Here is a 113,127-nt window from a genome sequence, read left to right on the forward strand (position 1 = left end):
GAACGCCTCACCAGGGCACTCGACATCAACGCCGAGTTCCTCGGCTCCGGCCTCAAGAACACCCTCAACGACATCACCACCAAACTCGGCCTGGGAGCCGTCCTCCCGGTCACCCGCACCACCGACACCCCGCCCCCCGGCACATCCGGTACGCAGGCCCCGACATCGGCCCCATCGACACGTGACACCAGCGGAACCCGCCCCACCGTCCTGCCCTCCCCGCACACCACCACACCGGGGACCACCTGGAACAACACCCTGGGCAGCGCCCTGGACAACGCGGGGAACATCAACTGGAACACCACCTGGGCCACCCCCTCTGACACCACCTGGGCCACCCCCCAGGACCTCACCCTGGAGTCCCGCCCCTTCACCGTCCCCGGCCTCAGGGACCTCCCGGACTTCGCCGACCTCACAGCGTCACCCACCCCCGCGCCCACCCCCGAACCCGCCCCCAACCCCACCCGCGAACCCACTCCCAACCCCGACTCCACCCCCGAACCCAGCCCCCACGCCACCGCCAGCCCGATCCCTATCCCCACCCCCAGCCCGATCCCCACTTCCAGCCTCACCCCCACCCCCATATCCGCCCCCATATCCACCCCCATATCCGCCCCCATTCCTACCCCCACCCCCACCCCCGACCCCGACCTAGCCGCCGCCCGTCAGGACCAGAAGCTGCACACCGCCGTCCGGGAAGCCGCCGCCGACGCCCGCGCGGAGTACCTCGCGGCACACCGGCTCCCGCCCGGCACCCCCGTACCCCTCACCTGGATCAACTGTGTGATCCTGCTCCAGAACTTCACCCAGCGCCTCTACGCCGAGGCCGGTCTTGAGGCCGTTCTCGCGGCCGGTCTCCCCCTGTCCCTGTCCCTGCCCCTGTCCCCCGACCGCGTACCCGGCGGCAGCGGGATCCGGCCCGCCGTCACCCAGGACGACATCCAGATCGGCAGCGGTCGGGCCGCCCAGCGGCTGGCCCTCGGCCCCGGCTGGACCACCATCACCTCCTGGAAGACCGTCGAGGACGCCCTGACCGAGGCAGGACCCGGCTCCACCGCGCTGATCCTCACCCAGAGCCGGATCCCGGACCAGGAGGGCCACGCCCAGGCGGCCCATCGCGTCGGCACCAGCACCAGCTGGATCGAGATGCAGGGCGACGGCGAACCCCGGATCGACCCGCGCCCGCCCGCCCACCAGCCCACCGACACCCAGGCCGTCATCGTCGGCGCCGACGGCCAGGTCCGGCCCCACGCCCTCACGGAGCCCGCCCCGGACGCCCCCGACCCCGTCGTCACCGACGCGCTGACCGACCCGCTCCCCACCACCCCCTACGGCGCCCTCGGCTTCGAGGCCGAGCTGATGTACGAACTCGTCTCGGACCGGCCGCTGGCCCTCAAGCAGATACTGGCCGAGCACCTCACCGCGCGGTCGCTGATCGTCGTGGAGAAGGCGCCGTTCTTCCGGGGCGGCGACAACCGGCTGTACTCGTCGCACCAGGCGGCGGCAGCGGCGCTGCCCCACCGGGAGCCCCGGGCCGAGGAGTTCATGGTCCCCGAGCTGGTCAGCGCGCCGCTGGCGGTGCTGCCGGACGAGGGAGGGCGGCCCCTGGAGGACGGTCTGCGCACCCATCTGCGCACTCGGCGGCTGCTGGAGGGCGCCGACCTGGCGGGCACCGATGTCAGTCTGGTGGCGCTGCTGGCCGACGACCCGGACTGGCGGGTGCTGCCCGAGGCCGGGTCCGTCCTGCTGCGGCCCTCCCCGGTGGGCGCCCACCACGCCACGTCCGACCAGTTCACCATAGGGGTGCCGCCCGCCGGGCTGACTCCCGTCCTGGACGTCGTACGGGACCGGCTGGCGGATCCCCGGCTGCGGGTGCTGCTCGCGGAGGGGCGGGCGTTCGCCGATGTGGTCACCGCGCGGTTCGCCCGGGAGGCGCTCCGGCAGGAGCTGGCCTGGCCCTACTACCCCTTCCTGCCGTATCTGCCGGGGCTGGCCGAGGTGCACGGCCATGCCTGGCTGCTGTTCAACCATGTCGCCGCGCCGACGCTGGCCGAGCGGTACTTCGTCGGGCGGCTGCGCAAGAATCTGCTCCCGGCCGCGTCCCGGAACTCCTTCGCCGATCTGCACGCCGCCCTGAGCCCCGAGGTGCGGCACTTCCTGCGGGACAACCGGGCCTCGATCATCAGCCAGTTCGAGGGCAGACTGCGCACCCTGGTACGGAACCTCAGCAACCGTCCGGACGCCCGTGACCTCGATCTCCGCGGTCTGCTGGACGAGCGGCACGGCACCGACGAGAGGCACCCCGCCAGCACCCGGGACTATCTGCTGACGGCCCTGCTGGGCGCCTCGCAGTCCGGTGCCCCGGTCAGTCAGTGGGAGATGGTCGGCATGGAGGACCAGCCCATGGACACCGTCAACCGGCACTTCCCCTACCCGCTCGCCCTGCTGGAACTGCGCCACTACTGGGCCCGCGGTGATCTCCGCGACCCCCTCACCCCCGACCTGCACTCGGACCTGGCCCTGGAGAACTCCCTCCGGGAACTCGGCGACGCCGCCCGCCACGCCCATCAGCAGGCCGGCCGGCATGCCCGGGTGCCGCTCCCCGCCCACACCGGGACCTGGACCCGGCTGCTGTCCGACCCGCTCGTGACCCGGCTCGCGCGGTTCTTCGAGTCCGTGGAGGGCCTGGCCGAACCGATGGGCGGGGGGCGGGCGCGGCCCGTCCTCTCCCTGGGCGACCGCACCGCGCTGGCCTCGGCCGTGTCCACCGCCCGGTCCGGGGGCGCCCCGCTCTCACCCGAGGTGACCGACCGGCTCCTCACCATCACCGGGGACCTCCAGCGGGCGGCGTCCTTCGGCCTGCCCGGCGCCGACCAGGCCCTACGGGACGCCCACGGGGTGCTGGAGACCCTCGGGCGCGGCGGCCCGGCCCAACGCCTCCGCGGCGGCTCGGCCCTGCACGCCGACGAGAGCGAGAGCGACGGCGATGGCGATGGCGACTCCGGCACCGGCATGGACACCGGCACCGACATGCACGTCGACGTCGATGTCGACATGGACATGGACATGGACACCGGATCCGACCGCCACAGCATGGCGGCCATGGCCATAGCCATGGACGTGGACACCGACCCGCAGGACACCACCGGTACGCCACCCCCCGGCACCCCCGCCTTCGACGACCGCCGCCTGCGCGAAGCCGTACGGGACGCCTCCGCCGCCGCCGACGAGGAGTTCCCCCCGGACACCAGGACCGCGCCCGACGGCACGCTCACCCCCGTCAACTGCGTGATCCTGCTCCGCCGGTTCACCCACCACCTCTACCTCGGCGACACCCCCGGCGACACCCCCGGCGTCTTCCCCCGCACCGGACCCACCCGGGCCCGCGACGACCTCGCCCTCGGGACCTCCCGCGCCGACTGGCTGCTGGCCCCGGACGCCCACTGGCGCCCCGTCGGCTCCTGGCGCGACCTGACCGACGCCGTCCGCGACGGGGCCCCCGGCACCACCGCCCTCGTCCTCACCCTGCGCACCACCCGGATCGGCCACGCCTACGCCGTCACCCGGACCGCCGAGGGACTGCGCTGGATCGAGATGCAGGCCACCGGCGACAGCCGGATCACCGACCGGCCCCCCGCCGGGCTCCCCCACCTGCCCGGCCCGGAGTCCTTCGGCACCGACCCCCTGGACATCCGCCCCCTGCACACCCGGGCCGTCGTCCTCGGCCCCGGGGGCCGGGTCGTCCCCGACGCGCTGCCCGCCTCCTCCGCGCACCGTCTGGTGGACGCCCTCACCGACCCGCCCGCGCGGCGCGACTACGGCGGGACGGGTGCCGAGGCCGAGTTCCCGCTCCCCCTCGGCAACCTCCCGGCGGACGCCGACTTCGGGACCGTCCTCGCCACCCACACCTCCGGCGCCACGCTCGTCGTCGACCAGGGCAAGTACCACAGGGCCGGGCGCAAGCTCTACGAGGACCGGCGGCAGGCGCGCCAGGCCGGGCACGGCCGCTTCGAGGAGGTGCTGCTGCCCATCCCGGAACTCGTCACCCCGGCGCTCGCGGTGCTGGACCGGGAACGGGAGGCGGGCCGGCTCTCCGCCGAGGAGGGCATCGCCCTCTACACCCGCACCCGCGCGGCCCTGCGGCAGGTCACCGGGGCCCCCGAACCGGTCCGGCTGACCCGTCTGCTGACGAGGGACGAGGGCTGGACGGTGAAGCCCGCGGCCCGCCAGGTCGTGGTGAGCCCGCCCCCGGTCGGTCTCGACGACCTGGACTACCTCCAGTTCACCGCCGGTGTCCCCACCGAGGCCCTGACCTCGCTGCTCGACCTCGCGCTCGACCACACCGGCAGCGACCGCCACCACGAGATCCTCAGCGCGGGACGGGACTTCGCGGACGACCTCGCCGTCCGCTACGCGAGCGCGTTCACCGGGCTCACCGTGCGCGCGGCCCAACTGCCCTTCCTGACCGGCCTCCCCGGGCTCTCGGCGCTGCACGGCTACGCCTGGCTGGGCTTCACCCAGGTCGCCGTCCTCCCCGTGCAGTCCCGGCTCTACCCCGGCACCCTGCTCAAGGGGCATCTGCCCGCCGCGTCCCGGGTGCCCTTCGCGGACCTGCTCACCACCCTGGACCCGATCGTCCGTACGTTCCTCAGCGGCGACCGGGGCTTCATCACCGCCCGGTTCGAGGCACGGGCGTCCCGGCTGCTGCTGGATCTGCGGGGCCCGGGGTCCGGCCGTCCCGGCGACGGGTTCGCCGACGACCCTCTCCGGGACAGGAACGACGAAGGCGTCACCGCGCGGGCCTATCTGGACACCATGCTGCTCGGCCGGGCCCGGCCGGACGGCCCGGTCGGCCAGAACGCGGCCCTCGGCGTCAAGGACCGTGCCCTCGACACCCTCGGCGGGGTCTTCGAACCCGGCCTGCCCCTGGTCGAGCTGCGGTACTTCGCCCCCGATCCGGAACTGCGCGCGCATCACCGTCCCTGGCGGATGACGGAGAACGCCGCCGCCGTCTCGTTCCGGCAGGTCCAGCGGACCGCGGCCGACGCCCATGGACTCGCCCTGCGGGTGCGGGACCCGGCCTCGGTGCTCACCCCGGACACGGCCCGGGACCTGCTGGAGGGGAACGCGCTGGTCCGGCGGCTGGAGCGGGTCTTCCACCGGCTGGAGGGGCTCCAGGCGCCGGGCGACGGGGAGATCGTGCCGCTGCTGCCGACGCGGGACCGCGACCTGCTGGCCCGGACCGCCGTGGACCACGCGCTGGGCGCCCCCCTGTCCCCGGACGCGACCGCCACCCTGCGCCGCCTCCACACCGCCACCCGGGCCGCCCTCGCCCGGATCCCGTCCGGCGACACCCCGGCGCTGAACTCCGCGCGCACCGAGTACCGGAAGGCGACGGAGGCCCTCCGGGTGGCCGTCGACACCGCGCGCCTGCTCCGCACGCCGCCCACCACCGACCCGACCGACCGGAACACCACGGCACCCGCCCGCCCCGACGCCCCCACCCCCCGACGCGTCCGCTTCGCCCCGGACCCCACCCCTGCCCCCACCCATGCCCCTGCCCCCAACCCCGACCCGCAGCCCCAGGCCCAGTCCCAGTCCCAGTCCCGTCGTCCCGAGCCGGACCCGCAGCCCCAGCCCCAGCCCCAGCCCCGTCGTCCCGAGCCGGACCCCCAACCCCAGCCCGACCCCAGCCCCACCCCCACCCTCACCCCCTACCCCCCCGTGGACACCACCCTCCTCCCCCGCTGGCAGTCCCGGCTCCAGGCGGCGCGGACCTGGCTCGGGCATCTGCTGCCCGACACCGGGCGGAGCTGGACCGCGCGGGCGCTGGAGGTGATGGCCGGGACCCATCGGCCGCCCCCGCCCGACCGCGCCGACGGCCAGACCCCCGACGAAGAGGCGTACCGGACCCTGTACGACGGTTTCGCCGCCCTCGTCGCCCATGAGCTGTACCAGTCCCCCTACGACCCGCGTCCGCCCCTGGTACGCGCCCAGGAACTGTCCCTGCGGCTGCGCGAGGAGTTCCGGACCGGCACGAGCGCGTACCCCGACGAGGGCGACACCCACGGCACCCCCGCCCCCGATCCCGATCCCGATCCCCGGCCGTTCAGCCCGGAGGCGCTGTCGCGGTCGGTGGCGCGGGCCGCGGAGACCGCCGTACGGGAGGCGGGCCGTGAGGTCCGTACGACGGTCGAGGTGAACTGTGTGGTGCTGGTGCGGCATCTGCTGCGCCAGCTCTACCCCGCCCCGCCCGGCACCCCGCTGCCCGGCGGGGCCCGCGCCGGAGTCGTCCGCGACGACCTCGCCCTCGGCACCGCCGGGCCGGAGCAGGAGCTGGCGCCCGGCCCCGGCTGGGCGGCCGTCACCTCCTGGCGGTCGCTGGCCGAGCGGCTGGAGCGGGCCGAGCCCGGCACCACCGCGGTCGTGCTCACCCGCCGCACCACCGAGGTCGGGCACGCCTACGCCGCCCAGTGGACCACCGGGGGGCTGCGCTGGGTCGAGATGCAGGCCGGTGCGGACAGCAGGGTCACCGAGGCGCCGCCGGTCGGCCGGCCCCACCGCCCCGACCCCGCGCTGATCGGTGTCGACGCGCTCGATGTCCGACCCCTCGACACCCGGGCCGTCCTGATCGATCCGCGCGGCAGGGTGATCCTCCCGGACAGCGACGGCGACAGGGACGGCGACGGCGGCCGGGGGACCGCCGTCGGCTACGCCGACGCCCTGGTGGACCCGCCCGTCCGGCACGACTACGCCGCGACCTCCTGGGAGGCCGAACTGCGCTTCCCGCTCTACCGGCTCCCGGCGGACGCGAGCTACAAGATGACCGTCGCCGTGCACGACACCGGGGTCAAGATCACCCTCGACAAGGAGAGCTACTACCGGGTCGGGAACGACCACTACGAGAGCAGGGAGGCGGCCCGGGAGGCGGCGGGCCGGCAGGGGGCCATCGGCAAGGAGACCGTCTGGATCCCGGAGCTGGTGATGCCGCCGATGGCCACCCTGCCCGGCGACGACGGCCGGATGGCCCCCGGCACGGGACTGGCGCTGCACCGGCACGCCCGGATGCGGCTGTCGCTGGTGGGTCAGCACCACCATCCGGTGACCCTGACCAGTCTCCTGACCCGGCGGGACGGCTGGACGGTGCTGGAGAAGTTCCAGGACACCACCGTGGGCAAACCACCCCGGGACAACACCGACGCCTCCTATGTCCAGTTCACGGTCGGGGCGCCCACCGCCGCGCTCACCCAGGTGCTCGATCTGACCCTGCTGCACCACCACAACGAGTTCGACCCCGAGCTGTTCGCCGCCGGACGCGCCTTCGCCGACCGGATCACCGCCTGGTACGCCTCGACCCTGGTCGCCCGCACGGTGGAGCCCGCGTTCCTGCCGTATCTGCGCACCCTGCCCGGGGTGGCCGCGCTGCACGGCTATCTGTGGCTGGCCCACTCGCATCTGATCGCCTACCCGATGAACGACGTGTTCTTCGACCGGCTGACCAAGAACCGGCTGCCCGCCGCGTCCCGGGTGTCCTTCGCCGACCTCCTCGGCACGCTCCCCCTGGCGGCCCAGGACTTCCTGGACGCCAACCGGCACGACATCGCGACCCGCTTCAAGAGCGATCTGAAGCGCATCGCCTCCGACTACGCCCACAAGATCGGCCAGCACCGGGTGCGCACCGAACGGCTGCTGCGGGCCACCACCGCCCAGGGGGTCACCCCGGACATGTATCTGAGGACCGTACTGCTCGGGAGCCTGCGCAGGGGCGGCCCGGTCACCCAGGACCAGGCGGTCGGTATGCGCGACTACCCCCTCGACACCCATGGCGGGCGGCACGCCCCCGGTCTGGCCCTGCTCGAACTGCGCTACTACGACGTGGATCCGGAGCTGCGCCATCCCGGCGGCGACGCGATGATGACGGACCGGGCGCTGGAGGTCTCGTTCCACCAGATCAACGCGGTCGCCAGAAGCGGGTACGCATGGGCCCGGAGCCTCGACGACCCGGCGACGGCGCTCCCGGTCCCGGCGGCCCGCGCGATCCTCGACGACGCGTTCGCGGACCAGATCGCGTCGGTCCTGGACCGTACCGACACCCTGACCGCGGAGCGGCCGGACGGCGGCCGTCGGCTGATGCTGGCCGAGGACGACCGGGCCGCGCTGGTGCGGCGGGTGGCCGCGCACGCCACCGGTGCCGCCCTCGATCCGGCGGTGCCGACGGCGCTCAGGGAGCTGCGGGAGCGGCTGACGGGGGCCGACCGGTCCCGGGCGAAGGGGTTCCGGCGCGGGATGCCCACCGACCGGGCGGCCTTCCGGCGGGCGGCCGACGCCGTGGCCGTCGCCCTGCGGACCCTCGACGCCCGCGCCCACCGGCCCGCGCCCGCCCCGGCGCCCGCACCGGGCCCGGTCTCCGTCCGGGAGACCACCGAGGCGCTCGCCCGGCTCACCGTCGATCCCCGGTCCCGCCCAGGGCCGTCCGTACCGGCGCAGCCGTCCCGGCATCCGGCGGCCACCGCCCGGGACCGGGCGATCGAGCGGCGGGAGCCCGACTTCGCGCGGGCCCGGGACTTCCTGGGCGCGATGCGGCCGGACGACGCCGCGCTCTGGCGCGGCCTCGCCCTGCGGACGATGAACGGCCCCCACCCGCTCCCCCAGCCCGGCCGGGCCGCTCCGGGCTCCCCGGCGGCCCGGTACCAGCGGCTCCACGCCGATCTGGTGGACCTGGTCGCGCACCGCGTCGCCGCCGCCTACCACCGCTATCTGGAACTGGCCCCGCAGAAGGGCCACGACCCCCGCGACCACCGGACGCGGAAGGCCGCCAAGGAATGGGGCCTGGCCCAGGGGCGGGAGCTGTCCGACCGGCTGGCCGCCGAACTGCGCCCGCCCGCCCCCGATCCCGGCGTCCAGTCCGATGTGTCCAGACGGGTACAGGCCACGCTCACCGGCGGGGAGCCTTCCCCCACCGCGCTGTTGTTCGCACAAGACCCCACATCGAGGACCGACTGACCCGTCCAGGCCGTATCCTGCACAACAACCCACCTACACCTGACCGATCCCGACCACCAGCCGAGCATCGGCCGACCACCCCCCGACAACACATCGGCGCAGCACCCAGAATTGAGGAGGACGGGCCCGTGGCACGCCAGCTTCTGACCGTAGGCCAGGACGGCGCGGGCGAGTTCCGGACGATCGGAGACGCACTGAACCGGGCCCAGTCCGGTGCGGTGATCAGCATCCAGCCCGGGAGTTACGCCGAGGCGCTGACCGTTCGTACCAGGGTGACCCTCGTCGCGGAGGGGCCGCGTGGCTCGGTGCGGGTGGAACCCGTGCGGGGCAGCGCGGTCACCCTCGCCGCGGACGCCGTGATGCTGACCGATCTGGTGCTGCGGGCGGGCGAGAGCGATCTGCCGGTGGTGGACGCGGTCCGCGGCCAGGTCGCCCTCGACGGCTGCGAGGTGATCGGCGGCGGCTGGGCGGCGGTGCTGAGCCGGGGCACCGGATCGCTCGCCATGCGCAACTGCCGGGTGACCAACCCGATCGGCGCGGGCATCGTGGAGACCGGACCGACCGGCTCGATCATCGAGGACTGCCTGGTGGAGCATCTGGGCACCTCGGCCGTGGTGATCGGCGAGCAGGGCCGGGCCACCGTGCGCGGCTGCACCCTGCGCGACGCGCGCGGCAACGGGCTGCTGGCCAACGGCAACTCCCGGGGCTCGGTGGAGGACTGCGAGATCTCCGCGACGGACAAGCCGGCCATCGCCCTGGAGGGCGCCACCTCGGTGTCGGTGACCCGCACCGAGGTGCACGGCGGGGCGGTGGGCGCGTATCTCGCCTCCTCCAGCCGGGTCACGCTCCAGGACGTACGGATCACCAAGACCACCGGGCACGGCTTCGTCGTGGCGGCCGGCTCCGATCCGCAACTGCGGACCTGCGGCACGGCCCGCACCGGCGGCAGCGGTCTGATCGTCACCGAGCGCTCCCGGGGCACCTACACCGACTGCGAGTTCACCGGGGCCGCCCAGCCCGCCATCCATGTCGACGAGAACAGCGCGCCGACCCTGACCGGGGCGCGGGTAGCCGACAGCGAGGGCATCGGCATCCAGCTCGTCAATGAGTCGGCGGCGGAGTTCGACCGGCTGACGGTGGCCGACACCGGCGGCATCGGGGTGTCCATCCGCTCCGGGGCCAACCCCCTGCTGCGGCGGGCCCTGATCACCGGCGCCAAGGGACCCGGCATCCAGGTCGCCGAGGACGGCCGGGGCCGCATCGAGGACTGCACGATCGAGTCGGCCACCGGTCACGGCCTGCGCACCGAGGGCCACGGCAACCCGCAGATCGGCAACTCGGTGATCCGGGGCGCCGGCAAGTCGGGGGTGTCGGTGGGCCCGCGCGGACTGGGCCAGCTCCGCGACAGCGAGATAACCGGCGCCACGGAGACCGGGGTGATCGTGGAGGACGGCGGCGAGCTGACCCTCGTCCGGCTGCGGGTCTCCGGGTCGGGCAAGCACGGGGTGCTGATCGCGGGCGGCGGCCGGGCCACCCTCAGCGGCTGTGAGAGCGCCGAGAACGGCGGCGACGGCATCCGCATCGACAGCGCCGAGCAGGTGTCGGTGACCGGCTGCGCCACCCGGGGCAACAAGGGCGCGGGGCTGCGCGCGGGCAAGCCGGGACCCCGGCTGACGGTGTCCGACCTGACCAGCGCCGACAATCACGCCCCGGACGTCTGGCCCGGCGCCGACCCGGCCGCGCAGACCACGGCCCCCGGGGTGACCGGTGAGGACGGCGCCCCGGCCGAGCCGCAGGGCCCGTTCGCCGATCTGGAGGCGCTGGTCGGGCTGGCCGGGGTCAAGCACCAGGTGAGCACGCTGGTCAATCTGGCCCGGCTCTCCCAGCGCCGCGCCCAGCTGGGCATCCCGGCCCCGCCGATGAGCCGCCATCTGGTCTTCGCGGGCCCGCCCGGCACCGGTAAGACCACGGTGGCCCGGCTCTACGGCAGCATCCTCGCCGACCTCGGCATGCTGTCCTCCGGCCATATCGTGGAGGTGTCCCGCTCCGATCTGGTCGCCCAGGTCATCGGTGGTACGGCGATCAAGACCACCGAGGTCTTCGAACGGGCGCTGGGCGGGGTGCTGTTCGTGGACGAGGCGTACACGCTGCTGTCGGACAGCAAGGGCTCCGGCGCGGACTTCGGCCGGGAGGCCATCGACACCCTGGTGAAGCTGGTGGAGGACTACCGCGACGAGGTCGTGGTGATCGTGGCCGGCTACTCCCAGGAGATGCAGAACTTCCTGGCCGCCAACCCGGGGCTCGCCTCCCGCTTCACCCGGACCATCGAGTTCACCAACTACTCGGTGGACGAGCTGGTCACCATCACCGAGAACATGTGCGCCGCGCACAGCTATGTCCTGGACCCGCTCGCCGTGCAGGCGCTCCATGTGCATTTCACGGCGATGCCCCGGGACGCCACCTTCGGCAACGGGCGGGCGGCCCGCCGGGTGTTCGAGGAGATGGTGGACCGGCAGTCGTTCCGGCTGGCGTCGGTGCCCGACCCGGACGAGGCGGATCTGCTGCTGATCCTGCCGGAGGACGTGGGTGAGGCGGAGGCGGCCGAGGTGCGCGGCGAGGGTTCGTCCGTGCCGGGTGACTCGGATGTGCTGGCCCGGCTCAACGGGATGATCGGGCTGGGCGCGGTCAAGCGCGAGGTACGGGGCATCCTGGATCTGCTGACCACCACCCAGCAGCGGCAGGCGGTGGGGCTGCCCACCCCGAAGGTCAGTCACCATCTGGTCTTCTCCGGCCCGCCCGGTACCGGTAAGACCACGGTGGCCCGGCTCTACGCGGATCTGCTGCGCTCGTTCGGCATCCTCCAGCGCGGCCAGCTGATCGAGGTGGCCCGCGCGGATCTGGTGGGCCGGTACATCGGGCACACCGCGCAGCTGACCTCGGAGGCGTTCGAGCGGGCCAAGGGCGGGGTGCTGTTCATCGACGAGGCGTACACCCTCACCCCGGAGAACTCCCCGCAGGACTTCGGCCGGGAGGCCGTCGACACCCTGCTGAAGCTGATGGAGGACCACCGCGACGAGACCATCGTCATCGTCGCCGGGTACACCGCCGAGATGGGCCGTTTCCTGGAGTCCAACCCGGGTCTGGCGTCCCGCTTCACCCGGCATGTGGCCTTCGAGGACTACAGCACGGACGAGCTGGTCGCCATCGTCGAGGAGATGACGTCCGGCGCGGGTTACAAGTGCGCCCCGGACACCCTGGCGACCCTGCACGCCCATCTGGCGGCCATTCCGCGCACCCGCTCCTTCGGCAACGCGCGGCTGGCCCGGCAGTTGGTGGAGACGATGATGACCCGCCAGGCGGGCCGTCTGGGTCAGGTCGCCAGCCCCGATCTGGAGGCCCTGACCCTGCTCCTCCCGGCGGACCTCCCGCACACGGAGGCCGCCCGGCAGGTGTCATAGGGCTCAGCACCGGAGTGGGTCACCGGGGCTGCCGGTCCGTGTCATGGCACGGACGGGCAGCCCCGGTTCCCTTTCGCGCCGACCACCGGCCGAATCGTCGTCGCCCGATCGCGCTGCTGTCATGGTCTGGGGTATCTGCCGGCTGAGTCCGCAGCCCCCGCTGCGCCGCCACCTACCGGGAGCAGCCATGAAGGTGACCCAGACACCCGACGCACCGGACGCCGGGCTGCCCTCGGTGTTCCCGCCGCGCCCCTCCCGCCCGGCCCCGCTCCCCCGGGTGCAGCCGGTGCCGCCCGCCGTGGCCGGTACGGCGCCCCGGGGCGCGGGCGGACTGGCCCGGGACCGGATGCGGCTGTGGAGTCAGTACGGCGCCCGGTACCGCTCCGCGATGGCCGAGGCCGCCGCGGTGCTGTCCGGCGCCGGGCGGGCCGTGGAGCGCCCTTCCGGGCTCGATGAGCGGGTGGGCGCCCGCGCCGACCTGGCCGCCCTGCGGCTGTACCTGGCCGAGGAGTGGGCCTGGGCCGAACCGGCGCTGCTGGACGGCGGCCTGGGCGCCCATCTCCCGCTGACCCGTTGTGCCGCCGCCGGTGTGCGCAGGCTGCCGCCCCACCGGGGTGCGGCGATCGTCCGCACCGAGGTGCCGGAGCGGGTGGCCGACTGGTTCATGGACCGGGCGGTCGTGGTGGACCACGGTCTGTGGAGCGCCATGGTGTCCACGGCCGCGCTGGGCGCGGGTGGGCCGGGGTACGCGGTGTGGTCGCTGACCGGCCGGCTCATGGGTGACATCGATCCGTACACACCCGATCGGCTGGTCTTCCGGCCGGGCACCCGGTTCAAGGTGCTCGATGTGCGCGGCGGGCTCCAGCCGCTGGTGCTGCTGCGGGAGATGTCCCCGGGGGAGCCGGATCGGCCCGGTGCCGGGGGTGACACCCATGGTGAGTGGCTGGACACGACGACGATGGCGGAGCTGCGTACGGCACTGGAACAGTCGTCCGCACTGACTCCGACCGGCTTCCAGGGCCCAAGAGCCCGTCCGCCGGGGCTCATTGAGGGACTGAGTCAGTAACTGACCCTTAGCACAGCGCCTTCTAGGGTGACCTGTGAACAGGACCCTGATGTCAGTCGGGGCATGGGTTCCGTACTATCGGGTCAACCACTGTGTCAGGAAGGTTGTGAACACTATGTCCGAACCCACCACGTCCGTGCCCGGGGTGACATCGCAGTACGCAGCGAAGGTCTCCGAGGATCTGGAACACAACCTCAAGGAGCAGGAGCAGGTCAGTTCCGACATCGCCGCACTTCAGGAGCGGTTGACCGGGCTCCAGGGCGACCAGGTGGTGCTGACCAGCCTCCAGGAGGCACTGGGTGTTCCCGCGGAGCGGGGTGAGTCCGCCGCGGCGGGTGGGTCAGTCACCTCCGCCGAGCCGGTGACCCCGTCGGCGCCGGCCGAACCGGCCGCCGCCGAAGCCGCCCCGGCCGAGGCCCCGGCGGTGGTGCCCGCACCGCGCAAGAAGCCGGCCAAGGCCCCGGCGAAGACGGCCGAGAAGGCGACGGCGGGCAAGTCGGCCGCCACCAAGTCGTCGACGGCCAAGCCGGCCACGGCCAAGGCGACCGCCACCAAGACGGCCACCGCCACCAAGCAGGCCGCCACCAAGACGGCCGAGAAGGCCACCGAGAAGGCCGCAGAGAAGGCCACGGAGAAGCCGGTCGAGAAGGCCGCCGAGAAGGCGCCCGAGAAGACAGCGGACAAGACAGCCGAGAAGGCGGGTGCCACCAAGTCGGCACCCGCCAAGAAGCCGGCCGCCGCCAAGAAGGCCGCGCCCGCGAAGAAGGCCGCCCCGGCCAAGAAGGCGGCCCCGGCGGCCAAGTCCGCACCGGCCGCATCGGCCGCCAAGACCGCCAAGGCGGCCAAGAACGGCGCCGAGTCACCCGCCGCGGCGCCGAAGGACGCCGCCACCGACCCGGCGACGGGTCAGCCCACCCTGGTGCAGCTCATCCGGGAGCACCTGTCGGGTCAGCAGGAGCCGCGTTCGGCGGCCGAGATCACCGGTGCGCTCAGCGAGCAGCACCCGGACCGCACGGTGAAGATCACCGTCGTGCGGACCACCTTGGAAGGACTGGTGGCCCGCAGCCAGGCGCAGCGGTCCAAGCAGGGTTCGTCGGTGTTCTACACCGGACCGGCCGAGGACGGGGCGCGGGCTTCCGCCTGAGCATCGCCCCACCACACCGTCGACCCGCCCCGGGAACGCATTCATGTGGAGAAGATCTCTCCAGTTCCTGGTCAGGGAGATCCCCGGGACATGAAGAACACGGGCGGGTCGACGAGAAGGCGCGGGGGGTCAGCCCCGTCCGCGAGTCAGCACAGTCCGCGGGTCAGCGCAGTCTGCGGGTGACCAGGACGACACTGAGCAGACTGAGCAGGGTGACTCCGACGAGATAGAGCGTGATCGGGGTCGAGGACGACCACTGGCTGTAGAGGGCGGTGGCGACGGTCGGGGCGATACCGCCGCCCAGGATCGACCCCAGCTGATAGCCCAGCGAGGCCCCGCTGTAGCGGACCTCGGCCTTGAAGAGGCCGGAGAACAGCTCCGCGATCGGCCCGTAGACGACACCCATGAAGAACGCCGTCACCAGCAGCGCGGTCAGGACCAGCGCGGGCTCCCCGGTGTCGACCACCGGGAAGAGCAGGGCCGCGCAGCCGACCAGGCCGATCGAGCCGGTCAGCAGCACCGGGCGCCTGCCGTGCCGGTCGGTGAGGGCGGCGGCCCAGGGGATGACCGCGAGCCACACCACCGAGGCGATCAGTGTGAAGGTGAGGATCAGATTGCGGCTCAGCTCCAGCACCGTGGTGGTGTACGCCAGCAGATAGGCCATGAAGACATAGCCGAGGGCGTTGATCCCGATGAACGCCCCGGCGGACAGGCAGACTTCGCGCCAGTGCTCGCGCAGCACGGTCACGAACGGCATCCGCAGCTCCGCCTTCTCCCGCTTCACCCGCTCGAAGTCCGGGCTCTCGGTGACGGTCAGCCGGATCACCAGCCCCGCGATCACCATCACCGCGCTGGCCAGGAACGGCACCCGCCAGCCCCAGGACAGGAACGCCTCGCTGCTCAGATTGGTGGTGAGGGCGAGGAACACCAGGTTGGCGAGGATGAGTCCGCCCGGCACCCCCATCTGCGGGAAGCTGCCGTAGAACGACTTGCGGCGTTCGGGGGCGTGCTCGACGGCCATCAGGACCGCGCCGCCCCACTCACCGCCGACCCCGATGCCCTGCACGAAGCGCAGCACGACCAGCAGCACCGGGGCCCAGACGCCGATGGTGGCGTAGGTGGGCAGCAGCCCGATGCCGACGGTGGCCACGCCCATGGTGAGCAGCGAGATCACCAGCATGGACTTGCGGCCGACCCGGTCGCCGAAGTGGCCCATGACGATGCCGCCGACCGGGCGGGCGAGAAAGCCGACCGAGTAGGTGGCGAAGGAGGCGAGGGTGCCGGCCGCCGGGGAGACCGACGGGAAGAACAGCGGGCCGAAGACGATCGCGGCGGCCAGTCCGTAGATGAAGTAGTCGTACCACTCGATGGCGGTACCGATGAAGCTGGCGGTGGCCACCCGCAGCGGGCGGACCCGCGCGGGGGTGACGGCCTGGGACACAGGCTGGTCGACGGTCATGGGTGTGCCTCCTGGCAGGGGGAGGAGCCGGTCCGCCGCAGCGGTCGCGGGAACACGGCAGGGAGCGGACCCGCCCGGTCGCGGCCGGACGGGCACGGTGGTGCGCGTACGGACCGGGCGCGCGGTCGCGTGAAGGGAGCGGGCACGGTCGGTGCCCGGTCCGCCCTCCGGCGACGGGGAAGGACGAGGGGACGTTCCCGGCCGGGTGGGCCGGGAGGTGGGGGAAGATCTACCGACCGAACGATTGGTCGTCTGATTGTCCGGTAAGTAAAGGCAGGGCCACCACCGCTGTCAAGACATCCGGCAGACCCACTCCGGGGCCTCCCTAGAATTGCCCCTATGGACGAAGTCGCTGCCCCGACGGACGACGGTGCGGCCGAACCGTTGCTGCGCCTCCCACCGGTCACTCTCAACCAGAAACTCCCCCTCTGGTACCAGGCGTCCCAGCATCTGCGCGCCTGTATCGCCGCCCGCCGCCCCGGCGACCCCCGGCGGCTGCCCGCCGAGGAGAGACTCGCCGAGCACTACGGGATCAGCGTGATGACCATGCGGCAGGCGCTCAAGGAGCTGGAGGACGAGGGCCTGATCACCCGTCACCGCCGCCGGGGCACCTACGCCGAGGAGCCGGTACGGCGTCCGCCGCTGAAGCTGCTCGGCTCGGTGGACGCGGTGGTCTCCCAGCAGGCCGGCACCGACGTGGAGGTACTGGCACCGGAGCCGGGCCCGCCGCCGCCCGAGTTCGCCGCCCTCTTCCCGGACACCCCCGAGGTCGTCCGGTTCCGGCGGCTGCGCCGGGAGGGCGGGGACGTGACCAGCTTCGCGGAGAACTTCGTCCTGCCCTCCGTCGCCGCCCGGATCGATGTCGCCGATCTGGCGCGGATGCCGATGACCGCCGTCCTGCGGGACCGGCTCGGGATCCGGATCGGGCTGATCGAGGACAGCGCGGCGGCCCGGCTGCCCTCCCCCAAGATCGCCGCCCGGCTGGACATCGCGCTGACCGCGCCGGTGCTGTACTGCGTGGGCATCACCCGGGACCTGGCGGACCGGGTGGTCGATGTGGCGTCGATCCACTACCGGGGCGACCGCTTCACTTTCGCGATCACCTTCGACACCAGGTGAACGACGGCGCGCTCCGGCCCCGGGCCGGGGCCCCGGACCTCGGCGTTAGCATGAGGGCATGACGGAGATGTCCCGAGACGCCGGATCCAGTGACGGCGGTCGTCCCCTGCGCCGGGACGCCGCACTCAACCGGGAGAAGATCCTCCAGGCCGCCCGGGAGATCTTCGGCGAACGCGGACTGAAGGTCACCCTGGACGACGTGGCCCGGCACGCGGGGGTCGGCGTCGGTACCGTCTACCGCCGCTTCCCCACCAAGGAAGCCCTGGTGCGGGCCCTGTTCGAGCATGACCTCCGGCTGCGCCAGGAGAGCGCCGAGAAGGCCCTCGCCCACCCCGACCCCTGGCAGGGCCTGGTCGACTTCCTGGTGCTGATGGCGGGCGACCTCGCGGACAACCGGGGGCTGCACGAGGTCATCATGATGGGCAGCCACAGCTCGGCGCCCATCGAGCGGGCGCGCGGCGGACTGCGGCCCTATCTCGCGGATCTGATCCGGCGCGCGCAGGAGAGCGGGGACCTGCGGCCGGAGGTGACCCCGTCCGACTTCCCGGTGATCGTGCACATGCTGGCCGGGACCACGCGCTTCACCCAGGGCATGCGCCCCGACATCTGGCGCCGCTATCTGGAGATCCTGCTGAACGGGCTGCGGCAGCGCCCCGACGACCCGCCGCTGACCACGCCGAGCCTGAGCGACGACATCGTGGAGCAGGTGATGGGCTTCCGCAGGCCCGACGGGCCCCGACCGGGCTGACCGGCCGGTCAGCTGTCGAAGTCGACCGTCAGCGTCTGGGACACCGGGTACGACTGGCAGGTGAGCACATACCCGGCGTCCACCTCGGCCGGTTCCAGCGCGTAGTTGCGCCGCATGTCCGCCTCGCCGTCGGTGATCCTGGCCCGGCAGGTCCCGCAGACGCCGCCCTTGCAGGCGAACGGCACATCGGAGCGGACGCGGGCGGCGGAGTCCAGCAGACTGCGGTCCCGGGGCAGCGCGGCGGTGGTGGAGCGGCCGTCGAGGGTGAGGGTCACCTCGCTGACCGGGCCGTCCGCCTTGGGCTCGGTGCGGCGCAGCGGGGCGGGCGGTTCGGCGTCGTCGGCGAAGAACAGCTCCTGATGCACCCGTTCACGCGGCACACCCAGCCCGCCGAGCACATCCCGGGCGTCCTTGACCATCCCGTGCGGCCCGCACAGCCACCAGTGGTCCGCGCCGGGTACGTCGATCAGCGCCCCGACGAGCGCGGCGAGCCGGTCGCCGTCCAGCCGCCCGGAGAGCAGCTCGGCCTCCCGGGGCTCGCGCGAGAGCACATGGGCGAGCTGGAACCGCGTACGGTACGCGTCCTTCAGGTCGGCCAGTTCGTCGGCGAACATCACGGTGTCGCTGCGGCGGTTGCCGTAGAAGAGGGTGACCTGGGAGCGGTCGTCGGCGGCGAGGACCGACTCGGCGATGGAGAGCATCGGGGTGATGCCGGACCCGGCGGCGATCAGCACATGGTGCCCGGGGACGGTGAGGTCCGGGGTGAACAGCCCGGTCGGCACCATCACCTCGACCTCGTCACCCGGCCGCGCCTCGCGCACCAGCCAGGACGAGAAGAGCCCGCCGGGCACCTCGCGCACCCCGATCCGGGGCGCGGCCCCGACCGGTGAGCAGATCGAGTACGACCGCCGCTCGTCGCGTCCGTCGACCCGGCGCCGCAGGGTGAGCGACTGCCCGGCCCGGAACGCGTACGCGGCGGTGAGCCCCTCGGGCACGGCGAAGGCCACGGCCACCGCGTCCTCACAGAGCCGCTCGACGGAGGCGATCCGCAGGGTGTGAAAGACGGGCCGGGTACGTCGGCGGGCGGCGGCGGTGGCGGTGTCAACGGTCCCGGCGGTGGCCGTCGGGCCGGTGGCGCGGGTGCCGGGTGGTGCCGTCAGCTCGGCCATCAGATCTCCTTGACGTACTCGAACGGCTCGTGACAGGCGCGGCAGCGCCACAGGGCCTTGCACGAGGTGGCGGCGAAGCGGGAGGTCTCCTCGGTGTCGGCGGAGCCGCACAGCGGGCAGGGGACGGTGTGCCGGGTCGGGGAGAGGAGCAGGGGTACGGGGCCCGCGGGGTGGCGGGGGGCGGGGCCGGGCGGGGCGATGCCGTGCTCGGTGAGCTTGCGGCGCCCGGTCTCGGTGATCCAGTCAGTGGTCCAGGGCGGATCCAGCACCGTACGGATCTCGACCCGCTCGAACCCGGCCGCGTGCAGCCGGGCGGCGACATCGGCGCGCATCTCGGCCATCGCCGGGCAGCCCGAGTAGGTGGGGGTGAGGGAGGCGACCACCGTGCCGTCCTCGCCGACCCCGACGTCCCGCAGGACGCCCAGGTCGGCGAGGGTGAGCATGGGCAGCTCGGGGTCCGGCACGCGCTCGGCGACATACCGGGCGCGGCGGGCGGCGGTCAGCTCGGTCACCATGTCGCCTCCGGGTGGGCGCGGGCCAGGCCCTGCAACTCGCCGAGCAGCGGGGCGAGATGCTCGGTGTGCGCGCCGAGCCGTCCGTCACCGGCGAGCGGGGCGGGCTCGGGCAGCTCCAGCCCGGCGGCGGTGAGCACCTGACCCAGATCGCCGAGGACGGCGTCACGGGCGTCGTGGGCGCGGAACAGTTCGGCGAGGTAGGGGGTGAGGGCGGTCAGCGCGGCGGTCATCCGGGCGCGGGACTCGTCGGTGCCGTCGCCGAGGCGGACGGTCCACTCGGCGGCGTACTGCCGGTGGTAGGTCAGCTCCTTGACACCCTTGGCGGCGATGGCGGCGAGCACCGGGTCCGGGGAGCCGGACAGCTCGGTGAACTGAGCGAGCCGCCAGCTGGCGAAGACGAGCAGTCGCCCGACCGAGAACGCGAAGTCCCCGTTGGGCACTTCGACCAGCCGAACACTGCGGAACTCCTCCGGCCCACGGAAGTAGGCGTAGGCGTCCTCCCCGCGTCCGGTGCCGTCGGCCTGTCCGGCGCGGGAGTACAGCAGCCGGGTCTGGCCGAGCAGATCGAGGCCGATATTGGCGAGGGCGACCTCCTCCTCCAGCTCGGGTGCCAGGGTGACCCACTCGGCGAGCCGCTGGGCCAGCACCAGGGAGTCATCGCCGAGCGCGAGACAGGTCGCGGCGAGCGCGACGCCGTCGACCCCGTCGGGGACGGTGGTGTCCACCCCGTGCAGCGGGTCCTCGAAGCCGGTGCCGAAGGCCCAGCGGGCGTCGCTGTCGTCATGCCCCTCGGCGAGACTGAGATAGACATGGTCGTCGCTCATCGCCGGGCCCCCTCTCGTCGTGTCCGGTCCGTCATCCGGCTCTCCTAGATGTGCGGGACGTCCTCGGGGATGTCGTAGAACGTCGGATGGCGGTAGACCTTGTCGGCGCTGGGCGAGAAGAACGGGTCCTTCTCGTCGCGGGTGGTGGCGGCGATGTGCTCGGAGCGCACGACCCAGATGCTGACGCCCTCGTTGCGGCGGGTGTAGAGGTCGCGGGCGTGGGTGAGGGCCATCTCGTCATCGGCGGCGTGCAGCGACCCCACATGCACATGGTTGAGCCCGCGCTTGCCGCGCACAAACACCTCGTACAAAGGCCACCCGTCCTTCACCGTCCCACCACTCCCACCACTCCCACCACTGCTCTGACTCATGCCACGGCCTCCGCGCGGGCTCGGGCCGCCTGCTTGGCGGCATGGGCGGTGGCGGCCTCGCGGACCCAGGCACCGTCCTCATGGGCCTGGGTACGGCGCCGCATCCGCTCGTCATTGCAGGGCCCGTCCCCGCTGATGACCCGCTTCAGCTCGCTGTAGTCGGGGGTCCCGAAGTCATGGTGACCGCGCTCCTCGTCCCAGCGCAGCTCGGGATCGGGCAGGGTGACTCCCAGCTTCTCGGCCTGCGGCACGGTCATGTCGACGAACTTCTGACGCAGTTCGTCATTGCTGTGCCGCTTGATCTTCCAGGCCATGGACTGCGCGGAGTTGGGCGAGTCGTCGTCGGGCGGGCCGAACATCATCAGCGACGGCCACCACCAGCGGTCCACCGCGTCCTGCACCATGGCCCGCTGGGCGTCGGTGCCGCGCATCATGGTCATCAGCATTTCGTATCCCTGCCGCTGGTGGAAGGACTCCTCCTTGCACACCCGGACCATGGCCCGCGCGTACGGCCCGTAGGAGCTGCGGCACAGCGGCACCTGGTTGCAGATCGCCGCGCCGTCCACGAACCACCCGATGACCCCGACATCGGCAAAGGTCGGGGTCGGATAATTGAAGATGGACGAGTACTTCTGACGCCCCTCGATCAGCCGCTGGGTGAGATCGGCGCGGTCGGCGCCGAGGGTCTCGGCGGCGGAGTACAGATACAGCCCGTGCCCGGCCTCGTCCTGGACCTTGGCGAACAGGATCGCCTTGCGGCGCAGCGAGGGCGCCCGCGTGATCCACTCGCCCTCGGGCTGCATACCGATGATCTCCGAGTGGGCATGCTGGGCGATCTGGCGGACAAGGGTCTTGCGGTAGCCGTCCGGCATCCAGTCACGCGGCTCGATGCGCTGGTCGCGGGCGATCGTCGCCTCGAAGTAGGACGCGAGTCCCTCCGGGTCCGTCGTGGCCATCCCCTCCGCCTTCCCTGAGCTTCCTGAGCGTGCCTGGGCTTTCCTGGATCTCCCCAGACTTCCCAACCGACCATTCGTTCGGTTCACTATAACGGTGCGCCCCTGGGTACGCGCAAGGGCTGGGGCGTGGTGAGGATGGGGGGCGGTCGCGGAGGGTCACGCCCGCCGTAGATCCGGCCACCGAGAGTCACCACACCCGTGACCGACGGCGGCCGGTGTCTCATTCCGGCTACGCGCCGGGACGGGGTTTGCGGTGCCGGCTACGCGCCGGGACGGGGTTTGCGATGCCGGCTACGCGCCGGGACGGGGCTTGCGATGCCAGCTACGCCTCAGGACGGGGCTTGCGATGCCTGCCGCGCCCGGCCCTGAGCGGCGGGGACGAGGGCTGCTCCGGCGCCGGCGGCTGCTCGTCGGGTGGGTGGAGGATCCTCCGCGCCTCAGCGAGGTCCACGGCGAAGCCGTGCGGTTCCCAGCAGTAGCCGTTCCACCGCTGGATGACGCGGGGGGCGTCGGGGTGCAGATGCGAGCCCTGGGGTGCGTCGCCGGGCACGAGCGGGACGGCCCGCAGCCGCCCGATACTCCCGTCCCGGCGCCGCGCCCAATCCGACAGGGGTTCGTCGTGGTCCATGGCTTCCTGGGGGTTCTGGGGATGCTGAGGGGGCCCTTTTGGGCTCTGACAGTTCTGAGGGTTCTTGTGGGGCAGCGTAGTGGCACGGGGCGCTGCCGCTGGCGGGATCCGGCCCACCGTCACAGGAGAGGGTGCTGCCGGCGAAGAGCGGGGTGGCCCTCGATCCAGTAGATGCGCGTCTGGCTGGTGACGCGGAGCCGTACGGTGGCGATGTCCGGGCTGCCTGCGTCCCGCCATGCGGTGAGCGTCTGTTCGATGGTGTCCCACAGCGGCAACGGGCCGCCCTGCCGGACCGTCCATCCGGGCCCTGCTCGCCACCCGCGCGTGGTTGCCGCTCGCGGACCCCGCTCTGACGGACACCCTGCGCACCCACACCACCAGGCTGCTCGACCACGACTGGATTTCCCCGCGATCACGGCGGGAACTCACCACCGTGCACTACGTTCTACGCGAGCACCGCACATGACGCATGGGAGGACATACCACACATGCCGGACACAGAGCAGCCGGAGCACGCCAAGGGCACGACCGGCTTCCTGATGGAAATGGGGATGCTCAAGCGCGCCAAGCGCACCGGGTGGTGGATCGCCGGGGTCAAGGACCCCGAGACCATCGCCGAACACAGCTTCAGAGTCGCCCTCATCGGCTCCGTCCTCGCCATGATGGAGGGCGCGGACCCTGCCAGGACCGCCCTCCTCGGACTCTGGCACGACACCCAGGAAACCCGCGTCGGCGACATCCCCCACATCGGCCGCCGCTATCTCACCGCCGCCACCAACGAGGACGTCACCGCCGACCAGCTCTCCGCCGCGCACCCCGCCGTCCGCGCCGGCGCGCAGGAGATCGTCCACGAGTACGAGAACGGCGACTCCCTCGAAGTGATCTGCGCCCATGACGCCGACAAACTCGAATGCCTCCTCCAGGCCGTCGAGTACCGCGAGCAGGGCTGCGCGAACGTCCAGCCCTGGATCGACAGCAGCGTCGCCAAGCTGAAGACAGCCGCGGCCCAGTCCCTGGCCGAGGCCGCGCTCAGCATGACGTCCATCGAATGGCAGAAGACTTATCTGCGGTGAGTGTGTTGCCCTGCGCGGTCGGGGCAACGGGCTCAGGTCCGCGTGATCTAGTCGACCTCGAACGCGCTGTGCTCAGTGCCCCGTGCCCACACCGACTGGAACGCGGACGAGCACAGGGCGGCGACGGCGGGGGCCTCGGTCACCTCGGGGCCGCCTGAGCCGCCCTCTCCGGTGAAGTGGTTGAACCTGACCACTCGCCCATCGAACAACCAGAAGTCGTTGCCCGGCAGGGCGAGGTCCGACGCCTGCCGTCGCGAGAGCCAGCGCACCTGTTCGCCCGCCTCGACATTCAGGTGGGTGCCTTCGTGGGAAAACTTGATGTACTGCGAGGTCGGCAGGGAGACGACACGGGCTCGGCGCATCACGACGCCACGGGCGGTGGCCTCCCTCACGAGGTCGAGCCACACCTTGCGACGCCCGGTGCGGTCGTGCCGACTGCTGTCGTCCCCGGCGAGCCACGCCTGGAAGTCCGTGGACTCCGAGGCGATGCCGTACGAGTCACGCATCTCCAAGTGCACCGCGGATGCGTGACAGTCCGCCAGCATCTCGGCGAAGCTCGGCGGCTGTCCGTCGTTCTGTTGCATCACACGCCCTTCTGATCTGGTCCACCATGCCAGTGATGCTCGCCCCGTCGACGGGTGTCGACCGCGACCGGTCGGATCAGCATGACGGGTTCGTCGTCCGGTTCCTCCCCCGATGCGTGGAGCCTCGTGAAGGCCGTACTGGCCAGGTGCCACCGGCCACCGACCAGTGCCAGCGCGTAGTACGGATCATCGGGGTCGACACCCGCGAGGGACGGCTCGGCGCCGCACAGCACGTCCGCGCCGAACCGCTCCGCGATGTGCTCAGCGAGGCGCAGGTCCGGGTACGGTCCGAGGTCGAACGCGTCCGTGTGCACGACGAGGCCGAGCGGCCACGCCGGATCCCGTGTGGGCTCCAGAGTCACCCACACGCCTCGTATGTCGTCCGGGACCTCGGCCCCGGGAGGCTGCACCAGCAATCGCAGACCCGGCGGGGCCAGCGCCGCGAGCAGGGCGACCACGTCGGCGACGCTGAGGGGCCGGGACAGGGTGAGACTGAACATGGCCGCCACATAAGCATGCCTGGGGTGATGCTTGTCAGCGGAGGTTGATCACCTCTACGTTCGGGCTGGCGGAGGGTGAGCGACCGCAGGAACGGGGGCACGGCGGTGGACGAGGACGAGTGGCTGTTGCGTCATGGTCTGCGACCTGATGAGCGGGGCCTTGACGAGGTCCGCGCGCTTCTGAGGGAACACATCGGCCTCGAACGCCAGAGTCAGGGCGACGGCGACACGATCCTGATGAAGCTGTGCTGCGTGCAGTTGTTCCAGGCCGCGCGCCTTGATGACGTGCTGTTGATCTGGAGCGCGAAGATGGCCAGTTGGGAAGCTGGCTTCTCCATCGACATCCAGCTTCTGTGCGGCGCGGGGCTGGAGCGGACCAAGGCGTACCTTGCCGAGCAGTCGTCGCCGGAGAGCGAGGCGGCGCTGAAGCGCCTGCGGTACTGCGAGGACGCGGGGGACTTCGACGGGTTCTCCCCAGCAGAGCGGTTCGCGTACTACGCCGCGTACTACGAGTGAATCGGTGAGGGTCCGCTGTCGCGGGACGGCCCGCCTTCCCTCACGGGAGGCGGGCCTACGCACGGTGAGTGGGGCGAGACTCAGGCGCCGTGCTGTGAGGCGAACTTGAGGAAGGTGGCGAACTGGCTGGGGGCGAAGGTAAGGGCGGCGGCTTCGGGGGTCTTTGAGTCCCGGACATGGACGGCGCCCGTCGTCTCGGCGATCTCCACGCACTGCCCTTCGCTGCTGCCGCTGTAGGACGACTTCCGCCAGGTCAGGGTGGTCTTCTCGCCACGGTGGCCGTTACTGATCATGAAGGCCTCTCTTTCAGCTGGGTGCTGATGGGCTGGTCATGGCCTAGATCGCCGCTGCGAAACAATGGAACACAGAAGAGTCGAGGAACAGGACGGGGCCGTGCTCATTCTTCGAGTCCCGGACAGCTATGCCGATGTGAGCCGCAGATGAGATTTCGGCGACCTCCACACACTGTCCCTCTGAGCCGCCACTGTGGGAGGACCTCCGCCAGTCGGCGCCCGCGACTACTTCAGCCGGGAGGGCCCGTTTTATCGTGGTCACTGCTTCGTCCTTCCAGATTCGGTTTCGTGAATCCGTGATGGCGCTCGGACAGGGTGCCGCAGGCACAGCGGGTCGCGGAAGGGGTGGTGTCCACGATTGGGCCAGATCCAGCCCTGATCCACTACTCAAACAGGAAGACCCGCCTCCTCCCACGCACCTGACATGGAGGAAACGGGTCTTCTTTGAGTGGTTAGCGCGACACCCTGGCACCCAACTGTGCAGCGAACTCGGCGAAGGCAGCGAACTGTCCGGAGGCAAAGGTCAACGCAGCACCTCCGAGGTTCTTGGAGTCCCGGACATGGACGAAGCCCGCCATCTCGGCGACCTCTACGCACTGCCCCTGCTCACCACCGCTGTATGAGGACTTTCTCCAGGTCAGGCTGGCCTCATCGTCGCGGTAGCTGTAACCGATCATCAGGACTTCCCCTCCAAGTGGGTGTTGATTAGTTCCCGCGAATCGTCTGCGGAAAGTGCAAGATCTGCGATCTTGTCGAATACGAGCGAGAGGGCACCCACATCGGCCGGCGCTTCCAAGAGGTTGCCGCCCAGGGAGTTGTCGATGGAGATCACCGTGGGCCAGGGGTGCCGGAAGGTCATGATGGTCATGGCCTGGTTCGCCGCCGCGTAGGCGGGCGCGGTCGCAGGGACTATCTGAATGGTGATGTTGGGACGCTCGGCGTCGTCGGCCAGCTTGCGCAGTTGTTCCTTCATCACGCCCGGCGCGCTGGGGAAGCGATGCAGGAGCGCCGCCTCTGAGATCAGTGCGTGGAGATGAACCGGGTTTCCGGGCCGGTGGAGCACTTCCTGCCGCGCCATACGGATGGCACTGAGCATGTCCGCCTTATCGCGGTTGTCCGAGGTAAGCGGACTGTTGAAGATCTCTCGGACATATCCCGGCGCTTGCAGCAGCCCCGGAATGATCGCCGGGTGCTGCATCTTGATCTCCTTCGACTTCGATTCGAGCGTGATGAAGTCGAGCAGCGCGTCCGAGATGTGCCCCGCGTAGGAGGCCCACCAGCCGGATCGCGGAGGTTCGTTGGAGGCTGCGGCCAACTCGCGCACCGCCTCCTCGTCGCCATGAATGCCGTACGTCTCAAGCATGTTGCGGATGTCGTCGGCGGTGACCCGGTAGACACCCCGCTCGATGCGCCCTTGTCGCGTGGAGTCCCAGCCGAGTCGCTTGGCGGCTACCCCTGGGGCGAGGTCCGCCGCTTCACGGTAATCGCGCAGCAGGCTACCAACGCGACGCCTCATGACCGGCGGAGGGAGCTTCTTTTGCGTCATGGGGAGCATTCTGACAGTCGAGAGGAGCACTGGCGATACGACGCATGCTCGATCGATACGACAGGGCAGTGCTCGATATTGCGCCTCGACGCTCGATGGGAGCAGACTAGCTCGCGGCAGGAAGTAGCCGTGCCTCAACCCACGGTGACGAACCCTGCCCTGCGCAACTCCCCTGCGGCAGCAGCCCCCACCGAAAAGCCGAGGCCCCCATGAGCCAGAGCACCTCCGCCGAACCCGAAGCACCCAGCGGTACCCACCACCCCCTCACCCCCACCCCCCACCACGTACACGACGACCTCACCCTCCTCCTCCACCGCACCACCCCGGGTCTCGGACCCTTTCTCCCCGCGTCCGAAGGCCGCTGGGTCCGTCACGTCCGCCATGTCTGCGCCGCCCGGCTCCACCACCGGGGCCTGCCCCCGCAGCTCATCGACGACGTAGAACTCCTCGTCACCGAACTCACCACCAACGCGTTGCAGCACACCCGCAGCGACACCGTCTCCGTCCAACTCCTCGTCTCCCACCACCTCATCGTGATCGAGGTCTTCGACGGCTCCCCCAGCCACGCCGGGACGGCCACCGCCGGGCCGGAGGACGAGAACGGCCGAGGCATGACGATCGTCGCCGGCTGCGCCGACGCCTGGGGCGTGAGCCCGGACGGTACGAGGACCTGGTGCGCGCTCTTCAGGGCGGGCCGGTGACGACGACCCCGCGGGCCACCGGCCGCCCCGTGCTGGAGCGATTACGCGAGGCCCTCCGCGATCGTCTCGCGCTGGAACTGGACCTGGCCTACGGCGACTTCCGCGCGCGCCACACCCATGTCACCCACGACCCTTTCGGCCTGGTCCACAACGACCTGGACCGTGCCTTCGGCGACGCACCCCTGACACCGGACGACATCGCCCGCCTCACCCACCGCCTCCGCCGCACCCTGCGACAGCTCATCACCGACCTCACGCACCCGAGTGAGTCCGAGGCCGCCCTGATCCATCGCGCCCGCAGGGTTCTCGCGGAGCCTCAGCCGCAGCCGACGCCCTTCCCGGTCCAGCCCCGCTGGGCACCCGCACCCGTACTCCAGCTGCGCAGGCTCGCCCTGGTCACCCTCGACCTCATCGACCATCTGACAGCCGACGACGACGTATGACGTATGACGGCCACGACCGTCCGGGACAGGAAGCAGGAGCCACCCGCCCATGACCCACCTCGCACCGACCCTCACCCTCATGTCCTTCAACCTCGACCACGACGGAGGTGAGCCGGAAGACGACGGCACCCCGCCGGAGGCATGGCGTGCCGCGCACGAGGAGATCGCCCGGCACCGCCCCGACGTCCTCGCCCGGCAGGAGCTGACCCACTCCCAGAGCCGCCCCGGAGACTCCCCCCACGCCGTGGCCGCCGCCGATCAGCGGTTCTCCGCGACCCAGCGCGTCCTGGGCATGAAGGGCTTCCGCGCCCCCATGGGCCTCGGCAGGAACCCCACCGGCGCGTTCGTCCGCGAAGAGACCCTCACCGCCACCCACGTACCCCACCGCCTCCACTGGCGGACCCCACCGACCACCCTCACCCTCACCCTCCCCGAACTCCCCCACATCCCGATCACCCTCTGGTCGGTGCACCTCGCCTTCAACTCCCGTCACCAGCGCTATCTGGAGGCGGACAACGCGAGCACGCTGGTCGACAGGCTCAAGCTGCACCACGACCGCCCGCCCACCGGCGCCGCATGGATCGTGGGCGACATGAACTCCTACCCCGTCCCGGACGGCGAGACCGTCCCGCCCATCGACTGGTCGACCGTGTCCGACCGGGCCCACCGCCACCACCGCGCGGCCCAGCCGGACGACGGCACCTGGGAGTCATGCACGCACATGGACCGGACGATGCACGACATGGGAATGCAGGACGCCGCACGGTGGGTGGCCCACCGCCTCGGCACCCCCTCCGCGCTCTCCCCGACGGCGGGGCGGCCGGACCAGGGCGGCCCGGCCCGTATCGACCGCGCCTATCTGGACCCCTGGACGGTCCAGGCCGTCGAACACGTCGAGGTCATCGACATGACCGGCATCAGCGACCACCACGCCGTCCTCGTCACCCTCTCCCGCGACAAGCTGATCGAGACCCTGCACCGCAGGACCACCCACCCCGCACACCTCACCCCGGGCGAACCGATCAGCCGACCCCGTCACCAGGTGTAGAAACCCTGGCCCGACTTCTGGCCCAGCTCCCCCTTCGCCACCATCTGCCGCAGCAGCTCCGGCGGCGCGAACCGCTCGCCCAGCGTGCTGTGCAGATACTCCGCGATGGCCAGCCGCACATCCAGCCCGACCAGGTCGGTCAGCCGCAGCGGCCCCATCGGATGGCGGTAGCCCAGCCGCATCGCGTCGTCGATCGCCTCCGGTGCGGCCACCCCCTCCTCGACCATCCGGATCGCCTCCAACCCCAGCGCCAGCCCCAGCCGGCTGCTGGCGAACCCGGGCGAGTCCTTGACCACGACCTCCTGCTTGCCCAGCGCCCGGGTCCACTCCAGCGCCGACCGCACGACCCCCTCCGCGCTCTCCGGCGCGACCACGATCTCGATCAGCGCCGACGCCGGTACGGGGTTGAAGAAGTGCATCCCGAGGAACCGCTCCGGCCGCCGCAGCGCCGCCGCCAGGTCGGTCACGGACAGCGAGCTGGTGTTGGTGGCGAGCACGGTCGCGTCCCCCACCGCCGCCTCCACCCGCGTCAGCAGCCCCGCCTTCAGCCCGGCGTCCTCGAACACCGCCTCCACGACAAGCTCGGTGTCCGGGTCGAGCCCCTCGGGGCCGTCGACCGCGCGCACCCGCCCCAGCACCGCGTCCGCGGACTCGGACAGGTGCCCCCGCCCCTCCGCCCGCCGCAGGCTCGCGCCGATCCGTTCCAGCGCCGCCTCGGCGGCCTCCTCGCCGTTCTCGACCACCGTCACCGCCGATCCGGCGGTGGCGAAGGACTGGGCGATGCCCGCCCCCATCCGGCCGCCCCCGACGACCCCGACCGTCCTGGGTGCCGTACTCATACCCCGCTCCTCTGCTCGTCCCGCTTCTCCAGGAAGCGGGTCATCCGCTCCCGCTTGTCCTGCCCCTCGAACAGCACGGCCTGCGCCAGGTCGTCCGCCACCGGGTGGGAACCCGGCGCGTCCACGACCAGCTTCGTCAGCCGCAGGGCGAGCGCCGAGGACCGGGCCATCCGGTCCAGCACCGCATGCGCCCGCTCCAGCAGCTCCGCCGCCGGTACGACGTCCATGACCAGGCCCACGGCCAGAGCCCGCGCCGCGTCCAGATTCCGCCCGGCGAGCAGGATCTGCTTGGCGACCGACTCACCGACCAGCTCCGGCAGCCGCCAGCACGCCCCCGCCGCGGCGATGATGCCGAGGCCCGGCTCGGGGTTGCCGAACACCGCGTCCGGCCCGGCGATCCGCAGATCGCAGGCGTACGCCAGCTCCGCCCCGCCGCCCAGCGCCCAGCCGTCGACGGCGGCCAGGGTCGGCATCGGCAGCCGCCGCACCCGCTCGAAGAGCCGGCTGTTGATGCCCTGAAGGGCCTGGTCCCGGCCGCGTTCGCGCAGTTCGGCGATGTCGGCGCCGCCCGCGAAGACCCCGCCGTGCCCGGTGAGCAGCAGCAGCCGGGGCTCGCGCTCCAGCAGATCGCACACCTGGTGGAGTTCCGTGATCATCCGCCCGCTGATGGCGTTACGGGCCTCGGGCCGATGGAGAGTGACAACCACCCGGTCGTCCCCTACCTCCACCCGCAGGGTCTCGTACGACGCCGTAGCCGTGCCGTCCTGGCCGTCGCTCATACCCGCTCCACCACCCGCAGGGCCCCGTCCGCCGTCGTCGCTCATACCCGCTCCACCAGCAGCGCCATCCCCTGGCCCACCCCCACGCACAGCGTGGCCAGGCCCCGGTGGCCCCCCTCCCGCTCCAGGCGGCCCAGCAGGGTCAGCAGGATGCGGGCGCCGGAGCAGCCGAGGGGGTGGCCCAGGGCGATGGCCCCGCCGTCGGCGTTCACCTTCGCCTCGTCCAGCTTGAGGCGGCGGATCACCGCGAGGGCCTGCGCGGCGAACGCCTCGTTCAGTTCCACGGCGTCCAGGTCGCCGGTGCCCCAGCCGGCCCGTGCGAGGGCCTTCTCGGAGGCGGGGACGGGGCCGAGGCCCATGACGTTCGGCTGGACCCCGGCGGACGCGGAGGCCACGATCCGGGCGCGGGGCGTGAGCCCGTACCGCTCGACCGCCGCCGCGCTCGCCACCACCAGCGCCGCGGCGCCGTCGGAGAGCGGGGAGGCGGAACCGGCGGTCACGATGCCGTTCGCGCGGAACACCGTGCGCAGGGTGCCCAGCTTCTCCAGGGTGGTGCCGGGGCGGGGGCCCTCGTCCCGGGTGACCTCGCCGTCCTTGACGGGCACCGGCACGATCTCCCGGTCGAAGCGTCCGGCCTCCTGCGCGGCGATCGCCCGCTGGTGGCTGCGCAGGGCGAAGGCGTCGGACTCGGCGCGGGTGATGCCGTCGAGGGCGGCGACCTCCTCGGCGGTCTCGCCCATGGAGAGGGTGTACTTGAGGGTCTGGGGACCGGCGCCGGACGGCACCTCGCGGTCGGCGGCGGTGAAGCGCGGGTTGGTGAAGCGCCAGCCGAGGGCCGTGTCATGCGTCTGGCCGGGCTTGGCCCAGGGCGTGCCGGGCTTCTCCATCACCCAGGGCGCCCGGGTCATGGACTCCACTCCCCCGGCGACCACCAGCTCCGCCTCACCCGCGCGGATCGTCTGGGCGGCCGAGGCGACCGCGGTGAGGCCGGACGCGCACAGCCGGTTCACGGTGTACCCGGGCACGGTGTACGGCAGCCCGGCGAGCAGCACGGCCATCCGTGCCACGTCCCGGTTGTCCTCCCCGGCCTGGTTCGCGGCGCCGAGGATCACCTCGTCCACCGCGTCCCCGGGCACCCCGGCCCGGCGGACGGCCTCCCCGACCACCAGAGCGGCGAGATCGTCGGGGCGTACGGCGGCCAGGGCACCGCCGTAGCGGCCCTGCGGGGTACGGGCCCCGTCGACCAGATAGACCTCGGACATCGCGGACATCGGCAGGCTCCTCCGCTGCGACGCGCACCTTGACAGTCAGGCGGCTTGCTGGATTACTTGACCACGCCGCACGCTAACCGAATGTTCGGTCGGTTCACAAGACAACAGTCGGTTCACAAGACAGTCCTTCGTTCCACAAGGTGGTGGAGCACGAGGTGGTGGAAATGACACCCCAGACACCCGGCGCGACCCGGACGTCCGGCGTCCCCCGGACCTCCGACGCGACCCAGGCATCCGGCGCGACCCGGCCCCCGCAGGGCCCCGTCGAGACGATGTTCGCCGACGACCAGGCGTCCCGCCTGCTGGGCATCGAGCTGCTGGACCACGGGGACGGCACGGCCGTGGCCCGGATGAAGGTGACCGCCGCCCAGGTGAACGGGCACCGGATCGCGCACGGCGGCTATGTCTTTCTGCTCGCCGACACCGCGTTCGCCTGCGCCTGCAACAGCGACGGCCCGGTGACGGTCGCCGCCGGCGCCGACATCGACTTCGTCGCCCCCGCCTTCGAGGGCGACATCCTGGTGGCCACCGCGCGCGAACGCACCCGCTTCGGACGGAGCGGTATCTACGACGTGACGGTGACACGAGGGGACGAGGTGATCGCGGAGTTCCGGGGCCGCAGCCGGACTCTGCGCACAACGCAGCAGGAGGAGCCGCGATGAACAGCGAAGTGACCGCACGGGAGCCACAGACGCGGAAGAACGGGCCCCGCCTCGGCGACCCCGTCCCGCCCGAGTTGCTGGACGACACCGAGCGGATGTCCCGCGAGGAGGTCCGGGCCCTCCAGCTCACCCGGCTGCGCGCCACCCTGCGGCACGCCTACGACAACGTCGAGCTGTACCGGAAGAAGTTCGACGCGGCCGGGGTCGGCCCCGACGACTGCCGGAGCCTGGACGACCTGGCCCGCTTCCCCTTCACCACCAAGGCCGATCTGCGGGACACCTACCCCTTCGGCATGTTCGCGGTGCCCATGGACCAGGTGCGCCGGGTGCACGCCTCCAGCGGCACCACCGGCCGCCCCACGGTCGTCGGCTACACCGAGCGCGATGTGTCGATGTGGGCGGATGTGGTCGCCCGCTCGATCCGCGCGGCCGGGGGCCGCCCGGGTCACAAGGTGCATGTGTCGTACGGCTACGGCCTGTTCACCGGCGGCCTGGGCGCGCACTACGGGGCCGAACGGGCGGGCTGTACGGTGATCCCCGCCTCGGGCGGGATGACCGCGCGCCAGGTGCAGATCATCCAGGACTTCCGCCCCGAGATCATCATGGTCACCCCCTCCTACATGCTCACCCTGCTCGACGAGTTCGAGCGCCAGGGCATCGATCCGCGGACCTCCTCCCTCAAGGTGGGCATCTTCGGCGCCGAGCCATGGACCGAGGAGATGCGCCGGGAGATGGAGGACCGCCTCGACATCCACGCGGTGGACATCTACGGGCTGTCCGAGGTGATCGGCCCGGGGGTGGCGCAGGAGTGCGTGGACACCAAGGACGGGCTGCATGTGTGGGAGGACCACTTCTATCCGGAGGTGGTGGACCCGTTCACCGACGAGGTGATGGCCGAGGGCGAGAGCGGTGAACTGGTGTTCACCTCGCTCACCAAGGAGGCGCTGCCCATCGTCCGCTACCGGACCCGGGATCTGACCCGGCTGCTGCCGGGCACCGCCCGGCCGGGCTTCCGCCGGATCGAGAAGATCACCGGCCGCTGCGACGACATGATCATTCTGCGCGGGGTGAATGTGTTCCCCAGCCAGATCGAGGAGATCGTGCTGCGGGTGCCCGCCGTGGCCCCGCACTTCCAGATCCGGCTGAGCCGCCGGGGCCGGATGGACCATATGACGCTCCGGGTCGAGTCCCGCCCCACCAGCGACCCCGCCCAGCGGGAGGCCGCCGCCCGGGACATCGCCCGGGGTGTGAAGGACGCCGTCGGGGTGAGCGTCGAGGTGGAGATCGTCGACCCGGAGACCCTGGAGCGGTCGGTGGGCAAGCTGCAACGTGTGAAGGATCTGCGCGGCAAGGACCAGGGCTGAGGACAAGTACCGAAGGCAGGCAGCGAGGGCAAGGGTTGAGGACAAGGGCTGACGGCGGGCCCGCCCGACCCCGGCTGTGAGCGAGGTCACGCCGCCGGGAGCGAACTCGGCGGCGTCCGGCCCGTCTTGTGGGCGTCCAGCGCCCCTCACCCGGAGATCCGACCTCATGCCCAAGTCCCCCCTCACCACCCTGGCCGCCCTGGGCGCCGGGGTCCTCGTCCTCACCGGCTGCGGCGGCGACGGCTCCTCCGACGCCGCCCCCGCCCACACCCCGACCGCGACGGGCACCCCGGCCGCCGAGACACCCGCCCTCGATCTGGACGGCGGCTGGCTCGGCGAGTCGGATGTCGACCAGGTGGCGATGATCGTGGAGGGCGGGACCGTACGGCTGGCGTCCCAGGGCCCGGACGGCGGGCAGCGGCAGGCGTGCGAGGGCCTGCTGAAGGCCGAGTCGCTGCTGCTCCAGTGCACCGACCGGAAGAACACCACCCGCACCCGGGGCACGGTGGAGATCAGCGACGGGGACCAGATCGCGGTGGCCTGGGAGTCCGGCCGCAAGGATCTGCTCACCAAGAGCGCCGATGGCCAGATCGATCTGTCCCAGTGGGGCCTGTAGCGGCGGCGGCGGACACGGTTGACTGATCGCAGTACACGGTTGACTGACCCCGGTACCTGGCCCGCTCCCCCTCACACCCTGGAACGACACCACCCATGCACACCGCACCTCACCGCTATCTCGCCCCCGTCGTGCTGCCCGCCGACCCCTCCGATCCCGCCCGCTCCGTCCTGCGGGACGCGGCGGTCGATGTCGGCGCGGACGGCCGCATCACCTACTGCGGCCCCGCCGCCGACGCCCCCGGCCTCCCCCGGGACACCCCCCGCACCCGGCTGACCGGCATCCTCGTCCCCGGACTGGTCAACGCCCACGCCCACTCCCCGATGACCCTGCTGCGCGGAGTCGGCGGCGATCTGCCGCTGCTGCGCTGGCTCCAGGAGGCGATCTGGCCCGCCGAGGCCCGGATGACCCCGGCCGACGCGGGCGCCGGCATGCTGCTGGGCTGCGTCGAGATGCTCCGCTACGGGATCACCACCAGCGCCGAGATGTACGCCCACGCCGAGCAGGTGGCCGGGGCCGCGCTGCGGGCGGGCAGCCGGGTCCTGCTCGCGCCGGCCTACTTCGACCGGCCCGGCGGCGACTGGCACGGGGACATCGACGCGGTGAGCCGCTGGATCGACGCCGACGGTCTGCGCTTCGGCCCCGGCGAGCGGATCGAGCTGTGCTACGGCCCGCACTCCACCTACACCCTGCCGCCCGACGCCCTGCGGACCACCGCGGAGGAGGCCGCGCGGCGCGGCGCGCTGGTGCACATCCATGTCGCCGAGACCCTCGCCGAGGACACCGCCACCCGTGAGCGGTACGGCTCGGTCCCCCAGCTCCTCAAGCAGACGGGACTGCTCGACGGACGGCTGCTGGCGGCGCACGCGGTGCATCTGTCCGACGACGACATCGCGACGCTGGCGGCAGCCGGTACGGGGGTCGCGCACTGCCCCGGCTCCAACGCCAAGCTGGCCTCGGGCACGGCCCGGCTGACCGCGCTGCGCGCCGCCGGGGTGCCGGTGGGGCTGGGCACGGACGGCCCGGCCAGCAACGACGACCTGGATCTGTGGGAAGAGGCGAGGCTGGCGATGATGTTCGCCCGGCTGGCGGCGGCCGACCCGGTGGCCCTGCGCGCCGAGGAGGCGTTCCTGCTGGCCACGTCGGCGGGCGCGGCGGCCCTGGGCCGCACCGACATCGGCACCCTGCGCGAGGGCGCGTGGGCGGACCTCGTCCATGTCTCGGTGGACGGCCCGCACTTCACAGCGGGCCTGGACGTCCCGGACCCCCACCTCTTCGCCAACCTCATGTGGGCAGCGGGCGCGGGCGCGGTCACGGACGTATGGGTGGCGGGCGAGCAGGTGGTGGCAGCCGGCGAACCGACGAAGGTCGACCGCCAAGAGACCCAGAAGGCAGCGGCAGAGGCTACGGCTCGCATCATCTGAGAGGGGGAGGGGGCAAGGCTTTCAGGGGCGCGGGGAACTGCGCGACCAGCCCCCACCGACCCGCACCCGACAACGCACCCTCACTCCCCCGCAGACGCCGCCGCCTGCTTCACCAGGTCCACGACAGCATCCGGCTGAGAAACATAGATCGCATGGCTCCCCGGCGCCTCCGCCACCGTCGCCCCCGCCCGCTCCGCCATCGCCCGCTGGGCGAGCGGCGGAATCATCCGGTCGTCCGCGGCGACGAGATACCACGTCGGCTTCCGCAGCCACGCCGGTTCCCCCACCGGCCCGTTGAGCGCCTCCAGCCCCCACGGCACCTGGGAGTCGGCCATGAACCGGGCCCGCGCCGGCGGCAGATCGTCGGCGAAGGACTCCCGGAACCGCTCCCGGTCGAGAAAGAGGAACCCGTTCTGTGGCGGCAGGAGCGGCGCGGCGGGCGCGCCGGGCGGCGGGTCGGCGATCAGGGAGTTGACGGACTCGCCCTCCTTGGGGGCGAACGCGGCGATGTAGACGAGGGCGGTGACCTTGGGGTGGCGTCCGGCCTCGGTGATGACGACCCCGCCGTAGGAGTGGCCGACGAGGATCACCGGACCGTTCTGCTGGGCGATCACCCGTAACGTCGCGGCGACGTCGTCGGTCAGCGACTGCGTGGGGTTCTGCACGATGCTGACGTGGTACCCGTCATTCACCAGCCGCTCGTGCACCCCCCACCATCCCGACCCGTCCACGAACCCTCCGTGCACGAGGACGATGTTCTTCACGGTGCTCATGTGCCGGCTCCCCCTGTCGTCGGTGAGTCCTGCCAGCCGGAGTACACACTAGATCTCGCCGACCGCCGCGGCTTCGCTCAAATGACCTAAGCGGACAAGCGAAGAGGTAGGCGCATAACGACGGTTAACAGCACCTAGTGAACGCAGGATGAATTCCGGCCGACATCAGGACGCCCGAGCCAGCTCTCGCCGCTCTCGCCGCTCATACCGCTCACGCCGCCCGGAGAGCTCGCGCCGCCCCGGCCGCGCCGCGGGCTCCAGCCGTGCCGCGGGTTCCGCGTGCGCCGCCGGCTCCACCCGTCCCGCCGGTCCCCCGGACGACCGCTGCCGGGCCGCCGCCAGCATCCGCCGGGCCTCGTCGCGACTCGCCAGAACCCGCTGCTCGGCGTCCCCGTGCGGGGCGTCGGCGGTGGCGGCGAGCGCGTCGGCGAGCTTGGCGCGACCCTGGTTGAGCCGGCTGCGCACGGTCCCGACGGGCACCCCGCAGGCGTAGGCGATCTGTTCGTAGGAGGTGACCGAGGTGGTGAAGTGCCGCAGGACCAGCGGCATCCGCAGCACCGGCGAGAGTTCCTCCAGCGCCTCCCAGACCCAGTCCCGCAGGGCGTTGCGTTCCAGCCACTGCTCGGGGCCGATGTCGGTGGACGGCAGGTGCACCTCGTCCACCGGCAGCGGGCGCAGCGCCACCGACTCGCGCAGCACGGACCGGGCGGCGTTGCGCACGATCATCCGCAGCCAGGCGCCGACGGCCGCCGGTTCGCGGACGTCGCCGATCCGGCGCAGCGCGGTCAGGGCCGCGTCCTGCATCACATCGTCCACATCGGCGCCGGGGCCCAGGATGCTCAGCGCGACCGCCCGCATCCCGGCCCGGTGCCGCTCCAGCAGCAGTCCGAGCGCGGTGACCTCGCCGTCCCGGGCGGCCCGGGTCAGGGCCGCGTCGTCGAGGGGCGCGGATCCGGCGGACCCAGCGGATCCGGCGGACTGGGCGGACCCGGCGGACCGGGCCGTCTCACGCATCGTCATCAGTGTTCCTTCCAGCACCTGGCTGTCCTGGCTCGGCGCCGTGGGCGCCAGGGCTCCGGGGAGGTACCGGCTTCGCTCACCGCTCATGGTCGTGAGCGGTGGAGGGGGTGTCTTTCCGCTGCGCGCGTGAACCTTGCGCGGGCGGGAACGGCCCCGGGGCGCGAGCCGGCCGGTCAGTGGTCCGGCAGCCAGCTGCCGTGGAACCCGGCCGGGACCCGGCGGGGCAGGTGCACGGTGGCCACCGGGTCGGCGGAGAGCCCGTCGGCGTCGAGGATCACCAGGTCGCTGCGGTCGGTGGCGGCGTCGTAGACGAAGGCCAGCAGCCAGCCGGGGCCGCCGGGGCAGTCGTCGGCGGGCACGAACACGGCCTCGCCGGCCTCGCGTCCCGGGGCGAACCAGTGGCTGCTGACACTGGTCTTGCGCAGGTCGTAGCGGTGGATCGCGGACCGGGACCCGGTGGGCCCCTCGGGGGCGAGTCCCGGGAGCGGGGTGGCGGTGACATGGCCGAAGTCGGCGGCGAGACCGGCCAGCCGGTCGTCGATGCGCGGGAACTCGCCGGGACGGTCGTCGAGCTGCTCCTCGCGGACCGTGCCGGTGGTGAGGTCGACGGTCCAGCACCACAGATGGGCGGGAGCGCCGACGACGGCGCCGTCCTCCAGCTTCGGGTAGCGCATCCCGAACAGCACCAGCCGCCGGCCCTCGTCCTCCTCATGGGCGTTGAGGGAGTGGAAGACATAGCAGGGGTCGATGTCGAACCAGCGGATCGCGCCGTGCGGGTCGTCCCGGCGCAGCACACCGAGGCGGGCGCCATAGGTGTCGGACCAGACGAAGGGCATGCCCCCCTTCGGGTCGACGGCCCGTTCCCTGCTGAAGACGACCGGGAGGTCCATGAAGATCACATGGTTCTGGGTGAGATGGAAGTCGTGCATCATCGTGTGCCCGGGGACGTCGACCGGCCGGGACACGGTCAGTTCACCGGTGGCGTCGGCGCGGTGGTAGGTCAGATAGGGCGCCGCGAGGCCGCCGTAGCCGAAGAAGTGCAGTTCGCCGCTCACCGGGCAGGTCTTGGGGTGGGCGGTCATCGGGGTGCGCAGCCGGCCGCCGAAGTCATAGACCGCGATGGTGTCGAGTTCGCTCCCGGCCTCGTGGCTCAGCTCGTAGGGGTAGCAGGTCTCCATCAGGGCCAGGGTGCGTCCGGCGTGCCGGATCACATGGGTGTTGGCCCGGCCGTTGGCGAGGTTGACGGAGCCGTCGGGGCCGTAGACGGTGGCACCGGTCTCGAAGGTCGGGGTGCGCACCCAGCGGTTGCGGTACGAGACGGCCCGGCCGCCGTCGAGGCGGATGCCGTGCACCATGCCGTCGCCGGTGAACCAGTGCGCGGAGTCGGCCTCCTGGGGGTTGGGCCCGTTGCGCAGGTACCAGCCGGACAGCTCGGGCGGCACGGCCCCGGTGACCGGCAGTTCGGTGACGGTGGCCTCGTCCAGGACGGGCGCGAAGTTCCCGGCGAGGTGCGAGGGTGCGGTGTGCTCGGTGGTCATGGCGTTGTGCTCCCTGGTGGGCCGGGGGGTCAGGCGTCCGTCGCCTGGGTCTGGAGGGCGGCCATCCGGGCCTGGACACGGGCCGGGTAGATCCGGGTGAAGACCGCGGGGGCGACCAGACCCGAGATCCGGGCCGTCCAGGCGATCCACTCGGGGGCGCCGGCCAGCTCACAGATGCCCAGCGCGACGAGGATGAAGGTGAAACCGGCCGCCCAGACCGCGGTGATGACGTTGTTGACGGCGACGAAGCCGGGGTGGGTCCAGTACTCCTCGGGCGTCTGGCGGCGGGCGATGCCGAGGGTGAAGGGGCTGCGCAGGGCGAGGCTGCCCCAGGCGGTACCGGCCAGCCAGACGAAGGAGAGCACTCCGTTCCAGCGCTCGGCCGGGGAGTCGGGGTCGGCGAACGCGTAGGCGCCGATGACGACGAAGAACACGATGCTGCTGGCCTCCAGGACCAGGGCGTCGGCCGCCACCCCGCGCCGCCGGTCCTGGAGGAACAGGAACAGCCCGGTGACGAACCCCGCCACCGCGCCCCAGCGCCAGTCCCAGGCGGAGACGCCACCGGAGACGACCCAGGGAATGAACCCGCGTATGTAACCCACGATGCTTGTCCTCAGCTCTCAACTCCCCGGGCACCGCTCACCCTTGGCCCCGAGGTTCCAACTTTGACAGGTGGAAACTAGAAGCTCCGGAAGCAACATGTCAAGATAGGAATGTCATCCATGGAACCTCCACACGGAACCCACGCTTCCACGATCAGTAATTCTCGACCTGTCAACATTGGAGTGACCCGCGTTATGGTGGGGCCATGAGCCTTCGCCACGCCCTCCTCGGGCTCCTCGTCTACCGCCCCGGCAGCGGCTACGACCTGCTGAAGATCTTCGACACCTCCCTGGGCAACGTCTGGCCCGCCAAGCAGAGCCAGATCTACGGCGAGCTGACCAAGCTGGACGCGGCCGGTCTGATCAAGGTCACCGACGAGGGCCCACGCGGGCGCAAACAGTACGAACTCACCCCCGAGGGCCACGCGGAGGTGCGCCGCTGGGTCGCCGAGACCGAGGCCCCGCGCGCCCAGCGCAACCCGATGCTGCTCCAGACGTTCTTCCTGGGCCTGCTGCCCCGCGAGGACGCCGCCCAGCGACTGCTCCACCACGCCGACACCATGGCCAAGGAGTACGAGACCCTGCTCGCCCTGCGGGACCGGGTGGACTGGGACCGGGACGAACTGAGCCTGTTCGGGGGATTCGTCATCGAGCACGGCCTGCGCCAGCGCAAACTGGAGCAGGAGTGGGCCCGCTGGGCCGCCGACCGCTTGCTGAACAGCCCCGAGCCGTCATCCGCGACCATCTGAAACCCCGCTAACTGGAGATTTAATCTCCATTTCAAGCTACCACCGCATCCGCGCTCCGCGCCCGTGGAAACCGGAGAGACCGGTGGACACTTTTCCCGTTCTGCACAGCCACCACGGCCCACCTGGGGATGCGACAGCGGATCGACAGGGGATCGACAGGGGCGACAGCGGACCGACAGGTGGGGCGGGTGCCCGGCGACACACCTGCACGCCCGCACGGCTTCACGGCTTCACGGCACGCAGGGTGGGCGGCGGATCCAGTCGCACCCCGCCGCCCACCCCGGCCCGCTGTGCCCTCCTCAGGTCACCCGGGCCCGCGCCCCCCTCCTCAGGTCACCCCACCGCCGAGACGAACCCCGTCACCGCCCGCACGAACTCCTTCGGCTCCTCCAGGTGCCCGAAGTGCCCGCTGTGCTCCAGCACGGCCAGCTCCGCGCCCGGGATCAGCCGGTGCAGCTCATCGGCCCAGCGCACCCCGCAGATGAAGTCGTACCGCCCGACCACCACCAGCACCGGGACCGTGAGCCCGCCCAGCGCGGCGGTGTCGTCGATGACCTCCGGTACGCCGTCCTCGTCCACCGCCGACACGAACCAGCCGCTCACGGCGTCCCGGAACGGGGCGAACTCCGCCTCGCGCCCCCAGTAGTCGGCGAAGTACACCGGCACCAGGGCGCGCAGCACCTCGGTGAACGCCGGGTCGTCAACGGCGTCCGGGACCGCCGCGAACCCGGCCATCACCTCCGCCACCTCCGGACGCCCGGCGTTGCGCGCGGCGAACTCCCCGGCCAGCCGGGCCGTCTCGGCACCGTGCTCGTCCCCGGTGCGCGGCACGCTCTCGTAGAGGATCACCCCGGCGATCCGCTCGGGGTGGCGCAGGGCGTGGTACTGGGCGACGAACCCGCCGTGCGAGTGCCCCAGCAGGAACACCCGCTCCTGCCCCAGGTGCTCGATCAGCCCGGCGAGGAAGCGGCTGTAGCGGGCGCGGGTGTAGCCGCGCGGATGGGCGGGCAGCCGCCCGGAGTCACCGGTGCCGACCGGCTCCGGGTAGACGACGGTGAGGTGCTCCTCCAGCGCGGGCATCCGCAGATACCGCCAGTCGATCCCGGGCCCGCCGGAGTGCGCGACGCACACCGGCCCTTCCCCGTGGACGTGGTAGCGCAGGGTGATGCCATCGATCTCGATGGTGTGGGTACCGGGCGCCAGGGGCGCGGTGCGGTGGCCGGACATATCGGCTCAGCTCCAGACGGGTCTCGATGCGAACAGCGGCAAGACCCGGGGCGGCGACGGAAGTTCACCACCCTCCCTATGACCTGGGCCACACTCACCACGGGCGGAGTCGCCTACAGTCGGTCCTCCCTTCCGCACCCCCGTCCGTTCCAGGGAGACACCCCGTGCGTCTGCGCTGCGCCCTGCTCGACGACTTCCAGGGCATCGCCACCGAGGTGGCCGACTGGTCGGCGCTGGCCGACCGGGTGGAGACCGTGACGTTCCGCGAGCACTTCACCGACCCGGACGCCCTGGTCGCGGCGCTGGCGGACATGGACATCGTGGTCACCCTGCGCGAACGCGTCGCGTTCCCCGCCGAGGTCCTCTCCCGGCTGCCCCGGCTGAAGCTGCTGATCGCCTCCGGCATGCGCAACTCCGTCATCGACTACGCCGCCGCCGAACGGCAGGGGGTGACGGTGTGCGGGACGGCGAGTTCCTCGACGCCGCCGGTCGAACTGACCTGGGCACTGCTGCTGGGCCTGGCCCGGGGCCTGACCACCGAGTACACGGCGCTGCGCGAGGGCGGGCCCTGGCAGTCCACGGTGGGCGCCGATCTGCACGGCCGCCGGCTGGGGCTGCTGGGCCTCGGCAAGATCGGCACCCGGGTCGCGCACATCGGCCTGGCCTTCGGGATGCGGGTGAGCGCCTGGAGCCGGAACCTCACCCGGGAGCGGGCGGACGAGCACGGCGTCGACCTCGCCCCGGCCAAGGAGGCCCTGCTCGCGGAAAGCGACTTCGTCTCGGTCCATCTGGCCCTCGGCGACCGCACCCGGGGCCTGCTGGGCCCGGCCGAACTCGCCCTGCTCAAGCCGACCGCGTATCTCATCAACACCTCGCGCGCCGCGATCGTCGACCAGGACGCGCTGCTCACCGCGCTCCACGAGGGCCGGATCGCGGGCGCGGGCCTCGACGTCTTCGACCTGGAACCCCTCCCCGCCGACCACCCCGTACGCACGGCCCCCCGCCTGCTGGCCACCCCGCACCTGGGCTATGTGTCCCGCGCGAACTATGAGACGTACTACGGCCAGGCGGTGGAGAACATCGAGGCGTACCTGAAGGGCGAGCCCCTGCGCCGCCTGCCCTGAGAATCCCGGCAGGGTCTACGCCGCTTCCTTAGGGGCGCGAGGAACTGCGCGACCAGCCACCCCCCACCCGCACCGGACCGACTACCCCACAACCCCACAACCCCCCACCTCCCTTCAAAACGGGTGATCCACCCCATCCCTCCCGTGACCCGCCCTCTCCCCCCGCCGTTGAAGGTGAGCACGGCGGCGCGTCCTGCCGCCGTGCTCACCCAGTCAGTTAAGGAGAACGTGATGTCTCGCATCGCGAAGGTCGCCGGGGTCGCTCTCGGCGCGGGCGCCGTGGTTCTGAGCGGCACCAGCATGGCCATGGCGGACGCGGGCGCGGAGGGCGCGGCCGTCGGCTCGCCCGGCGTGCTGTCCGGCAACCTGATCCAGGTCCCGGTGAACGTGCCGATCAACCTGTGCGGCAACACCATCGACGTCATCGGCCTGCTGAACCCGGCCTTCGGCAACACCTGCGCCAACGTCAGTGACCACCGCGGCGGCCACCGCAACGGCGGCGGCTACGGCGAGGGCGGCTACGGCCGCTGACCCCGCCCCCGCACCCCGCGGACGGCCCCCGAGAGCCCCGGCACCTCCGAGCGCCGGGGCTCTCCCCTTGTCCTCTGCTGCCCCTGTCCTCTGCTTGTCCTCTGCGGGGCCGGGACGGCTACCCGTAGCGATAGACCCCGCCGGTGTCCTCCAGCTGATCCGGGGTCAGGTCCCACGGCGGCAGCTTCTCGTGGCGGGCGACCACCCGGCCGTGCTGGGCGGTGCCGGGCGCGGGCGGCTTGTCGGGCAGATAGCGGTGCTGCTTGTGCCGCTGCTGCCAGCGCAGCCACAGCAGATCGACAAAGGCGTGGTGCAGCCAGAACACCGGATCGTTGACGGACGCCCCGCCGAGCATCGCCCCGCCGACCCAGCGGTGCACCCGGTTGTGGTTGCGCCAGGAGACGGAGCCCCGCCCGCTCCCCCACCCCTCCAGCTTGTTGCGGAAGCCGCCGCCGGAGGTGGAGTTCCAGGGCGAGACGTCATACGTCCCGTCCTTCATCGCCCACTCCACATCGTCCTTGGTGGGCAGGTCGATCGGGTCCTTGGAGCGGCCGAGGTCACGGGTGAGGTACTCGGCGTCGGTGACCCCTTCGCGCAGGGTCCAGTTCCCCTCCCGGTGGGCGAACGGTCCCTCGGTGACCTGCCGGTCGCCGGACCGCCCGTTCCCGCCGAGCAGGTCCTTGCTCCAGGGCAGGGACTTCGCGCTGCGCTCCCGGGTCCAGTCCCAGTACGGCACGCTCACCGAGGGGTCGAGCCGGCGCAGGGCGTCCTCCAGGTCCAGCAGGAACCGGCGGTGCCAGGGCAGGAACGAGGGGGCCATATGGGCGGTGCGCAGCCCGTCCTCGCCGTCGGAGACATAGAAGTCGATGTGCATCCGGACGAATTCGTCGTACTCGCCGCGCCGCTTCAGCTCCAGCAGCGCCGACACGAACCGCCGCTTCTCGGCGGCGGTGAGGGTACTGACGTCCTTACGCGTGTACGCCATGGTGGCCGCCCCCTCCGTGGGCCGGGGCGGCCGTCCGCAGCCGCTCGCCCGGACCGAGTTCGTCGACGGCGGCACGGGCCGCTTCCAGCGGGGTGGGGTAGGAACGGTAGTGGTCGATGACGCTGATCCAGGTGCCGTCGGCCCGGCGCATCAGGTGCAGCGGACGGCCGTCGACGGTGACGTGCCAGGAACCGGCACCGGCACCCGTATCCGCACCGGCGGCGGCAGCAGCCGTACCGGCGTCGGTGGTGCGGACGCCGCGGATCCGGCGGCCCCGGTGGATCTCGTCGAAGGCCGTGTCCTCCGGCGGCGGTGCGGCCGGGCGGGCGGGCCGGGAGGCGGCGACCAGCGGGGCGACGGCGAGGGCGGCGGCCGAGGCGAGCAGCCCGCGCAGCACCTCCCGCCGTCCGCCGCGTGCCCGTCCCGCTCTTGTCGCGGTGGCCCCGACCGGTGCCCCGCCGACGCTGACGACCATGTGTGTGCTCCTCGCCCGATTGGTTCGCTGGGTGCCGACAGCGCCCTGAGCCGCTGTCGCCTGCGCTAACCGCACAAGGTGCCGGACGGTCACCGTCGGGCGTCCGGGCGGGCTAGGCGAGGGGGGTGACGGGGTGTCAGTCTGACCCGGCGGAAGGGGCCCCCTCCCCCTCCCCTTCCCTCCCCCACGACAGTAAGGACCCGCCCATGAAGACCCTGCTCAGCGGTGGAACCGTCGTCACCCTCGACCCGGTGGCCGGTGATCTCGACCGGGGTGATGTCCTGATCGAGGACGGGGTGATCACCGGGGTCGCCGCGCGGATCGACGCGCCGGACGCCGAGGTGATCGACGCCGGCGACCGGATCGTGCTGCCGGGACTGGTCGACACCCACCGCCACACCTGGCAGGCCGCGTTCCGCGGGATCGGCGCGGACTGGACGTTCGCCGAGTATCTGACGGCCATGCACGGGACCCTCCGGCCGCACTTCCGGCCCGAGGACGTCTATCTGGGCAATCTGCTGGGGCGGCTGGAGGCGCTGCACTCCGGGGTGACCACCCTGCTCGACTGGTTCCACTGCGCCCAGAGCCCCGCGCACGCCGACGCCGCCGTGGCCGCCCTGCGCGAGGCCCCGGGCCGCTCGGTGTTCTGCTACGGCGCCGGGTGGGGCACCGGCGATCCGGTGGACGCCGAGGTCCGCCGGGTGCGGGCCGCGCTGCCCGACGACGACGGCGACGGCGACGGACTGCTCGGCATGGCGCTGGGCCTGCGCGGCCATGCCGAGACGGGCCTTGACCTGCTCGCCGACGAACTCGCCCTGGCGGCCGAGCTGGGGATCCGGACCAGTGTGCACACCGCGTCCGACGGGGTCCGCCGCCCGGTCGCCGAGCTGCACGAGCACGGGCTGCTGCGGGACACCACCACCCATGTGCACGGCAACGGGCTGGCGGACGACGAACTGCGGATGCTGGCCGACGCGGGCTGCTCGGTGTCGATCAGCCCGGATGTGGAGATGAAGATGGGCTTCGGACGACCGGAGACCGGCCGGATGCTGGCCGCCGGACTGCGCCCCACCCTCTCGGTGGACGATGTCCCCTCGGTCGGCGGCGATCTGTTCACCACCATGCGCACCGCGTTCACGGCCCAGCGCGCCCTGGACGGCGGTCTGCGCTCCCGGGACGTCCTGGAGTTCGCGACCGTCGACGGGGCCCGCGCCCTGGGCCTCGGCGACCGCATCGGCTCGCTGACCCCGGGCCGGGCGGCGGACGTGATCCTGCTGCGCGCCGACGACCCCACGGTGTTCCCGGTCGGCGACCCGGTCGGCACGGTCGTCGCCGCCGGTCACCCCGGGCTGGTGGACACCGTCCTGGTGGCGGGCCGGGTGGTCAAGCGGGACGGGGCGCTGGTCGGCGTGGATCTGCCGGCGCTGCGGTCCCGGGTGCTGGAGTCCCGCGCCCGGATCGCCGCGGCGGCGGGCTTCCCCCTGCCCGGCGGACGCCCGGGACCGCGGTGACCGGTGCGGTCACCTTGTGACCGGTGGTCTGTGACCGGTGGTCAAAGACCTGTGGTCAGAGGCCGGGGCCCATCGCGATGTCCGCGCCGGGCACGGTCTGGAGGACCGGGGTGAGGACACCGGCCTGCGGCAGCTTCAGGCCGGGCAGGCCGAAGTTGTCCGGGTCGGGCGGGGTCAGCGGGGCGTCCAGGGTCAGACCGGGGGCGAGGGCGCGGACATCGGCGGCGCGGGCGTCGACACCGAGGTGGTCGAACTGGTCGCCGAGGACCCGGGGCAGCGGGGCGCGGAGCTGGGCGCCGGGCAGTCCGGTGCTGACCGGGAGCTGCGGCAGGGCCCGGTCCGGGAGGAGGCGGCCCTCGACATAGCGGGGGCCGTCGGGGGCGCCCGGCACCGGCAGCGGGAGTTCGGCGGAGAGGGTGGGCACTTCCATGTTCAGGGAGTGCTCGACGCCCTCCAGCGGCACGGGAACCGGCACGGTCCCGGCCGCCGACGCGGGCGAGGCGGCGGCGCCCAGGGCGGCGGCCACCCCGGTGGCGAGGGCGGCGAAAGTTCCTCGGGTGCTCGGCTTCATCTCAGCTGTGGCCCTTCGAATCGGTTCCTGGGAGCGACGTCCGTACGCACAACGACTCCGGGCGCGCGACGAGCGCACAATTCCCCCGGGTGCCGCAGTTGTGGGACGGGGTGATCGTCGGTTCTTCGGCCGACCGTCACCGGTCCGTTCCGGAGGGCCCCCGGCGAGTGGGGTCCGGTGTGCGGCCGACACGCGAACAGGCCGCCGCCCCCGGGTCCGGGAACCCGGGGGCGGCGGCCCACCCACTCCGCCTGGCGCCGTCGTCAGACGCGCAGGCTGCGGGCCGGGAGGACGACATGGGCGGCGGCGTCGAGAGTCTCCTCGGCACCGGCGAACGCGGCGAGCGCCTCCGGCTCGACGGGCTGTCCGGGCTTGGCCTCGGGCCAGGGGCGGGTGGTGAACACGAAGTAGGCGAAACCGCGTTCGCCGACCGCGTCGAGCCACTCCGGCGGCGGGGTGACCGTGGCGTTGAGGTGGGGCATGGCGACGACCGCCGTACCGGACTCGACCAGCAGGCTGACCGGGAGGCTGGGCTTGAGGTTGCCGTCGACGAGATCACCGCCGACGGGCAGGTCGTTGTCGGTCAGCAGCCGCTCGATCGCGGCGGTGGTGGCCTCGGGGCCGTCGGCGGCGTCACCGAGGGAGTAGGCGAGGAGATAGGGCATGTCGCCGTCGGGCGCCTCGCCGCTCCAGGCCATCACGACGAGCGTGCCGAGGTCGGCGGGGTGGAAGGGGCGGGTTTCACCGGAGGTTGTGGTCACCCGCGCGACCCTAGCCCCGGGCCCGAACGCCGCCCGACGCGTTCTCACCCGGTCGGGGGATGGTGCGCCGCCGCTCTACACGAACGAGGGAAGTGGGGCGTTTCCGGTACCGGGAAGGGGGTCGGCGTGCCGTGCGGACCGGTCCGGGAAAATGCCTGATGAATGGGCCGGGGCAATTCCAAAATACCGAAAGGGCCGATTCCCGGGGAATGGAATCGACCCTTTCGGTAATACGCGGGGAGGCCGCCGGGGCTCAGCCCTGGAGCGGGAGCCCGCCGAGCAGTCCGGTCTTGTTGAGCGCGCCGGTGGTGCCCTTGACGGTGTTGAGCACGGAGTCCTTGTTCTCGGTGTCGAGGGCGTTGGACTGGTGCTGGAGCGGCATCGCGTCGGCGGTCGTCAGGCGGCCACTGGTCAGGGTGTTCACGGCGCCGTTGAGGCTGGTGGGCGTGAGGTCGGCGGCGTTGTGGGCGAACGCGGGCGCGGCGGCGCCGGCGAGGGCCAGGGATCCGGCGACGACAGCGGCGGCCTTCAGGGACTTCATCGGGTTCCTTTCTTGGGCGACCGGTGCTGCTACTGCCGGCTGCCTCAGGGAATTCTGACGCCGTGCCTAACGACCCTTCACCGGCCGGGAAACTCCGTTCCGCAGAAATCATAAGAACCCCGGGCGACCGCTCTCGATGAGAGACGCCCGGGGGGAGGAGTGCGCAGGGGGAGGGGCGCGCGGCTTACGACGCCGGGAGGTTGGGGGCGGCGGGCGCGGCGGCGGGGGCGGCGGGGGCCGCAGGGGCGGAGACGGGGAGGTTCGGCGCGGCGGGGAGGCTCGGCGCCGCCGGAACACTCGGGGCCGCCGGGAGGCTCGGCGCCGTCGCCGGCAGGCTCGGCAGCGACGGGAGTCCGGCCAGGTCCGGCGCGGGCAGCGCGCCGCCGAGCAGAACGGACGCCAGGACGTTGACGATGCCGGTGACCACCCCGTTCGAGGCCGGCACGATCTTGCCCGCGTCGCCGGAGGTGGTCGCGGTGATCAGGCCGTCCACCGCCTTCCGGAGGGCGGCGAGGGCGTCGTCCTTGAGGTCGGCGGGCGCCTTGCGGGGGGCGGAGGCGGGGGCCGGGGCCGGGAGGGTGGCGGCCGGGGAGGTGGAACCGGCCTCGGCGATGGCGCTCGCGGCCACTTCGGCGAGCCGGGTCGCCTGGTCGGGGGTGAGCTGGCCGTTGTCGGCGTTCAGCGCGGTGCCGAGCAGTTCGGTGACCGGGGTGAGCACCCCGGTGATGTCGCTCAGGCTCCGGGTCTGGGCGAGCAGCGCGTCGGCGCCGGGGACGGGCGCCTCGGCGGCCGTACCGGCGCGCTCCCCGGGCGAGGCGTGCTCGGCCGCGACCGCCGGGGCGGCGGCGCCGAGGACGAGGGCGGCGCAGAGAGCGGTGGACGCGATACGCCGCTTGGGCAGACCACGCATGGGACTTCCTTTCGGGGGACGCACACATCCCGGCCGCACCGGTGTGCGCGGCCGGGACTCCACCGTGCGAACGACCGTCGCACTCCGCAACCGATCAAGCACGCCACGCCCTCGCCCGGCGGGCGGGCCGCGCCCCCGCCGGGGACATCCACCCCCGGGCGGCGCCCAGTTGGGACCGGCGCGGACCCTGTCGGCACCGCGCCGCCCCGCACCCCCATTCGGGGCACACCCCCGGACACACGGAACCGGCCGCCCTCCCCGCCGAGGGGGAGGACGGCCGGCCGCGCGGAGGCGACGTGGCGTCAGCCGTTGACGCAGGTGTTGCCGAACGCCGGGTTCAGCAGGCCGATGACGTTGATCGTGTTGCCGCAGACGTTGACCGGAACGTGGACCGGGACCTGGATCACGTTGCCGGACAGCACGCCCGGGGAGTGGGCAGCAGCGCCCTGGGCGCCGCTGTCGGCGGCGGCGACACCGGCGCCACCGGCGACGGCCGCGGCGGCAACGGTGGTCAGGGCCAGGCCCTTCGCGATACGCGACATGGAGAGGTGCTCCTTGGGGGTTGACACAAACATCCGGGCGGGATGCCCGGCGCTGTGTCAACGCACCATGCTCCGCCGGGTTGTGCCGCCAAAGGGGTGATGTCCCCCTCGGAGCGGACTTCACCATTCCGACACACTTGTCCGGTTTCAATGGATTAATACTGATAGCGACTAGAGTTGCGGACCGTTCGACGTACCCGTATGGCCCGTCCATCCAGGAACCACAGGAAAGGGCACGCCGGTCATGCCGCACTCCCCGCGATCGCTGCTGCGCCGTGCCACGGTCGGCGGCCTCGCCCTCGCCGCTCTCGTCGGGCTCCCCTCGCTCGCCGCTCCGGACGGAGCCGACGCCCGTGTGCTCGCCGCTCCGGACGGAGCCCGCGCCCGTGTGCTCGCCGCGCCCGCCGCCGAGGCCGAGCGCATCGCGTTCGCCGAACGCCATCGCGCGGTCCAGCACGGCGGTTTCGTCCGCGCCGCCAACACCTCCCTCACCTGCGCCGCCACCCCCGCCTGCCGGGCCGCCCGGGACGGCGCCCCCGGCGGCGACGACGACTTCGCCATGGAGTTCGTCGACATCGACGACGACCCCCGCACCGACAACTCCTCGCGCGCCGAGATCCGGCTGCCCACCGGCGCGCGGATCACCTACGCCCGCCTGTACTGGGGCGGCAATCTGCTGGCCGGGGAGCGCCGCCCCGCCCGCGACACCGCGCGGGTGCTGCTCGCCGCGCCCGGCGGCGCCTACGGCGAGGTCCTCGCCGACACCGCCGTGGGCCGCCGGGCGGCGCGCGGCGCGGAGGCGTACCAGGCGTCGGCGGACGTCACCCGGCAGGTGCGGACCGGCGGCGCCGGGCTCTGGACCGTCGCCCAGGTCGGTGCCGCGCGCGGCCGGTCCGAGCACGGGGCATGGGCCGGCTGGACCCTGGTGGTGGCCTACGAGCACCCGGCGGAGCCGCTGCGGCGGCTGGCGCTGTGGGACGGGTTCGAGGCGCTGGACCGGGCCGGGCACGAGATCCGGGTGACCGGGCTCGGCGCCCCGGCCGGGGCCACCGGACAGATCGGCCTGGTGGCGTACAACGGCGACCGCGCCACCGGCCCCGACACCCTCGCCGTCTCCGCCGACCGCCGCGCCCCGGCCCCCCTCGGCGACGCCTCCAACCCCTACGAGGACGTCCTCAACTCCACCGTCACCGGCGCTCCGGGGCGGCGTGAACCCGCGTTCGAGCAGACCCTCGGCTACGACTCCGATGTGTTCGAACTGGGGCGTGCGCTGGAGCGCGGTGGTGACCAGCTGGCGTTCCGGCTCGTTTCCCAGCCGGACGCGGCCTGGGCCGGCGTGCTCTTCGTCGCCGTGGAGGCCCGGAAGTAAGGCGCGCTCCCGCCCGTCCGCCAGCACCTCCCCCGAGCGAGGAAACCGCGCCATGCACCAGCCACCGCCCGCCTCCGGGCCGCGCGTCCTGCATCTGACGCAGCCGGTCGACGGCGGGGTCGCCCGTGTCGTCACCGAGCTGACCCGCGCTCAGCTGGCCGCCGGCTGGGAGGTCGTGGTGGCCTGTCCCGAGGGGGCGCTCGCCCGGGAGGTGGCGGCGCTGGGCGCCGGTTCACGAGCCTGGCGCGCGACGCGTGCGCCGGGTCGATCGCTGCCCGGGGAGGTCCATGGGGCCGTACGGGTGATCGAGGCCGTTCGACCGGATGTGGTGCACGCGCACAGTGCCAAGGCGGGGCTCGCCGGGCGGCTGGCGGTGCGCGGGCGGATCCCGACCGTGTTCCAGCCGCACGCCTGGTCCTTCGAGGCGGTCGGTGGCGCCACCGCCGCGCTGGCCCTGCGCTGGGAGCGGTTCGGGGCGCGCTGGGCGGCGCGCACGCTGTGTGTGAGCGGGGCCGAGCGGGACACCGGGGCCGCCGCCGGGATCCTGGCCCGCTGGAGCGTCGTCCCCAACGGCGTCGACACCGGCCGCTTCTCCCCCGGCCCCACCTCCCGTGCCGCACTGCTGCCGGGCCTCGGCCCGGACACCCCGCTGGTGGTGTGCGTGGGGCGGCTGTGCCGGCAGAAGGGCCAGGACGACCTGCTGACGGCCTGGGAGTCGGTACGGCGGCGGCTGCCCGGGGCGCGGCTGGTGCTGGTCGGCGACGGCCCCGACCGGGCCCGGCTCGAAGCGCGCGGCGGGCCGGTGCTGTTCGCCGGGGCGGTCGCCGACCCGGTGCCCTGGTACCGGGCCGCCGATCTGGTGGTGCTGCCCTCGCGCTGGGAGGGCATGGCGCTGGCCCCGCTGGAGGCGATGGCGTGCGGGCGGCCGGTGGTGGTGACCGAGGTGAACGGCGCTCGCGAGGCCCTGCCGCCCGCGCTCGCGGCGCACGCGCTGGTACCGCCGGGCGACCCGGCCGCGCTGGCCCGCGCCCTCACCGCGCTGCTGGCCGACCGGCGGCTGCGCGAAGACCTGGGCGCCCGGGGGCGCGCGCACATCCGGTCCGCGCACGACGTGCGGCACATGACCGAGGCGGTCGCCCAGGTCTACGGCGACCTTCTCGGCGCCGGTCAGGCAAGGCGCGTCGCGCCCACCGAGTACAGGGAGTCGATCCACTCGTGACTGCGGAAAGCACTGCGGCCGGTCCCGTCCCCTCCCCCGGAACCCCCGGTTCCCCCGGACCTCATGGACCCCACGGATCCCATGGACCCCATGCGGTCCATGGATCCCACGGGTCCGCCGGGCCGATGCCCCGGGAGCACAGACCCGCGCCCAGACCCTCGGCCCTGTCCGTGCTGCCGCCGCGGCGCCGGGACGGCGGCTTCCGGATGCCGGTACGACGCCGGCCCCCGGCCCGCCCCCCGGTCCTGCTGCCGCTGCTGCTCGCGGACGGTGCCGCCGCCCTGCTCGGCGCTCTCGCGCTGCTCGGCCACCGCCCGCTGCTGCTCGCGCTGCTGGTCGCCGTCTCGATACTGCTGCGCCCCCACCGGCCGCCCCGACGGCTCCAGGGCGTCCTGGACGAACTGCCCGCCGTCTGCGGGCGGATCGCCCTCGGCTGGCTGGGCCTGGCCACCCTGGTCGCCGCCCTCGCCCCCGCCCAGGCGCTGACCCCGCACACCCTCGCCCTCGGCACCGCCACCCAGCTGACCGCCGCCTGCGCCGGACGCGCCCTGGTCCACCGGCGCCGCCGCACCCTGCTGCTGCGCCGCCCGCGCGCCGCGCTGGTGATCGGCCCGGCGCCCGTCGCCCAGCGGGTCGCCGCCGCGATCCTGCGCCACCCGGGGTGCGGGACCCGCCCGGTCGGCGTGGTCGCCCCCGTGCCCGACGGCCCCGACGGGCTGCCGGTGCTGACCACCGGCGAGGAGGTGCAGCGGGCCCTCATCCAGAACGGCGTCCGGGACGTCCTCGCCGTCCACCCCGGGGTGCGCGGCGAGCACGGGCCGCTGCTGCGGGCGCTCGCCGAATCCGGGTGCGCGCTGTGGGAACTGGACCCCGAGTCGCCCACCCACCCGGCGGGCGAACACCTCGCCGGGTTCGCCTGCCGCCGCCTGGAACCGGGCCCCGGACGGCCCACCAGTCGCGGCAAGCGGCTGCTGGACCTGACCCTCGCCGGGCTGGCGCTGCTGGCGGTGAGCCCGCTGCTGCTGGGCTGCGCGCTGGCGCTGCGGCTGATCGAGGGGCCGGGTGTGGTGTTCCGGCAGGAGCGCATCGGCAAGGACGGGCGCCCCTTCACCCTGCTGAAGCTGCGCACCCACCGCCCGGTCGACGAGACCGAGTCGGCGACCCGCTGGAGCGTCGCGGGCGAGCACGGCATGTCCTGGTTCTGCCGCTTCCTGCGCCGCCACTCGCTGGACGAGCTGCTCCAGCTGTGGAACGTGGTCCGCGGGGACATGAGCCTGGTCGGCCCCCGCCCCGAACGGCCCTTCTTCGTCACCCAGTTCAGCCAGACCTACCCCGGCTACGCGGCCCGCCACCGGATGCCGACCGGCATCACCGGCCTCGCCCAGATCAACGGCCTGCGCGGCGACACCTCCATCGAGGACCGGGCCCGCTTCGACAACGCCTACATCGACAACTGGACGCTGTGGCAGGACATCTGCATCCTGCTCCGCACCGCGACCGCGCTGGTCCGCTCGGCGGGGAGCTGACCCATGACCCACCCCCGCACGAGACGGCCCAGCACGACGCGGAAAGCCGCCGCCCTCCTGACGACTCACCCCCACCCTGCCCACGCAGCCACCCCCACCACCCCACACCCCCAACAGCCCCGGCAAGGGAACCCGCGCCGATGACTCTCGCGCCGCCCCTCCCCCCACCGCTCGCGCTGCCGCCCCGCCGCCCCCCGCCGCCGCGCCGGACCCTGTCACCCGTGTGGCCGGTGGTGGCGGTGATCGCCCTGCTGGGGCTGCCCCTGGCCACCGGCGCTGAGGGCGGGGCGGGTCCGGCCGACGCGCTGTCCGCGCTGGTCGTCGGGTTCTGTGCCGTCCGGCTGCTGCGCGGGCGGCGGCGCCCGCTGTCCGCCACCGCCGCGCTCGTGCTGGCACTGCCGGTCGTGGGGCTCGCGGTGGCCGCCGCCGGGGCGTCCTCGGCGGGCGCCGGGCTGACCGGCCTCGGCCGCTACCTCCAGATCTTCGTGCTGGTCCCGGCGGCGGTCGCGCTGCTGATCCGGGACCGCGCCGATGTCCGCCTGCTCGCCTGGGCGTTCGTCGCGCTCGCCACCTGGGAGGGCGCGGTCGGCGTCCACCAGTACGCCACCGGCACCGGCGCCTCCTACCAGGGGCAGCTGGTCCGGGCGGTCGGCACCTTCGGCGCCCAGGACATCATGGGTATGGCGACGGTGGTGTCGCTGGGCCTGGTCTGCGCGACCGGGCTGGCCCTCGGCGACGGACCGGCCCGGCAGCGGGCGCTGGCGACCGCCGCCGCCCTCGCCCTGACCGTTCCGCTCGCCCTGTCCTTCAGCCGGGGCGCCTGGATCGCGACCGCCCTGACCTGCGCGGCCCAGCTCCTCCTGGCCGGGGTGCGCCGGGCGCTGACGGTGGGCGCGGCGCTGCTCGCGGCCGGGATCGTGCTGGTCGGCGGGCTCGGGATGGGCTCGGGGATGCTCCAGGAACGCGTCGGCAGCATCGGCCGGGTGGCCGCCGCGCCGGACCAGTCCGTCACCGACCGGTACGCGATGTGGGCGGCGGCGGGCGGGATGTGGCGCGAGCACCCGGTGACCGGCGTCGGACTCAAGGGCTTCCCCGAGCACCGGGACGCCCACGCCTCGCTCGCCCTGTCGTCGGGGAGCGACACCGAGAGCGCGGGTGAGGCGTTCCGCCGCCAGCCGCTGCTGTCCCCGCACAACATGTATCTGCTGATCCTCGCCGAACAGGGCCTGCTCGGACTGCTCACCCTCGCGGGGAGCTGGCTGGCCCTGCTGGCGTGCGCCCTCACTGGCCTGCGGCGGGCCCGCCGCACCGGCGCCGCCCGCCGCGCCCCCGACTGCGCCCTGCTCGCGACCGGCCTGCTGATCTGGCAGCTCACCGACTTCTGCTACGCCGACATCGGCGGCCCCGCGACCGTACTGACCGGCGTCTGCCTGGGCCTGACGGCCTGGTGGGCACTGTCGGCCGGGCGGCCGGGCGGTCGGACCCCGTCGGCCGGGGGGCACGATGACCGTGCGTGACCCGTCCCGGAGGGAGGCGCGCACTGTCCGCCGCCCCGCCCCCCTCGGCCAGGGGGACACAACGACCGCGCGTCACCCATCCCGGAGAGAAGCACGCACTGTCCGCCGCCCCACCCCCCTCGGCCAGGGGGACACAACGACCGCGCGTCACCCATCCCGGAGAGAAGCACGCACTGTCCACCGCCCCGCCCCCCTCGGCCAGGGGGACACAACGACCGCGCGTCACCCATCCCGGAGGCAAGCACCCACTGTCCACCGCCCCACCCCCCTCACCAGGGGGCACGATGACCGTGCGTGACCCGTCCCGGGTGGACGCGGCGCGGGACGCCGCTCTGCTCCCCGCCCCCCGCCCGGCCGTCGACCCCGCTCCCGGACCGCCGCCCCGCGGCTTCCTCGCCCGTGCCGCGCTGCTCACCGGGGTCCTGTCGGTCGCCGGGGCGCTGCTCGGGCTGGTCCGGGACCAGGCGCTGGCCCGGCTGTTCGGGGCGGGCGCGGAGACGGACGCGTTCCTGGTGGCGTGGACCGTCCCGGAGTTCGCCTCGACGCTGCTGATCGAGGACGGGCTCGCGTTCGCGCTGATCCCGGCGTTCAGTCTGGCGCTGGCGCGGCGGGCGCGCGGGGTGGCCGGGGACCCGGTGCGGGCGCTGGTCGCCCGCACCCTGCCCCGGCTGACCGGCGTGCTGATCGCCGTCGCCGCGGCCCTCGTCCTGCTCGCGCCCGCGCTGGTGGGCCTGCTCGCCCCCGGGCTGGCCGACCCCGCGCTCGCCGTGGACTGCACCCGGCTGGCGGCGGTGTGCGTGGTCGGGTTCGGGCTCGCCGGGTACTTCAGCGCCGCCCTGCGCGCCCACCGCCGCTATCTCGCCCCGGCCGCGATCTACGTCGCCTACAACACCGGCATCATCACCGCGATGTTCGTGCTCGGCGGACGCTGGGGGGTGCGCTCGGCGGCGACCGGGGTGGCGCTCGGCAGTCTGCTGATGGTGATGGTCCAACTGCCTTCGTTCGTACGGCGGTTGCGGCGCAAGGCGGTCGCCGAGGTGCCGCCGGGCGCCGGGGAGCCGGAACCGGCGGTCGGGCTGGGTCTGATCGCGGCCATTCTCACCTTCGCGCTGTGCCGTCAGTCGCAGGTGCTGATCGAGCGGTTCCTCGCCTCGAACCTGCCCTCCGGGGCGATCTCGCATCTCAACTACGCGCAGAAGGTCGCCCAGATCCCCATGACGCTCTCGCTGATACTGGTCACCGTCACCTTCCCGGTGGTCGCGCGGGCGCTGGCCGAGGGCGACACCGAGCGGGCCCGCGGCCGGATGGAGCGGGATCTCGCGCTGGCCACCTGCATGGTGCTGTTCGGCACCGCCGCGGTCGTCGCCTGCGCCCCGCAGATCGTCGAACTCCTCTTCCAGCGCGGCGCGTTCACCGCCGCCGACACCGCCGCGACCGCGTCCGTGATGCGGGTGTACGCGCTCGGACTGCTCGCCCAGACCCTGGTCGGGGCGCTGATCCGGGCCTACTTCTGCGCCGGGCGCCCCACCTGGTACCCGCTCGCGGCGATGACCGCCGGGGTGGTGGTGACCGCCTGGGCCGGTGCCCTGACCGTCGGCGCCTGGGGCGTCCTCGGCATCGCCGCCGCCAACGCCGCCGGGATCACCGTCACCGCCGTGCTGCTGCTGTCCGGCACCCGGGCCCGCGCCCTGCCGGTCCGCCGCCGGGCGGTGCTGACCGAACTGAGCCGCCCGGTGCGCGCCGCCCTGCTGGCCACCGCCGCCGGGACGCTGGTCGCGGGCGTTCCCGGGTCACCGGTGGGAGGGCTGGCCGCCGGGGGGACCGCCGTGACCGTCGTCTTCGTGCTGACCGGCGCGGGCCTGGGCGCCCAGGGCTGTGCCCCCGTACTCCACTCCATCCGCACCGCGACCCGAAGGCTCCGCCATGCGCGCTCCCGCTGACCCGACCCCCTCGACCGCCGCCCCCGTGGTCACCACCCCTTCCACCCCTTCCACCGCCGCCCCCGTGGTCACCACCCCTTCCACCGCCGCCCCCGTGGTCACCACCCCCTCCACCGCCGCCCCCTGGATCGCCATGTACCACTCCGTCGGCGACCGCGCCGACGACCCCTACGGCATCACCGTCACCCCCGAGCGGCTCGCCGGGCAACTGCGCTGGCTGGAGCGGCGCGGACTGCGCGGGGTGGGGGTGGCCGACCTGCTCGCGGCACGGGCGCGCGGCGCCGGGAAGGGCCTGGTCGGGCTCACCTTCGACGACGGGTACGCCGACTTCACCGCGCACGCGCTGCCGCTGCTGCACCGGTTCGGCTTCGGCGCCACCCTCTTCGTGCTGCCCGGCCGCCTCGGCGGCGTCAACGCCTGGGACCCACTGGGCCCGCGCAAACCCCTGCTGACCGCGGACGGCATCCGCCGGGCCGCCGACGGGGGCGTCGAGATCGGCTCCCACGGACTCACCCACCTCGACCTCACCCGCGCCGACGACCCCACCCTGAAGGCGGAGGTCGTGGAGAGCGCCGAACTCCTCACCGACCTCACCGGCGCTCCCGTCACCGGCTTCTGCTACCCGTACGGCACGATCGACACCCGGGTGATCGAGGCCGTCCGCGAGGCCGGGTACGGCTACGCCGTCGCCATCGACCCCGGCCCGCTCACCTCCCGGTACGCCCTGCCGCGTGTGCACATCGGGCAGCGGGACACCGCCGTACGGCTGCACCTCAAGCAGCGGCTGCACCGGGTGCGGCGCCGGGCCGTCGCGGGGGTGTGAGATGAGGACCCTGCACATCATCACCGGCCTCGGGGTCGGCGGCGCCGAGCAGCAACTGCGGCTGCTGCTGCGGCATCTGCCGGTCGAGGCGGAGGTCATCACCCTCACCCACCCCGGCGCGGTCGCCACCGGGCTGATCGCCGACGGGGTGCCGGTCACCCACCTGGGCATGGCGGGCAACCGCGACCTGGGCGCCCTGCCCCGCCTCATCCGGCTGATCCGCTCCGGCGGCTACGACCTCGTCCACACCCATCTCTACCGCGCCTGCGTCTACGGCCGGCTCGCCGCCCGGCTGGCCGGGGTGCGGGCCGTCGTCGCCACCGAGCACTCCCTCGGCGACTCCCAGCTGGAGGGCCGCCCCCTCACCCGGGGGGTGCGCGGGCTGTATCTGGCCAGTGAACGGCTGGGCCGGACCACCGTCGCCGTCTCCCCGACGGTCGCCGACCGGCTGCGGCGCTGGGGCGTGCCCGCGCCCCGCATCGAGGTGGTGCCCAACGGCATCGACCTGGACCGGTTCCGCTTCGACCCGGTGGCCCGCCATCGCACCCGGCGCCGCCTCGGACTGCCCGAGGAGGCGTTCGTCGTCGGCGCGATCGGCCGGCTGACCGCGGGGAAACGGTTCGACGTGGCCATCCGCGCCCTCGCCGCGCTGCCCCGCGACTGCTGGCTGCTGCTGGTCGGCGGCGGACCCGAGGAGAACGTGCTGCGGCGCACCGCCCAGGAGGCCGGGGTCGCCGACCGGGTGCTGTTCGCCGGGGAGCGCCCCTATGTCCCCGACGGCACCCCCGGCCCCGACCTGCCGTCCCTGCTCTCCGCGATGGACGTCCTCGCCTCCCCCTCCCCCGAGGAGGCGTTCGGCCTGGCGATCGTGGAGGCGCTGGCCTCGGGCCTGCCGGTGCGGTACGCGTCCTGCCCGGCGATCGCCGACCTGCCGGCGGGCTCCGCCATCGACGCGGTCCGGGTGGCCTGCGACCCCGCCGCCCTCGCCCCCGCCCTCGCCGGGGTCCGCGCCCGCGCGCCCCGCCCCCGCACCACCCCCGAGGCCGCCCACCACTACGCCATCACCCGCAGCGCGGCCCGCCTGATGGAGGTCTACGCCCAGGTGACCGGCACGGCCACCCCACCGACGACTCCCCCGGCCCCCCGCCCCTCACCTTCACCCTCCCCCCTATCCCCCTCCCCCTCCCCATCCCCCTCCCCATCCCCGTCCCCGTCCTCGTCAGCTCTTGGAGTCAGCCCGTGAAGTCCGACCGCTCCCCCCGGCCGCAGCGCCCCGCCCGCCGCGTCCTCGCCCGTGCCAAGGGGCTGCCGCCCTGGTCGCTGCTCGCGGCCGGGGTCGTGGCCGGCGGACTGCTCGGCGGCGGCTACGGCGCCCTCGGCACCCCCGTCTACAGCGCCACCAGCTATGTCGTCGCCGTCCCCACCGAACGCTCCGACTCCGCCGCCGCGCTGGGCTTCGCGCAGGCGTACGGCCGGGTCGCCACCCAGCTCGCGGTGCTGGGCGACGCCCAGGTGTGGGCGGGCGTCCCGGTGCGCGCCCTCCAGAAGAACGTGACGACGGCGACCTCGCCCGACGCGCCGATGGTCGCCATCACCGCCACCGCCGGCCGCCCCGATGTGGCCGCCGACATGGCCAACGCGGTGGCCAAGGCCCTGACCGGGCACGCGAGCGACAGCGCGGACGCGACCCAGGTCGAACTCGAGCAGTTCGCGCGGGCGGTGAAGCCGGGCGCCCCCTCGTCGCCGGGACCGGTGCTGACCGGGCTGGTGGGGGCGAGCGCGGGCGGGCTGCTGGGCGGACTGGCGCTGCTGGTCCGGCCGCGCCGGGCGGCCGGTGGCGACGGCTTCGGGGACGTCCGGGGCGGGGGCGGCGAGGACGGCGGGGGCCGGACGACGGCGGTGCCGGGCCCGGCGGTGGCGGCGGACGCGAGCGGTCGGCTGTGAACCCGGACGCCGATACACGGGGTGTGAACCCGGACGCCGACACCCGGGGTGTGCAACGGGGGGACGGCACCCCGGCCGTGAACCGCGCTCACACCCGGGGACACCCCGTGAACTGCGTTCACACCACCCCCACCCCGACACCCCCGCACCCAAAACCCACCTCAACGCCCACCACAAAGCCCACCCCGCGGCGGGCATCGGCGTACACCACCCACCTCGTCACCGACGCCCGCACCTTCGCCGCCCTCGCCCCCGACTGGCACCGCCTCTACACCCGCTGCGCCACCGCGACCCCCTTCCAGAGCCACCCCTGGCTGCACTCCTGGTGGCTCTCCTACGGCGGCTCCGGCCGCCTCCGGCTCGTCCTGGTCCGCGACAGCACCGGCCATCTGATCGCGGCGGCCCCCCTGATGCGCGTACGCAGTCCGCTGCCCGCGCTGATCCCGCTCGGCGGGGCCATCTCCGACTACACCGATGTCCTGCTGGACGACGCGCACGGCCCGGCCGCCGCCGACGCCCTCACCGCCGCCCTGGCCACCGCCGCGCGCACCGCGCTGCTCGATCTGCGCGAGGTCCGCCCCGGCGCCGCCCTCGAACAGGTCTACGACCGCTGGCGCGGCCCCCGCCGCCGGATCGACGACTCGGTCTGTCTGGAACTGCCCGCCGTCCCCCTGGACGAGCTGATCACCCGGCTGCCCTCGGCCAAGGCCCAGCAGCGGGTCCGCGCCAAGCTCCGCAAACTGGAGGCGCTCGGCGTCACCCGCCGCATCGCCGGACCGGACGAGGTGGACGGGGCGCTGCGCCGCCTGATCGCACTGCACCGGCTCCAGTGGCAGGGCCGCAGGGTGACCACCGAGCACCTCCAGCCCCGGTTCCGCGACCATCTGGTCCGCTCGGCCGCCCCGATGGTCCGCTCCGGCACCGCGGTCGTCACCGAGTTCCGCCTCGACGGCGAGGTCGTCGCCGTGGACCTCACCCTGATGTCCCCGCACCTGACGGGCGGATACCTCTACGGCGCCCATCCCCGGCTGCGGGAGCTGAAGGCCGACGTGGCGGTGATGCTGCTGGACGCCTGCGCCGGGCACACCCGCGCCGCCGGAGGCATCGGCACGCTGAGCCTGCTGCGCGGCGACGAACCGTACAAGCACCACTGGCGCCCGGCCCGGGTCGTCAACCAGCGGCTGCTGCTGGCCCGTGGATCCACCGCCCCGCTGCTGGCGGCGGCCCTCACCGACGCGCGGGCACGGGCCCGCGGCAAGGAACTGCTGCTGCGCTGGAAGGAGCGCGACGGTGGCGGCGACACCTGAACGGCCCCGCCACCACCGCGCGCCCGGCCCGCGCTCACCGGTTGCGCGACCACCAGTCGAGCCGGACACAGAGCTTGCCGCCGAGCCAGTGCTCCACCCAGTCGCCCAGATCCAGCGGCGAGCAGTGCGGCGGGGTGGTCGGATTGACCGGAACGGTCGGCGTGGGCTCCGGAGTAGGTGTCGGCGTGGGCGTAGGTGTGGGACCGGTGACGACCGGACCACCCCGCCCGGACAGCACACTCCGATAGATCTCGGACGCCCGGGGATTGCTGCCGCACTGCCACACCCCGTGCGGGCAGTAGTCGGTCAGCGTGTTGTAGAGCGGCTTGTGCTCGTCCATCCAGGCGAGCATCCGCCGCATGTAGTCGGGGTTGTCCCCGTTGCGGAACAGCCCCCACTCCGGGTACGAGATCGCCTTGCCGTGCTCCTTGGCGAACTCCACATGGTCCCGCAGCCCGAACGGCTCGCTGACCTGCTCGTCGAAGGACATCCCGGACGGCTGGTCGTAGGAGTCCATCCCGATGACGTCGACGGTGTCGTCCCCCGGATAGCACCGCGTCCAGGCGATGGCGTCCCGTCCCCGGCTGGGCGTCCAGTCGAACGTGAAGTTCTGCCCCGGCACGGACCGCATCGCGGCGACGATCCGCTTCCAGTACGTCTTCCACGCCTGCGGATCGGGCCCGCAGCGATGGGTGTACGTGATGCCGTTCATCTCCCAGCCGAGCACCACCACCGTGTCCGGCACCTTGAGGTCCACCAGCCGCTGGGCGAGGGCGCGGTAGTGCTGGTCGAACCGTCCGGCGGCACCCTGCCGCAGCAACCGGCGCACCTCGGCGTCCGGGACGCCCTCCTCGTTGCGCTCCAGCATGGGGACGTTGAGCACGAACATCCGGTCCGGGTCGGCCCGCCGCCAGTCGGCCCACGCCTCCAGGAAGTCGGGCCGCCCCTCGATGTTGGACCACAGATCACCGGGCAGGTAGGTGTGCCCCACCCGCAGCTCGGCCCCGCCCAGCCACCGACTCAACTCGGCGATCCGGGAGACCCCACGGGGCCCGTAGTCGAGATAGGCCCCGAAGGCGGGGTACTCCTTGGCGGGTACGTCTTTCGCGGGAACGTCCTTCGCGGGTACGTCCTTCGCGGGAGCCCCGTTCGCGGGTGCCGCGGCGGATCCCGATGCGGCGGATCCCGATGCGGAAGGTGCCGCGACCGGCAGCTCACCCGGCGTCGCGGCGGCCGGTTGCGCACTGGGCCCGGATGTCGCGGGCGTCGCGGGCGCGTCGGGGCGCTGGGGTGCCGTCGTCGCGGCCGGGTCCGGAGCGGGCGGGTCGGCGACGACCACCACCCCGAGCCCCGCGGCGAACACCGGTCCCGATGCCAGGGCCGCCGACGCGGCGACCGTCGCCGCGATCAGGGCCAGCCGCTTGGACCGGGGCCGTCGCTGCTGCTGTGGGGCCATGCCTGCTCCTCTCTCCACAACCGCACTGTCTGACGTGCACTCTCATACCGTCCGCATGCCAGTTACTGACACTCAGTCATATGAAAGACCCTCACGCCACCGCCGTTGCGGCGTACGAGTGCCCCGCTCGCCCGCACGGGTGACACCGACCGAAGGAACCGAGGAGAAGTGCCCGTGTCCCCGTTCGACACCCGGGTCCCCGCCGTGCTGCTGCGGATCGACCGGAACCCCTTCCACCACGGAACGCTGGGCGCCGTCCGCTCACTCGGCCGCGCGGGCGTCGAGGCGCATGTCGTGGCGGCGGACGGTCCGGGGAGCCCGGTGGCCGCGTCCCGGTTCACCACCGCCGTCCATCAACCGCCCGCCCCGGGCGCGTCGGACGCGGACATCGCCCGGGTGCTGGCCCAGGTGGCCGCCCGGGTCGCCCGGCCCGCCGTACTGGTCCCGCTGGACGACGCGAGCGCGCTCGCCACGGCCCGGCTGCGGGAGTCCCTCGCCCCGGCCTTCCGGCTCCCGGCGCTCCCCGGCCCGCTCGCCGAACGCGTCGCCGACAAGGCCGAACTGGCCGCCCTGTGCGCCGCCCTCGGCATCCCCCACCCGGTCACCCTGATCCCCGGCAGCGGCGCCGACGCGGGCCGCGCGGCCTGGCGCCTGGGCCTGCCGGTGATCGCCAAGTGGAGCCGCCCCTGGCTCCTCCCGACGGGCAGCGGACTGCGCAGCACGACGGTCGTACGGTCCGCGCAGCAGGCCCGCGAACTGTACGGGCGCCGCACCGAGGCGGGCAGCGCGCTGCTGCTCCAGGAGTTCCTGCCACCGGGCCCCGGCCTGGACTGGTTCTGCCACGCCCACACCGACCGCACCGGCACCCGCCACGGCGGCGGCACCGGCCGCAAGCTGCTCTCCTGGCCGCGCGGCGCGGGCCTGACGGCGGTGGGCGAATGGACCCCCAACCCCGAACTGGACGAACTGACAGGCCGCCTGGTCACCGCCCTCGGCTACCGGGGCGTCCTGGACCTGGACTTCCGCCGCCACGACCGCACCGGCGCGTATCACCTGCTCGACTTCAACCCCCGCCCCGGCGCCCAGTTCCGCCTGTTCGCCGACACCGGCGGCCTGGATGTCGTACGGGCCCTGCACCTGGACCTGACCGGCCGTCCGCTCCCGGTGCCCCGGCCCCGCCCCGGCCGCCGCTTCCTGGTCGAGAACTACGCCCCGCTCACCGCGTTGCGCCGCCCGTCCCGGGCCGGCCGCGAACTGGCCTGGTACGCCGCCGACGACCGGGCTCCCGCCCGCGCCCTGTGGCGGCGCTGGCCCCGCCATCTCACCCGCCGACTGCGCCCCGTCCCGCCCGGCCCCCAGGACCCCGCCCCGGCCCGCCCCCGCATCATCCGCCAGCCGTCCCCACCCGCCCACGACCACCACGCGGACACCCACTGAGGTACGGGTCCGGGCACACGACGGCCCCGGACGACGGTCGGCCGTCGTCCGGGGCCCACAAGTCCCCACCCGTCACGAACGCGAGGCGGCCCTGCCTCGCCGGTACAGCACGGCCCCACCCGCGACCAGCGCGGCCCCGGCCAACGAGCCCCCGATCAACACATCGTTACCGGTCTCCGCGAGGGAAGGCGGCGGTCGGTGGTCACCACCACCGGGGGGAGGCTGATGCGTGCCCTCGCCGGGGGGCTGCTCGCCTCCACCGGGAGGCTGCTCGCCGCCGCCGGGGGGCTGCTCGCCGCCGCCAGGCGGTTGCTCACCTCCGCCGGGGGGCTGCTCACCCCCACCCGGCGGCTGCTCACCTCCGCCAGGCGGTTGCTCACCTCCACCCGGCGGCTGCTCACCACCGCCGGGAGGCTGCTCACCCCCACCGGGCGGCTGCTCACCACCGCCGGGAGGCTGCTCGCCACCACCCGGAGGCTGCTCACCCCCACCGGGAGGCTGCTCACCCCCACCCGGAGGCTGCTCCCCATACCCACCGGGCGAGTCATCGCCCCCGTATCCGGAGTCCCCATACCCAGAGTCCCCGTTCCCGGAGTCACCCCCATAGCCGGAGTCCCCATACCCGGAGTCACCCCCAGCCCCGGAATCCCCATACCCGGAGTCCCCATAGCCAGAGTCACTCCCAGCCCCGGAATCCCCATAGCCGGAGTCACCCCCATACCCGGAGTCCCCGTACCCCGAGTCACCCCCGTACCCCTCCTCATCCCCGTACCCGGAGTCGTCGTCCCCGTAAGACGACGATCCCCGGTCCGAGTCCCCCTCCCGGTCCGCGGACGCGCAACCGTTGCCGAACGCCGGGTTGAGGAGTCCGATGGGGTCGATGGTGTTGCCGCAGAGGTTGACCGGGACCGTGACCGGGACCTGGAGGCTGTTGCCCGAGACGACACCGGGCGAGCCCTGCGCCCCGCCGCTCGCCGCGGTGTCGGCGAGTACGGGGGTGGCGCAGAGGGAGAGAATGCCGGTCGCGGCTGCCGCCGCGACCATCGACTTGCTCAGAGCCTGTCGCAATCTTGATCTTTCCTGTCCTGCTCGATCAAAGAGCATGCAGAGTCGGGAAAGGCCGGCCCTGAACCGGATACGAATCGGTCCAGGACCGGCCGTGGCGCAGCCGGAAAAAGGCTGGTCAGCCGTTGACGCAGACGTTGCCGAACGCCGGGTTCAGCAGTCCGATCACATTGATGCTGTTGCCGCAGACGTTCACGGGGATGTGCACCGGCACCTGGATGACGTTGCCGGAGAGGACACCCGGGGAACCGATCGCGGCACCCTCGGCGCCGGAGTCGGCGAACGCCGGGGCGGCCCCGCCCAGGGCGAGGATCGCGCCCGCGAACACGGCAGCGGTCTTCTTCATGGACTTTCCCTTCTCTGCGGTCATGCCCCTATGACGGCCGAAACCGAGCGAGCACAACGGACGGCTCGCACCATGACCGGCAGGCTGTAGAACGAGGGATAGACGCCGGAAGAAACTCCGGAACGTGTGTCGCCCGGTAATTCACTCGAACGCCGAAATTCTGAGGAAACGCTTCGCCTAGGTGGCGGAAGAAATGAGAAGGAGGAGGTCAGGAAATTGATTTCGGTGATTTTCCGTGCCGTCGCCTCGCAAAAATGCACGGAATCCGCCGCGGACGGCCCTGCCGGGGGAGGTGGCGGGCCGTCCGGGCGGATACCGGAGGTGTGCGCTCAGTTGTTGGCGACGCCGTTGCCCGCGAGCACCGAGATGTCGTCCAGGATGTGCGACAGCGGCTCGTCACCCTTGGCCTGGGTGGAGTTGTCGGCGCACTGCTGGTTCTGCGGGGCGGACAGGACGGACACGTCCTGGACCGCGACCGGCACCAGCACACCGAGCAGCGGGCCGACATTGGCCTTGACCGGCACACCGAGGCACAGCTTGTTCAGCGAACCCTGGACCAGGGTGGCCTGCGGGCTCATGTGGCCGAACGTGGCCGCGTTGCCGAACGCGGACGTCGCCCCGTTGCCGCTCGCGGAGGTGGTGCCCTGGTCGTTGCCGATGGCGAGCGCCTGAGGAGCCGCCACCGCCGACGCGCCGACCACGGAGGCGGCGAGCGCCGCGGCGGCCATTGCCTTCTTCAGCATTTCCGTATTCCTTTCCGAAGAGGACCCCCGCCTCCGGTCCGGATGTTTTCCGGACCGGCCGTCTCGGGTGTTCCTGCCCTCGCATCAACCGGACGCACGGCGAATGGTTGCGGCCTTTCACTCGTACGGTGCTCGTGACCTCGGTGAATTAATGCGGAGCGCACTCGGGGGGCGCTCGCCGGGTGGCCGCGCGCTGTGGGCCATCGGAGTGAATGGGGACAACCATGCGGGCGCTGGGGAGTTGTCCAGAACGCTCCGGTGGACGGGGTTTCTCCAGAAGGGACTAGCAAGTGATCAAGAAGGTTCTGGCTTCCGCCGCGGTCGCCGCTTCCGTCGTCGGCGCTTCCGCTGCCGCCGCTCCGTCGGCGCTCGCCATCGGCAACGACGACGGCACCACCTCCGCGAGCGGCAACGGCTCCTCGCAGATCTACGGCAACTCGGCGACGTACGGCAACATGAGCCCGCAGATGGCGCTGATCCAGGGTTCGTTCAACAAGCCCTGTATCGGTCTGCCCGCCAAGGCGAACGTGGGTTCGCTGATCGGTCTGATCCCGATCGCCGTGCAGGACATCCCGATCCTGTCGGCCCCGCAGAACCAGCAGTGTGTCGAGAACTCCACGCAGGCCAAGGGCGACGAGCCGCTGTCGCACATCCTCCAGGACATCTCGGTGCTCGCGGGCAACGGCGCCGCCAACCACTGAGCCGGCCGCGAACCCGCGGGGGCGCCCCACCGCCCCCGCCGAGCGGGCCGCCGGTCCTCCGGCGGCCCGCTTCCGCGTTCCGCCGCCCGGCCATGAGGTGCCCGGTAAACCCGGGTGTGAACCTGGCGCCTGATATTCATCCTTATCGGGATGAAACTGCGCCGATCGGGTCAAAACCCGCAACCCGCGTCGCTCCGGAACCGTTGACGATCACGCAACTCCCCACCGGAGTCCGCTTTTCGAAGGGAAAGAACATGAAGAAGCTGTGGGCCACCGCGGCTATCGCCGCCTCCGTCGCCGGCCTGTCGGCCACGGCCGCCCCCCAGGCGCTGGCCATCGGTGACGACAACGGCACCACCTCCGCCAGCGGCAACGGCGCTTCGCAGGTGTTCGGCAACTCGGCCACGTTCGGTGACATGAGCCCGCAGCTCTCGCTGGTCCAGGGTTCGCTGAACAAGCCGTGTGTCGGTCTGCCCCTCAAGGCCAATGTCGGCTCGCTGATCGGCCTGGTCCCGATCGCCGTGCAGGACATCCCGATCCTGTCGGCCCCGCAGAACCAGCAGTGCGTGGAGAACTCCACCCAGGCCAAGGGCGACGAGCCGCTGTCGCACATCCTGGACGACATCTCCGCCCTGTCGGGCAACGGCGCCGGCAACGGCTGATCCGTACCCCGCTCCCGCGACGGCGGGCCACCGGTCCTTCCGGTGGCCCGCCGTCGTCGTATGTCCAGGTCCGGGAACGGGTCCGGGTCGGGTCCGGGTCCGGTGCGGTCAGCGGGCGTACAGTTCCTCGATCTCCTTCTCGTATGCCGTCATGACCGCGTGGCGGCGGACCTTCAGGGACGGGGTGAGCAGGCCGTTGTCCTCGGTGAAGGCGCCCTCGACCAGGGTGAAGGCGCGGATGGCCTCGGCGCGGGAGACGGCCCGGTTGGCGTGGTCGACGGCCCGTTGGACCTCGGCGCGGATCCGGTCGTCGTCCAGGAGATCGGTCAAGGGGGTGGCGGGGGGCAGTCCGCGGACCGCGAGCCAGTGGGCGACGGCCTCGGGGTCGAGGGTGATGAGGGCGGCGATGAAGGGGCGGTTGTCGCCGACGACCAGGCACTGGCCGACCAGGGCGCGGCTGCGCAGCCGGTCCTCCAGGAGCGACGGGGAGACATTCTTGCCGCCGGAGGTGACCAGGAGGTCCTTCTTGCGGCCGGTGAGGGTGAGGTAGCCGTCGTCGTCGAGGGCGCCGAGGTCGCCGCTGGCGTACCAGCCGTCGCTGAGGGAGTCCTCGGTGGCGTCGGGGTTGTTCCAGTAGGAGCGCAGGACGATGGGGCCGCGGATCAGGATCTCACCGTCGTCGGCGATCCGGATGTCCGTGCCGGGGACGGGCTGTCCGACGGTGCCGGGGCGGGGGCGCAGGGGTGGGACGAGGGTGGCGGCGGCGGTGGTCTCGGTCAGGCCGTAGCCCTCGTAGACGAGGATTCCGGCGGCGAGGAGGAAGAGGTTGAGGTCGCGGTCCAGGGGGGAGCCGCCGCTGATGGCGTAGCGCAGCCGGCCGCCGAGTTCCTTGCGGATCCGGCGGTAGACCAGCAGTTCGTACAGGGCCCAGGCGGCGTGGAGGGCGGGGGTGGGGCCCTTGCCGGTGCCGAGGAAGCGGGCGAGGTAGGCCTCGCCGAAGCGGACGGCGACTCGGTCGGCGCGGTCGAAGGAGGCGCCGCGGCCGAGCTTCTCGGCGGTGGCGCGCCCGGCGTCGTGGATCTTCTCGAAGAGATAGGGGACGCCGACCAGGAAGGTGGGGCGGAACTCCTTGAGGACCGGGCGGAGTTCGTCCGGCCGGACGCTGGGGAAGTGGCCGATCTCGATGCGGGCCAGGAGGCAGGCGATCTGGAGGCTGCGGCCGAGGATATGGGCGAGCGGGAGGAAGAGCAGGGTGGTGGCGGCCCGGCCGGTGACGGCCCGGAACACCGGGTGCATGAGTTCCACGGTGTTGGCGGCCTCGGCGTGCAGGCTCGCGTGGGTGAGGACACAGCCCTTGGGGCGGCCGGTGGTGCCGGAGGTGTAGCAGATCGTGGCGATGGAGTCGGGGGTGAGGGCGCGGCGGCGGCGGGTGATCTCCTCGTCGGGGATGTCCCGGCCCAGCGCGGTCAGTGCGGTGAGGGCGTCCGCGTCCAGTTCCCACAGGCGGGGCCGTTCGGGGTGGGCGGCGGTGGCGGCGCGGACGGTGGCGGTGTTCTCGGGTGTCTCGGTGATCACGAAGGAGGCGCCGGAGTCACGGACGATCCACTCCACCTGCTCGGCGGAGGAGGTCGGGTAGACGGGGACGGTGCGGGCACCGGCCGCCCAGGCGGCGAAGTCCAGCACGGTCCACTCGTAGCGGGTCCGGGACATCAGTGCCACGGCGTCGCCGGGCTGAAGGCCCGCCGCGACCAGGCCCTTGGCGACGGCGGTGATCTCGGCGGCGAAGGCGGCGGCGGTGACCGGCCGCCAGGTGCCGTCGGACGAGCGGCGGCGCACCACCACCGCGTCGGGTGCCTCGGCCGCGTTGGTGAACGGGATCCGGGCGGTGACGGCGGTGGTGGCCACCGGCGCCAGGGCGGCGACCCGCACCTCGCGCACGGTCCCGGAGTCGTCCCTGATCAGCTCGGCGCGGGTGCGGTCGGCGAGGTCGGTGCGCCGCCTCGCCCGCTTCAGATCCCTGCGTACGCCCATGACCGCTCCTGGCTCTCTGCTCACGGTGACGCGAAGTCAACTTACCGCCGCGTAAGGAACAGTCAATGGGGTGCGCGCACGGTCGTTCACCCGACCGGGGTCAGCGGCTTCGGGGTGAGGACCTGGCGGGTGATGCGGGCGCCCAGGGCGGCGACGAGGGAGCGCGGGCGGCGCGGGGTGAGATGGGCGAGGACCTTGTTGCGCAGCCCGGGGGTGACATAGGGGCGGTCGCGGTCGAGGGCGTCGAGCCCGGCCCGTACCACGCTCTCGGCGGTGTCGAAGTCGCCGCCCAGGGCGGCGCGGCGGGTGCCGATCACCTCGAAGAAGCGGGTCTCGACGGGGCCGGGGCACAGGGCGGTGACCTTGATGCCGCGGCCCCGGTACTCCTGGCGCAGGGCGAGGGAGAAGTTGAGCACGAAGGTCTTGGTGGCGCTGTAGACCGCGAAGTAGGGGCCGGGCTGGAAGCCGGCGGTGGAGCCGACGTTGAGGACCGCGCCGGTGCCGCGGGCCAGCATGCCCGGGAGCAGGGCGTGGGCGAGTCCGACCGGGGCGACGACATTGACCATGATCTCGTCGTGCTCGCGGCGCGGGGCGATCTCCTCGAACCGGCCGCAGGTGCCGAACCCGGCGTTGTTGACGAGCAGATCGACGGTGAGCCCGCTCCGTTCGAGCTGATCGGCGATCCGCTCGGCGGCGTCGGGGGCGGCGAGGTCCTGGGCCAGCACATCGACGCGGACGGCGTGGGTGGTGCGCAGCCGCTCGGCGAGTTCCTGGAGCCGGTCCTCGGAGCGGGCGACCAGCACCAGGTCATGACCGCGGGCGGCGAGCTGGACGGCGAACTCGGCGCCGAGTCCGTAGGAGGCGCCGGTGACGAGGGCGGTGGGCATGAGGGTTCCCTTCCGGAGCGAGGACGGTCGACCGGGCGGGACGCCCGGACATCCGCTACTTCACTGTAGCCGGTATCGGAAGAACTGCAACAGGAACGATGCAGATATGGCCCTAGGTGCAGCTCAGGCGTATCGTCTGTGCTGAGTCGGGGTGTGCGGGTGCGGAAGGGACGAGGTGGTCATGGGCCGGGCGCTGCGGGCCGATGCCGAGCGGAGTGTGCGCGCCATCCTGGAGGCGGCCGAGCGGGTGCTCGCGGTCGATCCGGGGGCGTCGCTCGAACAGATCGCGGAGGCGGCGGGGGTGGCCCGCACCACCGTGCACCGGCGGTTCGCCAGCCGGCAGGCGCTGATCGAGGTGCTGTCGGTGTCGGCGAAACGGCAGCTCGCCGACGCCATCGAGGAGGCCCGGCCCGACTCCGGGCCCTGGCTGGTGGCGCTGCACCGGGTCACCGCGAATGTGCTGCGGGTCAAGGGCGCCTGGCCGTTCGCCATGGGCGACCCGGCGACCGACACCGGGGAGGCGGCGCGGATCTGGGCGGAGATCGAGCAGCGCTGTCTGGACCTGCTGGGCCGGGCCCGCGACGACGGGCTCTTCGCCCCCTCGGCCGACCTGGACTGGGTGCGGCGGGTGTACTACGCGCTGATCGGCGAGGCCCTGCACGACCGGCGCGGCCGGGACCCGGAGGAACTGGCCGCGCTGGTGGTGGAGACCCTGCTGCACGGGGCGGGGCGGGACCCCGGCGGGAGCTGAGGGTGAGTCAGAGCAGGTCGTTCGCGCGGTCGATGGTGTCCGCCAGTTCCTCCACCGCCTCGTCCTCGGTGTCACCGGCCAGGTCGTGGGCGATCCGGGCGAGGTCGTCCAGGGAGGGCGCGTCCGGCAGGCGCGTCCCGTCGGAGTCCGCGCGGCGCAGGGCGTCGGCGAAGTAGGCGGCGACGGCGGTGACCTGGAAGCGGTCGGAGGCGCCGCCCACCCCGTCGGCGAGGTCGGCGGCCTCCAGATCGCCGGACTCCTCGTGCGGGGCGCGGCTGTCGGGGTCCTGCCAGCGGACGGTGGCCGTGGCGAGATGGCCGGCCGCGTCCGGCGCGGTGCGCACCGCGTACAGGGCGGTCACCGTGTGGCCGGGGCCGATCTCACCGCCGTCCACGCTGTCGTCGCGGAAGTCGTCGTCGGCGACCTCGCGGTTGTCGTAGCCGATCAGGCGGAACTCCTCGACGGTCTCCGGGTCGAAGGCGATCTGGGCCTTGGCGTCGCGGGCGGTGAGGTCGATGGAGCGCGGGAGTTGCTCGGTGAAGACCTCGCGGGCCTCCTCGGTGGTGGAGACATAGGTGGTGTGGCCGTCGCCCCGGTCGGCGAGCCGTTCCATCAGATCGTCGCCGTAGTCGCTGCCGACGCCAACGCCGAAGAGGGTGATGCCGTGCTCGGTGCGGGCACCGGCGATGTTCTCCAGGATGGTGTCGGCGTCGGTGTCGCCGGTGTTGGCGAGGGCGTCGGAGATCAGCACGACCCGGTTGGTGGCGCCCTCGCGCAGGCCCTCGACGGCGGTGTCGTAGCCGGTCTCCAGGCCCGCGCCGAGGTTGGTGGACTGCCGGGTCTCCAGGGAGTCGACGGCGTCATGGATCTCGTCGCGGTTGCCGTCAAGCCGGGTCATCGGCAGGACCTCCTCCGCCTCGTCGGTGAAGGTGACCAGGGCGACCGAGTCATCGTCGCGGAGCTGGTCGGTCATCATCCCGAGGGACTTCTTGGCGAGGTCGAGACGGCCGGGCTCGGCCATGGAGCCGGAGATGTCGATGACGAAGGTCAGCGCGGCCGGGGGGCGGTCCCCCTCGTCCCCGGCGGGGCGGGTGGCGAGGCCGACCCGAACCAGCGACCAGCCGTCGTCACCGGTGCGGGCGCCGTCGACGGTGACGGTGAAGCCGTCGCCGTCGGGACGGTCGTAGTCCTGCCGGAAGCTGTTGACGAACTCCTCCGGGCGGACCGTCGACGGGTCGGGGAGGGTGCCGTCGGCCAGTGAGCGGCGGGCGTAGCCGTAGGAGGCGGTGTCGACGTCCAGGGCGAAGGTGGAGAGGTGGTCGGGTTCGGGGGCGAAGTCGCGTTCGGCGTTCTCGGTGGTGTCGGTGGTGTCGGTGGTGTCGCTCTCCGCCCGGTCCGGGGCGCCGTCGGGCCCGGCGGGTGCGGGCCAGCCGTCGTCCTTCTCCTGGATGCCCGAGCTGCGGTCGGCGGAGCCGTCGCCGCCCCCGCCGCAGCCCGCGAGCAGTGCGCAGGCCGCGGTGAGGGCGAGCATCCCGCCGCCGAGCCGTCCGGTCCGGTATCGCTTCATCTCCGTTGCCCCCGGTGTCCGTTGCCGCCGATGTCTGTGACTGTGACGGCGCCGGGGGGCGGAATGTGCGTGCGGGGGTGTTGCGGATGGGTCTCGAAGTGGGCACGGCGACCGCACTCCGAGACCGGTGGGTGATCCTCCGGTGACCTAGCTGACGATGTCCTTGCGGGCGAAACCCCGGAAGGCCAGCGCGAACAGCACCACGGCGTAGGTGACCGAGATGGCCGCGCCCTGGATCATCGAGCCGTACTCCGGGCGGGGCTGGATGGCGTCCGCCCAGGCGTAGTTCCAGTGCGCGGGCAGGAAGTTCCGCCAGTCGCCGAGGGCGGTGACCTGGTCGAGGACATTGCCGACGATGGTCAGGCCGACCGCGCCGCCGACCGCGCCCAGCGGGGCGTCCGTCTTGGTGGACAGCCAGAACGCGAGCCCGGCGGTGACCAGTTGGGAGACGAAGATATAGGCGACGACGACCAGCAGATGCCGGGCCGCCGTGCCCGGGGCGATCTCACCGCCGGTCGGGATGGCCAGCGGGCCCCAGCCGTAGGCCACCGAGCCGACGGCGAGGGCGACCAGCGGTAGCAGCAGCATCGCCGCCAGGCTCATCCCGAGCGCCACCACCAGCTTGGAGAGGAGGAGCCGGGTGCGGGGGACGGGGGCGGCGAGGAGATAGCGCAGCGAGGACCAGCTCGCCTCCGACGCCACCGTGTCCCCGCAGAACAGCGCCACCGGGATCACCAGCAGGAAGCCCGCCGACACGAACAGCGCGACCGCGGCGAAGTTGGCGCCGGACGCGGTGGCCGTGTCCATCAGGTTGATGCGGTTGCCGCCGCCGTCACCGTCGCCCTCCGTGTCGCCGCCGACCGCGAAGGCGATCACCAGCACGAACGGCAGCAGGGCGAGGATCCCGCCCATCACCAGGGTGCGGCGGCGCTTGAGCTGGCGGATCAGCTCGACCCGGATCGGCAGGGTGCGGCCGGGCCGGTAGCCGGGGGCCGCCTCGGCGGAGGAGGGTGCGGCGGTCTTGGTGGGGCGGGTCTCGGTGACCGTGCTCACGCGGAGCCTCCGATCAGGGTCAGGAAGGCGTCCTCCAGGCGGCGGTGCGGGCCGACGGACTCCACGGGCACCTCCAGGCGGACGAGTTCGGGGACCAGACCGGACGGGGTGGCGCCCGGGTCCAGACGGACCAGCAGCCCGTCCTCGGTGCGCTCGGCGGAGGCGACGCCCGCCAGCGCGGCGACCTTCTCCACCACCGGGTCCTCCAGCGGGGCACCGGTGCCGACGAGCAGGGTGTCGCCGGAGCCGACGATGTCGGCGACCGGGCCCGCCTGCACCAGCCGGCCCCGGTCCATGACGACCAGATGGGTGCAGGACTGCTCGACCTCGGAGAGCAGATGGCTGGAGACGATCACGGTCCGGCCGGCCGCCGCGTAGCGGATCATCACCTCGCGCATCTCACGGATCTGGGGCGGGTCGAGTCCATTGGTCGGCTCGTCCAGGATCAGCAGATCCGGCAGGCCCAGCATGGCCTGGGCGATGGCGAGGCGCTGGCGCATGCCCTGCGAGTAGGTGCGCACCGCGCGGGCCAGGGCGTCGCCGAGACCGGCGATCTCCAGAGCCTCCTCGATGTGCGCGTCCTCGGCGGGGCGGCCGGTTGCCGCCCAGTACAGCTCCAGGTTCTCCCGGCCGGACAGATGCGGCAGGAAGCCCGCGCCCTCCACGAAGGAGCCGACCCGGGACAGCACCGGGGCGCCGGGGCGGATCGCGTGCCCGAACACCCGGATCTCCCCGGCGTCCGGGGTGATCAGGCCCATCAGCATCCGCAGGGTGGTGGTCTTGCCCGCGCCGTTGGGGCCGAGCAGTCCGAGGACCTGGCCCTTCTCCACCCGGAAGGAGAGGTCCTTCACCGCGTACCGGTCACTGGCCGCCGAGTAGCGCTTGCCGAGGCCGGTGATCTGGAGCGGGACCCCGGTGAGCGCCGGGTCGGGCGGCGGGGCGGTGGCGCGGCGGCGGGCGGTGAGCAGCAGCAGCGCCGCGATCACCGCGCCGGTCAGCGGCAGCCACCACACCCAGGACGGCAGCCCGGTCGAGCCGGTCGTCACGGCGGGCGCGGTCGGCACGCTCAGCTCGCCCTGGAGGGAGACGGTGTGGGTGGCCGCGGCCATCGGGGAGGCGTAGGCGAGGTCGGTGGAGGCCAGGACCAGCCGCAGCCGGTGGCCGGCCTGGACGTCGTGGTCGATGGCCGGGAGGGTGAGGGTGACCTCCTGGGTCTCGCGGGCGTCGGTCACGCGGACCGGGGTGACCAGCTGGGAGGGCAGCACCTGCTGGCGGCCGTCGGGGCCGACGTCGTACACCTTGGCGAACAGGACCGCGTCCTCGGCCGTGGAGGCGACCCGGACCGTGGCGGTCGGGGAGCCGGTGATGCGCAGATCGTCGGCGAGGGGGGCGGACTCGAAGGACGCGAACTGGCCGGGGAAGTCCAGCGAGACGCCGACGCCGAGGGAGGACAGCTGGGAGAGGCCGCCGCCCGCGCCGAGGCCGGGCAGCGCGGAGATGGCGGGCGGGCTGGCACCGGCCGGGTTGCGGATCTCCTGCTCGTCGCCGGTCAGGGCGATGTCCTGGGGGTCGCCGCGCAGGCCCGGGTAGCTGTCGGCGGTGGCGCCGCGCAGCCGGGTCTCGCCGTCGGAGGAGTCGACGCCGCCGGTGCGGGTGACCCGAAAGGCGGGGCCGGTGGCGGCGGCCGTGTCCTCCTTCAGATACCGGTCGAACCAGTCGCCCACCCGCTGCTCGACGCGGGCCGTCTCCAGGTCCCCGCCGTCGTGCCCGCCGGAGATCCAGTCCACCTCGACGGGGGCGCCGTTGGCGCGGATCGCCGTCGCGGCGGCGTCGGCCTGCCCGAGCGGGAAGAGGGAGTCGCTCTGGCCCTGGAAGAGGAGGGTCGGTACGTCGATCCGGTCGCCGACCGCCGACGGCGAGCGCGCCTCCAGCAGCTCACGGGCCTGGGCGTCCGGGGTGCCGGACTCGGCGACCCGGTCGTACATCCGGCACAGCTCGGCCGTGAAGTCCTCGCAGCCGCCGCCCGTGCTGAAGAAGATGCCGGACCACAGCTTCTTGAAGACACCGTTCGGGAACAGGGCGTCCGCCAGGTTCCAGTACGTGATCGCCGGGGCGATGGCGTCCACCCGGTCGTCGTACCCGGCGGCCAGCAGCGCTATCGCGCCGCCGTAGGAGCCGCCCGCGACACCGACCCGGGGGTCGCCGTCCGCGTCGAGCTGCACCTGGGGCTGGCCGGCCAGCCAGTCCAGCAGCCGGGAGACATCGGCCACCTCGGCGTCCGGGTCGTTCAGCCCGATCTCGCCGGTGGACTCGCCGAAGCCGCGGGCCGACCAGGTCAGTACCGCGTAGCCGTCGCGCGCCAGGCCCTCGGCCTGGGCCCGAAGGTCGTCCTTGCTGCCACCGAAGCCATGGCCCAGCAGCACGGCGGGGCGCCGGGTGTCGGTGGCACCGGAGGTGAAGTACGAGGTGTCGACGCGCACTCCGCCGCCCATGTCCATCATCCGGTCGTTGCGCCGCACGGGGGCCGCGTCCTCCGACGCGACGGCCGTCCAGGTCCCGGCACCGGCGAGCACGACGACAGCGGCGGCAGCGGTGGCGAGCAGCCTCCGCGACCGCCGGGAGCGCCGTATACCGCGCAGTCCGGGGAGTCGAAGATCCATGGCGCCCAATGTACGGGGCCTGTCTGTCAGCGCCGCGTGAGCGTGGGAGCGCACCGGCCGTGACCGGCGGGCGGGTTGGCCGGGATTGTATTCAGTCCGTCGTTCGAGGGGGCCACTCGATGCGCTGAAGAAACCCGCATTCCCCGGCATCGCGCGAGTTCACGGCATTGCCTTGGCAGGATCGGCCCCTTGCGAAACGGAGACGCCCTGTGCGCATCACCGACATCCAGCGCTGCGAGGTGCGCCCGGGACGGCTCGTCGAGTGGACGCTCAGTCCGGCGACCGTGGCGACCGCCGCGGGTCTGCCGGACGACACCCGGCCCCCGGCGTACATCCAGGAGTCGCACATCCGGACCGCGCGCACCGTGCGCGAGGACGGTCTGTATGTGCCGACCTGGCTCGGCGCGGCGTTCGACCTGCCCGGTCCGGTCGATCTGGACGCCCTCCAGGAGGCGCTGCGGGGCTGGACGCTGCGGCACGAGACGCTCCGCAGCGGGTTCCGCTCCGCGGGGGATGGGGAGTCTGGTGGGGGCGGGGGGTCCGGCGGGTCTGGGGGGGCTGGGGAGTCTGGTGGGGGCGGGGGGTCCGGCGGGGGCGGGGGGCCTGAGGGGTCCGGGGGGCCTGAGGGGTCCGCCGGGTCTGGCGGGTCCGGGGCTTCCGGCGGGTCTTCGGGGGGTGAGCTGCGTCGGTTCACGTTGGATCGGGCGTCGGTCAGCCTGCATCGGGAGGTGGTCGGGGACTTCACCGACCCGGACGCCCTGGTCCGATACCTCCAGGACCGTTTCGACGCGGCGGCGGACGCGCTGCGCTGGCCGAATCTGATCTACACCGCGGTCGTCCGGGACACCGACGCCAGTGTCTATCTGGCCTTCGACCACAGCAATGTCGACGCCTACTCGCTGCACCGCATCCCCGCCGAGATCCATGAGCTGTACGTAGCGGCCGTCGCGGGCCGGGTGCTCGCCGAGCCGCCGGTGGGCAGCTATGTCGACTTCTGCGAGAGCGAGCGGGCGGACGCCGACCGGATCGGCGCCGACCATGAGATCGTCGGCCGCTGGCGGGATTTCATCCGCCGCTGTGACGGACGGCTGCCGTCCTTCCCGGTCGATCTGGGCCTCACGCCGGGCCGGGTGCTGCCGCCGCAGAAGCTGATGCGGGAGCCGCTGGTGGACGCGGACACCGCCGCCGCGTTCGAGGCGCGCTGCCGCAAGTACGGGGGCAGCGGGATCGGGGTGCTGGCGGCGACCGCGCTGGTGCTGCGGGAGATCGGCGACACGGAGGTGTACCGGACCGTGCTGCCGTTCCACACCCGGGCCAAGTCCCGCTGGTCGGAGTCGGTGGGGTGGTACGTGGGCGGCGCGCCCATCGAGGTGGTGCTGGAACCGGGGCTCGACTTCACCGGCGCGCTCGCGGCGGTACGGGCCGAGGTGCACGCGAACCGGGCGCTGGCCCGGATGCCGATGGCCCGGGTGCTGCGGCTGCTCGGCGCGGACTTCCGGCCGACCTCGCCCGATCTGTACTCGATCGTGTCGTACGTCGACGCGCGGGGGTTGCCGGGGGCGGAGCGGTGGGCCCAGATGACGGCGTACGCGCTGATCCGGGTGTCGTACGGGGATCAGGTGTGCGTGTGGATCAACCGGCTGCACGAGGGGTTGTGGCTGGCCAGCCGGTATCCGGACACGGATGTGGCGCAGAAGAACATGCGGTTGTACGTGGAGCGGTTGCGGGATGTGATCACGGCTGTGGGGCGCGAATGAGGTGAGGGGTGGGTGAGGTGAGGGGTGGGTGAGGTGAGGGGTCGAGTGCGGGTGCGTGGGGGCTGGTCGCGCCCACGCGGCGGAGCCGCACATTGACACAGCCCCGCGCCCCTGAGGGCGTGGCAGGCGCCCCCGTCGGCAGACCGACCGGGGGCGCCTCCTTGTTGGGGTCTCAGTGGTTGCGCGGGAAGCCCAGGTCGACGCCCGTGGGGGCCTCGGACGGGTCCGGCCAGCGGGTGGTGACGACCTTGCCGCGGGTGTAGAAGTGCGTGCCGTCGTTGCCGTAGATGTGGTGGTCGCCGAAGAGGGAGTCCTTCCAGCCGCCGAAGCTGTGGTAGCCGACGGGGACCGGGATCGGGACGTTGACGCCGACCATGCCCGCCTCGATCTCCAGCTGGAAGCGGCGGGCCGCGCCGCCGTCCCGGGTGAAGATCGCGGTGCCGTTGCCGAACGGCGAGGCGTTCATCAGGGCCACGCCCTCCTCGTAGGTGTCCACGCGCAGCACGCACAGCACCGGGCCGAAGATCTCGTCCTGGTACGCCTTCGCGGTGGTCGGCACCTTGTCGAGCAGGGAGATGCCGATCCAGTGGCCGTCCTCGAAGCCCTCCACGGTGTGGCCGGTGCCGTCCAGGACGACTTCCGCGCCCTCGGCGGCGGCGCCGGTGACGTAGGAGGCGACCTTGTCGCGGTGGGCGGCGGTGATCAGCGGGCCCATCTCGGAGGCGGGGTCGTTGCCGGGGCCGATCTTGATCTTCTCGGCGCGCTCGCGGATCTTCGCCACCAGTTCATCGCCGATGGCGCCGACGGCGACGACCGCGGAGATCGCCATGCAGCGCTCGCCGGCCGAGCCGTAGGCCGCGGAGACGGCGGCGTCGGCGGCGGCGTCCAGGTCGGCGTCCGGGAGGACCAGCATGTGGTTCTTGGCGCCGCCGAGGGCCTGCACGCGCTTGCCGTTGGCGGAGGCGGTGGTGTGGATGTAGCGGGCGATCGGGGTCGAGCCGACGAAGGAGACCGCCTTGACGTCCGGGTGCGCGAGGAGGCGGTCGACGGCCACCTTGTCACCGTTGACGACGTTGAAGACACCGTCGGGCAGACCGGCCTCGGCCAGCAGCTCGGCGATCTTCAGGGAGGCGGAGGGGTCCTTCTCCGAGGGCTTCAGCACGAAGGTGTTGCCGGTCGCGATGGCCAGCGGGAACATCCACATCGGGACCATCGCCGGGAAGTTGAACGGCGTGATGCCCGCGACGACGCCGAGCGGCTGGCGGATGGACGCCACATCGACCCGGCTCGCGACCTGGGTGGACAGCTCGCCCTTGAGCTGGACGTTGATCCCGCAGGCCAGGTCCACGATCTCCAGACCGCGGGCGACCTCACCGAGCGCGTCCGAGTGCACCTTGCCGTGCTCGGCGGTGATCAGCTCGGCGATGGCGTCCCGGTTGGCGTCCAGCAGCGCGCGGAACCGGAACAGGATGGTGGTCCGCTGGGCCAGCGAGGACTGGCCCCAGGTGGCGAATGCGTCCTTGGCGGCGGCCACCGCCGCGTCCACCTCGTCCACGGACGCGAAGGCGACCTTGGTGGTGACCGCGCCGGTCGCCGGGTCCGTGACCGGCCCGAACGTGCCCGACGCGCCTTCGACGGTCTTCCCGCCGATCCAGTGGTTGACGATCTTCGTCATGACCGAGTACTCCTTCACAGATGGCGGCGTCGGGAAGAGACGTGCCGTTCATACAGCTCACGGGCCTTGATCGCGGACGGTCTGGTCGCGGTCTCGGCCACAGGGACATCCCACCAGGCCTGCGCGGGAGGCGCTCCCGACACTGTGTCGGTCGTTTGGGTCTCCACGTAGACACATGTGGGAATCTCCGCCTCCCGGGCCTCGGCGAGCGCGGCCCGCAGGTCACGGACGGTACGGGCGCGCAGCACCCGCATCCCGAGGCTCTCCGCGTTGGCGGCCAGGTCGAGCGGGAGGGGGGCACCGGCATAGGTGCCGTCGGCGGCGCGGTAGCGGTAGGCGGTGCCGAAGCGCTCGCCGCCGGTCTCCTCGGACAGGCCGCCGATGGAGGCGTATCCGTGGTTCTGGATCAGGAGGAGCTTGATGGCGATGCCCTCCTGGACGGCGGTGACGATCTCGGTCGGCAGCATCAGATAGGTGCCGTCGCCGACCAGCGCCCACACCGGGCGGTCCGGCGCGGCCAGCTTCACCCCGATCGCGGCGGGGATCTCGTAGCCCATGCAGGAGTAGCCGTACTCCACGTGGTACTGGTCGTGGGACCGGGTGCGCCAGAGTTTGTGCAGGTCGCCGGGCATCGAACCGGCCGCGTTGATGATCACGTCCGAGGCGTCCGCGAGGGCGTCCAGGGCGCCGAGGACCTGGGGCTGGGTGGGGGGCGCGTCGGGGTCGCCCGCGGTGTAGGCGGCGGTGACGCGCTGCTCCCAGCGGGCCTTGTCGGCGGTGTAGGCGCTGACGTACGCCTCCGGCACACGGTGGCCGTGGACGAGGAGGGCCTCGGTGAGTTCGGCGAGGCCGCTGCGGGCGTCGGCGACGAGGGGGAGGCCGGAGAGCTTGTGGCCGTCGTAGGGGGCGATGTTGAGGTTGAGGAAGCGGACGGCTCCGCCGGGGGTGTGGGGGGTGGCGGGGGTGTCGGGGTTCTCGTCGGTGCCGCTGGGAGCGTCGGGGGCGTCGGGGTTCTCGCCGGTGCCGCCGGGAGCGTGGGGGGCGTCGGGGTTCTCGTCGGTGCCGCCGGAGGCGTCGGTGCCGCCGGTGAAGAGGGTGCCGGAGGCGGTGGTGAAGTCGGTGTAGCGGGTGCCGACGCCGATCACCAGGTCGGCGGCGCGGGCGAGCGCGTCGGCGGTGGCGGTGCCGGTGTGGCCGATCCCGCCGACGTCCTGCGGATGGTCGTGGGGCAGGGCGCCCTTGCCGGCCTGGGTGGCGGCGACCGGGATGCCGGTCGCCTCGGCGAACTCGGCGAGCGCGGCCTCGGCGCGGCTGTGGTGCACCCCGCCGCCCGCGACGATCAGGGGGCGCCGGGCGGCCCGGATCGCGGTGACCGCCTCGGCGAGTTCGGTGGGGTCGGCGCCGGGACGGCGGACCGTCCAGACCCGGTCGGCGAAGAACTCGTCCGGCCAGTCGTACGCCTCCGCCTGGACGTCCTGCGGGAGGGCGAGGGTGACGGCGCCGGTCTCGACCGGGTCGGTCAGCACCCGCATCGCCTGGAGGGCGGCCGGGATCAGCGCCTCGGGGCGGCTGATCCGGTCGAAGTAGCGGGAGACCGGCCGGAGGGAGTCGTTGACGGAGAGGTCCCCGGCGTAGGGGACTTCGAGCTGCTGGAGGACCGGGTCGGCCGGGCGGGTGGCGAAGGTGTCGCCGGGCAGCAGCAGGACCGGGAGGTGGTTGATGGTGGCGAGGGCGGCGCCGGTGACGAGGTTGGTGGCGCCGGGGCCGATGGACGTCGTCACGGCGTGGGTGGACAGACGGTTGGACTGACGGGCGTAGCCCACCGCCGCGTGCACCATGGACTGTTCGTTGCGGCCCTGGAGGAAGGGCATCGCGTCCGCGTACTCCACCAGCGCCTGGCCGAGCCCGGCGACATTGCCATGGCCGAAGATGCCCCAGGTGGCGCCGATCAGCCGCTGCCGGACGCCGTCGCGCTCGGTGTACTGGGCGGCGAGGAAGCGGACGAGGGCCTGGGCGGTGGTGAGGCGGGTCGTGGTCGCCCGGGTAGGGGTGGGGGCCGTCATCGGTATCCCTCCGTGTGGTCGGGGTGGAAGCGGATCCGCCACTCCCGGGTGTCCCCCGGGCCCGCCATGACGTTCAGGTAGTACATGTCGTGGCCCGGCTGGGCGATGGACGGGCCGTGCCAGCCGTCCGGGACGAGGACGGCGTCACCGGAGCGGACCTCGGCGAGCACCTCGGCGCCGCCCTCGCGGGACGGCGACACCCGCTGGTAGCCGAAGCCGTGCGGGCCGTCGATCTCGAAGTAGTAGATCTCCTCCAGCACCGCTTCCTCCCCGGGCCGGTGCTCGTCGTGCTTGTGCGGCGGGTACGAGGACCAGTTGCCGCCGGGGGTGATCACCTCGACGGCGATCAGCCGGTCGCAGTCGAAGGCGTCGGCGGAGGCGAAGTTGCGCACCTCGCGGGCGCTGGTGCCGCTGCCGCGCCGCTCGACGGGAACCTCCGACGCGGGGCCGTAGCGGGCGGGGAGTCGTCGCTCGCACTTCGCTCCTGCCAGGGCGAAGCGGCCTCCCGCGTCGGAGGAGATCTGTGCCCGAGCGTCGCGGGGCACGTACACGAAGTCGGTGGCCGAGCCGAACACACTGTCCCGGCCCAGGAGTCGGAAGGTTTCGTCCCCAACTCGTACGGTACATCCGCCTTCGAGGGGGAGCACGATCCATTCGCTCTCACCGGCCGCGAGGGTATGGCCGCCGCCGGGCTCCAGGGCGACGATCCGGAGTCCGCTGTACGACCAGCCGGCCAACTCCGGGTCGATGGCGAGTGTGTGGCGGGCGTCGCCGGTGGTGCCCTTCGGCAGATACAGGTCCTTGCCCATGGTGTCGGTGTCCCTCCTGGCTCCGCCCCGGCGACCGCCGTCCGCGGCCCTCACAGCAGTCCTACGGCGGTGTCCACGGCGGCGGCCACATCGCCGTCCGCCGGATACAGCAGCGAACGGCCCACCACCAGCCCGCGCACGGTGGGCAGTCGCAGCGCCCCGCGCCACTTCTCGTACGCCCCGTCCTGGTCGGTGCCGACCTCGCCGCCGAGCAGGACGGCGGGGAGCGTGGAGGTCTCCATGACCTGGGCCATGTCGTCGGGGTTGTCGGTGACCGGGACCTTCAGCCAGGTGTAGGCGGAGGTGCCGCCGAGACCGGAGGCGATGGCGATGGAACGGGTGACGGCCTCGGCCGAGAGGTCGTTGCGCAGCCGCCCGTCGCCGTCGCGGCGGCTGAGGAACGGCTCCACGAAGACCGGCAGCCGGCGCTCCGCCATCGCGTCGATCGTCCGGGCCGTCGACTCCAGGGTGGTGAGCGAGCCCGGGTCGGAGTAGTCGATCCGCAGCAGGAGCTTGCCCGCGTCGAAGCCGAGGCGCTGGAGGTCGTCGGGGCGGTGGCCGGTGAAGCGGTCGTCGAGTTCGAAGGCGGCGCCCTGGAGTCCGCCGCGGTTCATCGAGCCCATGACGACCTTGCCGTCGAGGGCGCCGAGGAGGAGCAGGTCGTCGAGGATGTCGGCGGTGGCGAGGACGCCGTCGACACCGGGGCGGCCGAGCGCGAGGCAGAGACGCCCGAGCAGATCGGCGCGGTTGGCCATGGCGAACGGCCGTCCCCCGACGCCGAGCGCGCCCCGCGCGGGGTGATCGGCGGCGACGATCATCAGCCGCCCCGAGGTCCCGACCAGCGGCCTGCGAACCCGCCGCGCGGCGGCCTCGGCGACGGCCTCGGGGTGCTGGGTGCGGAGGCGGACGAGGTCGGGGATGTTTATGGGGGGGATGGAGGGGGTGGGGCTGGAGGGGGTGGTGGGGATGTCGGGGGTGGGGTGCGGGGTGGTCACTTTGCGGCTCCCGGGGTGGGGGTGCCGGGGGCTGCCGCCGGGGGTGCGGTGGGGCCGAGGCCTGAGGTAGGGGGCGTGGTGGGGTCCGGCGTCGGGGCACCGGAGGGGGCGGCGCCGGATGCTGCCGCAGCGGGCGTGGTGTCCGGCGTCGTGGCACCGGCAGGGGCCGTGCCGGGTGCTGCCGCACGGGGCGTGGCGGTACCCGGGGTCAAGGAACCGGAGGTAACCGCACCGGAGGTGACCGTGCCGGAGGTGAGCGCGGTCTCGACCTCGGCCGGTGTGGGCATCGCGGAGGAGCACTCCAGCCGGGAGGCGACGATGGCCCCGGCGGCGTTGGCGTACCGCATGATCCGCTCCAGGTCCCAGCCGGCCAGCAGCCCGTGACAGAGGGAGCCGCCGAAGGCGTCCCCGGCGCCGAGGCCGTTGAGGACGGTCACCGGGAGCGGGGGGACCTCGGCCGTGGTGCCGTCGCGGTGCATAGCGAGGACGCCCTTGGGTCCCTGCTTGACGACGGCGAGTTCGACCCCGGCCGCCAGCAGGGCGCGCGCGGCGGCGTGCGGTTCGCGGATGCCGGTGGCGATCTCGACCTCGTCCAGATTGCCGACCGCGACGGTGGTGTGGCGCAGAGCCTCGGTGTAGTGGGCGCGGGCTTCGGCCGGGTCCGGCCAGAACATGGGGCGCCAGTCGAGGTCGAAGACGGTGATGCCGGTCCTGGCCCGGTGGGCGAGCGCGGTCAGGGTCGCCGTACGGCTCGGCTCCTCGCTCAGGCCGGTGCCGGTGACCCAGAAGATCCGGGCGGCGGCGATGGCGTCGAGGTCCAGCTCACCGGGGTGGATCTCCAGGTCCGGGGCCTTGGGCTGCCGGTAGAAGTACAGCGGGAAGTCGTCCGGCGGGAAGATCTCGCAGAAGGTGACCGGCGTCGGCAGTCCGGACACCGGGGTGACCCAGCGGTCGTCCACGCCGAAGCCGCGCAGCGCCTCGTGGAGGTAGGTGCCGAAGGGGTCGTCGCCGGTGCGGGTGATCACGGCGGTGCCCCGGCCGAGGCGGGCCGCGGCGACCGCGACATTGGTCGCCGAGCCGCCGAGGAACTTGCCGAAGGACGTCACCCGCGGCAGCGGGACCCCGGTCTGCAAGGGGTACAGGTCCACCCCGATCCGCCCCATGGTGATCAGGTCGTACGCCATCGAGTTCCCTTCACACGCGTCACTCTTCGAGGTCCTTCACGCCGTCGCTCCGGCTTCCAGCCCGTTTTCTAGTCCGTTTTCTAGTCCGGCGCCGGTGATCCTGTCAATGCTTTGTCCAGACATTCTGACCTCAAGACTTGATTGATCTCCACCCGACCCTTTGCATCACTTCCGTCACAAACAACACCCCCGTGTCATATCTGTCCCATATGCGCGAATTCTCCGTCACATCCCGTCCACAGACCCGACCCGCCACTCACGCTCCATCGCCGAGCGGGCACAGGCTGGGTGATCGCCAGCGCAGCGCCCGGATCCCCCGTCGGCCGTCCCAGGGCCACCGCCGCGGCGCGCGCGGGGAGGTGCGACTCATGACCGACCGACGGCTCTGGTCCTACCGGGAGATCGCCGCGCACATCCGGGTCCAGCCGGACACCGTGCGCTCCTACCGCAAGCACGGGCTGCTGCCGCCGCCGGACCAGGTCGAGGGCGGCCGGCCCTACTGGTACGCCGACACCGTCCGCACCTGGGTCGCCGCGCGACCGGGCAACCGCAGCCGACGGGAGGGCTGACCGGAGACCGACCGACCGTCGGCGGGGGGGGCGGCTGTCGGCGGGGCCAGCCTCCGGGTGGGCCGACCACCGGGTGGACCGACCGCCGGCGGGGTCGACCGCCAGGAGGGCCGACCGCCGGGAGGGCCGACCGCCGGGAGGGCCGACCGCCGGGAGGGCCGACCGCCGGGAGGGCCGACCGCCGGGAAGGACGGCCCCCTGCCGGAAGGACTCACCGCCGAGAGAGCCGGGCCCACTCCCGGGTGGGCCCGGATATTGGATTGCCCGGCCGGTGACGTGCCGCGCAGGATCCTGGGATGAGCTTTCTGGAGAAACCCGTGCTCACCGGCGACCGCACCGTGCTGCGGCCGTTCACCGGGGACGACACGGACACCATGTGGGCGATCCTCCAGGACCCGGAGGTCCTGCGCTTCACCTTCGACCCGGCCTCGGCGGACATGTCCTACGAGCGGGTACGTTCCTGGTACACCACCCGGACCGACCAGCCCGACCGCCTCGACCTCGCCGTCACCGACCGCGCGACCGGCGACCTGGTCGGCGAGGTCGTCCTCAACGAGTGGGACCCCCACACCCGCAGCTGCAACTTCCGCACCCTCATCGGCCCCCGTGGCCGCAACCGCGGCCTCGGCACCGAGGCCACCCGTCTGATCGTCGCCCATGGCTTCGAACGGCTCGGCCTCCACCGGATCTCCCTGGAGGTCTACGCCGACAACCCGCGCGCCCGCCGCGCCTACGAGAAGGCCGGCTTCCGCCATGAGGGCACCCGCCGGGAGTCCGCCCTGCGCGAGGGCCGCTGGGTCGACGAGGTCCTGATGGGGATCCTGGAGAACGAGTGGGTGACCCGGGGCGCCGGGGGCCCGGCCCCGGAGGCCGGGCAGCGGGAGTGAGCGAGCCCCTCCCTGGAGGCGGCGATCAGGGGTGGGGGACCGGAGGACATCGGGGGCCGGAGCAAATCGGGGGGGATGGCGGATGTCGGGGGGATGGCGGATGTCGGGGGAGGGACGGAGCAGATCGGGGCCCGGAGGGGACCAAGGCCCTCAGCGCCAAGGGTTGATCACCGTCACCCCCGCCCCGGGCGCCGCCCCCATCGCGTCCAGCGCCGCCGGTACCGCGTCCAGCCCGATCTCCGTCGTCACCAGCAGATCCGGTCGCAGCACCCCCGCGCTCACCAGCTCCAGCATCGCCGGATAGTCGTGCGCGGCCATGCCATGACTGCCGAGGATCTCCAGCTCCAGGGCGATGGCGCGGGCCATGGGGACGGGGGTCGTCCCGGTGTCCGAGGGGAGCAGGCCGACCTGGAGGTGACGGCCCCGGCGCCGCAGCCCGTTCACCGACGCGGCGCAGGTGACCGGCGACCCGAGCGCGTCCAGCGACAGCTGCGCCCCACCGCCGGTCACCTCCCGTACGACCGCCGCCGTGTCGACCGCCTCCGAGGCGTCCACGCACCGCACCGCACCGAATCTCCGCGCCAGCTCCAGCGCCCCCGGCGACACATCCACCGCCACCACCCGCGCCCCGGCCGCCGCCGCGATCATCACCGCCGACAGCCCGACCCCACCGCATCCGTGCACCGCGACCCACTCCCCCGCCGCCACCCGTCCCTGCCGCACCACCGCCCGGAACGCCGTCGCGAACCGGCACCCCAGCGCCGCCGCCGTCCCGAACGCCATCCCCTCCGGCATCGCCACCAGGTTCACATCCGCGTGGTCCAGCGCCACATACTGCGCGAACGAACCCCAGTGGGTGAACCCGGGCTGGGTCTGCCGCTCGCACACCTGCTGGTCCCCGGCCGCGCAGGCGGCGCAGCTTCCGCAGGCGCAGACGAAGGGCACCGTCACCCGGTCGCCGGTCCGCCAACGGGACACCCGGTCGCCGACCGCCGCCACGACCCCGGCGAGTTCATGCCCCGGCACATGCGGGAGCGTGATGTCCGGATCGTGGCCCCGCCAGCCGTGCCAGTCGCTCCGGCACAGCCCCGTCGCCTCGACCCGCACCACCACCCCGTGCCCGGCGGGCTCCGGCTCCGCCACGTCCCGCACCTCGGCCGGAACCCCGAACCGCTCGACCACGACCGCGCGCATCCGCGCCACCCCACCTGTTCTGTCTTCCGTGACATGCCGGGCCTGCGCGGCCCGTACGGCGGCCGTCACCGGCTTCCCGGCTTCCCGGCTTCCCGGCTCCCCGGCTCCCCGGCTCCCCGGCTCCCCGGCGAACGGTAACGCCCTACCTCCGGCCCACCGCTTCCTCCTCCCGCCGCTCGCCGGACTCCCCTCGCTCACCGGGCTTCCCTCGCTCCCGGACCGCCGTGACCGTCGCCCCCTTCTCCAGTCCCTCGCCAGGCCGTGCCCCGCCGCCGTCCGCCCCGGCGCTCTCCCCCTCGCTCACCCCGAACCGCGCGTGGAGTCTGCGCAGTGGGCCGGGGGCCCACCAGGTCGCCCGGCCGGTGAGGCGCATCACCGAGGGGACCAGAAGGCTGCGCACGACCATCGCGTCCATCAGGACCGCCAGCGCGATACCGAGGCCCAGCATCTTGGTGTTGGTGACCCGGGAGGTGCCTATCGCGATCAGGACGACCGCCAGGATGACCGCCGCCGCGGTGATCAGACCGCCCGTGCGCTGGAGTCCGTGCCGCACGGCGCCCTCGTGGTCGCCCGTTCTGTCGTACTCCTCCTTGATGCGGGAGAGCAGGAACACGCCATAGTCCATGGAGAGACCGAAAGCGACGCAGAACATCAGGACCGGGACCGTCGTCTCGATGGAGCCGGGGCTCGTGAAGCCCAGGAGGCCGGAGAGATGGCCGTCCTGGAAGACCCACACCACCGCGCCGAACATCGCCGTGAGACTGAGCGCGTTCAGCAGCACCGCCTGGATCGGGATGAGCACACTGCCGGTGAGCAGGAACACCAGGACCAGGGTGACGACGGCGATGAAGGCCAGGCCCCAGGGCAGCTTGTCGGCGATGGCGTCCTTGGAGTCGACCAGGACCGCCGCCGCGCCCGTCACACTGGTGTCGAACGGGGCGTCGACCGCGCGCAGTTCGCCGACCAGCCGCTGGGCGGGTTCGTCGACGGTGTCGCCGCTGGGCAGCACAGTGAAGTACGCCGTGTCCCCGTTGACCAGCGGTCCTTCCACCCGCTGCACCTCGGGCAGGGCCGAGATCCGCTCCCGGTAGTCGGCGTACTGGGCCTCGGTCGCCCCACCCTCGGCCAGTACCTCCAGGCCGCCGCCGGGGCTGCCGGGGAAGCCCTCGCGGATGTGCTGCTGGACGACATGGGACTCGGCGTCGGCCGGGAGCTGGCGGTCGTCCGCCGTCCCGAACCTCACGCCCAGGAACGGCAGCCCCAGCAGGACCAGTACGGCCGTGGTGCCCAGGGCGAAGAACGGGGCCCGGCGCATCACCAGCGTCGCCGTCCGCCCCCAGGCCCGGCCCTCCTCCGCGGCAGGCCGGGGTGGGCGGCCCCGCCGCAGCAGCCGACGCAGATCCAGCGCGTTGACCCGGTGGCCGAGCAGCAGCAGCGCCGCCGGGAGCAGGATCAGCGCGGCGGCAGCGGCCAGCAGGACCACCGCGATCCCGGCGTAGGCGAAGGAGCGCAGGAAGTACTGCGGGAAGAGCAGCATCGCCGCGAGCGAGACCGCCACGGTGAGGGCGGAGAAGAGGACCGTCCGCCCCGCTGTGCGCAGGGTCGTGGCGACGGAGGTCAGCGGGTCGTGTCCCGCGGTCAGCTCCTCGCGGAAGCGGCGGACGATGAAGAGGGCGTAGTCGACGGCCAGGCCGAGGCCGAGGGCCGTGGTGAGGTTGAGGGCGAAGACGGAGACATCGGTGACCTCGGAGAGACCGCGCAGCACGGCGTTGGTGCCGAGGATCGCCACGATGCCGATCCCGAGCGGCAGCAGGGCGGCGACCGCGCTGCCGAAGACCATCACCAGCAGCACCAGGGTCACCGGCAGGGCGATGATCTCGGCCCGCAGCAGGTCCTCCTGGATGGTCGTCTGCATCTCGTGCTGCACGGAGATCATGCCGCCGAGGCGTACCTCCACCGGCCCGTGCGTCCCGCGCAGTGCGGGGGCGATGCGCTCCAGGGTCCGGGCGGCCTCGCTCTCCTCGCCGGTGATCCGGGCCGTGATCACCGCCTCGTGCCCGTCCTCCGCGCGCAGGGCGGGGGAACGGGTCTGCCAGTAGGAGCCGACGCCGGTGACCCCCTCCTCGGCGGTGAGCTGCCCGATCAGCCGGTCGGCCTCGGCGGCCACCGCCGGATCGTCGACCGAAGCCTCACCGGCGTCGACCAGCAGCAGGACATTGGGCTGGGAGCCGGGGAACTCGCGTTCCAGGGCACGGGTGGCGTACGTCGACTCGGCGTCGGGGTCCTCCCAGCCGCCGCTGCCGAGCCGGTCGGCGACACCGCCGCCGGCCAGCACCGCGAGCGCGGTGAGCACCAGCGCCACCAGCAGTGACAGCCGGGGCCGAGCGGTGACGAACCGGGTCCAGCCGCTGGGCCGCGCCGGGCTCGGTGGCGTGTTGACTTCGGTCATCCTGCGGTGTCCCCTTCACCAAGACCCGTGCTGGCGGATGCGCGCGTGTGCGCAGACAGGCGGCATGGGTCTGCCATTGCCAATAGACTGGCAAACACGAGAGATCGCTCGCGTTTCACCAGAATGCGAGTGACCACTCGTGTTTGTCAATCGCGTTCGGAGAGCTGGGGATAACTCGTGCCCGACACACCCGCACCCACGAAGGCGGATGAGCACGTGACACCGGATGAGCCCGCCGCGCCGGGCGGTTCCGCCGCGCCGGAAAAGTCCCGCACGACCCGGTCGAAGGCGGCCCGCACGCCCGCCTCCCCGGACACCCCGACCACTCCGGACACTCCGGCCGCTCCGACCACCCCGGACAACCCTCACGCCCCCCGCACCCCCCAGAAGGCCGTCACCCCCTCCCCCACCTCCGACGACCGCCCCAAGCGCCGTCAGGCCCGCGGGGAGCGGCGTATCGCGCAGCTCCTGGAGGCCGCCGCGACCGTCTTCACCACGACGGGCTACACGGCCGCCAGCACCAACGCCATCGCCCGGGAGGCCGGTGTCTCGCCGGGGACGCTCTATCAGTTCTTCCCGAACAAGGAAGCGATCGCGATCGAGCTGGGCGAGCGGCTGATGCAGGAGATGCGGGAGGCGTACGGCACGGCGCTGCGGCCGGTGGCCCCGGAGACCCCGCTGGAGGAGGTGGTCGGCGCGGCCGTGGACCGGTTCATCGCCTTCAACTGCGCCCGTCCGGTGTTCTTCGCGCTGATGCACGGCCCCGACGCTCCCGGCCGCATCACCGAGCAGCACGACGCGCTACATGTGACGCTGCTCAGCCGGATCCAGGACCTGCTGCTGTCGGTCGTGCCCGACGCGCCGCACGCCGATGTCGAGCGGGTCGCCAACGTCTGTCTGAGCATCTACATGGGGGGCCTGGAACTGGTTCTGGCCACCGAGGGCACCCAGCGCGACGCGTACATCCAGGAGCTGAAGGCCGTCCTGATCCGCTACCTCGAACCGTTCACCACCTCCCATGAGAACCAGCCCGGCCCGCCCGCGACCCGCTGAACCCACGACTCGCTGAACCCACAACCCTCCGAACCCACGACCCTCCAAACCCGCAAGCCTCCGAACCCACGGCTCCCGCGTCGACCTGCGCCACGCCCCCACCACCCTTAAGGTCGGACAAATCGGCCAGAAGTGGCCGTACCGCAGCCAGGAGTGACGAGGGAACGACCGTGACCCACACCCCGCCGCCGTCCGGCACGCCCCGAGCCCGTATCCCCGGCCCGCAGCAGCCGCCGCCGGACCGGCCGCAGATCCGGGCGGGGCTGTGGAAGCGCTGCCTGTGGGGCGGGCTGGCCCTGTGGGTGCTGACCGCGCTGGTCACGTACGCCACCAAGAACTCCACCCTGCTGCCGACGCTGATCCTGCTCGGCAGCTTTCTGGTGCCGGTGACCTTCACGCTGTGGGCGTACGAGCGGCACGGGCGGGATCTCGGGGCAGGGGTGATCCTCGGCTGTTTCCTGACCGGCGGCACGCTCGGCGTGCTGGGCGCCTCGGTGATGGAGTACTACCTGCTGCACCCGTCCGTATGGATGTTCGTCGGCGTCGGGCTGATCGAGGAGGCGGTGAAGCTCGGCGCGCTGATGTTCGTCCTGCGCCACCGGACCTGGATCCGGGGCACGCGCGCGGGACTGGTGCTCGGCGCGACGGTCGGGTTCGGTTTCGCCGCCCTGGAGAGCGCGGGCTACGCCTTCAACGCCGCCGTCTCGACCCGGGGCATCGATCTGCGGGCGCTGCTGGAGACCGAGATCCTGCGCGGCGTCCTGGCCCCGTTCGGGCACGGGCTGTGGACGGCTGTCGCCGGTGCCGTGCTGCTGTCGTACCGCCGCCCGGACGGCCGGTTCCGGATCACCGGGGCGGTGGTGGGGACGTATCTCGGGGTGTCGTTGCTGCACGCGCTGTGGGACTCGACGCACGGCATCGCGGTCTGGCTGGTCACCCTGCTGACCGAGACCGGTCTCCAGCGCGCGCTGTTCGCGGAGGGCTACATCCCGCGCCCCACCACGGAGCAGCAGCATCTGTTCCTGGTGTTCTCGGTCGGCGGGATGGTCGTGGTGGCGCTGCTGGGACTGGTCTGGGCGCGGTCGCTGGCCCGGCGGGATCCCTCTTGGAGAAATACCCCCTAGGGGTATAGAGTGAGAGTCGTGAGCCCTGGGGGCCACAGCTGTCACATCCATCTCGTACGCCACACCCATCTCCACCTGCCTCCACGAGGAGAACGACATGACCGCCCAGACCGACACCTCCGGTTCCGTCACCACCGTCTACCAGGTGACCGGGATGACCTGCGGGCACTGCGAAGGGGCCGTGACCGAGGAGATCTCGCGGCTCGCGGGCGTCAGCGCGGTGCAGGCCGTCGCGTCGTCCGGCGAGGTCACCGTCGTCTCCGCCGCGCCCCTGGACGAGGACGCCGTCCGCGCGGCCGTGGACGAGGCCGGCTACGAGCTGACCGGCCGCGCCTGAGCGACTCCCCGGAACGACCGGAACACCAGGAACGTCAGCACCGTCAGCACCGTCAGGAACATCAGGAACGACCGGGAGAACCGGGGTGATCCGCCGGGGCCGGGCCGCACCCGAGGGCTACGGAAGCCCGCCGGGGCACGGCCCGGTCCCGCCGCGTCCACGGACATCTCCGACGCGCCGACGCACTGGAAAACCGCATACAACGGCCACCGCCGCCGCACCCGGACGCACCGGCTCCGCACGGTGACGGGACGGCCGCGATTGCGTACGTTCCGTTGACCTGCGGAGCGTCCGGCGGTGAAGTTACCGGCGGTTCGCCGAAGTCGTGACCTGGGCCCCTCTGGAGTCCGGCGCGCCCCTCACATAAGCTCTTCACAAGGCTCGCGCATCTTCCTTACGCTTGGACCCCGTTCACCTCATCGGGCCCCTTGCGTAGCAAACGGGACATATGCAAGAGACGCAGATCACAGTGATGCGAACGTAACCATCGAAGGGGTTCGAAGGTCTAAGTTGACGATGTCAGACGGCGTCTTGGGGGGCGTCGGATGGCGTCTGGGGATGTCTTGGGGGACTTCCTCAGAACTGCGTTGCCGGGACACGTACAACCGGGGAGCTTTGAGCGGCCCTCCCAGCGTGCGCTGTCCCGGCAGATGCACCGGGCGCCCCGGCGTCCGGACCACGGCATCACTGCCCAGCACCACCCCGTAACACCGAGCACCACCGCAGGACACACAGGACACAATCGCAGGGCACAACCGCATAGCCGCCGCTACGGCGGCACCCGGGTACGGCGAGTTTTGCTCGTTGTGCCCACGAACAGCGAATTCAGGCGCTGGTCCTCACAGACGCCCGGCCGGATCCCGTGGGGGGAATCCGCACCGGGACATGGGAAGGCGCCCTGGTCGTCGGCCCGTGGGGGGACTGGCGTGCCAGGGCGCCTTCTGTCATGCCCGGACACCCTGGTCACGACCTCCGCCTCCGCCTCCGCCACCGCCGCCCTGGCCCTGGCCCCGACCTTGGGTCTCACCGCCGTGCGCGTACCGGCTCTCACTCGCTCGCCGCCTCCGTACCGGTTCCACGCAACAGGCCCCGTACTCCACTTCTTCACCGTGGAATACGGGGCCCGAGGCCGTTCTGCTCAATGCCGTGCGCTCAACGGCACGTGAGGCGGATCACTCAGCGCGCCTCGACCGGAATGAAGTCGCGCTCGACGACGCCCGTGTAGATCTGGCGCGGGCGGCCGATACGGGAGCCCGGCTCCTTGATCATCTCGTGCCACTGGGCGATCCAGCCCGGCAGCCGGCCGAGGGCGAACAGCACCGTGAACATCTCGGTGGGGAAGCCCATGGCCCGGTAGATCAGACCGGTGTAGAAGTCGACGTTCGGGTAGAGCTTGCGCTCGGTGAAGTAGTCGTCGGAGAGCGCGTGCTCCTCCAGCTTCAGCGCGATGTCCAGCAGCTCGTCGGACTTGCCGAGCGCGGAGAGGACATCGTGCGCGGCGGCCTTGATGATCTTGGCGCGCGGGTCGAAGTTCTTGTAGACCCGGTGGCCGAAGCCCATCAGGCGGACGCCGTCCTCCTTGTTCTTCACCTTGCGGATGAAGGTGTCGACATCGCCGCCGGAGTCGCGGATGCCCTCCAGCATCTCCAGCACCGACTGGTTGGCGCCGCCGTGCAGCGGGCCCCACAGGGCGCTGATACCGGCCGAGATGGAGGCGAACATATTGGCCTGCGAGGAGCCGACCAGCCGGACCGTGGAGGTCGAACAGTTCTGCTCGTGGTCCGCGTGCAGGATGAGCAGCTTGTCGAGGGCGGCGACGACGGTCGGGTCCAGCTCGAACTCCTGCGCGGGGACCGAGAAGGTCATCCGCAGGAAGTTCTCGACATAGCCCAGGTCGTTGCGCGGGTAGACGAACGGGTGACCGATCGACTTCTTGTACGCGTACGCGGCGATCGTCGGGAGCTTGGCGAGCAGCCGGGTGGTGGAGAGGTTGCGCTGCTTCTCGTCGAACGGGTTGTGGCTGTCCTGGTAGAAGGTCGACAGCGCGGAGACCACCGACGACAGCATGGCCATCGGGTGGGCGTCGCGGGGGAAGCCCTTGTAGAAGTTCTTGACGTCCTCGTGCAGCAGGGTGTGCTGCGTGATGTCGTTCTTGAACACGCTGAGCTCGTCGACGGTCGGAAGCTCGCCGTTGATCAGCAGATAGGCGACCTCCAGGAAGGTGGAGCGCTCGGCCAGCTGCTCGATCGGGTAACCGCGGTACCGGAGAATCCCCTGCTCGCCGTCGAGGTAGGTGATCGCGGATTTATAGGCGGCGGTGTTGCCGTAGCCGCTGTCCAGGGTCACGAGACCGGTCTGGGAACGCAGCTTCCCGATGTCGAAGCCCTCGTCCCCGACGGTGCTGTCGATCACCGGGTAGGTGTACTCGCTGCCGTCGTACCGCAGTACTACAGAGTTGTCGCTCACGTCTTCCCTCACCGACGTAGTGCCTCATCTTCGAGGTGCCCTGACTGTCTCTACCATCCCCCATTTGGCGCAGGAGAGTGCACTCGGGGTCGACCATTGGGCTCAATGGCGGCACTCAGTGCCGCCAACTTGCCATCCTGCCCGCTCGGTCCGGCATCCGGAAGTGCTCTGTGACCTTTGTGACTCATTTGATCGATCATCTTTCAGCGGGCCGTCCGGGGGGAAGGAGAGCCGGCTGGTGGTGCCGAGGTGGCTCAGCGGTGCCTCTGCCGACTTTGTGCTGGCGCTGTGCTGGTGCTGCGGCGGTGCTGCCGAGTGTGCGTGAGGTCAGGTCCCGGTGAGCCGGAAGTCCAGCGCCGTGCATCTGCGGCCCGCCGAGACGGTCCGCACCGCCTGGCCGATCGCCTTGCGCGAACCGACGAGGACGACCAGCTTCTTCGCCCGGGTGACCGCCGTGTAGAGCAGATTCCGCTGAAGCATCATCCAGGCGCCGGTGGTGACCGGGATCACCACGACCGGATATTCACTGCCCTGCGAGCGGTGAATGGTCACCGCGTACGCGTGCGCCAGCTCATCCAGTTCGTCGAAATCGTACGGAATCTCCTCGTCCTCGTCCGTCAGTACCGTGAGCCGCTGGTCGACCGGGTCGAGCGAGGTGACCACACCCACCGTGCCATTGAAGACACCGTTCTCTCCTTTGTCGTAATTGTTACGGATCTGGGTGACCTTGTCGCCGACGCGGAAGACTCGTCCGCCGAACCGCTTCTCGGCGAGGTCGGGGCGGGCCGGGGTGATGGCCTGCTGCAACAGCCCGTTGAGTGTGCCCGCCCCGGCGGGCCCCCGGTGCATCGGCGCGAGCACCTGGACGTCCCGCCGCGGATCGAACCCGAATTTGGCCGGAATACGACGGGCGGCGACATCCACGGTGAGCCGCCCGGCCTCTTCCGTGTCGTCCTCCACGAAGAGGAAGAAGTCCTTCATACCGTCGGTCACCGGGTGCTGCCCGGCGTTGATCCGGTGCGCGTTGGTCACCACTCCGGACTGCTGGGCCTGCCGGAACACCCGGGTGAGCCGCACCGCCGGCACAGGCGAGCCGTCCGCCAGCAGATCCCGCAGCACCTCCCCCGCGCCGACACTCGGCAACTGGTCCACATCCCCCACGAAGAGCAGATGCGCCCCCGGCGGTACCGCCTTCACCAGTTTGTTCGCCAGCAGCAGATCCAGCATGGACGCCTCGTCGACCACCACCAGGTCGGCGTCCAGCGGCCGGTCGCGGTCGTACGCCGCGTCCCCGCCCGGCTTCAGCTCCAGCAGCCGGTGCACGGTGGACGCCTCGGCGCCGGTCAGCTCCGCGAGCCGCTTGGCGGCCCGGCCGGTCGGCGCGGCCAGCACCACCTTCGCCCGGCGGGCCCGCGCCAGCTCCACGATCGAGCGGACCGTGAACGACTTGCCGCAGCCCGGACCTCCGGTGAGAACGGCGACCTTCTCGGTCAACGCCAGCTTGACCGCCGCCTCCTGCTCCGGCGCCAGCTCCGCGCCCGTCCGCCCCTTCAGCCACCCCAGCGCCTTGTCCCAGGCCACGTCCCTGAACCCCGGCATCCGGTCCTGCTCGGTGCGCAGCAGCCGCAGGACCTGCGCCGACAGGGACAGCTCCGCGCGGTGGAAGGGGACCAGGTACACGGCGGTGACCCGCTCCCCGCCGTCCGGGCCCGGCACTGACTCCCGTACGACCCCGGGGTCCTCGCCCTCCTCCGGCGGTCCGGCGAGCTCGGCGAGGCACTCGATGACCAGGCCGGTGTCGACCTGCAGCAGCTTCACCGCGTCCGCGATCAGCCGCTCCTCCGGCAGGAAGCAGTGCCCCTGGTCGGTGGACTGGGAAAGCGCGTACTGGAGGCCCGCCTTGACGCGCTCCGGGCTGTCGTGCGGTATCCCGACGGACTGGGCGATCTTGTCGGCGGTGAGGAAGCCGATACCCCAGACGTCGGCGGCGAGCCGGTAGGGCTGGTTCTTGACGACGGAGATCGAGGCGTCCCCGTACTTCTTGTAGATGCGCACGGCGATGGAGGTGGAGACCTCCACGGTCTGGAGGAAGAGCATCACCTCTTTGATCGCCTTCTGTTCCTCCCAGGCGTCGGCGATCTTCTTGGTGCGCTTGGGGCCGAGACCGGGCACCTCGATGAGCCGCTTGGGCTCCTCCTCGATGATCTTCAGGGTGTCGATGCCGAAATGCTGGGTGATGCGGTCCGCGAAGACCGGCCCGATCCCCTTGACCAGCCCGGACCCCAGATAGCGCCGGATGCCCTGGACGGTGGCGGGCAGCACGGTCGTGTAGTTCTCCACGGTGAACTGCTTGCCGTACTGGGGATGGGAGCCCCAGCGGCCCTCCATCCGCAGCGACTCCCCCACCTGCGCGCCGAGCAGCGCGCCGACGACCGTGAGCAGATCGCCGCCGCCTCGGCCGGTGTCGACCCGCGCGACCGTGTAGCCGTTGTCGTCGTTGGCGTACGTGATCCGCTCCAACACGCCTTCGAGCACGGCGAACCGCTGCTCTGTCGTGGGATTGCCCGCCTGGTGAGCCATGCGATCGACAGTACCGGGGGGTTCTGACAGTGGTGGGGGGCTTGTGGGGGGGCTGTGGATAACTCGGGGCTTGTGGACGACCGGGCGACGCGTCCGCCCGGGTCGTCAAAGGTTAATTATTCCTTGACACGAAAATTAACGCCGAGGGGTTTCTCGGGTACTGGCCGTCCATCGCCGGGGACGAGCTGGCGGCTCGGGGCGCAGGAGCGGGGGGAGTTGGGTGAGCTGGCGGTGGTGTATGAGCGGGTGCGGTGAGCGTCCTCATCCGTCCTGGGCCGGTCTGAGTCGATCCCGCTGCGGGTCGAAGCAGACCAGGTCCATCGACTGCGCCAGCTCCGCCGCGTGGGCCGATGTCTCCTCGGCCATGCTCCAGCGCATGGGGAAGTAGACCAGGGGGCCGGTGGCCGTGTCGATCAGAGGTCCGGCCGACCAGGGGCAGGTGTCGTCGTTGTCGTCGTCCATATCGCCCCAGCGGTCGAGCAGCGCGGCGACGTAGGCGGCGATGCGGTCGGTTGGGGGGTGGTCAATGTCGTCGACGGTGTCGATGTAGTGGTCGTAGAGGGCGGCGAATGTGTCGCCGGCGGCCTTGTCGTCCGCCGGGCGCTCACCTTCCCAGACAGCGAGGTCGTAGGTCATGCACGAAGCCTGACAGGGACCACTGACAAGGGGCCTGACCTCAGTGTTCGGGGGTGACTTTGAGGGACTCCAGGAAGGTGGTGAAGGTGGGGGTGGGGAAGGTGAGGGTGGCGGTGGTAGGGGTTTTTGAGTCGCGTATACCCACTCGCGAATGGTTCCCTGCCACCTCCACACACGAGTCGCCATCGCCGAAGCTTGAGTAGGACGACTTCCGCCAGTTGTCGAAGGTCTCCATGGGGCGCCTCACAGCTCGTTGGCCAGCTTGTGGATGTGGTCGCGCGACTGGTCGGGAGTGAGCGACACGTCCTCCAGCTTACGAAAGAGCTTTCGAAAGGCTCCGAGTTGCGCCTCGGAGTCAACGAAGCTGGCCCCCTGCGGCGCATCGCGCACGACAGTGTCCAGCTTGGGCACCGAACCTCCGGCATATGTCATGGCACTTGCTGCTCCACCAAAGTTCTCCAGGTTGAAAGGGATCACCCGCACAGTGATGTGATCGGCTTCGGAGAGTTCCACGAGGTGAGCGAGTTGGGCTCGAAAGGCCGGGCGATCACTCACCATGATGCGCAGCGCAGCCTCGTGGATGACGGCTTCGTACGCCGTCGGCTCTGAGCTCTCAAGGATGGCCTTGCGCTGCATGCGGTGGCTTACCCGAAGGTCCATCTCCTCGATGGGGAGTACGGGAACCCGATAGCCGAAGACCGCGCGGGCATAGTCCTGCGTCTGGAGCAGACCGGGGACATAGAGGAACTGTGCCTCCCGTAGGAAACATGCATGATGTTCCAGCTCGGACAGGTCCAGGAACGACGTCGGCAGCAGACCTCGGAATTCCTCCCAGCAACCCCGTGTGCGGTCCGTGGCCATGTCGGCCAACGCGTCGATGAACTTGGCATCCGTGCAGGCATAGTGCGACGCAAGACGTCGGAGTCGCTTCTCGCTGACCCCTGCCAGCGCCGACTCGATGTGAGTGATCTGTGCCGGGCCCACTCCCAGCAGATCAGCCGCCTCGCGCGCGTTGAGACCCGCAGCCTCGCGAAGTCTGCGCAACTCGACGGCCAACCGCCTCTGTCGGGCTGTGGGTTCGCGCCTGAGCGCCATCTGGTTCTCCTTGGTTCAACACGGGTTCAACGCCCCGGCGGGCAGGACCCGTTCAGGCGACAGATTACGCGATCCGCTTGCAAAACATGAATCCATAGACCTACCTTCGGTGACGTACCGCACACTCAACGGAAGCGCATCGCTCCGTCCCCCCACGACGGCCGCGACATGCCACCGCGCATCAAATCCCCCACACCTCACCGGAGTTGATGACCCATGCCCGAAACCTGGGAGTACACCCTCTCCATCCCCAACGACCTCAGAGCCGTCACGGTATGCCGTCGCACCCTGCGGCTGATCCTCACCATGCACGGGCTGATCCGGCTCGCCGACACCGCCGAACTCATCGCCACCGAACTGGTCTCCAACGCCGTACGGCACACCGACGGGCCCGCCGCCCTGCGCGTGCGCCGGAACGCGCAGGGCGTCGTATGGATCGCCACCTGGGACACGAATCCGGAACCCCCGGGGCCACCGAAGACCTGGGAGCAACTCGGTGATGACGAGGAGGACGGGCGCGGGCTCGCTCTGATCGACTCCTGCGCCGACTACTGGGGCTGGCAGCCGTCCGGGCGGTTCGGTGATCAGGGCAAGTACGTGTGGTGCGAGTTGGGTGTTGCCTAGCGCGGGGCACCCGCCAGGCGCCATAGGGACGTGACTTCCGCGCTGCGCGCCGCGTGGAGCGGGTCGGTCGTGTCCCTGGCACGGGGGTGCCTCGGCCGGGTGTCGGTCCTGTCGACAACACGCAGGTGCGCCGCCCCGATCGCGTCCAGCAGGTCGCGCCGGGTCCGGAGGCCGATGCGTTCCGCCAGGTCGGACAGGATCAGCCAGCCCTCGCCGGCCGGGCGGAGACAGGCGGCCAAGCCGGTGAGGAAGCCGTGGAGCATCGCACCGTCCGGGTCGTAGACGCCCTGCTCGATGGGGCTGGTCGGGCGGGCGGGTAGCCATGGCGGGTTGCAGAGGACGAGGTCGGCCCGCCCTTGGGGGTACAGATCGGGCCCCGACACCTCCACACGGTCCGTCAGTGCCAGTCGCCCGACGTTCTCCCTGGCACACTCCCGCGCGCGGGGACTGATGTCGGTGGCCAGGACTCGGCCGACGCCCCGCCGGGCCAGGAGCGCGGCCAGGACACCCGTTCCCGTACCGAGGTCGAAGGCCGTGGCTGTGGCTGCGGCCGGGCTGGCCCGGATCGCCGGAGGCAGCGGCGCTTGGGCCACCAGGTCGATGTACTCGCCCCTCGTGGGCGCGAACACGCCGTAATGGGGGTGGATACGGGCACCCAGCGCCGGTACATCCACCCCCTTCTCACGCCATTGGTGCGCACCCATCACTCCGAGCAGCTCACGGAGCGACACCACCGTGGGGCCCTCGGGAGGGCCGTACGCCTCCAGGCAGGCCCGGCGGACATCAGGGGCGCGGCGTACCGAGGTCAGGGCATGGTTCTCGTCCAGCAGCACCAGGAGCCCACCCAGGACCCGCGCACGGTGAGCGGCGGCGTGTCGTTGCCCGTGGAAGGAATCGATCAGGGGACGGCCGATCGATCGCGGTGCCTGTTCGATACGCCGACCCATCGCGCTCAGGAGCTGCCGGGCGTTGCGGAAGTCGCCCCGCCAAAGCAGCGCCGTCCCCTCACACGCCAACCGGTAGGCGTCGGCCGCCTTCGTCCCGTCGTCAACCAGGACCGTGCGGAGGGGAGCCGGGGTGCCGTTCTCGGAGTGCCAGCGGGCGGAGCGGGATGCGCGGTGTTCGGTCCAGTGGATCGTGGACATGTTCGTACTCCTCGTGATCGAACGTGCAAGGAAACGAAGAGCACTTCGACGAGGGAGCGGCGCGGGAGGGGTGAGGGGTGAGGGGTGGTTCGCGATCCTGGTGATCGGTGATCGCTGACCGGTGATCCGTGATCGTTCCGACGATCGGTTGCCGCTACGACGTTCAGTTGCCGTGGCGATGATCGGTTGCCGTGGCGATGACCAGGTTCGTTTACCGCTCTCGCGTCGAAGCGCGGCAGCGGATGTCCCAGACGACCATGCCCACCATCGGATCAGCCTTTCGGAGAAGCGGTCGGGTCATGTTCCCAGGGCGGTCGTCCCCTGTCACACCCATTGACGGCTAACGTCGTTAGCCATACGGTTCAGCTAACGACGTTAGCTAGTGGCGATGTCGTACACCGGAAGGAAGGCACCTCCATGAAGCCGCACACGCTCACCACCCTCGAAAAGAACTCGATCCAGATCTCCGTCCCGCCCTCTGGTGCCACCAGGGACGTGGACACACCTCCCGTCCCCTTCCCGTTGAGCGTCGCGCGCCGGGCGCTGTGGTTCGCCGCCGCGTTGTTCTGGACGGCCTTCGCGATCCTGGAGGGGATCAATCACGGTGCGGCGGCGATCGTCATGGCCCTGCTCTTCATGCTCGCGCCGGATCTGACGCTGCTGATCTCGGCGCGCGAGAGCGGCCGGCTCGCCAAGGGGCGGATCGCGCCCCGCGCGGTGCCGTACTACAACCTGGCCCACCGCGCGGTGATCCCGTTCAGCCTGGCCGTGCTCTACTCCCTCACCGCGCCCAAGGAGTGGGCCCCGCTCTTCGCCGCGCTGTGCGGCTGGCTCGCCCATATCTCGTACGATCGCGCCTTCGGGTACGGACTGCGGACGAAGGACGGTTTCCAGCGTGGCTGAGCGGCGGCGGCGGACGACGACACATGCGCCTCAAGGCGGCCACCACACCGACCCCACCGACCCCTCGGCCCGGCTCACGCCCCGGGCCCGGGAGATCGTCGAGGCGGCGCGGGTGCTGGTGGAGGAGTCGGGGATCGCCGCGCTCACCATGCGCGCGCTGGCCGAGCATCTGGGCATCAAAGCGCCCTCCCTCTACAAACACTTCCCCGACAAAGCGGCCGTGGAGGTGGAACTGATCGCCCTGAGCCTGATCGAAACCGCACGGGCCATGGAGGAGGCGGAGGAACGCTTCGAACGGTCCGGGCCTGCCGAGTTCCCCTCGCTGCTCACCGCCCTGGCCGCCACCTATCGCGCGGACGCCCTCGCCCACCCCCACCTCTACTGCCTCGCCACCGAGGGCCCGCTCCCCCGCCACGCGCTCCCCGAGGGGCTGGAGGAACGCGCGGCGCTGCCGCTGCTCAGGGCGTGCGACTTCGACATGGACCGGGCACGGGCCGTCTGGGCGTTCGCCCACGGCATGGTGATCCTGGAGATCCACGGCCGGTTTCCGGACGGGGCGGATCTGACGGGGGCCTGGCGGGCCGGCATCGGGGCCCTGGAGCGATAGAAAATAAGAGTGATAAGCGATAGGAGCGATGAGAGCGAAGCGGTGGGGAGAGCGGGCGACACACCATGAGCGATGCGAACATGCCGGGCTGTTCACTTGGTTCGTCGGCAGGGCTGGGAGAGTTGATCAGTGGCGCGCGGGAGGAGGCCGAGGGGCGGGCCGGTGACTCCGCGTACCGGGAATCGGCCGGCTGGGAGTCCGTCGTCCACGATGCCGGTTTCTGGTGCGACTGGTACTGGGACGAGGTGAGCGAAGAGTTGGAGGAGCAGGCCGGGGAACTGGACCTGCGCTGGGACACCGTCTCCGCCGAGGTGCGGGCCGCCTTCGAGGAGACGTTCCGCGCGTCCTTCGGCTGAGGGCGGTCAGCGCGGCCTCATCGGTCCACCTGGGTGAAGCGGACCCAACGGCAGCTCCAGTCGTCGTCCTTGTACTGCCTCCGTACCGGGCCCTGCGACTCCTCCGACGGCATGTACCGGCCCCTCGTCCCCTCGTGCCATCCGTAGGTGACGCGGTACGTTCCCGGTCGCACCCGCAGGATCGTTCCCAGGCCCACCTGATCATCCGTGTTCAGGGCGACCGGTGGGTTCAGGCGGGCCAGCGCCGCGATCGACTCGGCCCGCTCCCGCGCGTCGGCGTACGCGCCCGTCTCGTCGGCGTTCAGCCCGGCCCACGCCACCACGACCCGGCCGCCCCGCAGTCGCAGTTCGCCCGTCTCGCGTTCCTCCGCCGGGGACGCCCCGGCGGCACGGCGGCGGGGCGCGGGCGTACTGCCCCGGGGGATCCACGAACGGGCGATCAGGAAGCCGTCGTCGCCGTCGCCGGGCCCGCTCCTTCGCCGGACGGCGGTCCGGGCGATCTCCGCCGTGCCCTCGCCGTCCATCTCCCAGACGAGGCCCCTGTGCGCCCCGTTATCGCCGAAGGCCACGAACGCGGCTTCGAGGTCGTCGTCGTCCGGGTGGACCGCCGACCAGGCGCGGGCGTAGTCGCACGCCGGGTCCAGGTCGTAGGCGGAGTCGTAGACCGCTCCGGTCCAGGCGGCGAAGGAGTCTGCCGCGCAGATCAGCAGCGGTCCGCCCGGGGAGGCGACCGTGGCGGAGGTCCAGTTGTAGGCGGGACGGGGGCTCGGTGCCGCTTCGGAGTTCACGGGTTCCGTCGCTCCCGGGCCGGGCCCGCGACCGACGGGCTGAGCTTGATCACCGCGAGGTCGATCTGGCCGTGGCCGTCCTCCCAGCCATAGACCGGCTCGCACCCCTCGTCCTCCAGGGCGAACAGTGACACGTCCTGACCGACCGGCATCATGCCCTCCTCTCCGTCCGTGCAGAAGTAGCCGAGGTGGCGGCGCAGGGTGGGATGTTCGATGCCGGCGAGGTCCTCCTCCCAGTCCTCCTCCGGCTCCGTGGTGAAGGGGAAGGGGAGCAGGTCCTCGGGGGTGCGGCCGGTCTCCAGGGCGACCCGCAGGGCGTCGAGGAGGGTGCCGTCGGAGATCAGACGGGGGAAGCAGACGTCCCAGGTGTCCTTGAGGGCGGGTGCGGTGAGATCGACGCCGAACCGGTCCAGGAGGGGGGCCAGTTCGACGCCTCTGATCATGTACTGCCCGAAGGAGGCGGCCATCAGCGCCGCCGCGAAGTCCTTCGGCAGCGGTGATTCCGGGCTGTCGCACCGCCAGAACTCGAAGACCGAGGTGCTCGCGTCGCACTGCGGGCGCCGGTCGGGTCTGCCGCTCAGGCCGAAGTCGCAGGGGATCGGCTCGGCGCCGCTGAGGGCCTGGGTGCGCACCCAGTCGGGCTCCTTGAGGAAGCCGGACTCGTTCAGGGCATTGCCCTGGAGGGTGACCGCGTAGACCGCGTCGGGGTCGAACTCGTCCAGCGGGCGGCCGACCAGGACGCCGAAGGCGTGGGCCAGTTGGCGGTCCCAGTCGGAGGGGGAGGTGGTGGGGGCGGCGGGGGCTTCAGAGGCGTCGGAGGCTTCGGAGGTTTTAGAGGCTTCGGTTGTCATGGCGGCACCGTAGTGGCGCCCACCGACAATCAGGGCCCGGACCGGTCACAGCGGCTTCGGCGGCTTCAGTGGCCTCACTGGCCTCACTGGCCTCACTGGCCTCAGCGGCGCCGCTCCCGCGCGCGGGTGCGTCAGACGCGCGGCTCCCGCCACATCGCCCACAGGGTCGGGCCGCCGCCGGGCAGGTCCAGCTTCTCGCGGACGGTGAAGCCGAAGTGCTCGTAGAACGACAGGTTGGCCACCTTCGAGGACTCCAGGTACGCCGGAAGGCCCGCCGCGTCCGCCTTCGCGAGTCCCGAGCGCAGCAGGGCCGCGCCCTCGCCCTTGCCCTGGGCGGCGGGGTCGGCGCCTATGAGGGCGAGGTACCAGTGCGGCTCGCGCGGGGTGTGCTGGGCCGCCGTCTCCACGGCCTCGCGGAACAGGCCGGCGCGGTCGCCGAGGATGCGTACCAGTTCACCGATGGTCTCCGCGTCCGGCACCGCCTTCGCCTGCGCCTGTGGCGGCACCCAGAACGACGCCGCCGACCCTGTGCGTTCGCATACCGCGTTGTGCACGTACTGGCGGGTGAAGATCGTCGCGAAGTACGCGCTCAACGCCGTCTCGCGCGTGGCGTCCTTGGGGAAGAACCAGCGCATCATCGGGTCGTCGTCGAAGGCGCGGGCCAGGCAGCCACTGATCGCCTGGGCGTCATCGATCACGGCCGTTCTCGGGGTGTTCGTTTCCGACATGTTTGCATTTTGCACCCAGTGGTTCGCGCTGGTGGGGGCGGGGGTGATCTACGAAAGCGCGCTGCGGGAGTGATCGATTCCGACTTCAGGGTGTTCGCATCGGGATTGGGGTGTTCGGAAGGCGGAGGGGGGTGCGGAAAGTGGAGGGGGGTGCGGAGGTGGAGGGAGCACAGAAGGCGGAGGGTCACGATTCGGTCTCGTGGCGCCGCTGCCCCTTGCTCCCGGTTCATGTAATCGATTCCAATCCTTCGTGCATGGCGATGTAATCGATTTCATTCGCGTCTCGTTCGAGACCGTCGGACTCCAGGCGGCGTCCGCGAGGAGGTGGGTCGGCCATGGCGGGCATCAAGGATGTCGCCGTCGCGGCGGGGGTGTCCGTCGCCACGGTGTCGCGGGTGCTGAACGCGCATCCGTCGGTCAGCGCGGACGCCCGTGCCCGGGTGCTGGCCGCTGTCGAGTCGCTCGGCTACCGGCCGAACGCCGTTGCCCGGTCGTTGCGTACCGATCAGACGCGCACGTTCGGTCTGGTCATTCCGGATGTGCTCAATCCGTACTTCACCGAACTCGCGCGTTCGGTCGAGGAAGAGGCCCGTTCGCTCGGGTACAGCGTGATCATCGGGAACGCGGACGAACGGCCCGAGGTGCAGGACCATCACCTACGGACCCTCCTGGACCGGCGGATCGACGGGCTGCTCGTGGCGCCCACCGACGCCGGGTCGCCGCTGCTGGCGGACGCCGTGCGCGGGGGGACGCCGATGGTGTTCGTGGATCGGTGGATCCCCGGGGTGGACGTGCCGGTCGTGCGGTCGGACGGGCGGGCGGCCGTCCGGGATCTGGTCGGGCATCTGTGGTCACTCGGTCATCGGCGGGTCGCGATCATCGCCGGACCGGACTCGACCACCACCGGGAGCGAACGGATCGACGCGTTCCGGGAGGCGATGGCGGGGTACGGGCTGCCGGTGCCGGACGCGTACATCGGGCAGGGCGACTTCCAGGCCGAGAGCGGCCGGCGGGCGACCGAGGGGTTCCTCGCGCTGGCGGAGCCGCCCGAGGTGGTGTTCGCCGCCGACAACCTGATGGCGCTGGGCGCGCTGGACGCCGTACGCGCGCGCGGGCTGCGGGTGCCGGACGACCTGGCGCTGGTCGTGTTCGACGACATCCGGTGGTTCGTGCACACCGATCCGCCGATCACCTCGATCGCGCAGCCGACGGGTGCGTTGGGGCGGGCCGCGGTACGGGCGCTGGTCGAGGTGATCGAGGGGCTGCGGCCCGCGTCGGTGACCCTGCCCGCGCGGCTGATCGTGCGCCGGTCCTGCGGCGCGTCGGCCGAAACAGCCGATCGAGATCGGGCACACCGGAATCGAGCACACCGAAATCGCCCAAAGGGACACCCGGCCGATCGAAGAGACGGCTGATGATCGAGGGAGACAGCTGATGTACGACTACGACCTGCTGGTCGTGGGATCGGCCAACGCCGATCTGGTGGTCCGGGTGGAACGGCGGCCGGGGGCCGGGGAGACGGTGCTCGGGTCGGATCTGGTGGTCCACCCGGGTGGCAAGGGCGCCAACCAGGCGGTCGCGGCGGCCCGGCTCGGGGCCCGTACGGCGCTCCTCGCGCGCGTGGGGGACGACGGGCACGGGCGGCTGCTGCTGGAGTCCCAGCGGGCGGCGGGCGTGGACACGGTGGGGGTGCTGGTGGGCGGCGCGCCGACCGGGGTGGCGCTGATCACCGTGGACCCGTCCGGGGACAACAGCATCGTGGTGTCGCCGGGTGCGAACGGGCGGCTGGGGCCCGAGGACGTACGGGCGGCGGGGAGTCTCTTCCGTGCCTCGCGCGTGGTGTCGGCGCAGTTGGAGATCCCGTTGGAGTCGGTGGTGGAGGTGGTGCGCGCGCTGGGACCGGACAGCCGGTTCGTGCTCAATCCCTCGCCGCCGCGTCCGCTGCCCGGTGAAGTGCTCGCCGCCTGTGATCCTTTGATCGTGAACGAACACGAAGCTCGGGTGATCCTGGGCGACGCCTGTGTGAGCGATTCCCCGGCGGACTGGGCCCGGCTGCTGCTCGCCAAGGGGCCGCGTTCGGTGGTGGTGACCCTGGGTGCCGAAGGGGCGCTGGTGACGAGCGGGGACGGGGTCGAGCGGGTGCCGTCGGTGAAGGTGGACGCCGTGGACACCACGGGCGCCGGGGACGCGTTCACGGCGGCGCTGGCGTGGCGGCTGGGGCAGGGCGAGTCCCTGGCGCAGGCGGCGGCGTTCGCGGCGCGGGTCGGGGCGGCGGCGGTGACGAAGGCGGGGGCGCAGGAGTCGTATCCGACGGCCGAGGAGGTCGCGGCGCTGTGACCGTGACGCTGTGAGCGTGGTGCTGTGAGCGTGGCGCTCCGGCGGTTGAGTCGAGGGGGCGGATGAAACGGCGGGGCCCGGTCCGTGGACCGGGCCCCCCTGCTTTCCCCTCCTGCATCAGAACCCCGTGATCCCCCCGGATCCCCCCTCCAGGGGTTCTGATGCCAAGTACGACCCGCCGGGGAGGGAAACGGTTGCACGGGCGGGCGGAATTTTTTCGTCCGGTCGGGATCGGACTCCGTTCGCCCGGTTCAGTCCATCGCGTACATCAGGAACCGTTCGGCCGTCTCGGCCAGGACCTCGCGGCCGTCCCGGGCCCACAGGCCCGTGTTGAACAGTTCGACCTCGATCGGTCCGCCGTATCCGGCGGCCTCGGCGTGGCCGCGCCACTCCCGCAGATCGATCGAACCGTCGCCGAGCTGGCCGCGTCCCTCCAGGACGCCCTCCGGGAGCGGGGTGATCCAGTCGGCGAGCTGGAAGGCGTGCAGGCGGCCGGTCGCGCCCGCGCGGGCGATCTGCTCGGGCGCGCGGTCGTCCCACCAGAGGTGGTACGTGTCGACGGTGACGCCCACCTGCTCGGCGGGGAAGCGTTCGGCGAGGTCGAGGGCCTGGGCGAGGGTGGAGACGACACACCGGTCGGAGGCGTACATCGGGTGCAGTGGCTCGATGGCCAGCCGCACCCCGCGCGCCTGCGCGTAGGGGCCGAGTTCGCCCAGGGCGTCCGCGATCCGCTCCCGGGCGCCGCGCAGGTCCTTCGAACCGGGCGGCAGTCCGCCGGAGACCAGGACGAGGGTGTCGGTGCCCAGGGTGGCGGCCTCGTCGACGGCTCTGCGGTTGTCGTCGAGGGCCGCCGCGCGGTCCCGGGGGTCGGCGGCGGTGAAGAAGCCGCCCCGGCACAGGGTGGTCACCCGCAGCCCCGCGTCCCGCATCAGCCGGGCGGCGGCCTCGACGCCGTACGCGTGCACGGGGGCCCGCCACAGGCCCACGCCCCGGACGCCCAGCTCGGCGCACGCCTCGGTGAGTTCGGGGAGGGAGAGCTGTTTGACGGTCATCTGGTTGATGGAGAAGCGGGTGAGGTCACCGGACATCGCGCGCACCAGTCCTTTCAGGCCCCCTGAGCCCGCTGAGTCCCCTGCTCCATGAGGTCCCCTCAGTCCCCTGCCCAGCCCGGCCGGGCCCCCCGGCCCCGTCACTGGTTCACCCCGTGCACCGCGAGCAGCGCGCGCATCCGGTCCTCGGCGAGTTTCGGGTCCGGGAACAGGCCCAGGGTGTCGGCGAGTTCGTAGGCGCGGGCCAGGTGCGGGAGGGAGCGGGCGGACTGCTGGCCGCCGACCATCGTGAAATGGTCCTGGTGACCGGCGAGCCAGGCCAGCAGGACCACACCGGTCTTGTAGAAGCGGGTGGGGGCCTGGAACAGATGCCGGGAGAGTTCGACCGTCGGATCGAGCAGTGAGCGAAAACCGATCACGTTCCCGGTGTCGAGCACACGAACAGCCTCGGCCGCGAGCGGTCCCAGGGGATCGAAGATGCCGAGCAGGGCGTGGCTGAAGCCCTGGTCGTCGCCGGCGATCAGTTCGGGGTAGTGGAAGTCGTCGCCCGTGTAGCAGCGCACGCCGTCCGGGAGCAGGCGGCGCAGTTCGATCTCGCGCCGGGCGTCCAGGAGGGAGATCTTGACGCCGTCCACCTTGTCCGGGTGCGCGGCGATGACATCGAGGAAGGTCCGGGTCGCCGCGTCGAGGTCCGTGCAGCCCCAGTAGCCCTCCAGGGCCGGATCGAACATCGGGCCGAGCCAGTGCAGGACGACCGGCTCGCGGGCCTGCCGCAGCAACTGCCCGTAGACCTCCAGGTAGTCCTCCCGGTCACGGGCGACGGCGGTCAGGGCGCGGGACGCCATCAGCACGGCCTGCGCGCCCGCGTCCTCCACCACCGCCAACTGCTCCTCGTAGGCGCCGCGGATCTGGTCCAGCCCGTATGTCCGGTAGGGCCCGTGCGGCCCGTGCGGGGGGCCGCCCTGGGTGGGGGTCAGTTGGTCGGTGCCGACCCCGCAGGCGATCCGGCCGCCGACCGAGCGGGCCTCGGCGGCGCTGCGCCGGATCAGCTCGGCCGCGCCCGCCCAGTCCAGGCCCGTACCGCGCTGGGCGGTGTCCATGGCCTCGGCGACCCCGAGGCCGTGCGCCCACAGATGCCTGCGGAACGCCAGGGTGGCGTCCCAGTCGAGGACGGCCGGCGTGTCGGGGGTGACATCGGCGAACGGATCGGCGACGACATGCGCCGCGGAGAAGACCGTACGGGAGCGGAAGGGGGCGCCCGGGGGGAGGGTGAGGGGCTCGGAGCGGGGGTGGTACGCGCGCAGGGCGCCGCCCGGGGCGGGGAGCCGGATGGCCGCCGTCATCGCGCGATCTCCGGGACGTCGATCCGGCGGCCCTCGGCGGAGGACCTCAGGCCCAGTTCGGCGAGTTGCACCCCGCGGGCACCGGCGAACAGGTCCCAGCGGTAGGGGGCGTCGGCGTACACATGGCGCAGGAACAGCTCCCACTGGGCCTTGAAGCCGTTGTCGTACTCGGCGTTGTCGGGGACCTCCTGCCACTGGTCGCGGAAGGCGTGACCGGCGGGGAGGTCCGGGTTCCAGACGGGCTTGGGGGTGGCGCCCCGGTGCTGGACCCGGCAGGTGCGCAGCCCGGCGACGGCGGAGCCCTCGGTGCCGTCCACCTGGAACTCGACGAGTTCGTCGCGGTGGACGCGGACCGCCCAGGAGGAGTTGATCTGGGCCACCGCGCCGCCCTCGATCTCGAAGATGCCGTAGGCGGCGTCGTCGGCGGTGGCGGTGTAGGGCTCGCCGCGCTCGTCCCAGCGCTCGGGGATGTGGGTGGTGGCGAGGGCCTGGACGGAGGTGACCCGCCCGAAGAGCTCGTGCAGGACGTACTCCCAGTGCGGGAACATGTCCACGACGATGCCGCCGCCGTCCTCCGCGCGGTAGTTCCAGGAGGGGCGCTGGGCGGGCTGCCAGTCGCCCTCGAAGACCCAGTAGCCGAACTCGCCGCGGACGGAAAGGATCCGGCCGAAGAAGCCGCCGTCGATCAGCCGCTTCAGCTTGAGCAGACCCGGCAGGAAGATCTTGTCCTGGACGACGCCGTGCTTGACGCCCCGGCCCTGGGCGAGGCGGGCGAGGGCGAGGGCGCCGTCCAGGCCGGTGGCGGTGGGCTTCTCGGTGTAGATGTGCTTTCCGGCCCCGATCGCCTTCCGGAGCGCCTCCTCGCGCGCGGAGGTGACCTGGGCGTCGAAGTAGAGGTCGACGGTGTCGTCGGCGAGGACGGCGTCCAGGTCCGTGGAGATCTCGTCCAGGCCGTGCCGCTCGGCGAGCGCCTTGAGGGCGTGCTCGCGGCGGCCGACGAGGATCGGTTCGGGCCACAGCACGGTGCCGTCGCCCAGATCGAGGCCGCCCTGTTCGCGCAGGGCGAGGATCGAGCGGACGAGGTGCTGGCGCAGGCCCATGCGGCCGGTGACGCCGTTCATGGCGATGCGGACGGTCTTGCGTGTCATGTCGTTCCCTTCATGGACGTCGATCGCTTCACGGCTGCCGTCCCGTTACGGATGCCGTCCCGTTACGGATGCCGTCCCGTTGCAGGCACGAGAGGATAGTAAGCGCTTTCTATCGAGGGAGAAGCTAGCCTCTGCGGGCGGGGGTGGACAAGGCGGAGCCGAGGACGGAGTCAAGGGTGGAGCCGAGGGCCGAGCCGAAGGTGGAGCTGGGGACGGAGCTGAGGGCGGCGACATGACGGTGACCCTGGCGGACGTGGCGGCACGCGCGCGGGTCTCGCCCGCGACGGTGTCGCGCGTGCTGAACGGCAACTATCCGGTGGCCGCGTCGACCCGGGAGCGGGTGCTGAGGGCGGTCGCCGAGCTGGACTACGTCGTCAACGGGCCCGCGAGCGCGCTGGCGGCGGCCACCTCCGACCTGGTGGGCATCCTGGTGCACGACATCGCCGACCCGTTCTTCGGTGTCATGGCGAGCGCGATCCAGTCGGAGATCGGCGGCGCCGGGGGCCGCGGCGGCGGGGAACGGCTGGCGGTGGTCTGCAACACGGGCGGTTCGCCGGAGCGGGAGCTGACCTATCTGACCCTGCTGCAACGGCAGCGCGCGGCGGCCGTCGTCCTGACCGGCGGGGCCGTGGAGGACGCGGAGCACCGGGCGGCGGTGGCGGCGAAGCTGCGGCGGCTGACGGACGCCGGGACACGGGTGGTGCTGTGCGGGCGCTCTCCGGTGCCGGACCCCGAGGTGGTCGCGCTGGCCTTCGACAACCGGGGCGGCGCCCAGCGGCTGACGGAACATCTGCTCGGCCTGGGGCACCGGCGGATCGGGTACATCGCGGGCCCCGTGGACCGTACGACCACCCGGCACCGGCTGGAGGGGCACCGGGCGGCGCTGTCGGCGGCCGGGGTGGCGGACGATCCGCGCCGCACCCTTCACGCCGCGTACGACCGCCGGTCGGGGTACGGGGCCACCCGGGTGCTGCTCACGCGGGACCCGGCCCTGACGGCGGTCGTCGCCGCGAACGACACGGCGGCCCTGGGCGCGTGCGCCGCGCTGCGGGAGGCGGGGCGCCGGATCCCGCAGGACGTGTCGGTGGTCGGGTTCGACGATCTGCCGTTCACTGTGGATGCCGTTCCGGCGCTGACGACGGTCCGGCTGCCGCTCGCGGAGACGGGCGCGTGGGCGGGCCGGATCGCGATGGGCCGGGACACGGCACCGGAGGGCGGGGTGGCCGACGTGCCGGGGACGCTGGTGGTGCGGGGGTCTTCGGGGGTGGTGGCGGGTCGGTGACGGCCACGACCAGCAGATGTGCGGCGGGGCGGGAGAGGGTGGTCTCCGGCCCCGCCGCAGTGCGGTGTTCGTGGGTGGGTTATCGGGTGGCGTGGTCGGCGTGCTTGATG

Annotated in this window: 101 protein-coding genes and 2 pseudogenes; 45 read left to right on the plus strand and 58 right to left on the minus strand. The window is 72.3% G+C overall.

All coding sequences use genetic code 11. From position 1 onward, the window contains the following. The 4 genes from ABZX40_RS32030 to ABZX40_RS32045 all read left to right on the plus strand — a co-directional run. Positions 1 to 9,003: toxin glutamine deamidase domain-containing protein (locus tag ABZX40_RS32030; protein WP_355745570.1), on the plus strand; the 9,003-nt coding region annotated here is incomplete at its 5' end. 128 nt (positions 9,004 to 9,131) lie between these two features. Next, complete coding sequence (locus ABZX40_RS32035) at positions 9,132 to 12,461, plus strand: right-handed parallel beta-helix repeat-containing protein (RefSeq protein WP_355745567.1); 3,330 nt, start codon at positions 9,132 to 9,134, stop codon at positions 12,459 to 12,461. 187 nt (positions 12,462 to 12,648) lie between these two features. Next, positions 12,649 to 13,527 carry a hypothetical protein gene (locus ABZX40_RS32040; protein ID WP_355745564.1) on the plus strand — a complete coding sequence of 293 codons (879 nt, stop codon included), beginning with the start codon at positions 12,649 to 12,651 and terminating at the stop codon, positions 13,525 to 13,527. 115 nt (positions 13,528 to 13,642) lie between these two features. Then, positions 13,643 to 14,671, plus strand: a complete 1,029-nt coding sequence (locus ABZX40_RS32045) for a hypothetical protein (RefSeq protein WP_355745561.1) — start codon at positions 13,643 to 13,645, stop codon at positions 14,669 to 14,671. A gap of 163 nt (positions 14,672 to 14,834) precedes the next feature. Here the strand turns inward: ABZX40_RS32045 and ABZX40_RS32050 are convergent, their stop codons facing one another. Beyond that, positions 14,835 to 16,130, minus strand: coding sequence for an MFS transporter (locus ABZX40_RS32050; protein ID WP_355745558.1), 1,296 nt, complete (start codon positions 16,128 to 16,130; stop codon positions 14,835 to 14,837). 339 nt (positions 16,131 to 16,469) lie between these two features. On the opposite strand from ABZX40_RS32050, the gene ABZX40_RS32055 reads away from it, so the two are divergent. Further along, positions 16,470 to 17,249 (plus strand): GntR family transcriptional regulator, encoded by a 780-nt coding sequence (locus ABZX40_RS32055; protein WP_355745555.1) that lies wholly within the window; start codon positions 16,470 to 16,472, stop codon positions 17,247 to 17,249. 58 nt (positions 17,250 to 17,307) lie between these two features. After that, positions 17,308 to 17,997: a TetR/AcrR family transcriptional regulator gene (locus ABZX40_RS32060; RefSeq protein WP_355745552.1), complete on the plus strand. Its 690-nt coding sequence runs from the start codon at positions 17,308 to 17,310 to the stop codon at positions 17,995 to 17,997. Between the two features lie 8 nt (positions 17,998 to 18,005). On the opposite strand, the gene paaE is transcribed toward ABZX40_RS32060, so the two are convergent. From paaE to ABZX40_RS32095, 7 genes are all read right to left on the minus strand, one after another. Then, positions 18,006 to 19,166: a 1,2-phenylacetyl-CoA epoxidase subunit PaaE gene (gene paaE, locus ABZX40_RS32065; RefSeq protein ID WP_355745550.1), complete on the minus strand. Its 1,161-nt coding sequence runs from the start codon at positions 19,164 to 19,166 to the stop codon at positions 18,006 to 18,008. After that, positions 19,166 to 19,681, minus strand: coding sequence for a 1,2-phenylacetyl-CoA epoxidase subunit PaaD (gene paaD / locus ABZX40_RS32070; RefSeq protein WP_355745547.1), 516 nt, complete (start codon positions 19,679 to 19,681; stop codon positions 19,166 to 19,168). Before paaD ends, paaE begins: the two co-directional genes overlap by 1 nt. Further along, positions 19,675 to 20,505 carry a 1,2-phenylacetyl-CoA epoxidase subunit PaaC gene (gene paaC / locus ABZX40_RS32075; RefSeq protein ID WP_355745544.1) on the minus strand — a complete coding sequence of 277 codons (831 nt, stop codon included), beginning with the start codon at positions 20,503 to 20,505 and terminating at the stop codon, positions 19,675 to 19,677. Before paaC ends, paaD begins: the two co-directional genes overlap by 7 nt. Positions 20,506 to 20,549: 44 nt before the next feature. Beyond that, positions 20,550 to 20,876 (minus strand): 1,2-phenylacetyl-CoA epoxidase subunit PaaB, encoded by a 327-nt coding sequence (gene paaB, locus ABZX40_RS32080; RefSeq protein ID WP_355745542.1) that lies wholly within the window; start codon positions 20,874 to 20,876, stop codon positions 20,550 to 20,552. After that, a complete protein-coding gene (gene paaA, locus ABZX40_RS32085; RefSeq protein ID WP_355745539.1) occupies positions 20,873 to 21,832 on the minus strand; it encodes a 1,2-phenylacetyl-CoA epoxidase subunit PaaA in 960 nt (319 codons plus the stop codon). The genes paaB and paaA overlap by 4 nt, the downstream gene beginning before the upstream one ends. A gap of 322 nt (positions 21,833 to 22,154) precedes the next feature. After that, on the minus strand, positions 22,155 to 22,460 hold the full coding sequence (locus ABZX40_RS32090) for a DUF6087 family protein (protein WP_355745536.1): 306 nt from the start codon (positions 22,458 to 22,460) through the stop codon (positions 22,155 to 22,157). A 119-nt stretch (positions 22,461 to 22,579) separates the two neighbouring features. After that, positions 22,580 to 22,735, minus strand: coding sequence for a hypothetical protein (locus ABZX40_RS32095; RefSeq protein ID WP_355745534.1), 156 nt, complete (start codon positions 22,733 to 22,735; stop codon positions 22,580 to 22,582). A gap of 213 nt (positions 22,736 to 22,948) precedes the next feature. Between ABZX40_RS32095 and ABZX40_RS32100 the strand changes: the two genes are divergently transcribed. After that, complete coding sequence (locus ABZX40_RS32100) at positions 22,949 to 23,533, plus strand: HD domain-containing protein (RefSeq protein ID WP_355745531.1); 585 nt, start codon at positions 22,949 to 22,951, stop codon at positions 23,531 to 23,533. A gap of 47 nt (positions 23,534 to 23,580) precedes the next feature. Here the strand turns inward: ABZX40_RS32100 and ABZX40_RS32105 are convergent, their stop codons facing one another. After that, entirely contained in the window at positions 23,581 to 24,117 is a 537-nt protein-coding gene (locus ABZX40_RS32105; RefSeq protein ID WP_355745528.1) for a DUF6879 family protein, read from the minus strand. After that, complete coding sequence (locus ABZX40_RS32110; RefSeq protein ID WP_355745525.1) at positions 24,117 to 24,617, minus strand: hypothetical protein; 501 nt, start codon at positions 24,615 to 24,617, stop codon at positions 24,117 to 24,119. The genes ABZX40_RS32105 and ABZX40_RS32110 overlap by 1 nt, the downstream gene beginning before the upstream one ends. Positions 24,618 to 24,722: 105 nt before the next feature. On the opposite strand from ABZX40_RS32110, the gene ABZX40_RS32115 reads away from it, so the two are divergent. Then, entirely contained in the window at positions 24,723 to 25,133 is a 411-nt protein-coding gene (locus ABZX40_RS32115) for a hypothetical protein (RefSeq protein WP_355745522.1), read from the plus strand. A gap of 80 nt (positions 25,134 to 25,213) precedes the next feature. Here the strand turns inward: ABZX40_RS32115 and ABZX40_RS32120 are convergent, their stop codons facing one another. Genes ABZX40_RS32120 through ABZX40_RS32135 form a run of 4 tightly spaced genes read right to left on the minus strand, consistent with a single transcriptional unit; the run spans position 25,214 to position 26,972 of the window. Then, positions 25,214 to 25,426 carry a DUF397 domain-containing protein gene (locus ABZX40_RS32120; protein ID WP_355745519.1) on the minus strand — a complete coding sequence of 71 codons (213 nt, stop codon included), beginning with the start codon at positions 25,424 to 25,426 and terminating at the stop codon, positions 25,214 to 25,216. 43 nt (positions 25,427 to 25,469) lie between these two features. Then, the gene (locus ABZX40_RS32125) at positions 25,470 to 25,898 is read right to left on the minus strand and encodes a DUF397 domain-containing protein (RefSeq protein WP_356009122.1); all 429 of its coding nucleotides are present in this window, start codon (positions 25,896 to 25,898) and stop codon (positions 25,470 to 25,472) included. Continuing rightward, entirely contained in the window at positions 25,879 to 26,103 is a 225-nt protein-coding gene (locus ABZX40_RS32130; protein WP_355745513.1) for a DUF397 domain-containing protein, read from the minus strand. Before ABZX40_RS32130 ends, ABZX40_RS32125 begins: the two co-directional genes overlap by 20 nt. Continuing rightward, positions 26,103 to 26,972: a helix-turn-helix transcriptional regulator gene (locus tag ABZX40_RS32135; protein ID WP_355745511.1), complete on the minus strand. Its 870-nt coding sequence runs from the start codon at positions 26,970 to 26,972 to the stop codon at positions 26,103 to 26,105. Before ABZX40_RS32135 ends, ABZX40_RS32130 begins: the two co-directional genes overlap by 1 nt. A gap of 209 nt (positions 26,973 to 27,181) precedes the next feature. On the opposite strand from ABZX40_RS32135, the gene ABZX40_RS32140 reads away from it, so the two are divergent. From ABZX40_RS32140 to ABZX40_RS32150, 3 genes are read left to right on the plus strand one after another with little or no spacing between them, the layout of a single operon-like run. After that, on the plus strand, positions 27,182 to 27,673 hold the full coding sequence (locus ABZX40_RS32140; RefSeq protein ID WP_355745508.1) for an ATP-binding protein: 492 nt from the start codon (positions 27,182 to 27,184) through the stop codon (positions 27,671 to 27,673). After that, positions 27,670 to 28,116, plus strand: a complete 447-nt coding sequence (locus tag ABZX40_RS32145) for a DUF6415 family natural product biosynthesis protein (protein ID WP_355745505.1) — start codon at positions 27,670 to 27,672, stop codon at positions 28,114 to 28,116. The genes ABZX40_RS32140 and ABZX40_RS32145 overlap by 4 nt, the downstream gene beginning before the upstream one ends. Positions 28,117 to 28,165: 49 nt before the next feature. After that, positions 28,166 to 29,164 carry an endonuclease/exonuclease/phosphatase family protein gene (locus ABZX40_RS32150; protein ID WP_355745502.1) on the plus strand — a complete coding sequence of 333 codons (999 nt, stop codon included), beginning with the start codon at positions 28,166 to 28,168 and terminating at the stop codon, positions 29,162 to 29,164. On the opposite strand, the gene ABZX40_RS32155 is transcribed toward ABZX40_RS32150, so the two are convergent. Genes ABZX40_RS32155 through ABZX40_RS32165 form a run of 3 tightly spaced genes read right to left on the minus strand, consistent with a single transcriptional unit; the run spans position 29,152 to position 32,044 of the window. Beyond that, complete coding sequence (locus ABZX40_RS32155; RefSeq protein WP_355745499.1) at positions 29,152 to 30,003, minus strand: 3-hydroxyacyl-CoA dehydrogenase family protein; 852 nt, start codon at positions 30,001 to 30,003, stop codon at positions 29,152 to 29,154. The genes ABZX40_RS32150 and ABZX40_RS32155 overlap by 13 nt on opposite strands. Next, positions 30,000 to 30,782, minus strand: coding sequence for an enoyl-CoA hydratase/isomerase family protein (locus tag ABZX40_RS32160; protein WP_355745497.1), 783 nt, complete (start codon positions 30,780 to 30,782; stop codon positions 30,000 to 30,002). The genes ABZX40_RS32155 and ABZX40_RS32160 overlap by 4 nt, the downstream gene beginning before the upstream one ends. Positions 30,783 to 30,823: 41 nt before the next feature. Further along, a complete protein-coding gene (locus ABZX40_RS32165; RefSeq protein ID WP_355745593.1) occupies positions 30,824 to 32,044 on the minus strand; it encodes a thiolase family protein in 1,221 nt (406 codons plus the stop codon). 281 nt (positions 32,045 to 32,325) lie between these two features. Between ABZX40_RS32165 and paaI the strand changes: the two genes are divergently transcribed. The 4 genes from paaI to ABZX40_RS32185 all read left to right on the plus strand — a co-directional run bounded on the left by paaI (position 32,326) and on the right by ABZX40_RS32185 (position 36,119). Beyond that, a complete protein-coding gene (paaI, locus tag ABZX40_RS32170) occupies positions 32,326 to 32,715 on the plus strand; it encodes a hydroxyphenylacetyl-CoA thioesterase PaaI (RefSeq protein ID WP_355745590.1) in 390 nt (129 codons plus the stop codon). Then, a complete protein-coding gene (gene paaK, locus ABZX40_RS32175) occupies positions 32,712 to 34,079 on the plus strand; it encodes a phenylacetate--CoA ligase PaaK (protein ID WP_355745494.1) in 1,368 nt (455 codons plus the stop codon). The genes paaI and paaK overlap by 4 nt, the downstream gene beginning before the upstream one ends. Before the next feature lie 166 nt (positions 34,080 to 34,245). Continuing rightward, complete coding sequence (locus ABZX40_RS32180; RefSeq protein WP_355745491.1) at positions 34,246 to 34,695, plus strand: hypothetical protein; 450 nt, start codon at positions 34,246 to 34,248, stop codon at positions 34,693 to 34,695. Between the two features lie 95 nt (positions 34,696 to 34,790). After that, on the plus strand, positions 34,791 to 36,119 hold the full coding sequence (locus tag ABZX40_RS32185) for an amidohydrolase (RefSeq protein ID WP_355745488.1): 1,329 nt from the start codon (positions 34,791 to 34,793) through the stop codon (positions 36,117 to 36,119). Positions 36,120 to 36,199: 80 nt separating this feature from the next. Here ABZX40_RS32185 and ABZX40_RS32190 read toward each other — a convergent pair whose 3' ends face one another. From ABZX40_RS32190 to ABZX40_RS32205, 4 genes are all read right to left on the minus strand, one after another. Beyond that, on the minus strand, positions 36,200 to 36,892 hold the full coding sequence (locus ABZX40_RS32190) for an alpha/beta hydrolase (RefSeq protein ID WP_355745485.1): 693 nt from the start codon (positions 36,890 to 36,892) through the stop codon (positions 36,200 to 36,202). Between the two features lie 165 nt (positions 36,893 to 37,057). After that, complete coding sequence (locus ABZX40_RS32195) at positions 37,058 to 37,906, minus strand: sigma-70 family RNA polymerase sigma factor (protein ID WP_355745587.1); 849 nt, start codon at positions 37,904 to 37,906, stop codon at positions 37,058 to 37,060. Between the two features lie 179 nt (positions 37,907 to 38,085). Beyond that, positions 38,086 to 39,450 (minus strand): carotenoid oxygenase family protein, encoded by a 1,365-nt coding sequence (locus tag ABZX40_RS32200; protein ID WP_355745482.1) that lies wholly within the window; start codon positions 39,448 to 39,450, stop codon positions 38,086 to 38,088. A gap of 29 nt (positions 39,451 to 39,479) precedes the next feature. Then, positions 39,480 to 40,052 carry a hypothetical protein gene (locus tag ABZX40_RS32205; protein ID WP_355745479.1) on the minus strand — a complete coding sequence of 191 codons (573 nt, stop codon included), beginning with the start codon at positions 40,050 to 40,052 and terminating at the stop codon, positions 39,480 to 39,482. Between the two features lie 206 nt (positions 40,053 to 40,258). Between ABZX40_RS32205 and ABZX40_RS32210 the strand changes: the two genes are divergently transcribed. Then, complete coding sequence (locus ABZX40_RS32210; RefSeq protein WP_355745476.1) at positions 40,259 to 40,801, plus strand: PadR family transcriptional regulator; 543 nt, start codon at positions 40,259 to 40,261, stop codon at positions 40,799 to 40,801. A 333-nt stretch (positions 40,802 to 41,134) separates the two neighbouring features. Here ABZX40_RS32210 and ABZX40_RS32215 read toward each other — a convergent pair whose 3' ends face one another. After that, positions 41,135 to 42,028: an alpha/beta hydrolase gene (locus tag ABZX40_RS32215; RefSeq protein WP_355745473.1), complete on the minus strand. Its 894-nt coding sequence runs from the start codon at positions 42,026 to 42,028 to the stop codon at positions 41,135 to 41,137. A gap of 164 nt (positions 42,029 to 42,192) precedes the next feature. Between ABZX40_RS32215 and ABZX40_RS32220 the strand changes: the two genes are divergently transcribed. Together ABZX40_RS32220 and ABZX40_RS32225 are read left to right on the plus strand one after the other, a co-directional pair. Next, complete coding sequence (locus ABZX40_RS32220) at positions 42,193 to 43,152, plus strand: D-2-hydroxyacid dehydrogenase family protein (protein ID WP_355745470.1); 960 nt, start codon at positions 42,193 to 42,195, stop codon at positions 43,150 to 43,152. Positions 43,153 to 43,383: 231 nt separating this feature from the next. Further along, the gene (locus ABZX40_RS32225; protein ID WP_355745467.1) at positions 43,384 to 43,683 is read left to right on the plus strand and encodes a chaplin; all 300 of its coding nucleotides are present in this window, start codon (positions 43,384 to 43,386) and stop codon (positions 43,681 to 43,683) included. Between the two features lie 118 nt (positions 43,684 to 43,801). Here the strand turns inward: ABZX40_RS32225 and ABZX40_RS32230 are convergent, their stop codons facing one another. After that, a complete protein-coding gene (locus tag ABZX40_RS32230; RefSeq protein WP_355745464.1) occupies positions 43,802 to 44,668 on the minus strand; it encodes a tyrosinase family protein in 867 nt (288 codons plus the stop codon). Then, positions 44,652 to 45,143, minus strand: a complete 492-nt coding sequence (locus tag ABZX40_RS32235; RefSeq protein WP_355745461.1) for a tyrosinase family oxidase copper chaperone — start codon at positions 45,141 to 45,143, stop codon at positions 44,652 to 44,654. Before ABZX40_RS32235 ends, ABZX40_RS32230 begins: the two co-directional genes overlap by 17 nt. A gap of 206 nt (positions 45,144 to 45,349) precedes the next feature. Here ABZX40_RS32235 and ABZX40_RS32240 point away from each other — a divergent pair, with 206 nt between their 5' ends. Beyond that, positions 45,350 to 46,654, plus strand: a complete 1,305-nt coding sequence (locus ABZX40_RS32240) for an amidohydrolase family protein (protein WP_355745458.1) — start codon at positions 45,350 to 45,352, stop codon at positions 46,652 to 46,654. Between the two features lie 55 nt (positions 46,655 to 46,709). On the opposite strand, the gene ABZX40_RS32245 is transcribed toward ABZX40_RS32240, so the two are convergent. The 5 genes from ABZX40_RS32245 to chpG form a co-directional block, all read right to left on the minus strand. Beyond that, positions 46,710 to 47,225 (minus strand): hypothetical protein, encoded by a 516-nt coding sequence (locus ABZX40_RS32245; RefSeq protein WP_355745455.1) that lies wholly within the window; start codon positions 47,223 to 47,225, stop codon positions 46,710 to 46,712. A gap of 263 nt (positions 47,226 to 47,488) precedes the next feature. Continuing rightward, complete coding sequence (locus ABZX40_RS32250) at positions 47,489 to 47,986, minus strand: DUF5949 family protein (RefSeq protein WP_355745452.1); 498 nt, start codon at positions 47,984 to 47,986, stop codon at positions 47,489 to 47,491. Positions 47,987 to 48,239: 253 nt separating this feature from the next. After that, the gene (locus tag ABZX40_RS32255) at positions 48,240 to 48,527 is read right to left on the minus strand and encodes a hypothetical protein (protein ID WP_355745449.1); all 288 of its coding nucleotides are present in this window, start codon (positions 48,525 to 48,527) and stop codon (positions 48,240 to 48,242) included. A 184-nt stretch (positions 48,528 to 48,711) separates the two neighbouring features. Next, positions 48,712 to 49,437 carry a hypothetical protein gene (locus ABZX40_RS32260; protein WP_355745443.1) on the minus strand — a complete coding sequence of 242 codons (726 nt, stop codon included), beginning with the start codon at positions 49,435 to 49,437 and terminating at the stop codon, positions 48,712 to 48,714. Positions 49,438 to 49,739: 302 nt separating this feature from the next. Continuing rightward, complete coding sequence (gene chpG, locus ABZX40_RS32265; RefSeq protein WP_355745440.1) at positions 49,740 to 49,979, minus strand: chaplin ChpG; 240 nt, start codon at positions 49,977 to 49,979, stop codon at positions 49,740 to 49,742. A 244-nt stretch (positions 49,980 to 50,223) separates the two neighbouring features. On the opposite strand from chpG, the gene ABZX40_RS32270 reads away from it, so the two are divergent. The 9 genes from ABZX40_RS32270 to ABZX40_RS32310 all read left to right on the plus strand — a co-directional run bounded on the left by ABZX40_RS32270 (position 50,224) and on the right by ABZX40_RS32310 (position 61,624). Continuing rightward, positions 50,224 to 51,348, plus strand: a complete 1,125-nt coding sequence (locus tag ABZX40_RS32270) for a DUF3344 domain-containing protein (protein WP_355745437.1) — start codon at positions 50,224 to 50,226, stop codon at positions 51,346 to 51,348. Between the two features lie 52 nt (positions 51,349 to 51,400). Then, positions 51,401 to 52,567, plus strand: a complete 1,167-nt coding sequence (locus tag ABZX40_RS32275; protein ID WP_355745434.1) for a glycosyltransferase — start codon at positions 51,401 to 51,403, stop codon at positions 52,565 to 52,567. A gap of 125 nt (positions 52,568 to 52,692) precedes the next feature. Next, a complete protein-coding gene (locus ABZX40_RS32280) occupies positions 52,693 to 54,093 on the plus strand; it encodes a sugar transferase (RefSeq protein WP_355745431.1) in 1,401 nt (466 codons plus the stop codon). Positions 54,094 to 54,233: 140 nt separating this feature from the next. Further along, positions 54,234 to 55,610, plus strand: a complete 1,377-nt coding sequence (locus ABZX40_RS32285) for an O-antigen ligase family protein (protein WP_355745428.1) — start codon at positions 54,234 to 54,236, stop codon at positions 55,608 to 55,610. Positions 55,611 to 55,894: 284 nt separating this feature from the next. After that, complete coding sequence (locus tag ABZX40_RS32290; RefSeq protein WP_355745426.1) at positions 55,895 to 57,550, plus strand: lipid II flippase MurJ; 1,656 nt, start codon at positions 55,895 to 55,897, stop codon at positions 57,548 to 57,550. Positions 57,551 to 57,683: 133 nt separating this feature from the next. Next, positions 57,684 to 58,373: a polysaccharide deacetylase family protein gene (locus ABZX40_RS32295; RefSeq protein WP_355745585.1), complete on the plus strand. Its 690-nt coding sequence runs from the start codon at positions 57,684 to 57,686 to the stop codon at positions 58,371 to 58,373. A 1-nt stretch (position 58,374) separates the two neighbouring features. Further along, a complete protein-coding gene (locus ABZX40_RS32300) occupies positions 58,375 to 59,616 on the plus strand; it encodes a glycosyltransferase (protein WP_355745424.1) in 1,242 nt (413 codons plus the stop codon). Then, a complete protein-coding gene (locus ABZX40_RS32305; protein WP_355745421.1) occupies positions 59,613 to 60,317 on the plus strand; it encodes a lipopolysaccharide biosynthesis protein in 705 nt (234 codons plus the stop codon). Before ABZX40_RS32300 ends, ABZX40_RS32305 begins: the two co-directional genes overlap by 4 nt. Positions 60,318 to 60,424: 107 nt before the next feature. Further along, positions 60,425 to 61,624 carry a GNAT family N-acetyltransferase gene (locus ABZX40_RS32310; RefSeq protein ID WP_355745419.1) on the plus strand — a complete coding sequence of 400 codons (1,200 nt, stop codon included), beginning with the start codon at positions 60,425 to 60,427 and terminating at the stop codon, positions 61,622 to 61,624. A gap of 34 nt (positions 61,625 to 61,658) precedes the next feature. Here the strand turns inward: ABZX40_RS32310 and ABZX40_RS32315 are convergent, their stop codons facing one another. Then, entirely contained in the window at positions 61,659 to 63,080 is a 1,422-nt protein-coding gene (locus ABZX40_RS32315; protein WP_355745416.1) for a glycosyl hydrolase, read from the minus strand. 174 nt (positions 63,081 to 63,254) lie between these two features. Between ABZX40_RS32315 and ABZX40_RS32320 the strand changes: the two genes are divergently transcribed. Further along, a complete protein-coding gene (locus ABZX40_RS32320) occupies positions 63,255 to 64,517 on the plus strand; it encodes an ATP-grasp domain-containing protein (RefSeq protein WP_355745414.1) in 1,263 nt (420 codons plus the stop codon). 155 nt (positions 64,518 to 64,672) lie between these two features. On the opposite strand, the gene ABZX40_RS32325 is transcribed toward ABZX40_RS32320, so the two are convergent. From ABZX40_RS32325 to ABZX40_RS32340, 4 genes and pseudogenes are all read right to left on the minus strand, one after another. Beyond that, complete coding sequence (locus tag ABZX40_RS32325) at positions 64,673 to 65,023, minus strand: hypothetical protein (protein WP_355745596.1); 351 nt, start codon at positions 65,021 to 65,023, stop codon at positions 64,673 to 64,675. A 340-nt stretch (positions 65,024 to 65,363) separates the two neighbouring features. Next, positions 65,364 to 65,621: pseudogene (locus tag ABZX40_RS32330) on the minus strand (chaplin); the annotation flags it as partial. Between the two features lie 79 nt (positions 65,622 to 65,700). Next, the gene (gene chpD / locus ABZX40_RS32335) at positions 65,701 to 65,928 is read right to left on the minus strand and encodes a chaplin ChpD (protein ID WP_355745411.1); all 228 of its coding nucleotides are present in this window, start codon (positions 65,926 to 65,928) and stop codon (positions 65,701 to 65,703) included. 329 nt (positions 65,929 to 66,257) lie between these two features. Continuing rightward, positions 66,258 to 66,671 (minus strand): rodlin, encoded by a 414-nt coding sequence (locus tag ABZX40_RS32340; RefSeq protein WP_355745409.1) that lies wholly within the window; start codon positions 66,669 to 66,671, stop codon positions 66,258 to 66,260. Between the two features lie 290 nt (positions 66,672 to 66,961). Here ABZX40_RS32340 and ABZX40_RS32345 point away from each other — a divergent pair, with 290 nt between their 5' ends. Continuing rightward, positions 66,962 to 67,372 (plus strand): rodlin, encoded by a 411-nt coding sequence (locus ABZX40_RS32345; protein WP_355745406.1) that lies wholly within the window; start codon positions 66,962 to 66,964, stop codon positions 67,370 to 67,372. A 254-nt stretch (positions 67,373 to 67,626) separates the two neighbouring features. Then, positions 67,627 to 68,034 (plus strand): rodlin, encoded by a 408-nt coding sequence (locus ABZX40_RS32350; protein WP_355745403.1) that lies wholly within the window; start codon positions 67,627 to 67,629, stop codon positions 68,032 to 68,034. Between the two features lie 108 nt (positions 68,035 to 68,142). Here ABZX40_RS32350 and ABZX40_RS32355 read toward each other — a convergent pair whose 3' ends face one another. Then, entirely contained in the window at positions 68,143 to 70,065 is a 1,923-nt protein-coding gene (locus ABZX40_RS32355; protein WP_355745400.1) for an AMP-dependent synthetase/ligase, read from the minus strand. An 86-nt stretch (positions 70,066 to 70,151) separates the two neighbouring features. After that, entirely contained in the window at positions 70,152 to 70,952 is an 801-nt protein-coding gene (locus tag ABZX40_RS32360) for an SDR family oxidoreductase (RefSeq protein WP_355745398.1), read from the minus strand. Positions 70,953 to 71,133: 181 nt separating this feature from the next. On the opposite strand from ABZX40_RS32360, the gene ABZX40_RS32365 reads away from it, so the two are divergent. After that, positions 71,134 to 71,703, plus strand: a complete 570-nt coding sequence (locus ABZX40_RS32365) for a helix-turn-helix domain-containing protein (RefSeq protein WP_355745395.1) — start codon at positions 71,134 to 71,136, stop codon at positions 71,701 to 71,703. 7 nt (positions 71,704 to 71,710) lie between these two features. Here the strand turns inward: ABZX40_RS32365 and ABZX40_RS32370 are convergent, their stop codons facing one another. The 3 genes from ABZX40_RS32370 to ABZX40_RS32380 all read right to left on the minus strand — a co-directional run bounded on the left by ABZX40_RS32370 (position 71,711) and on the right by ABZX40_RS32380 (position 76,983). Next, entirely contained in the window at positions 71,711 to 73,270 is a 1,560-nt protein-coding gene (locus ABZX40_RS32370) for a von Willebrand factor type A domain-containing protein (protein ID WP_355745392.1), read from the minus strand. Positions 73,271 to 73,417: 147 nt separating this feature from the next. Then, on the minus strand, positions 73,418 to 74,323 hold the full coding sequence (locus ABZX40_RS32375; RefSeq protein WP_355745389.1) for an ABC transporter permease: 906 nt from the start codon (positions 74,321 to 74,323) through the stop codon (positions 73,418 to 73,420). Continuing rightward, entirely contained in the window at positions 74,320 to 76,983 is a 2,664-nt protein-coding gene (locus ABZX40_RS32380; protein WP_355745387.1) for an alpha/beta fold hydrolase, read from the minus strand. The genes ABZX40_RS32375 and ABZX40_RS32380 overlap by 4 nt, the downstream gene beginning before the upstream one ends. A 209-nt stretch (positions 76,984 to 77,192) precedes the next feature. On the opposite strand from ABZX40_RS32380, the gene ABZX40_RS32385 reads away from it, so the two are divergent. Continuing rightward, positions 77,193 to 78,740, plus strand: a complete 1,548-nt coding sequence (locus ABZX40_RS32385) for a condensation domain-containing protein (protein ID WP_355745385.1) — start codon at positions 77,193 to 77,195, stop codon at positions 78,738 to 78,740. Between the two features lie 172 nt (positions 78,741 to 78,912). Here ABZX40_RS32385 and mmsA read toward each other — a convergent pair whose 3' ends face one another. The 5 genes and pseudogenes from mmsA to iolC all read right to left on the minus strand — a co-directional run. After that, entirely contained in the window at positions 78,913 to 80,415 is a 1,503-nt protein-coding gene (mmsA, locus tag ABZX40_RS32390) for a CoA-acylating methylmalonate-semialdehyde dehydrogenase (RefSeq protein WP_355745382.1), read from the minus strand. A 14-nt stretch (positions 80,416 to 80,429) separates the two neighbouring features. Further along, positions 80,430 to 82,478: a thiamine pyrophosphate-dependent enzyme gene (locus ABZX40_RS32395; protein WP_355745380.1), complete on the minus strand. Its 2,049-nt coding sequence runs from the start codon at positions 82,476 to 82,478 to the stop codon at positions 80,430 to 80,432. Beyond that, a complete protein-coding gene (gene iolB, locus ABZX40_RS32400) occupies positions 82,475 to 83,287 on the minus strand; it encodes a 5-deoxy-glucuronate isomerase (protein ID WP_355745378.1) in 813 nt (270 codons plus the stop codon). Before iolB ends, ABZX40_RS32395 begins: the two co-directional genes overlap by 4 nt. Before the next feature lie 50 nt (positions 83,288 to 83,337). Further along, positions 83,338 to 84,255: a deoxyribose-phosphate aldolase gene (locus ABZX40_RS32405; protein WP_355745582.1), complete on the minus strand. Its 918-nt coding sequence runs from the start codon at positions 84,253 to 84,255 to the stop codon at positions 83,338 to 83,340. 266 nt (positions 84,256 to 84,521) lie between these two features. After that, positions 84,522 to 85,466: pseudogene (gene iolC / locus ABZX40_RS32410) on the minus strand (5-dehydro-2-deoxygluconokinase); the annotation flags it as partial. A 368-nt stretch (positions 85,467 to 85,834) separates the two neighbouring features. Here iolC and ABZX40_RS32415 point away from each other — a divergent pair. After that, positions 85,835 to 86,035 (plus strand): MerR family transcriptional regulator, encoded by a 201-nt coding sequence (locus ABZX40_RS32415; protein ID WP_355745375.1) that lies wholly within the window; start codon positions 85,835 to 85,837, stop codon positions 86,033 to 86,035. A gap of 296 nt (positions 86,036 to 86,331) precedes the next feature. After that, the gene (locus ABZX40_RS32420; RefSeq protein ID WP_355745372.1) at positions 86,332 to 86,922 is read left to right on the plus strand and encodes a GNAT family protein; all 591 of its coding nucleotides are present in this window, start codon (positions 86,332 to 86,334) and stop codon (positions 86,920 to 86,922) included. A 150-nt stretch (positions 86,923 to 87,072) separates the two neighbouring features. Here ABZX40_RS32420 and ABZX40_RS32425 read toward each other — a convergent pair whose 3' ends face one another. Further along, on the minus strand, positions 87,073 to 88,116 hold the full coding sequence (locus tag ABZX40_RS32425; RefSeq protein WP_355745579.1) for a zinc-dependent alcohol dehydrogenase family protein: 1,044 nt from the start codon (positions 88,114 to 88,116) through the stop codon (positions 87,073 to 87,075). 142 nt (positions 88,117 to 88,258) lie between these two features. After that, complete coding sequence (locus ABZX40_RS32430; RefSeq protein ID WP_355745369.1) at positions 88,259 to 90,565, minus strand: MMPL family transporter; 2,307 nt, start codon at positions 90,563 to 90,565, stop codon at positions 88,259 to 88,261. Positions 90,566 to 91,021: 456 nt separating this feature from the next. Here ABZX40_RS32430 and ABZX40_RS32435 point away from each other — a divergent pair, with 456 nt between their 5' ends. From ABZX40_RS32435 to ABZX40_RS32445, 3 genes are all read left to right on the plus strand, one after another. Continuing rightward, positions 91,022 to 91,618, plus strand: a complete 597-nt coding sequence (locus ABZX40_RS32435) for a TetR/AcrR family transcriptional regulator (RefSeq protein ID WP_355745576.1) — start codon at positions 91,022 to 91,024, stop codon at positions 91,616 to 91,618. A gap of 170 nt (positions 91,619 to 91,788) precedes the next feature. Continuing rightward, on the plus strand, positions 91,789 to 92,742 hold the full coding sequence (locus tag ABZX40_RS32440; RefSeq protein ID WP_355745366.1) for a PrsW family intramembrane metalloprotease: 954 nt from the start codon (positions 91,789 to 91,791) through the stop codon (positions 92,740 to 92,742). Positions 92,743 to 92,839: 97 nt separating this feature from the next. After that, positions 92,840 to 93,079, plus strand: a complete 240-nt coding sequence (locus tag ABZX40_RS32445) for a heavy-metal-associated domain-containing protein (protein WP_355745364.1) — start codon at positions 92,840 to 92,842, stop codon at positions 93,077 to 93,079. A gap of 1,176 nt (positions 93,080 to 94,255) precedes the next feature. On the opposite strand, the gene ABZX40_RS32450 is transcribed toward ABZX40_RS32445, so the two are convergent. From ABZX40_RS32450 to ABZX40_RS32470, 5 genes are all read right to left on the minus strand, one after another. Then, the gene (locus ABZX40_RS32450) at positions 94,256 to 95,545 is read right to left on the minus strand and encodes a citrate synthase (protein WP_355745362.1); all 1,290 of its coding nucleotides are present in this window, start codon (positions 95,543 to 95,545) and stop codon (positions 94,256 to 94,258) included. Between the two features lie 327 nt (positions 95,546 to 95,872). After that, a complete protein-coding gene (locus tag ABZX40_RS32455; RefSeq protein WP_355745360.1) occupies positions 95,873 to 98,125 on the minus strand; it encodes an ATP-dependent RecD-like DNA helicase in 2,253 nt (750 codons plus the stop codon). Between the two features lie 261 nt (positions 98,126 to 98,386). Next, positions 98,387 to 98,761, minus strand: coding sequence for a hypothetical protein (locus ABZX40_RS32460; RefSeq protein ID WP_355745357.1), 375 nt, complete (start codon positions 98,759 to 98,761; stop codon positions 98,387 to 98,389). Positions 98,762 to 98,801: 40 nt separating this feature from the next. After that, positions 98,802 to 98,996, minus strand: coding sequence for a DUF397 domain-containing protein (locus tag ABZX40_RS32465; protein ID WP_355745354.1), 195 nt, complete (start codon positions 98,994 to 98,996; stop codon positions 98,802 to 98,804). 8 nt (positions 98,997 to 99,004) lie between these two features. Then, positions 99,005 to 99,856 (minus strand): helix-turn-helix transcriptional regulator, encoded by an 852-nt coding sequence (locus ABZX40_RS32470; protein WP_355745351.1) that lies wholly within the window; start codon positions 99,854 to 99,856, stop codon positions 99,005 to 99,007. Positions 99,857 to 100,072: 216 nt separating this feature from the next. On the opposite strand from ABZX40_RS32470, the gene ABZX40_RS32475 reads away from it, so the two are divergent. Further along, positions 100,073 to 100,480, plus strand: a complete 408-nt coding sequence (locus tag ABZX40_RS32475; RefSeq protein WP_355745348.1) for an ATP-binding protein — start codon at positions 100,073 to 100,075, stop codon at positions 100,478 to 100,480. Here the strand turns inward: ABZX40_RS32475 and ABZX40_RS32480 are convergent. Then, positions 100,477 to 101,625 (minus strand): class I SAM-dependent methyltransferase, encoded by a 1,149-nt coding sequence (locus tag ABZX40_RS32480; RefSeq protein WP_355745345.1) that lies wholly within the window; start codon positions 101,623 to 101,625, stop codon positions 100,477 to 100,479. The two genes, ABZX40_RS32475 and ABZX40_RS32480, sit on opposite strands and share 4 nt — an antisense overlap. Before the next feature lie 417 nt (positions 101,626 to 102,042). On the opposite strand from ABZX40_RS32480, the gene ABZX40_RS32485 reads away from it, so the two are divergent. From ABZX40_RS32485 to ABZX40_RS32495, 3 genes are all read left to right on the plus strand, one after another. Continuing rightward, positions 102,043 to 102,528: a DUF4260 family protein gene (locus ABZX40_RS32485; RefSeq protein WP_355745342.1), complete on the plus strand. Its 486-nt coding sequence runs from the start codon at positions 102,043 to 102,045 to the stop codon at positions 102,526 to 102,528. A gap of 94 nt (positions 102,529 to 102,622) precedes the next feature. Next, positions 102,623 to 103,135 carry a TetR/AcrR family transcriptional regulator gene (locus tag ABZX40_RS32490; protein ID WP_355745573.1) on the plus strand — a complete coding sequence of 171 codons (513 nt, stop codon included), beginning with the start codon at positions 102,623 to 102,625 and terminating at the stop codon, positions 103,133 to 103,135. Between the two features lie 122 nt (positions 103,136 to 103,257). Beyond that, complete coding sequence (locus tag ABZX40_RS32495; RefSeq protein ID WP_355745339.1) at positions 103,258 to 103,491, plus strand: hypothetical protein; 234 nt, start codon at positions 103,258 to 103,260, stop codon at positions 103,489 to 103,491. Positions 103,492 to 103,508: 17 nt separating this feature from the next. Here the strand turns inward: ABZX40_RS32495 and ABZX40_RS32500 are convergent, their stop codons facing one another. From ABZX40_RS32500 to ABZX40_RS32510, 3 genes are all read right to left on the minus strand, one after another. Beyond that, positions 103,509 to 104,279 (minus strand): hypothetical protein, encoded by a 771-nt coding sequence (locus ABZX40_RS32500; protein ID WP_355745336.1) that lies wholly within the window; start codon positions 104,277 to 104,279, stop codon positions 103,509 to 103,511. Continuing rightward, complete coding sequence (locus ABZX40_RS32505) at positions 104,276 to 105,130, minus strand: hypothetical protein (RefSeq protein WP_355745333.1); 855 nt, start codon at positions 105,128 to 105,130, stop codon at positions 104,276 to 104,278. The genes ABZX40_RS32500 and ABZX40_RS32505 overlap by 4 nt, the downstream gene beginning before the upstream one ends. 131 nt (positions 105,131 to 105,261) lie before the next feature. Then, positions 105,262 to 105,858, minus strand: coding sequence for a GNAT family N-acetyltransferase (locus ABZX40_RS32510; protein WP_355745330.1), 597 nt, complete (start codon positions 105,856 to 105,858; stop codon positions 105,262 to 105,264). A 335-nt stretch (positions 105,859 to 106,193) separates the two neighbouring features. Between ABZX40_RS32510 and ABZX40_RS32515 the strand changes: the two genes are divergently transcribed. After that, positions 106,194 to 107,273, plus strand: coding sequence for a LacI family DNA-binding transcriptional regulator (locus ABZX40_RS32515; RefSeq protein ID WP_355745327.1), 1,080 nt, complete (start codon positions 106,194 to 106,196; stop codon positions 107,271 to 107,273). Positions 107,274 to 107,292: 19 nt separating this feature from the next. Then, a complete protein-coding gene (locus tag ABZX40_RS32520) occupies positions 107,293 to 108,195 on the plus strand; it encodes a ribokinase (RefSeq protein WP_355745324.1) in 903 nt (300 codons plus the stop codon). Positions 108,196 to 108,446: 251 nt separating this feature from the next. On the opposite strand, the gene ABZX40_RS32525 is transcribed toward ABZX40_RS32520, so the two are convergent. From ABZX40_RS32525 to ABZX40_RS32535, 3 genes are all read right to left on the minus strand, one after another. Continuing rightward, complete coding sequence (locus ABZX40_RS32525; RefSeq protein ID WP_355745322.1) at positions 108,447 to 109,283, minus strand: sugar phosphate isomerase/epimerase family protein; 837 nt, start codon at positions 109,281 to 109,283, stop codon at positions 108,447 to 108,449. 101 nt (positions 109,284 to 109,384) lie between these two features. Beyond that, positions 109,385 to 110,587 carry a dihydrodipicolinate synthase family protein gene (locus ABZX40_RS32530; RefSeq protein WP_355745319.1) on the minus strand — a complete coding sequence of 401 codons (1,203 nt, stop codon included), beginning with the start codon at positions 110,585 to 110,587 and terminating at the stop codon, positions 109,385 to 109,387. Continuing rightward, positions 110,584 to 111,735, minus strand: a complete 1,152-nt coding sequence (locus tag ABZX40_RS32535; protein WP_355745316.1) for a Gfo/Idh/MocA family oxidoreductase — start codon at positions 111,733 to 111,735, stop codon at positions 110,584 to 110,586. Before ABZX40_RS32535 ends, ABZX40_RS32530 begins: the two co-directional genes overlap by 4 nt. Before the next feature lie 232 nt (positions 111,736 to 111,967). Here ABZX40_RS32535 and ABZX40_RS32540 point away from each other — a divergent pair, with 232 nt between their 5' ends. Next, entirely contained in the window at positions 111,968 to 113,017 is a 1,050-nt protein-coding gene (locus ABZX40_RS32540) for a LacI family DNA-binding transcriptional regulator (protein ID WP_355745313.1), read from the plus strand. The last annotated feature ends 110 nt before the right edge of the window (positions 113,018 to 113,127 follow it).

The sequence above is a fragment of the Streptomyces sp. NPDC004610 genome, from assembly GCF_040609715.1.
GTDB lineage: Bacteria > Actinomycetota > Actinomycetes > Streptomycetales > Streptomycetaceae > Streptomyces.

Excerpts from the sequence above, each read along its gene's own strand:
- ABZX40_RS32525 (WP_355745322.1), bottom strand. The coding sequence starts at position 109,283 with ATGTCCGGTGACCTCACCCGCTTCTCCATCAACCAGATGACCGTCAAA.
- ABZX40_RS32240 (WP_355745458.1), top strand. The coding sequence starts at position 45,350 with ATGAAGACCCTGCTCAGCGGTGGAACCGTCGTCACCCTCGACCCGGTG.
- chpD (WP_355745411.1), bottom strand. The coding sequence starts at position 65,928 with ATGAAGAAGACCGCTGCCGTGTTCGCGGGCGCGATCCTCGCCCTGGGC.
- ABZX40_RS32270 (WP_355745437.1), top strand. The coding sequence starts at position 50,224 with ATGCCGCACTCCCCGCGATCGCTGCTGCGCCGTGCCACGGTCGGCGGC.
- ABZX40_RS32165 (WP_355745593.1), bottom strand. The coding sequence starts at position 32,044 with ATGTCCGAGGTCTATCTGGTCGACGGGGCCCGTACCCCGCAGGGCCGC.
- ABZX40_RS32100 (WP_355745531.1), top strand. The coding sequence starts at position 22,949 with ATGCCGGACACAGAGCAGCCGGAGCACGCCAAGGGCACGACCGGCTTC.
- ABZX40_RS32415 (WP_355745375.1), top strand. The coding sequence starts at position 85,835 with ATGACCGACCGACGGCTCTGGTCCTACCGGGAGATCGCCGCGCACATC.
- ABZX40_RS32515 (WP_355745327.1), top strand. The coding sequence starts at position 106,194 with ATGGCGGGCATCAAGGATGTCGCCGTCGCGGCGGGGGTGTCCGTCGCC.
- ABZX40_RS32465 (WP_355745354.1), bottom strand. The coding sequence starts at position 98,996 with ATGGAGACCTTCGACAACTGGCGGAAGTCGTCCTACTCAAGCTTCGGC.
- ABZX40_RS32350 (WP_355745403.1), top strand. The coding sequence starts at position 67,627 with ATGAAGAAGCTGTGGGCCACCGCGGCTATCGCCGCCTCCGTCGCCGGC.
- ABZX40_RS32280 (WP_355745431.1), top strand. The coding sequence starts at position 52,693 with ATGCCCCGGGAGCACAGACCCGCGCCCAGACCCTCGGCCCTGTCCGTG.
- ABZX40_RS32090 (WP_355745536.1), bottom strand. The coding sequence starts at position 22,460 with ATGGACCACGACGAACCCCTGTCGGATTGGGCGCGGCGCCGGGACGGG.
- ABZX40_RS32105 (WP_355745528.1), bottom strand. The coding sequence starts at position 24,117 with ATGCAACAGAACGACGGACAGCCGCCGAGCTTCGCCGAGATGCTGGCG.
- ABZX40_RS32480 (WP_355745345.1), bottom strand. The coding sequence starts at position 101,625 with ATGTCCACGATCCACTGGACCGAACACCGCGCATCCCGCTCCGCCCGC.
- ABZX40_RS32150 (WP_355745502.1), top strand. The coding sequence starts at position 28,166 with ATGACCCACCTCGCACCGACCCTCACCCTCATGTCCTTCAACCTCGAC.
- ABZX40_RS32255 (WP_355745449.1), bottom strand. The coding sequence starts at position 48,527 with ATGAAGTCCCTGAAGGCCGCCGCTGTCGTCGCCGGATCCCTGGCCCTC.
- ABZX40_RS32420 (WP_355745372.1), top strand. The coding sequence starts at position 86,332 with ATGAGCTTTCTGGAGAAACCCGTGCTCACCGGCGACCGCACCGTGCTG.
- ABZX40_RS32460 (WP_355745357.1), bottom strand. The coding sequence starts at position 98,761 with ATGACCTACGACCTCGCTGTCTGGGAAGGTGAGCGCCCGGCGGACGAC.
- ABZX40_RS32315 (WP_355745416.1), bottom strand. The coding sequence starts at position 63,080 with ATGGCCCCACAGCAGCAGCGACGGCCCCGGTCCAAGCGGCTGGCCCTG.
- ABZX40_RS32155 (WP_355745499.1), bottom strand. The coding sequence starts at position 30,003 with ATGAGTACGGCACCCAGGACGGTCGGGGTCGTCGGGGGCGGCCGGATG.
- ABZX40_RS32285 (WP_355745428.1), top strand. The coding sequence starts at position 54,234 with ATGACTCTCGCGCCGCCCCTCCCCCCACCGCTCGCGCTGCCGCCCCGC.
- iolB (WP_355745378.1), bottom strand. The coding sequence starts at position 83,287 with ATGGGCAAGGACCTGTATCTGCCGAAGGGCACCACCGGCGACGCCCGC.
- ABZX40_RS32045 (WP_355745561.1), top strand. The coding sequence starts at position 13,643 with ATGTCCGAACCCACCACGTCCGTGCCCGGGGTGACATCGCAGTACGCA.
- ABZX40_RS32225 (WP_355745467.1), top strand. The coding sequence starts at position 43,384 with ATGTCTCGCATCGCGAAGGTCGCCGGGGTCGCTCTCGGCGCGGGCGCC.
- ABZX40_RS32510 (WP_355745330.1), bottom strand. The coding sequence starts at position 105,858 with ATGTCGGAAACGAACACCCCGAGAACGGCCGTGATCGATGACGCCCAG.
- ABZX40_RS32180 (WP_355745491.1), top strand. The coding sequence starts at position 34,246 with ATGCCCAAGTCCCCCCTCACCACCCTGGCCGCCCTGGGCGCCGGGGTC.
- ABZX40_RS32485 (WP_355745342.1), top strand. The coding sequence starts at position 102,043 with ATGAAGCCGCACACGCTCACCACCCTCGAAAAGAACTCGATCCAGATC.
- ABZX40_RS32260 (WP_355745443.1), bottom strand. The coding sequence starts at position 49,437 with ATGCGTGGTCTGCCCAAGCGGCGTATCGCGTCCACCGCTCTCTGCGCC.
- ABZX40_RS32445 (WP_355745364.1), top strand. The coding sequence starts at position 92,840 with ATGACCGCCCAGACCGACACCTCCGGTTCCGTCACCACCGTCTACCAG.
- paaD (WP_355745547.1), bottom strand. The coding sequence starts at position 19,681 with ATGGTGACCGAGCTGACCGCCGCCCGCCGCGCCCGGTATGTCGCCGAG.
- paaK (WP_355745494.1), top strand. The coding sequence starts at position 32,712 with ATGAACAGCGAAGTGACCGCACGGGAGCCACAGACGCGGAAGAACGGG.
- ABZX40_RS32340 (WP_355745409.1), bottom strand. The coding sequence starts at position 66,671 with ATGCTGAAGAAGGCAATGGCCGCCGCGGCGCTCGCCGCCTCCGTGGTC.
- ABZX40_RS32530 (WP_355745319.1), bottom strand. The coding sequence starts at position 110,587 with ATGACGGCGGCCATCCGGCTCCCCGCCCCGGGCGGCGCCCTGCGCGCG.
- ABZX40_RS32370 (WP_355745392.1), bottom strand. The coding sequence starts at position 73,270 with ATGAAGCGATACCGGACCGGACGGCTCGGCGGCGGGATGCTCGCCCTC.
- ABZX40_RS32245 (WP_355745455.1), bottom strand. The coding sequence starts at position 47,225 with ATGAAGCCGAGCACCCGAGGAACTTTCGCCGCCCTCGCCACCGGGGTG.
- ABZX40_RS32185 (WP_355745488.1), top strand. The coding sequence starts at position 34,791 with ATGCACACCGCACCTCACCGCTATCTCGCCCCCGTCGTGCTGCCCGCC.
- ABZX40_RS32455 (WP_355745360.1), bottom strand. The coding sequence starts at position 98,125 with ATGGCTCACCAGGCGGGCAATCCCACGACAGAGCAGCGGTTCGCCGTG.
- ABZX40_RS32520 (WP_355745324.1), top strand. The coding sequence starts at position 107,293 with ATGTACGACTACGACCTGCTGGTCGTGGGATCGGCCAACGCCGATCTG.
- ABZX40_RS32295 (WP_355745585.1), top strand. The coding sequence starts at position 57,684 with ATGTACCACTCCGTCGGCGACCGCGCCGACGACCCCTACGGCATCACC.
- ABZX40_RS32040 (WP_355745564.1), top strand. The coding sequence starts at position 12,649 with ATGAAGGTGACCCAGACACCCGACGCACCGGACGCCGGGCTGCCCTCG.
- ABZX40_RS32535 (WP_355745316.1), bottom strand. The coding sequence starts at position 111,735 with ATGACACGCAAGACCGTCCGCATCGCCATGAACGGCGTCACCGGCCGC.
- ABZX40_RS32055 (WP_355745555.1), top strand. The coding sequence starts at position 16,470 with ATGGACGAAGTCGCTGCCCCGACGGACGACGGTGCGGCCGAACCGTTG.
- ABZX40_RS32060 (WP_355745552.1), top strand. The coding sequence starts at position 17,308 with ATGACGGAGATGTCCCGAGACGCCGGATCCAGTGACGGCGGTCGTCCC.
- ABZX40_RS32365 (WP_355745395.1), top strand. The coding sequence starts at position 71,134 with ATGGGCCGGGCGCTGCGGGCCGATGCCGAGCGGAGTGTGCGCGCCATC.
- ABZX40_RS32110 (WP_355745525.1), bottom strand. The coding sequence starts at position 24,617 with ATGTTCAGTCTCACCCTGTCCCGGCCCCTCAGCGTCGCCGACGTGGTC.
- paaI (WP_355745590.1), top strand. The coding sequence starts at position 32,326 with ATGTTCGCCGACGACCAGGCGTCCCGCCTGCTGGGCATCGAGCTGCTG.
- ABZX40_RS32355 (WP_355745400.1), bottom strand. The coding sequence starts at position 70,065 with ATGGGCGTACGCAGGGATCTGAAGCGGGCGAGGCGGCGCACCGACCTC.
- ABZX40_RS32135 (WP_355745511.1), bottom strand. The coding sequence starts at position 26,972 with ATGACGCAAAAGAAGCTCCCTCCGCCGGTCATGAGGCGTCGCGTTGGT.
- ABZX40_RS32235 (WP_355745461.1), bottom strand. The coding sequence starts at position 45,143 with ATGGTCGTCAGCGTCGGCGGGGCACCGGTCGGGGCCACCGCGACAAGA.
- ABZX40_RS32475 (WP_355745348.1), top strand. The coding sequence starts at position 100,073 with ATGCCCGAAACCTGGGAGTACACCCTCTCCATCCCCAACGACCTCAGA.
- ABZX40_RS32430 (WP_355745369.1), bottom strand. The coding sequence starts at position 90,565 with ATGACCGAAGTCAACACGCCACCGAGCCCGGCGCGGCCCAGCGGCTGG.
- ABZX40_RS32360 (WP_355745398.1), bottom strand. The coding sequence starts at position 70,952 with ATGCCCACCGCCCTCGTCACCGGCGCCTCCTACGGACTCGGCGCCGAG.
- ABZX40_RS32425 (WP_355745579.1), bottom strand. The coding sequence starts at position 88,116 with ATGCGCGCGGTCGTGGTCGAGCGGTTCGGGGTTCCGGCCGAGGTGCGG.
- ABZX40_RS32395 (WP_355745380.1), bottom strand. The coding sequence starts at position 82,478 with ATGACGGCCCCCACCCCTACCCGGGCGACCACGACCCGCCTCACCACC.
- ABZX40_RS32160 (WP_355745497.1), bottom strand. The coding sequence starts at position 30,782 with ATGAGCGACGGCCAGGACGGCACGGCTACGGCGTCGTACGAGACCCTG.
- paaE (WP_355745550.1), bottom strand. The coding sequence starts at position 19,166 with ATGGCCGAGCTGACGGCACCACCCGGCACCCGCGCCACCGGCCCGACG.
- ABZX40_RS32200 (WP_355745482.1), bottom strand. The coding sequence starts at position 39,450 with ATGACCACCGAGCACACCGCACCCTCGCACCTCGCCGGGAACTTCGCG.
- ABZX40_RS32300 (WP_355745424.1), top strand. The coding sequence starts at position 58,375 with ATGAGGACCCTGCACATCATCACCGGCCTCGGGGTCGGCGGCGCCGAG.
- paaA (WP_355745539.1), bottom strand. The coding sequence starts at position 21,832 with ATGGCCACGACGGACCCGGAGGGACTCGCGTCCTACTTCGAGGCGACG.
- ABZX40_RS32050 (WP_355745558.1), bottom strand. The coding sequence starts at position 16,130 with ATGACCGTCGACCAGCCTGTGTCCCAGGCCGTCACCCCCGCGCGGGTC.
- ABZX40_RS32230 (WP_355745464.1), bottom strand. The coding sequence starts at position 44,668 with ATGGCGTACACGCGTAAGGACGTCAGTACCCTCACCGCCGCCGAGAAG.
- ABZX40_RS32290 (WP_355745426.1), top strand. The coding sequence starts at position 55,895 with ATGACCGTGCGTGACCCGTCCCGGGTGGACGCGGCGCGGGACGCCGCT.
- ABZX40_RS32210 (WP_355745476.1), top strand. The coding sequence starts at position 40,259 with ATGAGCCTTCGCCACGCCCTCCTCGGGCTCCTCGTCTACCGCCCCGGC.
- chpG (WP_355745440.1), bottom strand. The coding sequence starts at position 49,979 with ATGTCGCGTATCGCGAAGGGCCTGGCCCTGACCACCGTTGCCGCCGCG.
- paaB (WP_355745542.1), bottom strand. The coding sequence starts at position 20,876 with ATGAGTCAGAGCAGTGGTGGGAGTGGTGGGAGTGGTGGGACGGTGAAG.
- mmsA (WP_355745382.1), bottom strand. The coding sequence starts at position 80,415 with ATGACGAAGATCGTCAACCACTGGATCGGCGGGAAGACCGTCGAAGGC.
- ABZX40_RS32190 (WP_355745485.1), bottom strand. The coding sequence starts at position 36,892 with ATGAGCACCGTGAAGAACATCGTCCTCGTGCACGGAGGGTTCGTGGAC.
- ABZX40_RS32195 (WP_355745587.1), bottom strand. The coding sequence starts at position 37,906 with ATGCGTGAGACGGCCCGGTCCGCCGGGTCCGCCCAGTCCGCCGGATCC.
- ABZX40_RS32140 (WP_355745508.1), top strand. The coding sequence starts at position 27,182 with ATGAGCCAGAGCACCTCCGCCGAACCCGAAGCACCCAGCGGTACCCAC.
- ABZX40_RS32215 (WP_355745473.1), bottom strand. The coding sequence starts at position 42,028 with ATGTCCGGCCACCGCACCGCGCCCCTGGCGCCCGGTACCCACACCATC.
- ABZX40_RS32275 (WP_355745434.1), top strand. The coding sequence starts at position 51,401 with ATGCACCAGCCACCGCCCGCCTCCGGGCCGCGCGTCCTGCATCTGACG.
- ABZX40_RS32540 (WP_355745313.1), top strand. The coding sequence starts at position 111,968 with ATGACGGTGACCCTGGCGGACGTGGCGGCACGCGCGCGGGTCTCGCCC.
- ABZX40_RS32470 (WP_355745351.1), bottom strand. The coding sequence starts at position 99,856 with ATGGCGCTCAGGCGCGAACCCACAGCCCGACAGAGGCGGTTGGCCGTC.
- ABZX40_RS32505 (WP_355745333.1), bottom strand. The coding sequence starts at position 105,130 with ATGACAACCGAAGCCTCTAAAACCTCCGAAGCCTCCGACGCCTCTGAA.
- ABZX40_RS32120 (WP_355745519.1), bottom strand. The coding sequence starts at position 25,426 with ATGATCAGTAACGGCCACCGTGGCGAGAAGACCACCCTGACCTGGCGG.
- paaC (WP_355745544.1), bottom strand. The coding sequence starts at position 20,505 with ATGAGCGACGACCATGTCTATCTCAGTCTCGCCGAGGGGCATGACGAC.
- ABZX40_RS32130 (WP_355745513.1), bottom strand. The coding sequence starts at position 26,103 with ATGATCGGTTACAGCTACCGCGACGATGAGGCCAGCCTGACCTGGAGA.
- ABZX40_RS32380 (WP_355745387.1), bottom strand. The coding sequence starts at position 76,983 with ATGGATCTTCGACTCCCCGGACTGCGCGGTATACGGCGCTCCCGGCGG.